Here is a 114,494-nt window from a genome sequence, read left to right as displayed (position 1 = left end):
CGCGCCTCACGCCGCGCACGAAAAAGAGCAGGAATTCGAGCGTGCGCCGAATGGGATCACGGGCCTTGAAACCGCTCTTGGGCTGACAATGGCTGTGTTGCATGGCAAACATAAACTGCCGTTGAGCCGCATCATTTCTCTGTTAAGTACACAACCTGCCGCCGTACTGAATCTAAAGGGGCGCGGCAGCCTTGCTGTGGGTTCTTTTGCGGACGTCGTGATCTTCGATCCAAAGAAGCAATGGACCTTCCATGCCTCGGCATCGAAATCGAAGTCGAAAAATACGCCCTTTGATGGCTGGACGATGCTGGGCGCGGTCTCGGTAACGATCAGCGAGGGGCGCATCGTCTATAGCGGTTGAGATGTGTCTCTAATAATTCTCGCTTTCAGCTGAAGTGGATTTCGAGCCACATCCTTAGATCGCATTGACCCTCTCTTCTCAGCTAAAGCTTGATCTTGCTGGGATCGAAGTTGGGTTTGGGATATTTCATCTTCAGCTTGCCGATCGCGTTTACAAGAATCTCTGAGATAGCTACATTGCGATACCACTTGTGATCGGCCGGAATGATGAACCACGGCGCATGCTTACGGCTGGTGTTCTCAATTGCATCCTGATACGCCTTCACATACTGCGGCCAGAACCCACGCTCTGCAAAATCTGCTTCGCTGACTTTCCATTGCTTATCTTTGTCAGCCAGGCGCTCGGCGAGACGGCGCGTCTGCTCTTCGCGGCTGATGTGCAGAAAGAATTTCAGGACGGTAACGTTATTTTCTGCAAGTGTCTTTTCGAAATTGACGATCTGCTGGAAGCGTTCTTTCACCAGCTTGTCTGAAACCTGTTTGTGTACGCGTGTTACCAGAACGTCTTCGTAATGCGAACGGTTAAAGATGCCGATGGTTCCGTACTGCGGAACATTGCGATGTGCCCGCCACAGAAAGTCGTGGCGCAGTTCTAGAGGCGTAGGAACTTTGAAGGGAGTTACATTGCACGCCTGCGGGTTGACGCCGGTAAAGATGTGGCGAATGGTGCCGTCTTTTCCTGCTGTGTCCATGCCCTGAAGGACAATCAGCACGGCATGTTTGCAATCAGCCGTGAGCAGTTCCTGCAACTCGTCGAGCTTCTGACGATGCTGCTCCAGATCGGCTGCAGCTTCTTCCTTGTTTCGATAGCGTCCGGTATCTGCGGTGGGAAAGTGAGAGAGCTTTACTTTTTGATGAGGCTTAACCAAATACGGGCTTGAGACGAGCCGTCCAGCCATGCCTTCTCCCGGAATCGCTGCTCAGAGGAGAAGAGTGGTCTGAACGGCGCAATTCCTCAACTATTTCGTCTGCGGCGTCACTTCGTTTTTCGTTACGGTTTCCTGCTTCGGAGCTTCGGTATTGCTGCCGCCCTTGATGCCATCCTTGAAGCCACGCAGTCCTTCACCGAGACCTTTGCCAAGCTCAGGGAGCTTGCGCGGTCCGAAGATCAGCAGCGCGATGACGAGAATGATGAGTAAATGCGTCGGTGTAAACAGATTATCGAGCATAGTGGGATATCTCCCGGCACGCGCGCGGGAATTTCCTCCGTTTCAATTATTGTCGCACAGAGCAACCTCCCGACGCGAAACTCTGTGTTCAGCAGATCATTAATTTGCGAGTGGATGTGAAGCATCCAGGCGCTTCTGTGCCATTTCGGCAAAATTCGCCAGGCTTTCGGAGGCGCCGATCGTCAGCCGGCGATGCACCTTCAGCAACGGATAGATTCGCGAACCGCCAATTTCCAATGTCGGGACCGCGAACTTAGCTCCGGGATACTCGCTCATCGTCCACTCGGCGGAATAGCGTCGACGAAAAACTTCGCCAAAGTAGCTGCCCCACAACTTTGTGAGCCATTCAAGCTCTGCTTCCGGCACGGAAGGGAGCGCGCTCAGGATGCTATCCAACGCATCGACGGAGGCGGCGGTGTAATCCAGTTTCTTGCCGTATTCGGTGGCAGCGACTCGTACAGCTTCCGCTGCATATGCCTGCATCATGGCGTCGAGTGACTCGAAGCTTGTATTTGCGAGTTGTTCTCTTGCTGTCATTCCACTTCTTAATCGGCGTTCCTTCCGAATGAAATGGCGCCCTCCCATCTGACAGAATAGCGCCTCGCCATGTATCTTTAAACTTTACGGGAAGTCTAAAGGAATGTTCCGCTGCCCGGATTTGTGGAGGTCTTTTTCTGTTGAGAAGCACGCGTTTTTCCTGTCTGGCCTTTTTTGCAGTCGCCATTCTATTTTTTTGCGCCAGCTGTCGCGCGCAGTCTCAAGCCCAAGCCCAGTCTCAGAGCACGCCGCCGCCACCTGCCGCTCCCAGCAGCGCGCTTGCGGGAGTGAAATACGACTATCGCTGGGAGCTTTACGGGGGCCTCGCTTATTCGCACTTTAACGCGGGTCCAAATCTTTTGCAGGGCGCAAATCTAGGCGGATTTGATGCCCAAGTCGCGCGCTTCCTGACTCCGCGATGGGCTGTAGCGGGGAATGTGCGCGGCTACTATGGAACCTCCGGCGTCGTGCCCAATCCCTATGGCATCGAGGGACCTTTCGTAAGTGAACATATGTTCCTGGTCGGTCCGGAATTTCGTGGCCCCAGCAATGAGCATGCCTCCATGCTGTTCCACGCTCTCGTTGGGGGCGCTTATGGGAACTTCGAGCATGCGATTGGGAACGTGCCGCCAGGCGCACTCGGTTTGTTCAGCAATCAATTCGCCTTTGGAAGCGCCTTTGGCGGATCGATCGATCTAAACCGCTCGCCCCGCCTCGTCTTCCGTATTTCACCGGATGCAACGTTCACGGACTTCGGCAGCGCGGGTCTTAAGGATCAATTTGCCATCTCGGTTGGCCTTGTTTATCGGATGGGCAAAGGTCTTAAGTAATCGAGATCCATAAGTAAGCGTAAGAAAAGGCTGGACCAGCTTCGCGCTTCCGGCCTTTTCCTACGCCGCAAAATGCACTGTTCGTCGCTGGAAACGCATGCTTCAACCAAATTTTGTGCCGCTTTATCCCTCGCATCCTCTCTGCCGCGAACGAATCTGATACACCAAGGAAACAGCACATGGAAAATGCCTAGGTTAGGAAATGCAGGGTCTAACAGCTTCGGTTACTGGGCTCAGATGGGGGACGTCTATTGCGATTCCTGCCAAGAGATTTTCTGGAATCTAGCTGCGGTTGGAACTTACACAGGAAGAACTGGCAGCGCTAAACGTCACAGCCCAAGGATGCGGCTTTCCGGCTAGTGGTATTCGCCAGAAATGATGGGTATGCTTAGTCTCTGATATCAAGAAGTCCAGATTTGGACATGGTTGTTCGAATCCGGACAATTGCGCGTACTTTCTTTGGCGAAAGCCGAACAGAATCATTTGCTTTTTCTGCTTCTCACTGGCCCATCGGTTGCTAACAGTTGTTGACTAGAACAAGTCTACAGGTGACAAAGGCTACACCTTTCCTATGAAGCGGTTTGGTTGCTTCCAGCTTGACGCAGCAAACGAGTGTCTGTGGTGCGACGGAAAGCAGGTCCCGCTCGCGCCCAAGCCTTTCGCCGTGTTGCGTTACCTGGTGGAGAATCCGAAGCGCCTGGTCACGCATGATGAATTACTCGATGCGTTGTGGCCGGAGACGTTTGTGCAGCCCCAGGTTCTTCGCACCTATGTTCTTGAATTGCGCAAATTGCTGGGCGACGACCCGGACGAACCGCAGTACATTCAGACTGTTCCCAAACGCGGTTACCGCTTTGTCGCCAAAGTCACAGCGATCAAGCAGCAGGCTCCGGAATCTTCCGGTTCGGTTCAACGAATTGTGGGGCGCGATTCCGAACTCGCCAGACTCGACGTCGATCTTGAACATGCGACTAACGGAAATCGGAAGCTGATCTTCCTGACTGGAGATGCCGGTTGCGGGAAAACAGCGCTCATCGATGCGTTCTGCGCCCGCGCGTGCAGCGACGACGGAGCCCGCATGGTCCGAGGCCAGAGCGTGGAGGGATTTGGCGGCAAAGAGCCCTTCTATCCGGTGCGTGAGGCACTCAGCCAACTCAATGAGAACGAAAAAACAAGCGAGTTTCTCAGCCGGAAGCTGCCGGGATGGTTCGGAAAGAATGCGGAAAACGGAGCAAAGATACCGGCGCTCGGGGAGATCTGTGAAGTCGTGGAGACTCTCGCACAGGGCGAGCCGCTTTTGCTGGTGCTCGAAGATCTGCACTGGGCCGACGCGTCCACACTCGACCTGCTTTCCGCCCTTGCGCGCCGGCGCGGCAGCCAGCAACTGATGATCCTAGCCAGCTATCGACCGGCAGAGATTGATGGACAGCATCCGCTACCAGGATTGAAAGAAGATCTCTCAACGCGGCGTCTTTGCTGCGAGATTGTCCTCGGCCCGCTGAATCGTAAAGCCGTTTCTGACTACCTGCAGCAACAGCTCAACAGCAATTCCCTTCCCGGAGGCCTGGCCAGTTTTGTTCATCAGCATTCCGAGGGGAATCCGCTGTTCATGACGGCAACCTTCGAGCATCTGCAAAGTCAAAGCCTTTTGCTCTCAAAGGCGGGTAAATGGCACTTCGCCATACCTCTGTCCGAGATCGAGCTGGGAATTCCCGACGGTCTCCTGGGAATGATTGACTTGCAATTGGGACGACTCAACGACAGGGAGCGCCGCCTGCTCGAGGCGGGCAGCATCGTCGGGGCTATTTTCCCTGCCTGGACTGCAGCCGCCGCACTCAAGGAAGATGTTCTGGATCTGGAAGATGAATATGCTTCGCTCGCCCGCCGGACACGGCTGCTGAATGCCGCCGGACAAGACGAGCTTCCAGATGGGACCCGCTCCACGTTCTACGTCTTCGCACACGGACTTTTCCGCGAGGCGCTCTACACACGGCAGCCAGCGGCGCGCCGTGCTGAACGCCATCGCAGGGTGGCAGAACGGCTTAAGTCTCTGTTTGCAGGAAGTGAGGCGAGCATCGCCCTAGAACTCGCGCAACACTATGAAGCCGCCGGTTCCTGGAAAGAGGCCATAGAAGCTCTCCGCCTCGCTGCGGACACTGCTGCCACGCGGGACGCAGACAATGCTGCGCACGAGTTGTTGAAGCGTGCGCTGGATTTAAGCGAGAACCTGCGGCCTGACGAGCGCAAGTCGGTGGAACGCAATCTTATCAGCCAGATGAAGAAATTTTCTGAATACCAGCCTGCACGGCTGGCCTAATACCGTCGTAGGCTGCGTATCTGACGGCGCAGCGTGGCAATTTCGCGGCGGGTGCTACGAAAAACCGGCACAATGTAGGAGCGGGACATCCGCGGCAATTCGTGAAACATCGTAATCAGCAAGTTCAGCTGATCTTTCTTGGTTGCCAGGTCCCTTTCCAGAGCCGCAAGTACCTGACTTCGCTCCGGGGTCTGAGCGTTTAGCATTATGTAATGGTAACCATATGAGAGCCGCATTGTCACCCCGGGGGAAGGTCGATTATGCGCTAACCTGTTACGAATTGGGAACCAGGAATTGCGTTGTCCCACTTCGGATACGGCAGTAGCGCCCGTTGACACTTTGCAGTTGCCTGAAGTCTCGCCGTAGTGCAAGCCTAAGCTGAAATCATTACGACTGCAACTATTGCCAGCGCCATACCAAAGCTCTGGCTCCGTGTAGCCCGTTCTCGCAACAGCCACACCGCCAGCAAGATTGTGCCTGCCGGATATAGCGACGAGAGCACAGCGGCTACATCGAGCCGCCCCATGAGCGAAGACACGGTGTAAAGCAGGTTTCCCGAGGTGTCCAGAAGGCCAGCCGTCGCAGCGAGCGGAATAATGGCGGCCCATCTTACCCCTGAAACTTTTGGGCGGCGACGCAAGAACGTCCATATCCCCAAAGCCAGGGCACAACCGACCGATCCGACGCGAGAGAAGGTAAGCGCCCACAGCGCGCTGTCTCTTCCAGCTATGTGAAGAAATAGAAGTAATAACCCAAAACAAACGCCAGCAAGCACACCCAGCCCCAACCCGTGAGGATGTGCTTCGGTTCCAGGCGCATAGGCAATCAGCCAGATGGCGACCCCGGCCACGGCGAATCCAGCCAGTTTGAGCAGGGAAGGACGGGCCTCGGTAAAGAATGACACGAGAACAGGAACAGCAGCCGCCAAGACGCCTGACAGAGCCGCTACCAGCCCCATTGAGCCGAGCGAAAGTCCGCGGTAGAGCGCCAGCAGACCGACGCCGCCAGCCAGACCGGCGATTAATCCAAAAACCACAGTATGCCGTGTGGGCAAACCGCTGGGATGTATAGCCAAGGCCGCCAGCAATGCCAGCAGGCCAAGTCCGTGGGCAATCATCAGGACAATTGCAGGAGTTGTACGACGGGTGACGATACCGCCGCAAAAGTCCGAGGTACCCCACACGACAGCTGCCAACAATGCCAGGGCGGAAGCCTCTCCGCCCCCAGTCATCATTGCCGCATGGAGGCGGACGGATAGTACCCGTCTTTCGCCGTCACTTCAAGGTTCGGGACTTCGACATTCACTGTGATTTTGTGGAATCGATCGCTCATGACGCCGGCCCGTGTGTAATAGCCGAGCGTATATGCAGAACGCACTGAATCGGTAATCTTGGCGAAACTCGTCTGGATGCCGTTCTCAGAGAATTGCGATTCCAGCGCGCCGCCGGTGGCCAGCGCGTATTTCGGCATGATGTTGTCACGCATCGTGGGCAACAGCGGGATATGCCATTTGTCCAGATAGCCGACTCCCCACATTGCCGAGTCACCTACCAGCGTACCGTAGACCGAAATATTATTCGTGAGCAGATAGCGAACTACTTCCTTGTAGGAAGCTTTGCTGCCTGACTCCTTGCCATCGCTGATGACATAGAGCACTTTGCGGCGTTCTTTTGGCTGTTGCGCCAGTACCTTGGCTGCGGCGAGAATCGCGTCGTTCAGCGGATGAATTTCCTTAGGAATCACGATGAAGCCCGCGTTGCCACGCTGGGGAGAGAGATTCGGATCCACTTGCTTACCGTTGATCGTCATCCCGTTATCCAGAGGACCGCCCGGTGAAACCACACCCATATCCCGTCCAGAGGATTTTGCCTTCTCGAAAGCTGCCGGCAGCCGGGCACCCTGTGCGCCAGTGAAATCCGACACCATGCTTGTCCCGCTGTTGTAGGCGAAAATTGCCACCGTGTCGGCTGGAGTGAAGGCTCCGGTAACCGCTGACAGGCTCTGGTTCACCTTGGCCATCACATCGGAAGGCAGGCTCTGGTCGATGACAAAAGCAGTCGATATCGGTCGCGGATCTACAGAGAAAAACGCAATCCGTTGCCGCACACCGTCTTCAAATATCTTGAATTGCCGCCAGGTCAGACCAGCCACAAGCTGATGCTTCTTATCACGCACGGTCACGGGCACATCGACATAGGTGATCCCCGTACGAATGAGGAAGGCCCCCGAATCACCCGCCTTCGGAATCTCAGGTGACTCCTGCTGCGGCGTATTGTCCTGCTGCGGCGTGGGCTGAGCATCCGACGAAGACGATGTCTGTGACGGCGGCGGCGCGGTAGGTGGAGGCGTTGCCTGAACGGCATCCGGGCTAGTTGCCTTGCCCGGCGCTACTTGATTTCTCAGGCCGGAAAGATCACCGGCAGCTTGCGGCGCTGGAGCATCCGGAATGCTCTGCTGTTGCTGCTGGAATCCCCCCAGCATAAAAAAGGCCAGCGCTACTGCCAAGGCACCTTGCATCACTTAAAAGACCCCCGCCAACTTAGTACGTCAACCTGCCGTCTGGCGCGAGCGGCAGTATGAATACACGGCATTTAGATGCTCCAAACCCCCATTTCGTAATCAGATTCATTGATCACGGAACATGAATCGGAGCTACCCTAAGACTAACAGATACAAACCAAGGGTATATCTGGGCTACGCGGATTGACATTTAGCATCGATTCTTCGTCCAATGACTGGAACATCAGACATGCGCCTTCACCCATCACTTCTCGTTCTGCTGCTGATCGCCGTCACTTCGCTTGCACTTTCAGCCCAAGAAGCGCCATCTCCTGACGCCTCCCCTGTCAGCACTGCGCCCGACACAACTGCTCGAGAAAACAACCCGGTTACGACTCTGAAGGTCAACGTCAATCTCGTCAGTCTCTACTTCACAGTCCACGATAAGCGTGGTGCACTCATTCCCAATCTGACGAAAGATGATTGCAGCATCGTCGAAGACAAAGAGCCGCAGAAGATCAAGAACTTCAACGCTGAAACCGATCTGCCCCTGACCCTTGGCATCATGCTCGATACCAGCGGCAGCCAGCAGAATGTTTTGCCTATGGAACAGCAGACAGGAAGCGCCTTCGTAAAGCGCATCCTGCGGTCGAAAGACGAGGCTTTCCTTGTCTCTTTCGACGTGCAGGTGAGCCTGTTGCAGGATTTCACCAGCAACCCGCGACTGATCGAGCGCGGCATGGATGAAGCGCAAATCAACGTTGGCGGCGGTGGCGGAGGTGTGCCTGGAATCGGCCAGGGACCAGTGCCAGTGCAGGGCGCGCCGAAGGGCACACTGCTTTACGACGCGGTCTATGAAGCCTCGAACGACAAGATGCGCACGGAGACGGGGCGCAAGGCTTTCATCCTGCTAACCGACGGTGAAGACCAGGGAAGCACGCACAAAATCACCGATGCCATTGAAGCTGCCCAAAAGGCCAACGCGATCATCTACGTTCTGCTCATCGCCGACCGCGGCTTCTACTCCGGCTACGGATACGGCCTGAGCCTCGGATACACCGGCGCATCGGCAATGAAAAAGATGGCCGACGAAACCGGTGGACGCATGATCGACGTCGGCAACAACGGCAAGAAAATGGAAGCGGCCTTTCAGCAGATTGAAGACGAACTGCGGACACAGTACCTCGCCAGCTACACGCCGACCAACAACAAACTCGACGGCAGCTATCGCAAGCTGGATGTTTCCTGCAAAGGCGATGGCCTGAAGGTGCAGACCCGCAAAGGCTATTACGCCATCGGTTCGACTGAGGACAGTCAGGGCCAGTAGCAGGCAGCTTCATGGCCCTCCCTCTGCGTTCGCTAGTGTGTTTCGAATCGCAAATGGGGCCAACGTAACGATATGCTTTGATCAGAAGTATGAAACTAGCCATTCGCAACAACACACTTAAGCATCGTTTCGAAGTAGATGTCAGCGCAAGAACTGCGTTCCTGAACTATCGTGTCAGCGAAAATGTCATTACATTCACCCACACCGAAGTTCCATCTTCCCTGAATGGGCGTGGAATTGGTACGGCCCTGGCTAGAGTTGCCCTCGAATATGCGATCGAGCATGGCCTCAGAGTGATCCCGCAGTGTTCTTTCGTCGCGGACTTCGTCAGAACCCATCCGCAGTATCAAGCAGCCCTGGCAATTACGATCGAGATTCCGGGCCCTACGCAGTAATCACTTTTCCTTCGAAATACGAAGTATTGGCCATGTGGCATGCTGCAGCGGCGTGATGTCCAAAGACAACATCCTCTACAACAGGTTTGCGTGTCCGCACGGCGTCAAAGAAGTTCGTGAGATGAGGCTTGACATCATCCCATGAAGGACCGCGCCACATGGTTATATCGGGCAGGGCGTATTTTTCCAATTCTGCGTCATGCTCGGTGTGCCACTGTTTCTCATACGCTGCGCGCATTGCCGCAGGAAATCCATTCAGCCCATAACTCGGTGAAGTGTCGAGGCCCGACTGCGGAATAAACGTCAGCGAACTGTTTGAGAGTTCAATAATGCCCTTCTGCCCCATCAAGCGGGTGACTTCAGGCGTTTCCGTCTGCAGGGTCAAGCGGACTGTAACGGGGATCTGTCCATAGGTGAACGTAGTCACCTGCAGATCGGGCATGTTGCGCCCATCCTTCCAGCGAAAGATGCCCCCCACAGACAACGCCTTGTCGGGAATCGCATTGATGCTGGCCGTAAACTGCGTTCCACTCAACAGGTGCACCATCAAGTCGCCAGCCATGCCTGTTCCGAATTCGCGCAGACGACGCCAGCGCGCAAACGTCTCCGGATCAAATGGGCGCTTTGGCACGCTATCGAGCCACGTGTCCCAGTCGAGAGTCTGGGGAGAAACATCGGAAGGCCAGGGGTACTGCCATGCTCCGCTCGGTGAGTTGCGTCCCAGCTGCAGCTCCACCTGTGTCAACTGGCCAATTGCGCCGCCGTCATAGAGTTCTTTGGCCTTGCCAAAAAGCAACGAGCTGACACGTTGCGAGCCGACTTGCACAAAATTTTTGGACTGCTTTACTGCGCGGATCATCTCCTCGCCCTCGGCAATCGAGTGCGACATGGGCTTCTCGACATAGACATCTTTTCCCGCGCTCAAAGCGTCAACCGTGATCTTCTTGTGCCAATGGTCAGGGACGGCGACGATGACGCATTCGATATTTTTATCGTCGAGAATCTCCTGATAGCGGCGCATCGTCTTGACAGCGGGTCCAGCAATCTCGCGCGCCAGCGTGTGTCGTCCATCGTAGAGATCGCATGCGGCTACACATTCGGCTTGAGGTAAAGTCACGGCGCTACGCAGAAGCGTCGAGCCTTGAATTCCAATGCCAATGCTGGCAAAGCGAACACGATCGCCGTCACTCGAAGCCTGTCCCCTTGCTACGTGCTCCTGCGAAAGCGCCATTTGCTTCCCCGAAACCATTGACCCGACCGCAGCCCCACTTCCAACCTGCAGAAACTTCCTGCGCGAAAACTCCGTCATCTACACCCTCTTCTGGACCCGAAGATCACTATATAAAAGATAGTTACGGAGCATAGATTAAGCACGTACCAAAATGGAACTCACGGTTACGAATAGGACAGGCTCAGGGTGCAATGATGCTGTCGAGGAGTCGCAAAGTGCATGCGGAAGTAGACAAAGAGCCGATACCGCTCCGAGCGCTCCCGTTACTTTTGGATGCTTTACAAAGTTCTTAGCGCCACGACCGTCGCATTCGGATCGGGAGCAGTTGAGGGCACCTCGATCTCGATCTTCTGCTCTGACTGGTTGAATTTCAACGATTGCCCGGTTGCGAGCATGTGCGCCGAAATCACCTTTGGCTCGAACCCTTTTAGCTCTAACGTCGATGCTGGCCAATCGAAGATATGGACAAAAACGGTCTCACGCTTGACTGTCGTGCGAATCGCAGGGTTGCCCTGAATGGGCCCGTATGTCGTTCCGTAGATGGCTTCTCCATTGATGGCAAGCCAGTCGCCGATCGCGCGGAGCCGTTCCTGAAACTCGGGTTGAATGACTCCATCGGGCTGCGGGCCGACGTTGAGCAGGAAATTGCCGCCGCGGCTCGCGACCTCCACCAAGCCTCGAATGAGAAACTGAGCCGATTTGTAATCGTGATCGTGCATGTTGTAAGCCCAGGTATTGTTGATGGTCATACAGGTTTCCCATAATTGAAAGTCTTCTGGCTTGGGAATGCCTGCCTTCAATTCCTTCTGGACGTTTTGATCCACGGCAGAAAAGTGGACATCTTTGGTTGGAATCGCTTTGGGAATGAATTGCTCAGGGGTTACATAATCGCCGGGAACGCCGATGCGGTCATTGACCAGCGTTGCAGGCTGCAGGCTTCGAATCAGCTTGATAAAGCGCTCGCCATCGTATTTTTCCTGGTGATTCAAACCATCGAACCAGATCAAGGCAACCGGACCATACCTGGTCAGCAGCTCAGATAGCTGCAACTGCATGTAGTTGAGATAAATGGGCCACTCCGAACGCTGCGGCTCGCCGTTCCAATTGTCACGCGCAAGCTTTGAAGTGTCGCGGAAGTCGGGATGGTGCATATCAGGTGGAGAGTAGTAGAAACCGAGGTGCATGTTCCTTTTGTCTGCGGCCTCTGCGAGCATCTTCACAATGTCTTTGCCGTACGGCGCGTTTGTGATCTTGTAGTCCGTGTATGACGAATCGAACATGCAGAAGCCATCGTGGTGCTTGGTCGTAAAAACCATGTACTCCTGGCCTGCAGTCCGCGCGAGGTCAACGAATGCGTCCGGATCAAATTTTGTCGGGCTAAAGCGTTGCGGGAGGGCTCGGTAATCGGCCTCGCTGATGCCGCCGGGTGTAGGCCGCATAATCGGCCATGAGGCCTCGACGCTCGCGAGCGAGTACGGTCCCCAATGGATGAACATGCCGAATTTCGCATTGCGATACCAGGCGGTGCGCTCGTCTTCCTCGGTTGCTGCAAACGCAAAGTTCGGTACCAAAGGAAGCGAGGACGCAGCTAACGCGGTCTTTAGCAACTGGCGGCGATTCCAGATTTGAGCGCTCATGTCGTGTACACCCTAATGTGCCGTCGATTTTCTTGTCAAGCTAATGCTCGCACTCAAGAATCGGCGTATTAATGGAATTGATTATGACGCCACAACGAAAATCCCCTAGCGCAGATTCGACGCACAGTTGAAACATTTGAGCGCTTATTCATATAATCCCCCTGTCCTTGATTCCTGGGCAGAGGTAGATTCGTGTCGCGAAGGGTACGGGTTGCGTTGATCGCCGGCTCGATGTATGAGCCGCTCTATGGATCGCTGAGCGAATTCAGCACGGCGCGGTACGTTGCAGTGGAAGTCGGATTTCGAGGCGATCATCCGACACTCAACGCGCATCTTGCCTCGATGCGCGATACGGAATACGATCTGGTCTCCACGCATACAAAGTATGCGCCTTCGCAGGCACACCTTCTGGCGCCGTTGCAGAAACATATTCCGGAGAAGGACCTGGAGGATTTCTATCCCAAGCTGCTGGAGCTGGCAACGGTAGATGGCGAGCTTCTGGGGGTCCCCAGAAATATCGACGTACGTTTGTTGCACTATCGCACAGACTTGCTGGATGAACCGCCGCGGACATGGGATGCGCTATTCGAGGCGTCTCAAAAGCTCACAAGGCCGCCTGATTTTTATGGCTTTGCTTTTCCTGGTCAGGAGTCTGGACTATTTGGAACATTTTTCGAGCTGGTCGAAGCCGCAGGCGCTCACTTATTTCCTCAAAGCCAGATTCCGGACATCGTTAGTGATGGTGGCCGATGGGCTTTGGGACTGCTTCGGCACATGTATGCAGAGGGTATTGCTCCTTCGCAAGTCGTTGATTGGCACTACGACGAAGTACATCGCTCTTTTCGCGATGGGCATGTTGCGATGATCGGCGACTGGCCAGCATATTACCGCGCGCATCTCGATCCCAGCCAATCGCGGGTATTTGATCGCTTCTCAGTTGCGACTTATCCGATCGGGCCGTCGGGTTTCTCGAAAACTTATGGCGGATCTCACACGTTCGCGCTCACCCATCAGGGAGCTACAAATCCTGATGCCATCGACTTGCTTTGCTTTCTTACCGCGCCGGAAAGACAGTTGGAAGAAGCCTCACGCGGCAGTGTACCGGTTCGCCGTTCTGTGATGCGGCAGGTTCTTGAAAGGGCCTCAGAGAGTGAACTGCAGCGATGGCGCACTCTTGAATCTGTCATCGACCAATCGGTGCTCATCCCGCCAAAGATGAAGTGTTATCCAGAAATAGAAGCTGTTCTTTGGCGAACCTTACAGAAGGCCATCGTTGGCGAGATCAGTGAAGATGAAGCTTTGGCATCCATCGTGAGCCAGATTGCCAACATTGTCGAGGGCCGCACAAGTGGCTCATCGATTCCACGCCGCATGAAAGTAGCTAGCCTAAATGCTGATTAAAGCTGTTACTACTCGCGACGCGCGGTTTCAGCTCGAACCCGGAGCCGGTTCAGATGCTGTTCACTCGTCGCCGGAATACTCGTTTGCAGTGACCTACTTGACCCTCGATAGTGGATTGCGAGGCACCGGACTGGTACTGACGATGGGTGAAGGGAATGATCTTGTCTGCAGCGCAATCGAAAAGCTTGGGACACAGCTTATTGGCAGCGATATTGAAGAGTTGATGTCGAACTTTGGCGAGAGATTTCGAACGCTTGCGGACGATCCGCATTTGCGTTGGCTTGGGCCGCATAAGGGAGTCGTGCATCTTGCGCTTGCTTCGATTACGAATGCGTGCTTCGATCTTTGGGCCAAGACTCGCGGACAACCACTTTGGAACCTGCTGCTGAGTTTGTCGCCAAGTGAGGTTATAAATCTGCTTGACCTCAGCTATCTGGAAGACGTTCTAGATAGACAGACCGCATTGGAATTGCTTGTTGAGCAACAGCCAAGGCGCGAATCGCGCACAGGAATTCTTGAACGCGGATATCCGGGCTATGATACAAGCGTTGGCTGGTACCACTACGACGACGATCAGGTTCGTGAAAATGTGCAACGCAGTCTCGACCAGGGATTTGGCGCTTTCAAACTGAAGGTCGGCGGGTCTCTTCAACGTGATCTACAGCGGGCTCACGACCTGAGACGTATCGCAGGTCGAGCAGCAACGATCATGCTCGATGCGAATCAGCAATGGTCGCTGCCTGCTGCTGTTATTGCCTGCAAAGAACTGGCCAGCATGGACCCTTATTGGATTGAAGAGCCAACGCACCCTGATGACATCTTTGGGCACCAGCAATTGGCGCGAGAGATCGACCCGCTCTCGCTCGCTCTGGGCGAACATGTTCCGAACCGGGTTGTGTTCAAGAATTACCTGGAGGCGAAGTGTGTCAGATTCCTCCAGCCGGATTGCACTCGTCTTGGCGGTGTCAGCGAATTTCTGACCGTAAGCCTGTTGGCCAGGAAGTACGGAGTTCCTGTGGTTCCGCATGTCGGGGATATGGGACAGATTCATCAGCATCTCGTTCTTTTCAATCACATCGCGATGGGGCATCCAGAGGCATTCCTCGAGCATATTCCTCACCTTAACGGCCACTTTGTCTACCCTGCCGAGGTAAGCGGCGGGCGCTATCGAACACCGCAGGAGCCGGGAAGCAGCTCAGAACTCTGTGAATAGCAATCTCTTCGGCATCGCTTAGAATTTTTCTGACCATCGCAATGAGAATTCTTTTGGCAGCATGCTTATCGATGTTAGCGTTCGTGTCGGCCAGCGCACGGCAGGGCGGGCCCCACGATGGCCAGGGCAGCAATGGCTATGTTGGTTCTGAGAGCTGTTCCTCCTGTCACAACGACATTTACCGGCATTACATGCAGAGCGGTATGGGCAGATCAATGCTGCATATCACGCCATCTGTCGCCACACCGGCTTTTCTGCGAAGCCTTTCGATCCCATCCCACTCATTTGATGAGCGGAAGGATCGCCATTTTGACACCTTCATGCGAGATGGAAAGCTCTTTCAAAGCGAGTCCCAGACAGCAGCAGATGGCACAGACATTTTCCGTGACACGCACGAAATCGAATGGATGATCGGGGCGGGAATCAATGGATTTGGAGCCATTGTGCGGCGCGACGACTATCTTTTTCAGGCACCGCAATCTTTCTATTCGAAGCCTCGGATCTGGGGTCCATCACCAGGTTATGAACAGATCGATCTGGGTTTCAATCGCCCCATCCAGGCTGGTTGCATCTTCTGCCACAGTGGAAGGCCAAACCCGATAGCAGATACCAACGGACAATTCGCAAGCTCCCCTTTCTCAGAGATTGCTATAGGCTGCGAGAACTGCCATGGTCCGGGCGCGGAACACATTGCGACCATGAAAAGTGCGGGTGCAGCAAATATCACTTCGCTTCATATCGTGAATCCTGCACGGCTAAGCCCGTATCTGTCGGACAACATCTGCATGGCATGTCATCAGACGGGAGATGTGCGCGTACTGAAGCCGGGCAAGACATATCAGGATTTTCGTCCTGGCGAAGCTTTGGATAACACGCTCTCCATCCTGATGGTTCCACCGACGCGTAGCGCTCCGCCAGATGCCGATCACGTTGAGCATTACTACTCGATGACATTGAGCAAATGCTATAGGGAAAGTAGAGGTCGCTTAAGTTGTATCACCTGCCATGATCCTCATGTGGAACCAGCTCATGAAGAGGCCCCTGCATATTTCAACGGAAAATGCCTTAGCTGCCACACCGAACGAAGCTGCAGGCTCCCGTTGAACGCCCGTCAACAGACGAGGCCAGCCGACAACTGTATCGGCTGTCATATGCCGAAACGAGATATCGGAGTCATCTCTCATTCCAGTGCGACCAATCACCGCATTGTTGCTCGATCTGACGAGCCCTTTCCCGAGATTACTTTCCAGCAGACGCTGCCGTCGCTGCCCGACTTGCTTCATCTCAATCCAACGCCGGGACAAGAAAATGCGCTTCCTCCTTTGCTCACTCTGCTCGAAGCCTACGGTGAATTGGCAGCAAACCGTTCTGAATACGTTGCTCCATATCTCAAAGTGCTCGGCCAACTGGAGCAGTCACAGCCAGAGAACGCACTTGTACAGGCCGCGCTCGGCAGAAGAGAGTTGAAGAAAGGAAACCTCCAGGCTGCTGTAGATCATTTGAGGCACGCTCTGCAACTTGAGCCTCAGGCAACCACATTTGCGGATCTTTCCGAAGCGTTGTCAAAGCTGAATCAGATAGAGGAATCGCTCCCACCACTGGAGAGGGCAAGTCAGATGGACCCATTCGATCCTGTTATCCAAAAGACTCTGGTGGTGCGGCTTATCCAGTTGAAACAGTATGCGCGCGCGCAAACTGCCCTGGAGCATTATCTCCAAGTCTTCCCACAGGACTCCTTCATGCGGGAAATGCTGGCCCGAGCCAAAGGCGCATCAACACGATGAAGAGTTCTAGACTCCGAGATATCCAACTTTTGCTTGCCGAAGTTTGGGAGCGATATAGTGAAGGCGATCAGAAAAAATCAGCACCACATTTTATGAAATGTTTTTATATCAGCGACCGTCGACAGAACGGGTCGCCTAGATCCAGGTTGAACCGGTAGTGCAGAGAATTTTGGGACACAGAGCGACATCTCTTCTTCGGCTCGCGTTCGTGGTTTGCAATGCGGTTCCACTTTCAGCGATCGCGCAACAGAATGCCGCCTGCAAAGGACCGTCCGAACTCGAACAGGCGACTGCGACGCATCCATCCGCAGCTGCATACGACGCTTTGGGCGCGTATTTCGCTGGACATCATCAACTGCCTTGCGCAATCAATACCTTTGAAAGCGCAGTTCGTTTGGAGCCGAACTCATGGGAGGGCCACTACGATCTCGGCATTGCGCTGCTTTCGAATCGTGATCCAAAACGCGCCGCCAAAGAGCTGCAGACGGCATCCAGCCTTCAGCCGAGCTCGCCGAAAATCCTGCTTCCGTTGGGAGTAACACTGAGTGAATTAGGCCAGCAGGATGCTGCCATAGAGGCGTTCCGAACCATTCTGAGGCAGGATCCGCAATCGATCCCAGCCATCGATGGGCTGACAAAAGCCCTGATCGCACAAAAGCGATACACAGCGGCGATCGTCGAACTGAAGGCTGCGCCAGCAGATGAAGTACTGCAATTGAACCTGGCCATTGCCTACTCCAAGAACGGCAACATTGACGAAGCTTTACAGATTCTTTCCGCCATTGTCAAAGAGCATCCCGAATACGCACAGGCACACAGCAATCTTGGAATTGTTTACACCCAGCAAAAGCGATTCAGCGAAGCAGCGCGGGAATTCGAGACAGCACTAAAGCTTGACCCTGCCGATGATTCAGTTCGGCTGTCTTACGTGAAGTCACTAACGGCGCTTCTGCAGTACGACAAGGCCGAACCACTCATCCACGAATATCTACAGAAGCATCCACGCGATTTCGAAGCGGTATATTTCAACGGTGTAGTCGAACGTGGGCTAGGAAACTATGCGGAAGCCGAGAGGTCGTTCCGTCAGGCTGTGGCATTGAATCCAAATCATGCAGAGGCTCACTACAATCTCGGATTCGTGCTTGCGCGGCAAGGAAAACCCGCGGAGGCGCGTCCCGAACTAGAGAAAGCACTGCAGTTGAATCCCGAGTCGAGTGAAGCACGCTTCCAATTGGCGTCAGTGCTTCGAACCCTGGGACAACAAGATCAGGCCCACGAAGAACTGAATGTTCTTCAGCAAGAAAAAGCGGCCAGCGTAAAGCAGGATGTCGCAGCTGTAAGTGCCAGTCAGGCAAATCAAGATCTACAATCGGGCGATCCGCAGAAGGCTGTGGCCTTGTACCGTGCTTCCCTCGCAAACGATCCCAAGAACGCTCGCACCTACTATGATCTTGCTCTCGCTTTGGATCGTCTGTCTGATTATTCGGCTGAACAAGATGCCCTGGAAAAAGCGCAGGCACTGGATGCCACGCTCGCGCCTGTGCACAATCAGTTGGGTTTTCTTGATCTGCAGGCAGGTCATGCTCAGGACGCTGAGCGCCAGTTCAAGGCGGCGATCTCGCTGGACCCGCAATACGCCGAGGCGCAAAACAATCTGGGTGTGCTCTATGGCCAGGTCGGCAAGGATGCCGACGCCGAAAAGATGTTCCGCCTGGCGACGGAAAACAACCCTCAATATGGTCAGGCATTCGCTAATCTGGGACTCATTCTTGCAGGCCAAGGACACTTGTCCGAAGCCGAATCCGCGCTGAGCAAGGCAGTACAGCTCGATCCGAAAAACGCTGGAGCTCTAAGCGTTTACGGTATGGTTCTTGTCCGTTTAAATCGGGGCGCAGAGTCGCTGCCAATTTTTCGAAAAGTCGTCGAACTCGATCCGAACTCAGCTGGAGCCCACTTGAATCTCGGCATAGCCTTGGCCGACCGCTTCGATTTGAAGGGCGCATTGGCCGAGTTTTCTGAAGCTGTACGTCTCGATCCGAACAATGCCGCGGCTCACTACAACAAGGGCAGGGTCTTGCTCGACCTGCAGAGAAACGACGAGGCGAAACCAGAGTTGGAGGCGGCGGTGCAACTCGATCCCAATCAAGCAGAGTCATGGTATCTGCTCGGCCTGATTTCGCGACAGGCAGACCAGACAGACGAGGCGATCGGGCAATTCGAGAAGGCCGTCGCAGCGAAGCCGGACTATGCAGAAGCATATTTCAAGCTAGGCCAGGAATTGCAACGTAAGGGTGATTCGGCAGGTGCGATCAAGCAGTGGCGGAAGGCAATCGAGATTCGCCCCCAATACAACGAGGCCCTTTACAATCTTGCACGCCTCCTCAAGAAATCGAATCCTGACGAAGCTGCCCGTCTGGAAGCCCGATTTGAAACATTGCAAGCCCAGGAACACATCACAGATCGCGCTTCAACACTCGGTAACTTTGCGTTGGCGTCTGCTGATGCGCATGATTGGCCTCAAGCCATCTCACAGCTAAAACAGGCTCTTAGCGTTTGCAGCGACTGCAGCGCACTGCCATTGCTCCACAAAGATCTCGGCCTGATTTATTGCCGCGCTGGAGACTATCAGAACTGCAGAACCGAGTTGCTTGCCGCGCAAAGGCTTACGCCTAAAGATGACGACATTTTGCAGGCGCTCAACGTGTTGGATTCACTACAGAAAACCCAATAGCCCGAATCTGATCTAAGTATCTTTCGTCTGCCAGATGGCATAGGCTCGCGCCGCGAACTGTTGCATCACACCGCGGACTACGAACTCTGCGGCGAAGGGATCTCCTTCGCGAATCAATTCAATAATGCGCTTATGGCGATCGAGGTCGGACTCCCATGCCTGCGCGGTCTGATGACTTTGCACGACGCGCATTGCGACGAATGCAAACAGCGGTACAAGCAGCGTACGTATTTGTGAGTACAGAAAGCGGTTCCCGCAAAGTTCGCAAAGGCACAGATGAAAGTGGAGATCGGCCTCAATAAGAGCTCGGATGTCTCCACTCTTCGTAGCTTTGCGCAGCTCTTTTAGAGAGCTTTCCAGCGGATCGAGATCCGGTTGACGCTCCGTTGTTAGGCGTGCAGCCAGTCCTTCAAGGGCACCCCGAAGTTCGTATATTTGGGCGATGTCAGATTCTGAATAGGATGTGACGCGAGCGCTACGCCCCGATGCCTTGGTGGCAAAGCCTTCGTTGATGAGAAGGTTGATAGCCTCTCGAACCGAAGTCTGGGCGACGCCGAATTTTCGCGCCCAATAACCTTCGATGATTCGCTGGCCAGGTGCGAGATGGCCCTCGATAATTTCTTCCCGTAATTTTGCCGCCAGGCTCTGTTTAATCAGCAGCGAAGCATCGTTCTGCATGGTCGCAAGGTTCATGCTGTATCAAATCCCGTAGACCAGAGACTAGCATGAGCCTCAGCGTGTCGAAACTGCTGTTGTTATTGTGGCAAGGACGAGAATGGCCACTGCCGAAGCCAGAACAATGAGAGCGCGTCGGCTCGCCAATCTCCATTCACCTACGACAATGCCCGCTGTATTTGCGGTGAGGACCATCGTAATCTGGTAAATCGCCCACCCCGCAGAATCGCCGAGTCGCCCAAGATAGCGCGTCGAGAGTCCGTAGATCGCAACAGCTCCGATCCAAAGCAAGCCCATCAACAAACTAAGAAAGGCGTCCGGCGCGGAACGCGTCAGGAATTTCCAGCTTTGGTTCTTGTTCAACAAGAAAACCGTGTACGCGAGATTGGGAACAAGACCGCCGGCAAGCGCCACAGGCCACACGGCAAAGACTGCGCTCGAAGCCTGGGCGCCGTGGTCTACGGCCACCTGCGCGATAGGACCTCCAAAGGCCAGCGAAAGATTGAGCATCGAAGACAATACTCCGGAGAGTACGGCAATACCCAATCCAGATGAGTATCCGTGACTGGCTTCGCTTTGAGGAGGCTCGCGGAGTTTACCCGCGCCGCCGGAAAGAGCCACTCCGAAAATCATCAAGCCGCATCCGGCGATCAGGATGTGAGAATTGCCGCTGGCGAGCTCGTTTTTGTGGAGGGTTAGGAGAGGAACCAGCGTTCCAAAGACAGTGCCTAATCCGACGATGATCGTGAAGGCAAGCGCCATCCCCAACCGCACAACCGATATTCCAAAGAGCACCTGTGCGATTCCCCAGCCAAAGCCAAACAATAACGATGGAAGCAACTCAGAGAATCGCAGAGATGCATAGAGGTGTGGCCAGTCAGGAATAGACGCTAAGGCGATCAGACAAGGTACGAGCAATAGCGAAACAAAGCTAAACATCAGCCAGGTGCATTCCCAAGGCCACACGCGAATCCTTTTCAGGGGCAGCATGCAATTCCCAACCAACACGCCGCCCGCTAGCGCGAGTGCGATGCCGAAAAGATTGCTATTCATAGGCTGGTTTCGCTTCGAATGATGACGATTTTGCTTTCCCGAACAGCAATTTCCATCTTTACCCTCCAACCCGTTTTTTCTCAGTTTAGACGCTCAAATCATATACTTCCCTCTCCTACTCATGGGACTGCAATCCTCGGATGACGGGTAAAGAGCATACCATTTGTCAATATAAGCTTGACAAGGGCGGCTACTTGCGACTATCGTTCTCCAGAATTTTGAGCGCTTATTTACATCTTTAGCTCCGCGGACGAGAAGGCGTTTGCAACCAAATCCTCAAAGAATGGATTTGAGTTATGAAAATTATGTTCTATTCATAAAAAAGTTCTTGACAGTCATTCTTTCGGTTGAGTACAAGGTCAAACTGACGAAGTATCGGGTACCAAATTAGCCGTTGACTACGAATCGCGGCGAACTCTTTCTTCAAGCGAGGCTTTTCAGGAGGTAATCTATGCTGAATTCTGCGGAATTGCGATATTCGTTTCGAATTGTGGCGCGCATATGTTTCCTGCTCAGCGTTTTCTGCATAACTGGCGCAGCTATTGCTCAGCTCTCAACTGCTTCTATCAGCGGTATAGCGCGCGATTCCAGCGGTGCCGTCGTTGCAAACGCGACCGTTACATTGCGCAATGTAGACACGTCGGTTGAGCGCGCGTCAGTTAGTAATGGTTCGGGTGAGTACGTTTTCCTGAACATTACGCCGGGGCGATATACGCTCGAGGCAAAAGCAACCGGATTCAGCCCGCAACAGATACCGGAGTTTGTTCTGACGGTGGGTCAAACAGCGACGATGAACTTCACGTTGACGGTGGGTACGCAGACCCAGGTGGTAACAGTCGAGGCCGGCGCACAACAGCTGGACCTTCAAGGAGCCGACCTCGGCGCAGTGATCGCCACCAAGCAGGTGAACGAGATCCCGCTCAACGGCCGGAACTTCACGCAGCTTCTGCAACTTACTCCGGGTGTTTCACCAATTATGACCGGGCAGGCTGCAGGGATGCAGAACAGCGGCGGTTTTGGTGCTCCGGTCACGATCGGCGCCGACTACAGCTTTCCTGCTGTCAATGGTCAGACGAACCGCAGCAACATGTACCTGATGGACGGTCTGAACGACTACGGCACCATTGAAAGCACCTATGCGGTTCCGCCAATCATCGACTCCGTTCAGGAGTTTAAGGTCGTTTCGCACACAGACAACGCGGAGTTCGGATCCGTCTTGGGGGGTGTCGTCAATGTAGTTACGAAGAGTGGCACAAACGATTTCCACGGTGGCGCATGGGATTATGTGCGCAACACCGTTTTTGATGCGCGTAACTATTTCCTGCCCCCTGACCAGCCGAAACCTGCCTATCACGAAAACCAGTTCGGCGCGTCTGTCGGTGGGCCCGTTCTGATTCCTAAGCTCTATAACGGCAGAAACAAGACTTTCTTCTTTGGGGCTTACCAGGGTTTCCGTTACTCAAAAGTGCAGGATACAAACCTGCTGGTCCCCACCGCAGCACAGCTTGCAGGTGACGAGAGCGGAGCGCCTCAGATATACAATCCCTTTACAACCCGACCCGATCCTGCGAATCCGGGAAGCTACATACGCGACCCGTTTCCAGGTAATCAGATCCCTTCAAGCTTGATCGATCCACGTATGGTTGCCTACGCGCAATATGTCTTTCCGGCAGCTGGTCCCTTTTTCAGCAATGGCACGGCTAACGCACTTGACACCACCCCATTGATCCAGAACCAGGATGAGTTCAGCGTTCGGGTCGACCAGAACTTCGGGTCGAAAGACTCCGCGTGGTTCCGGTACAGCTTCATCAACAGTCAGGTGACCACCTCCGGGAACCTCCCAGCACTCCACGTCATCCATCCGCTTGATGCTCGCGATTGGGGTGGCAGCTATGTCCACATTTTCAATCCGGGGCTTATCCTGCAGGCTCAATTCGCACACATCACCGTACTCGACAATACGGCGACACGATTTATCACATCCACCTCCGGGATCTACAGCACTGTTGGTTTCAACGACGACTTTGCCAGTGGGTTCGCTGGAGCAAATGGCGGCTCTTTGATTCCTGGCCCCGGCATCAGCGGCTATGCCAATGGTGGCGAAAGCATTAACGACACACCGAAAGCGACCGATAGTTACGAGTACCACGCCACAGTCAGCAAGATCGTTGGAAACCATCAGCTGAAGTTCGGCGGTGGGTATACGACGAACAACTTCGTCAGTCCTCTGTCTCAAATTGGATTGACTTTCGACGCGACAAGCACTGCGGCGAACCCAAATGTAGGTGGAACCGGCGACGCCGTGTCGTCCTTCATTCTGAACGTTCCTCATGGAGCCAGCCGCAGAAACGTGGATGAGACAACGCGCCCGGGTGGCCTGCTCAGCGTTTTCGGTGAAGACTCTTGGAAGGTGACGCCTAAATTTACGCTCAATTTTGGGCTGCGCTACGATTACACCTTCATTCCCCCCTATGGAACGAACGCAACGATTGGCCAGCAGGGTGGTATTGAAACCGGAGATATGGATTTCGGCAACGGCACTTATGTAGTGCAGAAGCTCCCTCCCCCATGCAGCGTCCGTGGTCACGCTCCTTGCATTCCCGGTGATGGCACGTTGCCGGATCACGTTGTCGTTGACCCACGGGGCAAGATTGCACACAATGTTGGCACGAACTTTGGGCCGCGTCTTGGATTTGCCTATTCCGTGGACGACAAGACCGTCATCCGAGGTGCCTTTGGCATTGTCTACGACAACTGGGCTGCGGTCACCCAGATGGCACAGAATATCGAGGGTGCGTGGCCCGATATTGGACAGCAGATTCAGACTCACCTCAACGAGCCAACGTCTGCATCACCAACGCCGACCGTGCAGGCGCAAAATCCGCTGGTTGCGAGCGGCAGCGGCCTCTTTCCACCAGCAACACCTTTCACGAACAACACATGGTTCTATGATCCGCACATCAAGAACCCTTACTCAGAGCAATGGAATTTTGGTGTGCAGCGTCAGTTGAATTCTTCTACCGCAGTGACCATTAACTACGTCGGATCAGGCTCGCACAGGACCAATGTTGGCGGCTATTACAACACAGCCTTAACACCTGGGCCGGGTGATTACCAAGCTCGTGCGCCCTATCCTTACAGCATTCCTACTTTCTACGATCGCAGCGCAGGATTCGCGGACTATAACGCTCTGCAGGTTGAGTTCGACCGGCGGTACACGAACGGCTTCTCATACGGAGTGTCCTACACCTATTCGAAAGCGATGACCGAAGATGACGGCTGGTTTGGCGTAGAGGGTTCGCTTCCACAGAACCCGTACAATCCGTCAGGTTCCCGCTCGGTATCTGGATTCGATTTGACGCATGTACTTTCGATCAACGCTCTCTATGAAGTGCCGATCGGGAAAGGCAAGAGATTTTCGACAGGAAATGGTGTGTTGGATTACATCCTCGGCAACTGGCAAATCAATGGTCTGCTCACTGGCCGGTCCGGACAGCCCTTTTCTCCGACGATTAGTTCGGATATAGCCAACATCGGCAATGATTTCGTATATCTCAATCGAGTCGGAGATCCTCATCGATCCAATCGCAATGCAGCCGAGTGGTTCAATACCGGGGCGTATCAATCTCCCGCGCCATTCACGTTTGGGAATGCAGGCCGCAACTCGCTTCGATCCCAACCTTATTGGGACCTTACTCCCTCAGTCATTCGAAGTTTCCCGATATGGGAGAGCTTGCAATTTCAGTTCCGTGCAGAGGCATTTAACGTGCTTAACCATACTGTATTCAGTACACCCGGTAGTGATTTGAATAACCCGCAGTTGTTCGGCGTGGTCACGAGCACTGCAAACTATGCGCGAGAACTGCAACTGAGCGGCAAAATTGTCTTCTAGTTGAAGTGCGTCGTCGAGTAGTAACTGAATTCGCTAGCTGGAGGCATCCTTGAACTCCTCATACCAGGCCATCTGGATTGCTTCCAGCTTCGACTCATTCGAGGTCGACGGATCGTCGGCAAATCCATCGAGTTCGGTAATGTACTTGTGCAGATCGGTGAACCGAACAGTGAGCGGATCAAGATCGGGAAATTTTTCCTGCAGCTGAATTCCAATTTCTTCTGTGTCCGTCCAATGAATCTCGCGCGCCATTTATTTCTCCTCGGCCAAAGCCAGTGGCTTGCCTTCAGAAACGTAGTTGCGGTTCCACTTCGGAATCTCGACGACATATGCTCCGGGTCTTGTGATCACTGCCTGGCAGCCAAGCCGCGAATTGAGTTGCAGATCAGCAGCCATGTCCAGCCGATCCAGCTCATCGTCATCCGCCTCGCTCAACCCTGGAGTTCCATCCTTTATCCACAGATGACACGTGGTACATGCGCATGATCCACCGCAGGCATGATCGAGAAAAATTCCGAAATTCTCCGCCACATCGAGAAACGACATTGGCTTTCCGTGGTGGTCATACGGCATGGTGCCGAACTCGAATTCCACCGTCTTTCCCTCAGGCATAAACGTCACACGCACCATATTCGGCGCTGGTGGCTTGTTCAAATCAATTTTCTGCTGTGTCTTCTCGTTACTCATTTTCTAATCCTTGCTGATCTCTGCAGGTGCGAATGGATGCGGTGCCGTCGGCCCCTCACCCAGCTTATCGCCAGCTGAGTCCATCGTCTCCCCCTTGATCGCGCTTGAAACCGCGGCATCCATCATCAATTCCGCGAATCGCCGTGTGGCCTTGTCCAGTGCATCCGTGCCTGCACGCAATGCCTTCAGATCTTCGCTCTGCTTCAGCACAAACAACTCATCTTTCAGCAGCCCGATCTGCGCACGCTCTTCATCGGTCAAAAGTTGCCAGGCCGCATGGTTCGGAGCCTTCTCCACTGCGGCCAGAATGGTGTCTGCCTCGTTGCGCGCTTCAATCAGTTGCCGTTCGGCGAAATCCTTCTCAGCATGATCGAACGACTCCAGAATCATAGACTCCACCTGCTCGTCCGTTAGCCCGTACGTCGGCTTCACTTCAATTTCAGCTTCCTTACCCGAGCGCTGCTCACGCGCCGAAACGTGCAGAATGCCGTTCGCGTCGATCAGGAGTTTCACTTCGATACGCGGTAATCCGGCGCTCATCGGCGGAATGCCTTTCAAGTCGAACCGAGCCAGCGAGCGGCAATCCTTAGCCAGTTCGCGCTCGCCTTGGAGGACGTGGATCGCTACATTCGTCTGCCCATCCACACCCGTCGTAAAGTGCTCCGTCGCCGATGCCGGAATCGTCGAGTTGCGCTGAATAATCTTCGCCACGACGCCGCCCAATGCTTCAATGCCCAGCGAAAGCGGCGTCACGTCGAGCAACAGCATGTCTTCCGTGGCCTTGGAGCCGCCACCAAGAATATTTGCCTGCACCGCTGCGCCGAGCGCAACCACTTCATCGGGATTGAGCTCGGTATGCGGAACTTTACCACGCTGGCTCAAATGAAAAACATGATCGGTCAGCGCACGCACCGCTGGGATCCGCGTCGATCCGCCGACCAGCACAACCTCATCGATCTGCTCCGGCGTCTCGCTGGCATCTTTCAACGCCTGCTTGCAAGGCTCAATCGTCCGATCGATCACCGGGCGAATGATCTGCTCAAAAGCATCGCGCGGCAGTTCTCGCTGATACTTTTGCCCGTTCGGCAGATCAACGCTGATACGTGCCACCTGTTCGGACGACAACGCAATCTTCGCCGCAATCACTTCCTTGCGAATCGCCTGGACCGTCTCCGGGCTCGTGTGCACATCAACGCCCAGCTCGCCCTGAATGTCATCGAGCGCAACCGCAATCAGCAAATTATCGATATCATCGCCGCCAAGATGGGTATCGCCATTCGTCGCGATGACCTCGAAGATGCCCTCATGCAGCTTCAGAATCGAAATATCAAAGGTCCCGCCGCCTAGATCGTAAACCGCAACGATGCCGTCCTTATTGCGATCGAGTCCATACGCCAGCGCCGCCGCCGTCGGCTCATTTACTAAACGAAGCACCTCAAGACCAGCCATGCGCCCAGCATCTTTGGTCGCCTGCCGCTGCGCGTCGTTGAAATAAGCCGGAACCGTAATGACAGCCTTCGTCACCGGAGCGCCGAAGTACCGTTCGGCATTCTTCTTCAACTGGCGCAGCACATACGCCGAAATCTCAGGCGGAGTGAACTCCTCATCTCCCAGCTTGATGCGCAGCACTTCCCCCACTTGCAGATCGTCCGCAAGATGAAATGGAAAAAGCTTCAACTCTTCGCGCACATCGTCAACCCCGCGCCCCATCAGCCGTTTCGCTGAATAGATCACCCGTTCCGGGGTCTCGACAAGGTACTGCCGCGCCCCATTGCCAACAACAAACTTCCGCGGGCCATCACCGGCCAGCGCAACAACCGAAGGCACAAGGTTCGACCCATCCTCGCCGGGAATCACCACCGGCTGCTCGCCCTGCATAAATGCGACGAGAGAATTCGTTGTGCCCAAATCAATTCCGACTATGCGTGCTTCCGCCATTTAGTTATCTCTACCCAAAAGCTGTCATCGTGAGCGCAGCGAAGGACCTGCTTTTTCGCACTGTCTAGCACGATCACCACCGGCTGCCCCATCCTTTCGCGCATTTTGCGAAACGGTGGGAAAGCTATGCCCCTAGCGCCTCGTTCACGTCGCGCACCAGATTCCGCACATACCGCCGACGATCCAGCAGCGCCACCATCGTGTCCTTCGCACCAGACTGCGATGCCTCATCCTGCGCATCGAGGGCCGCGTCCCAATTCGCCCACAGGGCCTGCAACTGCGAATCAGAATCAGCCATCTGCCCTTCAAACTGCGTCTTCGCCCTCTCCAGGTCCTGGCGCAGTTGCGGATCATCCTCACCCGTTTTCTGATTCATGCGCATTTCTTCAAGCTGCATGTTCAGCTCAAAGACTTCTTCCAGCAGATCCGGCGGTACTCGCGACTCTTTCTTCGCACCGTTTTCAGCAGATCGATCCTGGTCGATTTCGACGCCTTCAAGACGAAGCAGATATTCTGTGCGCGTAATCGGATTTTTCAGCGTACGATATGCATCATTCAACAGCGACGTCTGCTCCAAGCTCCATTGCTGCTCCTGCTCGCTCGCACGCGCATACACATCTGGATGCAGCTTACGGCTCAACTTATAGAATGCACGCTCAAGTCCAGCAGTATCGAGAGCCAGTTTCCGTGGCAATCCAAACATATAGAAGTAAGTCACGTCGGCAGCAGGGTTCTGCACCTTGCCGCACGCATCGCAGAAGGGCGCGCCTGCGGACAGCCCAGAGCCGCACGACCAGCAGGCCGTCTTCACGGATTGTTCCTCAGTAGTTGGCATGCTAAAGATTGAAGCCGCTCTATCGTGAGCGGCTTTTCATATCAGGATGAAAATGACGACCCACAGCCGCAGGACTTCGTTGAGTTTGGGTTGATAAAGTTGAAGCCCTGCCGCATCAGCGTCTCTTCGTAATCCAGAACCATCCCGTGCAGATAGATAAACGACTTCGGATCGACAAAGACCCGCACATCCTCAAATTGATAAATGCGGTCGCGCTCACGCGGCTGCGTGTCAAAGCGAATGTTATACGACAAGCCTGAGCAGCCACCGCCCTGTACGCCCAGGCGCAGCCCGCCCTCGGTTGGCGAAATCCCTTCCTTCGCCATCGCGATGCGGATGCGCTTCAAAGCACGCTCAGTAACCTGCACGCCCTTCTGATTCGGCGTCAGGTTCTCGGCATTCAGAACAGCTAACTCAGCACTCATCTCTCAACCCCAACACACAACAGGCACCCGTTCTTGTCGCGCATTTTGTGCGCGGCAGGACGAGAAACCACCGTCTCTTACTGAGCGGCCACAGGCTCCACAGTGTTCGCAGTCTCGCCAACGCCGTTCTTTTTCTTCCAATCGCCAATCGCTGCGCGAATCGCGTCTTCCGCAAGCACGGAACAGTGGATCTTCACTGGAGGCAGGGAAAGCTCCTTCACGATATCCGTATTCTTGATCTCCATCGCCTCGGAAACCGTCTTGCCCTTCACCCACTCCGTCGCCAGCGAGGACGAAGCAATCGCCGAGCCGCAGCCGAAGGTCTTGAACTTGGCTTCTTCAATCACCTGCGTCTCCGGATTCACCCTGATCTGCAGGCGCATCACGTCGCCGCATTCCGGCGCACCAACCAGACCCGTGCCTACTTCCTGGCTGCTCTTGTCCATCTGCCCAACGTTGCGCGGATTGTTGTAGTGATCAATTACCTTATCGCTATATGCCATGTCAGAATCTCCTCTGATTCCCTGCTAACAAAACTAAAACTGTCATCCTGAGTGCAACGGAGGATCTGCTTTCCCTTCGCGATGACACCATCAATGCGCTGCCCACTCAATCTTCGTCAGGTCGATGCCTTCCTTCACCATCTCGTACAGCGGTGAAAGCTCGCGCAGTTTCTGCACAATGTCAATGACCTTATCGGCCACGTAATCTACTTCAGCCTCAGTGTTAAAGCGTCCCAGCCCGAACCGGATCGAGCTGTGTGCCACATCGTCACCGAGGCCCAGAGCCTTCAATACATAAGATGGCTCAAGCGTCGCAGAGGTGCAGGCCGATCCGCTCGAAACCGCAACATCGTTGATTCCCATCAGCAGCGACTCACCCTCAACATATACAAAACTCATATTCAAGTTGCCCGGCAGGCGATGCTCCATCGAACCATTCACGTGAATATAGTCGAGGCTCGATTCGAGCTTCGACTTCAGCTTGTCGCGCAAGGCACGCAGACGCTTGTCTTCGCTGGCCATCTCTTCGCGGGCAATCTCGCAGGCCTTGCCAAGGCCGACAATTCCGGGCACATTCAGCGTCCCTGACCGCATGCCGCGCTCGTGGCCTCCACCGTTGATCTGCTCGGAAATCTGCACGCGCGGATTGCGACGGCGAACATACAGAGCACCCACGCCCTTCGGACCATAAATCTTGTGACCCGAAAGCGAGAGCGCATCGATGTTCATCGAGTTCACATCCACCGGAACCTTGCCGATTGCCTGCACCGCGTCCGTGTGGAATATTACGCCCTTTTCGCGGCAGATCTTGCCAATCTCGGCGACCGGTTGGAGTACTCCGATCTCGTTATTTGCATACATGACCGAGACCAGAATCGTCTTGTCATCGATCGCGCGCTTCAAGTCATCGAGATCAATCAGACCATCGGCCTTTACCGGCAGATAGGTGACACGGAAACCGGCTTTTTCCATCCGTTTACAGGTGTCAAGCACAGCCTTGTGTTCGGTCACCTGCGTAATGATGTGATTGCCGCGTTCGCGGTACATCTCGCCAATGCCTTTAATAGCGAGATTGTTCGACTCGGTCGCGCCCGAGGTGAAAATAATCTCTTTGGCCGTCGCACCAATTAGCTTCGCGATCTGCTCGCGCGCCGTTTCAACGGCCTTCTCGGCTTCCCAGCCAAAGGAGTGGTTGCGGCTCGCGGCATTCCCAAACACCGTTGTCATATACGGCATCATCGCGTCCAGTACACGCGGATCGAGCGGCGTCGTCGCGTGATTGTCCATATATATCGGCAGCTTCACGCCCGCCGGCACGCTGATGTTTCCTGTCTCTACTACGCTGCTCATCTTGTTTGTTCTCCTCAGTACTTCTGCCGTTTACGTCACCTGCATAATCTTTTCGCCGGAGGCGCTGCGAATCGTAATCAACTCCCGGACTGTCTTGCTGCGACCCTCTTCCACTAGGTCTGAAATGTGAATGTTTTTCAGGACACTTGAGATGGTCTCGTTAACACGTGCTAAAGGTTCTTTGATGGTGCAGCTGTTGGTAAGGTCGCAGTTTCCCTCGTGGGTAAAGCACGAAGTAATAAATAGCGGACCGTCGATCGCAAAAATCACCTCAAAGGCTGAAATTCGTCGGGGGTTCTTCAGCAGCGAATAGCCGCCATTCATTCCGGCATGCGACTTCAGGATGCCCACTTTGGCCAACCGTTGCAGAATCTTGGCCAGCAACTGTGCTGGAATGTGATAAGCCTCGGCTATGTCTTTGGCGCTCAATGCGGTCGCCTCCGGATGCTCCGCCAAATATTTGAGAGCCATGAGGCCATAGTCCGCTTTTTTGGTGAGTCTCAGCATGGATCGCCAGGTTACCCGCAAGCTAAACGGTGTAACTAAAGTATACGACCGCTGGAGTCCGAATTCAATGTCTGTGCTGCGATAAAATCTGGGCGGACGGAACGGCAGCCGATTTTCCTGCGTAAAGATTTCTGGAGAGGATTCGCCGGATTCCGTTTGACATCGGACGCGTCCTATATACAATCTTGCCGATATCACCTGAATTTCACTTGCCGATACACCCCATGAACACGCCCTGCAAACACCCCAAAGTTCGCGTCGTTGCCCGCGAGGAGGACGTTGAGTACGTCGAGTGCCTGGACTGCGGCGAAGTCTTCGACTCGAATGAGTTCCAGGATATGGCGATAGAAGAGACGGTTCTTGAGGACGAAGACGAGTAGCAACAGCCTATCGAATCCCCGATCACTAGCTACTTAAAACACGGCCTCAGTTTTAGTTGCTCGCCGCCACGCTCGGCATGCTCAAACGTTTCGCCACCTGCCAGGCGTATTGCAGACCTGAGGTAACGGTCAGCACGATCGTGGCATTCAGCGACCAATGTCGGATAAAGATGATCCATGGCGCGGCATAGAAAGTGCCAAGCAGCACTGTTACAAGTGCGATGATCTGGGCCAACGTGTTCCCTTTGCCAAAAATGCTTGGCCGGAAATCGCGTATTCCCATTGCTGCGTACAGGATGGCTGCTACTACAAGGATGCCCAGGTCGCGTCCGAAGACCAGCACGGTCACTCGCCTGGAGATGTACCCCTCGTGATGAAGCACAAGAAACAGGGTGCTGAGCAACAGCTTGTCGGCTACCGGGTCCAGATACTGCCCCAGGCGGGTCCGCTGCTGGAGCATGCGCGCCAGCAACCCGTCGAGTCCATCGGTGACGCCGGCGACGACAAAGAGCGCGAAGGCTGTCCTGTTGTGCCCGTCCAATACCGCCAGGACGAGAAAGGGAATGATGCACAACCGCAGAAACGTCAGCTGGTTCGGCGTGGCTCGAAAGGCGTTCATGGGTGCAAATGAGCGGTAAGAAAAAGTAAAACCTTGGCGATACAGAAAACTCGATGTTACAGGACAGTGAACCCGAAGGCCAGATGCAGTGGCGAGATCGGCTGTGATCAATGCACTGAGACCTGTGCCCTCACCACGTACCCTCGTCAATACTCGGCGATCCGGAGTATCTTGGTAGGCGATGAAATATGGCCTCGGATTGCTCGCTCTTACCTGCTCAATCGCTTTAGCACAAACCACTCCAACACGACCGCCCATCACAGGTATCTCACATATTGCCGTGTATGCAGCCGACCCCGCTGCGGAGCAGCATTACTACGTCGACCTCATCGGGTGCGAAAAGCGTCCCGATCCAGAAAACCCAAAAGGCGCGCGTTACTACGTCAACAGCACGCAATTTGTTGAAGTCCTGCCGCTGGCAGATAAGTCGTCGCCCAACCGCCTCGATCACCTCGCGTATAAAACCGCCAACGCCGAGAACCTGCGCCTCTATCTGCAAGCGAAAGGCGTAGAGGTCCCGGCTGTCCAGAATGCCAGCGACGGTAGCCGCTGGTTCGACGTAAAAGACCCCGAAGGCAACACGGTCCAATTTGTCCAGCCACCCGCGCATTCGCAGGCGGTCAGCGCGCCGAACCTCGTCGGACATCACATCATCCACGTCGGCATGCTTGTTCGCAGCCGCGAAAAGGAGGACACGTTCTACCGCGCCATCCTTGACTTCAAGCCGTACTGGTACGGCGGCATGAAGCCTGACAAGATCGACTGGGTGTCGCAGCAGACGCCCGAAAGCCACGACTGGCTCGAATACATGCTCACCAGCGGTCCCTCTGGCGGCGGCATTCAGGATGTTTCACAGAAACAGCTCGGCGTCCTCAATCATCTGTCGATCGGAGTAATGAGCGTTCCCAAGACCTTCGACACACTGAAGGCCGCGAACCGCCTCTCCAGCCCGAACGATCACGCGCAGATCGGCCGAGACGGCAAGTGGCAGCTGAATCTCTTCGATCCCGACGGCACGCGTCTTGAGTTTATGGAATTCTCAAACGTGCAGAAACCCTGCTGCTCCGACTTTACCGCTCCCAACCCATCGCCGTCGGAGTGATCGCGATGAGGAGACGCGTTGGCCGCTGACAAGAGCTTTAAGACGAAATACGAAAAGGGCTTTGTCGAGCTCCCGTTTGATGTGAAGGAGCACTTCGGCAAGGCGCGGCCGCCGGTTCGCGTCACCATCAACGGCTACACCTACCGATCCACGCCTTGTGTCTATGGCGGCAAGTATTTCATTCCGGTCCGCATGTCGAACCAACATGCAGCGGGGATAACGCCCAACCAAATCGTCTCTGTAACCGTTGCCGCCGATACTGATGTCCGCGAAGTCGAGCCACCGCCCGATCTGCTGGCGGCACTCAAGAAGAACGTCACGGCAAAAGCTCGATGGGAGAAGCTAAGTTACACGACCAAGAAAGAACACGCGCTGGCACTGACGGAAGCCAAGAAACCCGAAACGCGCGAACGCCGGCTCGAGAAGATCATGCAAGACCTTTCCGGGAAGACGAAGTGAGTGCATATAATCTTCCTCGGCCTCACAACCAGACCAAAACGATCACCCAAACATTATGACCAATCGCCGAACCTTCTTAAAGTCCAGCCTCGCAGCCGCTGTCGTGGCGGGAACCGCACACAGTCAGGAGACAGGAAGCGTGCCCGAAACCAAAGCACCGATGCCGCGCAAAGGCCGCATTCGCCAGTCCGTCTCGCGTTGGTGTTACAAGAACATCCCGCTGGACCAACTCGCCCAGGCCTCAGCGCAGATGGGCCTCAAAGGTGTCGACCTGCTCGAAGTCGATGAGTGGGAGGTCCCGCGCCGTTACGGGCTTATCTGCACCATGGGCTACGCGGGCGGTGGAACCATTCCGGACGCGCTGAATCGCACTGAGAATCACGATGCCATCGAAGCGGCCTTCCGCAAGAACATTCCTCTTGCCGCGAAGGCCGGCGTGCCCAACGTCATCACCTTCTCCGGCAACCGGAAGGGTATGGCTGACGACGAAGGAGCTCGCAACTGCGTCATCGGCCTCAACCGCCTGAAGAAGATCGCCGAAGACAACGGCGTCAACATCTGCATGGAGTTGCTCAACAGCAAGCATGACCACCACGACTACATGTGCGACCACACCGCGTGGGGCGTGCGCGTTGTGAGTGAGGTAAATTCGCCCCGCGTGAAGCTGCTCTACGACATCTACCACATGCAGATCATGGAAGGTGATCTCATCGCGACGATCCGCGAGAACATCCAGTGGCTCGGCCACTTCCACACAGGAGGCGTTCCTGGCCGCCACGAGCTTGACAACACGCAGGAAGTCCAGTGGGACGGCGTGATGCGCGGCATTGCGGCTCTGAACTTCAGCGGTTATGTAGCGCACGAGTTCGTTCCAACACGCGATCCGCTCACTTCACTTCGAGAAGCGGTCGACCTTTGCGACGTTTAGTGGCGGCGATTGCTTGTGCGAGAAGCAACTTCATTACTACCTGCTTCGTCCAGGATGAACACAATGCCGATTCGAGTGAGAATACATGCGTCGCGGATTCTGAGAACTTCGATATTCTGCCTGTTGACCATTGTCTGCGCAGGGCGAGCTATGAGCGAAACGACGATTGAAGGCCGCAACGGTATTTCCCTGCCTGCACCGCCTCCGACTGCGACCGAGACGGTGACCGACACTCTGCATGGCGTCGAGATTACCGATCCGTATCGCTGGCTGGAGGACTCGAAGAGTCCGCAGACGCGGGCGTGGATCGAGGCGCAGATGAAGTACACCGAAGACTATCTGTCGCAGGTAAAGACTCGTCCGCAGATTGTTGAGGAGCTGACCAAACTGCAGCGCGTCGATGCTTACTCAGTTCCGCGGGAATACGGCGGCAAAATCTTCTTCGAAAAGCGGCTCGCGGATGAAAACCAGTATTCGGTTTACGTGCGCGATGGCTGGAGTGGCTCGGATGTGCGCCTCATCGACGCGACCAAGCTCAGCGCGGACCAGAACACCTCTGTCACCATCAACGACATCTCGAGTGACGGCAAGCTCCTGGTCTACGGCATACGCCAGGGCGGAGCGGATGAGGAGTCGGTCCATGTCCTGAACGTTGACACCAGGCAGGAACTGGCGGACGTGCTGCCGAGTGAGCGCTACTTTGGCATCAGCCTCAGTCCCGACAAGAAGGGTCTGTACTACGCTCGTTTCTCGCATGCGGGCACGACGGTTCATTATCACAAATTCGGCACGCCTGTTGCGGATGACGCCATGATCTTCGGCAAGGAGTATCGCGGCGAGACGCTGGGCGAACTGCAGCTGATCGGCGTTGGCGTCACGGACAACGGACACTACCTCATCATTCGCATCGGCCACGGCGTTCCGGCTACGCGGGAAGACCTTCTGGTGAAGGATCTGCGCAAGCCGGACAGCGAGATCGTTCCGCTGGTCTATGGCCTTGAGGCGCGCACTTCCGCAGTCAACATTGGCGACCGCTTCTTTCTTTCGACCGATTACAAGGCTGCGAACAAGCGGGTCGTCGAGGCGAAGCCTGGAGAGTCGTCGGACTCGTGGAAGACCATCATCCCGGAAGGCAAGGACGTAATCGATGGATTCAACATCGTCGGCGGAAAGCTCTTTGTCCGGCGGCTGCATGATGTGAAGACGGAGACCTCGATCTATTCGCTTGACGGCAAATCGATCGGGCAGGTCGCGTACCCGGGCATCGGGACTGGCTCTGACGTGATCGGTCGGCCTGAGCAGACGAGCGGGTTTTATGTCTTCCAGTCCTTCATTCTTCCTCCGACTATCTATCGTTACGACACGAAGAGTGGCAAGGCCGATGTCTTCTTCCAGGCGAAGGTTCCGTTTGATGCTTCGCAGTACGAAATCAAGCAGGTTTTCTACACCTCCAGGGACGGCACGCGCGTTCCGATGTTCATTGCCGGCAAGAAGGGCCTGAAACAGGACGGAAGCGCGCGCCTGTTGATGACCGGTTACGGCGGCTTCCAGGTGGCGGAATTGCCTAACTGGAATCCGGCGCATGCCTGGTGGCTGGAGCAGGGGGGATATTTTGCTGTGCCGAACCTGCGCGGCGGCAATGAGTATGGCGAGCCGTGGCACCAGGCGGCGATGTTCGAAAAGAAGCAGAACGTCTTCGATGACTGGTTTGCGGCTGCCGAATACCTGATCCAGAACCACTACACAACGACGGAGCGTCTGGCCATTAGCGGCCGGTCGAACGGCGGCTTGCTCATGGGCGCCGCGATGACGCAGCGGCCGGACCTGTTCGGCGCGATCTGGTGCGGCTATCCGCTACTCGATATGCTGCGTTACCAGAACTTCCTGATCGGGCGCTTCTGGACGACGGAATATGGCAGCGCGGACAACGACAAGGACTTCCCTTACCTGCTCAAATACTCTCCTTACCAGAACGTAAAGCCGGGAACGAAGTATCCGGCGATCATGTTCTTTACCGGCGACAGCGATACGAGGGTGGATCCGCTGCATGCCCGCAAGATGACGGCGCGGGTGCAGGCAGCGAACGGAGATGACCGTCCGATTCTGCTGCACTACAGCCTGAAGGCAGGGCACAGCTCGGGTGTTTCGCTGACGCAGCTGGTGGATGATGAGGCAGATGAGCTGGCGTTTCTCTGGAACGAAACGGCTGCTCCATAGACCGGGATCCCCCTCCCCCTCTACTCCTTTCCGCTCTCTTTGTTTTCAAGCACTTAGCGGGGGATCATCCCCCGCTATCCCGATGATTTCATTGAGCTTAAGTCGTTTCTAGTGTTTTCAATAGCTTAGCGAGCCATCTGGCTCGTAGTGAATTACAAAACGGCATCCGCAGCTATGAACTTCAGCGCGATCTAAAACTCACTCAGAAGTCGACAGGGTTCATCTTGCATCGCATCCGTTCGAAACGCCCCTAGATGTGCGTTTCCCCTTCTTTTGCGCCTCAATACGCGCATCGATCTCAATCTTTGACACCTTCAGAAGGTCTCGCATGGCTCGAGTAAACTTCGCAAAATCTTGCGTGCCAGGAGGCGTTTTCATAACAATTTACAGATTATTTTCTTTACGTCTTGAAGCTTATTTTGCGCAAATGTCAGATGTCCAGGTTGAAGATTCATTACTTCATAACGCGCATCTCTACTGATATTGTAGAGGTCTTGATAGTCATTGTAGATAGATGAGATTGCGCCATCTTTGAGGATCGCCGCGGCCCTCGCACCGTGCGAAGAAAAACTACGGCCTGACTTTGCAAAATAAGCTTGTACGTAATGCACGGCAGCGTAGAACGTAGCCGTTATTGCCCATTCAACACCGGAAACAGATGACGGAAGAGTTTGTGCGAATTTCTCATTCTCAATTGCCTTCTGTTCGTGTTCGTCCTTTGTGAAGAGCAAAGAGATCGCGTCCTATCGTGCAAATACTAGTTTGCTTCCCGGATCGGAAATAATCTCCTTTGCATTTCTCCCAAGACTAGGAATGATATTGAACTCAAACTCCATGCCATCGAAAACATGGATCAACTCCTTTTCTTGGGCGTAAATCTTTCGGTAAACGGATTCGTCGCGATCGGCAACAACTGTCCAGACGCGCAAGCTCTTCCCCTCCAAGTGAGTGAACAGTGCTTGGACTTCTGGGATACTGTTGCCGATCCTGAATGCCACGCTATACCGTACATCGAGCAGCGCCGGGGTAGTTTCCATAACGGTCTCCGCTTTGTTGGAGGAGTTGGACAAGAACACTTCCGGATCGCGCCCCGACTGAGTGGTAATGCTTTGGGGGGCCTGTGGAGCGAACTCGTATGTTTCGGGCATTTATTGCTTCCTTTTCAAACCTTCGGGAACGTCAGCAGATAAGGCGTTGGTGGCCTGCACTAGATATATAGGGTCGCCATTCTGGTCGAACATATCAAGGCGAATGAACTTAAGTACTACCGCCTTAAACTTGATTTTGGTGCCATCGTGAAGAATGTAGGTATTGAATGTTTCGCCGCCCTCGGTTTGGAATTCAATCTCCTCACCGGGAACCTGCTGCCCATTAACGGGATACATCTTCTTCAATGGTTTGACCGCCTTACCTTTTATTCTTCGGGCAAAATCCCTATCCCTTCACACTTTGAAGCGGAATCTTCCCAGTTCCGAAAGGATGCCACGCCAATGCCCATTTTGACAACAAGCTTGCATTGAGTGGTGCGTAAAGTCCTGTCAATGTGTCATTTAAGGCGCTATAATTCGCGGCACCATGGATCAAGATCAGACTCAGGCACTGTCCGCAGTTGCTGGATTGCTTCTCGAAATGACGGCACGTCAAATGGCGATATTCTCACTCCTAAAAGAGCAAGGCATAAGCGAAGAGAAAATTACTCAGGCAACGGCACAGGCTCGGCAATATCTTGGAAAACATGGCAACTTGACCACGATTCGCTCTCGAATGAGCGCAAGCTATCTAGAAGCATTTGAGAGAACAATCCAAGGAATTTTATTCCCTCGGTAATAGACTCTTGTTCCTGCCTGTCACCTGTAAACTATTCTCCCATTTATTGTCGGGTGTGACGTCATAGTCATTGCCCTTAGCTGCGGATCCTCTTTCTTTAGACTTCTTCTGCACAAATGAAAAAGCCCGCCATCGGTTGGCGGGCTTTCTTTTTCCTTCAATTTCTATTCTAGCATTTTTCCCCATAATTCCCTGCAGGCTTGCACGCGGAATAAGTGCCATAGTTTCAATAATTTAATGGGGTGTTCCACAACCGGAGGGCTTGACAACATTTTGGGACTACGAAACGGAAGGGCGCTAGTCTTCTTCACCGAGAAGATTGCTCACCCGCACGATGGTATCGATCTGTTCCTGAGTGAGTCGCGACAACAGGTTCCGCCGAACTGAGGCCGCGTGTATCGGGCGGGCAGCTTCCAGTTTTTCTCTGCCGAGTTTGGTAAGCGCAACAAGGACAGTTTTCCCGTCAGTACGGCGGCGCTCTATGAGCCCTCGTTCCTGCATTCGCGTCAGCTGATGCGAGAGACGACTCTTATCCCAGGCCATCATGCTGGCCAGCGTTTGTTGCCGCATTTCACCTTTGCCAAGGGCAGCGAGACGAGACAGTACACCAAACTCAGGACCTGAAAGTCCGGTCGCCTGCGCGATGTCCCGGCCAACGCGGGCCAGCACATCTTCGTGCATAAGCCTGAAGGCATGCCAGACACGAAGTTCCTGTGGGGATAGCGGTTTTATCGTCATGTCAGTGCAAGCGTATCAATCTAAGGTTGACATGACAACCGTAGGTTATTTAGGGTGGTTGATATGTCAACCGCTACAAGCGTGGTTTCGCGCGCGAGTGAAGTCAAATGCGACCACGATCTGCACGCCTTCCTCTGCGGACTGGAGGCCGATTCGTCTCTCTTCGAGCCCGAACAACTGCGGGAGCGCCTGATCGCGCTGGACGATCTTGATGCCGGATTTGGAGGCTTCGATTCCGAGAATTCGACGAGGTGTGCGGATTCACGAATTCATCAGCGTGCAAAGGCAATCCGGACACGACTCGAAGCCGCCAATGCAGACCTCTACCAGAGTGTGCGCTCTGATGTTGTTCGCGACGGTCAACCGCGCACGCTTCTTCAGTGGCTACAGGATGCAGCAAGCCAGAACAAATCAAAAAGCCCATTGCCTGGCTTGGGGTTTGACTGCCGAGACGAGTTGGTGAGCGGAGTTCTCCAGCTGCGCGAACCGAGCGAACCGAATCTTCAGCGATCACCGGAGATGGCGCCCTATCAGCCGACGCCCGTGCGCCATATTCTCCACCTGATAGCGGCCACCGCGCTTGCGGAAGATGACGTCTTTGTCGATCTCGGATCGGGATTGGGACACGTGCCGCTTCTTGTGTCCATGGTGACTGGAGCCGAGAGCCTTGGTATTGAGGTGCAGGCGGCCTATATCGCCAGCGCGCGGGAGTGCGCTCAAAGCCTCCACCTGAGCCGCGTCCGGTTTATCCCGCAGGACGCGCGCGAGGCAGATCTCTCCAGCGGCACCGTGTTCTATCTGTATTCGCCTTTCAACGGCTCGATCTTGACCGACGTGCTGAGCGCGCTGCGAATGGAGAGTAGGCGCAGGTCTATCAAAATTTGTTCGCTCGGCCCCTGCACCCGCACAGTTGCGAACGAGGCATGGCTGAAGGCGAGCGCACTGCCCGATACGGGGCGCATTACCGTCTTCGACTCACAATGAGCACATCATCTAAGTCACCTGCTGGAAAAACTGGATGGGCCAGGATAAGGAACGGCCTCGGACTCCTCGGCACATAGAAGCCATAGTGAAGAGCCGCGCGAAACGCGGTTTACGTTCGTCTGATAGACTGCACCTGACTTCTCGGGCTTGATTTCTATTCAGGCATCCTGCTGGGTCGGATGTAGGACGTAAGCCACACACATCTAATCAAGAAAACATCGCCACGGTTCTCGTCGAGGTGTTCATCATGATCGAATCTTCTGATTTTCGGAATACGAGAATGCCGCTCCACAACGGTGTCGGCTATATTCCTGTGCTCGGGTTTGGCACCCTGATTCCCGATGCAGCCGAGACGATAACAGCAACCAGAAATGCACTGGAAGCGGGATTTCGACACTTCGATTGTGCGGAAAGATACCGGAACGAGCGTGAGGTGGGCGAGGCCTTGCATGCGGGACTTGCTGGTGGAGGGATTGCGCGGGAAGACCTCTTTGTCACCACAAAGTTGTGGAACTCTAATCATCGGCCCGAGCGCGTCGAACCGGCTTTCGAGGGGAGTCTGGACAGACTCCAGCTCAATTATCTGGACCTCTATCTCATTCATACGCCATTTGCGTTTCAACCGGGGGACGAGCAGGATCCGCGGGATCAAAATGGCAATGTCCTTTACGACAACGGCGTAACTTTGTTCGAAACGTGGGGAGCGTTGGAGCGTCTCGTAGACCATGGGAAATGCCGGGCCATCGGACTGTCGGACATCGGCTTGAACGAACTGTTGCCGCTCTACGAATCGGCGAGAATCAAGCCAGCCGTCGTCCAAGTCGAGTCGCATCCGTACCTTCCGGAAACGGATCTTCTGGAATTCTGCAAGAAACACGGCATTGTGCTTTTGGCCTTCGCGCCATTGGGTCATGGAATGAAGCCGGGGCTGCTCGAAAATCCGATCATTTTGGCAATTGCTGCACGAGTTGGAAAGACACCGGCGCAGGTACTGTTGGCCTGGGCGGTGCAACGTGGCACGGCTTTGCTTACCACGCCCAGGAGTGCGGCGCGGGCGAGAGAGAATTTCAACATCTCCGCCCTTCCGGAAGACGCACTTGAAGAGATCCATGGCATTCAGACGAGACAGAGACTCAATGACGTGGTGAAGACCGGAAGCCCGGGTTTCATTCCACAAGGTAGATGATCAGGAACCGAAACCGCGCCTGGAGGTAGTCCATGGAAGAGGAACAAATACGTGAAGCCTTGAACGCGCATTGGCAGGCGTCGGCAGCCGGCGATGCAAACGCGGAACACGATATTTACGCTGACGATGCCATTTGTGATTATCCCCAGTCAGGTGAGCGAATCCACGGGCGAAGCAATTTGCAGGCATTGCGGAGTCATCATCCAGGCAAGCCGTCAGGCTTCACAGTCAAGCGAATTCTCGGAAAAGGGGATCTCTGGATCACGGAATACACAATCACATACCAGGGGCGACCAGCGTTCACAGTAAGCATTATGGAGTTCCGCAACGGCAAGGTCGTACACGAGACACAGTATTTCTCTGATCCCTTCGAGGCGCCGGCCTGGAGGAGTCAATGGGTTGAGCGGATCGGGTGAGGCCGCTTTGAGGCGGGAGCGATGAAGGTCTGCGACAGCGCAATTGGCCAGATCTGATTCAACTGACAGTTCCTTCTGCGTGATGTGATCTGTGTCGAGAATGCCTATCTCCACAATCCGCAGGTCGCACTGGTGCGCCGCAACATGATAAAAAACAACTTGTTGAGGAGTTCATGAAAGCTTTGGTGAAGAGCCGCGCGGAGCGCGGATTATGGCTGGAAGAGATTGCAGAACCGACGATCGGCATCAATGATGTACTGATCCGCGTGCGCTATACGGGGATCTGCGGGACAGATGTTCATATCTATCAATGGGACGAGTGGGCACAGAAGACGATTCCGGTGCCGATGGCCATTGGGCATGAGTTTGTTGGAGAGATTGTTGAGGTTGGGTCGAACGTAAACGACTTCTACCCGGGCGATATTGTGAGCGGCGAGGGGCATGTTACATGCGGACGCTGCCGCAATTGCCTGGCGGGTAGACGGCATCTTTGCGCGGCTACATCCGGCGTTGGCGTGAATCGGCCTGGGGCGTTCGCTGAATTGATCGCGCTGCCAATGACCAATATCTGGCGGCATGATCATGGCATCCATCAGGAAGTTGCGGCGATCTTCGATCCCTTTGGCAACGCAGTGCACACCGCTCTTTCGTTTCCGGTACTGGGCGAGGATGTCTTGATTACCGGCGCCGGGCCGATTGGCATTATGGCGATTCCGGTGGTTCGGCATGCAGGCGCGCGCCATGTTGTGGTTACGGACATCAATCCTTTCCGCCTGGAACTAGCGCGCAAGATGGGCGCGACCCTTGCCGTGAACACGCAGCAAACACCGCTCGCAGAGGTGCAGAAACAGCTCGGCATGCGGGAAGGGTTTGATGTGGGGCTGGAGATGTCGGGGAATCCTGTAGCCATGCAGGAGATGATTGCGAATATGAGCCATGGTGCGAAGATTGCCATGCTCGGGATTCCGGCGAAGCCGATGTCGGTCGACTGGCGCGCGGTGATCTTCAACATGCTGACCATTAAAGGTATCTATGGGCGGGAGATGTATGAGACCTGGTACAAGATGACGGTCATGATCGAGTCGGGGGTAGATATTTCACCGGTGATTACTCATCGTTATGGATATCAGGATTTTCAGGCGGGATTTGACGCGATGATTTCGGGGCAAACGGGCAAGGTCATTCTGGATTGGACGCACGTTTCCTAGTTTGTCTTCAGCGATGGAAGAGCCGTAGATAGAGGCCATGCTGCCGAGTGTATAGCTATTCGGCAACATGGCGCTCGTCTACGTCTGCTTACTGGGTTTCTAGTGCTTGCTGACCATGTCCATGACGTCTTTGCGCAGATCCATCCGGCTGGCTTCGCGGGTGTAGAACATGTGGCCGCCGGGATATTCGTGGACAGAGACGCGGGTCGGGTCGGAGCCCATCTCCGGCATCTGGTCTACGGTCAGGATCGAACCCATGAAGGGGCAGGAGAGATCGTTCCAGCCGTGGGCGATGAGAACGCGCATCTTGGGGTCGGCGGCAACGGACTGGCGCAGGTCTTCGACGGAACCTTTGCGGAGTTCCGCGTCGCGATCCCAGAGGCGGCCTACGTCATAGGAGAGCGCGTTGTAGCGGGCGTCGACCTTCCAGCCTACGGTACGGGTGTCGAAATCGACCATCGCAGTCGTGGTGGGAGCGATGAGCGTCTCAAGCAGCGGATCATTGAAGCGCTGCTCGGAGGAGTAGGGGAAGGGGTCGTAGGAGGTCACGTTGGAATCGTAGACGGAGCCGATCTTTCCTTGTTCGCGGTGGACTTCACGCAGGTAGGCTCCGATCTCAAGACGGCCCCCGGCATATTTCACGAACTGCGGATCGAGGCCGGTCATTTCCGTAACGCGCTTGACGATGCGCTGGGTGGCTTCGGGGTCAGTGTGGCCCTTGAAGAGGTCGGTTGCATAGTCGCCGAGGGTGTAGGCGATGACCTGCTGCATGGCTTCGGGAGTGAGCTTGTGCTGGCGCTCAAGGCTCGCTGCCGTGATTGAAGGCAGGGTAACCATCCAGGGAATCGGCGAGAGGTCGCCGTTCTGCTCGATGGTTGGATTCAGATAGGGCGAGACCAGAACCACGCCGTTCATGGCAACGCCAAGCTGCGACTGCAGATAGTGCGTGATGCGCGGGCCGCGGAAGCCGCCGTAGCTTTCACCGACGAGGTATTTGCGGGAGCTGAGGCGGTTGTTCTTGACGAGCCAGTCGTAGACGACGCGTGAAAGGTACTCGATGTCGGGCTCTGTGCTGTAGAAGAGCTTCTTTGCTTCGGCTTCAGGGACTTCGGACCGGCTGAATCCAGTGCCGATGGGGTCGATGAAGACGAGGTCGGTGAAGTCGAGCCAGGTGCCGGGATTGTCGACCAGCGTAGCGGGATCAGAGGGGCTGTCGCCCTCGTTGCCGACACCCTCAAGATGCTTGGGCCCGATCGCGCCGAAGTTGAGGTAGACCGACGCTGCTCCGGGACCGCCGTTGAAGGCGAAGGTGACGGGGCGATTGGGGCCTTCGACGGTGTAGGCGGTGAAGACGACCTGTCCGGCTTCCTTACCATCCTTGTCACGCGTGGGCAGAGTACCGACGGTCGCGGTGTAGCGGAGCGTTTTGCCATTCAGCTGAATGCTCTGCTCGGCGTGGGCGTCGGGCGGGAGTGGCGGCTGAGCTTTTTCTTTGTCGGTTTTGTCGGATTTTTCAGGGGATGCGGCTGCCGGTTTGTCGGCTGGCTTGCTGTTGTCCTGCGCCTGGATTTGAAGCGTGGGGATGAGGCAGATTGCAGCGAGGGCGGCTGCAAGTCGGAGTTTCAAAAAGGTCATGTGGATACGATACATGGGGATTTGAGTTTCCTGCCGTGATGCCTTGGATGGGTTTTTTTCGGCTGGGTGGATCGAGTGCTTTCCCACCCTTTCGCAAATGCGCGAAAGGATGGGGCACCCTTTTTTCGTGCTGGTGCGTAGAAAAAGCAGATCCTTCCGCTTCACTATGTTCAGCGTCAGGATGACAGCCTTTGTGGGCGTGGCTCGCTACTGCTTGGTATCGAGCGGGTGCTGGGCTTTCTCGAAGAACTCGTTCTGCAGTTGCAGGCTGGTGTCATCGGCTTTGATGGCGCGGAGCGCATTGGCGAGGTCGCTGACGTAGGCTTTCATGTCAGCCTGGCCCAGTTCCAGCGTAGCGGCGCTGCCATCTCCGGCATAGTGCTCGGGAAAGCGCGCATACCACCAGATACCGGTGTAGACGTTCGGCGGCAGATGTTCGCGGGCCTGATCGGCGCCCGATTCCTGAGTAGCGCGGTCCTGATGAACAAGGTCGGGACGCGAGACCATGGTGTGCGCGGTTTCTGATTCACCGGCGTGCATGTCGATTTTGGAGTGCATTGCGGGACGGCCCGGATAGTCGGCATGCCAGCGGTAGACGTAGACGACGTAGTCATGCGGATTTTGTAACTGCGATTGCGCGAAATACGGCAGCAGGCTTTCATTGCCGCCGTGACCGTTGACGATCACGATCTTCCTGCACCCGTTGCGGCCCATTTCATCGGTGGTTTCCTGCAGGAGATCGAGCTGCATGCGCGTGCTGTAAGAGACTGTACCGGGCTCATGTTCAGCTTCGGCAATCTGGCCGAAGTAATATGCGGGGAAGATAACGGCGTACTCATCGGCTGCGGCGTGTTCGGTGGCGTAGCGAACATTGATGAGGTCAGTACCCAAAGGCAGTTGCGGACCGTGTTTCTCGATGATGCCGAAAGGGAGCATGCAGACGCCCTTCGCCTGCTGGATGGCGGTGATGAAATCGGGGCCAGTAAGCTCTTCCCATTTGGGCGAGAACTTGCCCGTTGTCTGGGCAAGACTTGCGATGGATGTGGCGGCGAGCAGGCCGAGTGATAGAAATCCAATCTTCAAAGTAGTCACTCCTGACGGTTGTGCTGCGAAAAGCTCATGATACAGCCTCAAAAGACACCAGATTTTCACCTTTATTGACGGCGCTTTTGGGCAATCGGCCGAATCTAAGGTAGAAATCGATACAGGAAGGAGTCTGAACCATGCCGCAAACACTGGAAGACCTTGAGAAGCTGAAGCATGCTCCGGCTGTGCCAGGAGTGGAAGACCTTTTTCTGCGCCGCTGGAGTCCGCGCGCGTTTGCCGATAAGGACGTGTCGAACGACGATCTGAAGAAGATATTCGAAGCAGCTCGTTGGGCAGCTTCGTCGTACAACGAGCAGCCCTGGCGCTTTTTTCTTGGCCGACGCGGCGATGCGACTTACCAGAAGATTTTCGATGCGCTGGTCGAATTCAATCAAGGATGGGCGAAGAGCGCTCCGGTGCTGATCCTTTCGGTTGCCAGTAATAAGTTCGCGCAGAATGGCAGTCCGAACAAATATTCGATTCATGACACAGGCGCGGCCACGGCGAATCTTGCACTACAGGCCACGGCGCTTGGACTGCACACGCATTCGATGGCGGGATTCGATCACAGCAAGGCGAGAAAGCTCTTCAACGTTTCAGAGGATTACGACATCGGGGCGGTAACGGCGTTGGGATATCTCGGCGATCCGATGACGCTGCACGATCAAATACGCGCGCAGGAGACGTCGCCACGACAGAGAATGCCTCTGGGCGAGTTTGTTCTGACGGATTGGGACAAGCCCGCGCTGTAGATCCGGCCAACCTGAGCGGGGCGATGAATCCGCGCAGCATTGACTCATCGCTCATCGTTCAGATTCTTTCCTTCGGCTTCGCTCAGGACAGGCTCTCCCGATGGTCGTCAGAATGAGGACTTTGTTTTGTTGTCTTTACCTACTGCACTTCTGCGTCGAAGGTTCCGGTTTCGACCGTGTTTGCGTGCTTCATCTGCACGAAGATGCGGTAGTTGCCGGGTGTCGGGAAGCCATAGGGAAAGCTGACGGTGCTTGGAACTGGCTGCGAGGCGTTGCCGCTCATGCCCATTCCCGGCATGTCATTCATGCTGTTCCCGCTGGTCCCGTTCTGCGCTTGCGCCATCATGAGCGCAGCCATCGCCACCGTTCCCGATGGATGAATGTGAGCGAAGACGGTACCGTCTGTCTTTACAAATGCAGCGTGGCCAACCATACCCATGTATAGGCCCATATCTTTTGCCGGTTGGCCGTTGGCGTCGAGCAGAGTGAAGGTGAAGTCTTCGGGGGCCTTTGCGGTCAGGGTGGCTGGGCGTTTCCAGACCATGGTGTAGCCGTCCGGCAGCTTATCGCTGGTGTTGGTTTGGGTTCCTCGTCCGGTGGAGGTAACGACAGGGGCTGTGCCTTCGGCGTCGTCTCCGATGAGTTCGCGTCCATGGGTGAAGGGCAAGGTAATGGTTGTGACCAGCGTCTCGGGGAAACCGTTGGCGTGGACGACATCGGCGTAGAGGCGGTAGGTTCCGGCGGGCATTTCCGGCAGCGTGAGGTGGAAATCGCCTGAGCCAACCTGATCGGGGTGCAGATGGAAGACGACATCCATTGCCGGCCAGCGGATAGCGTAGAGGTGCATGATGTGGTTGTGGTCGAGAACGAAGTCGTCAAGCTTGCGCGCGCGGAGCCAACCGGGATCGACCATTTTGAGATCGAGGATATTGCCCGGCTGCACGGTAGCGTTCATCTGCAATGGCTTGTAGATATAGGAAGAGTAGTCGGTTGCTTCTGCGTTCCACCACTTGTTGCCGAGAATGACGCCAACCACCAGAATGACGAATGCAACCGTCATGGCTACAAATGCGCGTCGACGATTGGCCGGGGGCGCTGTTTTTCCGGGAGGAATCTGCGCGTCGCGCGCGGCGGCTCCGATGATTCCGACCATTCCCAGGAGAAGAATGACGCCGAGCACCGCGAGCATGAAACCCATGCCGCTCTGCATTTTGCGTGTGCCGATGGCTGTCGCCGGAACAGGAATAGAAATCACGCCCTCGCCCTTGCTACCCGTGGCAACGAAACGGACCTGCCACGAGCCGGTGGCCATGATCCAAAGATGACCGGTGAAGAACTGCGCGTCGTTCGACGGCTTGGTCATGTTGTCCGGGACAGGCGGATGCCTTGAGGCGTCGCCGGTGAGGAGCATCGGCGTGATGGTGATGTTGTCGACACCGGGAGTGCTGGAACGGACTTCAATCTCAGCGACGCCGGGTATGACGAGGGGCGGCCGAATGACGACGAAGAGCTTGTAGGGTCCGGCATCACCTTCGGCGTAGACATCCGGGCTGCCGACGTGGGCGCTTGCGGGCAAAGCAGAAAGCAGAAGAAGAAAACAGACGAACCAGCGCGGCACCTTCAAATTGGGCATCAACGCTGCACCTTTCGCATCCACTTGCCGAGCGCGAGGCCAAGCCAGGTGCTGATTGAGGCATAGAGTATCGCGAAGGCAAGGCCCTTCCAAAGGACGAGACCGTGTTCGGGGTTGAGGAAGACGCGCCTGGCTGCGTACGACCACGATGGCGTGCCGTAATCGAGGTAAGCAGCGCCGAAGAAGCGATTGTCAGCGGCTTTGGTCATGAGAAAGCTGGCGAAGGGCCATTCGGCGGCGACGAGGGTGAGGACGAAGATCGGGCCTGCTACGAGCGCGATGAGCCAGGACTTCCACTCTCGAGTTTTATCGAGCAGCATGTCCATGAAGAAGGCTGGGACGATCAGCAGCATGGGGAAAAGCGGCGGAATGAATTGATGGACGGGCTGATAGACCGGGCCCAGCTTTGGTTCAGCGGGAAACAGCGGCAGGATCAGGATGAGTCCTATGAGAAAGAGCGAGTAAAAAGCTGTGGAGACGGTCGCGGCCCAGCGATGGCGCGAGCACTCCCAGAGCATGGCGAAATAGGTGGGCACTCCGATGGCGACGGAGATATAGGCTCCGGTGGTGTGCAGCTTGATGTCCCATGTGTATTCCATGCGGAAGAACATGGTGAGCACCATCATCAATCCGCCGAGGTAGAGCAGCAGCCACTGCAGCTTTTTGAAGAGTGTGCCGTCGGCGCGGTTCATCGCGGCGGTGATCAGGAAATAGGTGCCGAAGTCGATGGCGAAAATGCCGAGCATCAGCAACGTGTGCGGGGGACTTACGATTTTTACATCGAGCCCGTAGGCGTTGTGCCACCAGTTGTCGAAGGGCGCGGAGGCGAGCATCGCGATTCCTCCCCATGCCGCGAGGAATGCGCCCAACGGCGCGCGGAAGCCGAAGACGCTCACCGAGGAGGCAAGCAGTTCCGGAACACGGCGGAACGTTGTGTTGAGGATCAGGTAACCACAGGCGATGCCGGCGAGGACGCCGCAAGCGTAGATGGCAAGGTGCGCCGGCGTCCAGAAGGTGTCGCGGCCGATGGAGCGGTGCCAGGAAACATCCCAGTGCGCGCCGATGGTGACGGAAGTGACGGCCATAGCCGCGCACCACAAGTACCAGGGGATGTTGCTTTTCTCTGCCTGGTAAACCGCCGGATTTGCGGTGGCCATGCGAGTTTCCTCCACGGATGTGCTGGGCTCAGGATACGACAGGAGGCGTGGATTTTCTGTCAAATTGGCGTCTAGTGGGCGGATGTCATCTTGACAATACTGAACTAAACCGTTCAGTATTGTCGATGTAGAAGAAGGTTTCCATGATTCGTGCTGACAACCTGGTGAAAACGTTCGGCGAGTTTACTGCCGTAGACGGTATTTCCTTTGACGTGAAGCAGGGGGAGATTTTTGCCTTTCTCGGGCCGAATGGCGCGGGGAAAACGACCACCATCAAGATGCTCACGACATTGCTGAAGCCGACGAGCGGGACGATCGAGTTGGACGGCCTGAATCCCACGCTGAAGCGGAACGAGGCAAGGCGGCGCTTCGGCATTGTCTTTCAGGATCCGAGCCTCGATAACGAGCAGACGGCTTACGAGAATATGGAACTGCACGCCGTTCTCTATAACGTACCGCGAAAAGTTCGAGCCGAGCGGATTGAGAATCTGCTGAAAGTATTTGAGCTGTGGGACCGGAAAGACGATTACGTCAAGCAATTCTCGGGCGGCATGAAGCGGCGGCTGGAGATCGCGCGCGGCTTTCTGCACACGCCGAAGATTCTGTTTCTCGATGAGCCGACGCTCGGGCTCGATCCCCAGAGTCGCAACCAGCTCTGGACCATTGTGAAGCGTTTGAATGAAACGGAGAAGACAACGGTTTTCCTCACTACGCATTACATGGATGAGGCGGACCGCGTGGCGCATCGCATTGCGATTATCGATCACGGCAAGTTGATCGCGCAGGGGACTTCGGCAGAATTGAAGATCAGCACGAACAGCGATTCGCTGGAAGGCGCGTTTTTGTCGCTGACCGGTGAGTCTCTGCGTGATGAGAGTGCGAGTTCCGCAGAGGGCATGCGCCAGATGGCTAAGATGTGGAGGAGATAAACGATGAGCGCGATTTATATTCTCTGGCTGCGTGAGCTGAAGCGCTACATACGTTCGCGTGTGCAGATCATCGCTTCGCTCGGGCAGCCGATGCTGTATCTGCTGGCTCTGGGTTTTGGGCTTGGTCCGGTATTTCAACGCGCGGGCAACGGCAGTTATGTGCAGTTCATCGCTCCCGGTGTTATCGGGATGTCGATTTTGTTCATGTGCATCTTTTCCGGCATTTCGATTCTTTGGGACCGTCAGTTCGGCTTTCTCAAGGAGACACTCGTAGCTCCGGTGTCGCGCATGCAAATCATGCTAGGCCGCACGTTGGGGTCTGCTACGGTTGCGACATTCCAAGGCATATTGGTGCTCATCGTTTGCCTGATTGCCGGATTTCGTCCTCACAGCTGGGCTGCTTTGCCGCAGGCATTCATTTTCATGGCGATGGTGGCAATCACTTTTGCGTCGCTGGGGACAGCTTTTGGGTCGGTGATTAAGGACATGCAGGGTTTTCCCATTATCATGAATTTCATGGTGCTGCCTATGTTTTTTCTCTCCGGCGCCCTGTATCCACTTGCGCATCTGCCGGCTGTACTCACTGCAATCACGCATATCGATCCCTTGACGTATGGCATTGACGGCTTACGCGGGTCTTTGATTGGCGCATGGCACTTCAGCTTTGCGCTTGATCTGGCTGTGATGGTGACGATTGCGACTGCATTTATGAGTCTGGGCGCGTATCTGTTTTCGAAGATTCAGCTATAAGAAATGGCACGACCACGAAGTATCGCTGCACATCGCAAGGTTTTGGAAGCTGCGCTCAACCTGTTTGCAGAACGCGGGATCGATGCAACGAGCATGGATGCAATTGCCGAAACATCCGGCGTGAGCAAGGCGACGATCTACAAGCATTGGCGCGACAAAGACAAGCTGTGTCTTGAGGTACTGGGTTATCTGCATGGAGTGGACGAGGAGGCGCCTGTCTTCGACTCAGGTGACCTGCGCGCGGATTTGATTGCGCAATTGAATTACCAGCCGGCCGCTCATAGGAAGGAAATGAAAGAGCGCTTACTGCCGCATCTGATGGCGTATTCGGCGAAGAATCGAACGTTTGGCGAGCAGTGGCGCGCGCGCGTGCTGGAGAGGCCGCGCGCGCAATTGCGCGATATGCTGAAGCGCGGCATCCAATACGGCAAACTGGCTAAGTCACTTGATCCCGAAGTTGGGATCGCCCTGCTGATTGGACCGATGCTTTATCGGCATGTTTTTGTAAACCGCTTTGGGGGGAAGATTCCCGCTGATCTTGCGGCGTATGCGGCGGATGCATTCCTGGCTGCCTATGGCGTGAAGACGAAGAAGCGGCACAAAAGGGCGCGGGCTTGCATTGATCTTTTTTGACGACCGAAAGCAGGCGGAATCTCAACGATGCCTGCTGAAGAGGCATCGTTGAGATTCTTCGCTGCGCTCAGAGTGACGGCTTCTGTGCTGATGGAAGCGCGCTATTGGACCAGTTACTGGACTTGGCCCATGTAGACGCCAAAGGGCGGCAACTGGACGTTGTCGAGGGACGAAGGATCGCTCGATCCCGGAGTTTTCATCAGTGTCTTTGCTTGCTTGCTGGTGATGCCCTGTGCTGAAAGATCGAAGCTGACCTTCTGCGGCTGCGCAGTGAAGTTGCAAGCAACAACCACTGCGGGTTCGCCCGGAGCCTGACGCAACCATGACAGGACGTTGGCGTCGCTGGTGTTGAGCATGATGTTCCTCCCGTCGCGCAGCGCCGGCGTCGAGCGGCGGATTTCGATGAACTGCTTGTACCAGTTCAGCATGGAGTCGAAGTCCGTGACCTGAGCCTTCACGTTGACGGTCTTGTAGCTGGGCGGAATCGGAAGCCAGGGCTGTACGTTTGCTGCAGTGAAGCCTGCGTTGGGGCCGTCGTCCCATTGCATGGGTGTGCGCTCTCCGTCGCGGCCTTTGTCTTTAGGCCAGCCCGTGATGCCTACGGGATCCTTTACATCTTCTTTACGTGTTGGCGGTGTGGTAACCATGCCGATTTCATCGCCGTAATAGAAGAGGGCCGTGCCGCGCGTAGCGAAAAGGATGGTGGCGATGACGCGGCCGATGTCCTGGTTGTGCGTTCCGTCGCCGTAGCGGTCCCAGCGTGGATTGTCGTGGTTGTCGAAGACGATCATCGGCTCGTTGCCGTTGACGTCGTTCTGCACCTCATTGATGCGCTGCCGGAAGAGGTTTACGTCGAGCTTGTTGATGAATCCGATCTGCATGTCCATCGGTAGCTGCAACTCGTCGTTGTTTGCGCCGTACATTTTCTTCAGGTCGTTGATGCTCTTAAGGTATGTCTCACCGATGAGCACGACGTCGCGGCCTTTATAACTGTCTGCGACCTTGCGCAAGTCGCGCAGGACGTCGTTTACCTGGGGCAGGTTATTCGTCATGGCGTCGTCGAGCTTCACATCGCCGTAGTTGTTGATTTCGGGGTTGCCGTTAGCGTCTTTGACCACGGCGTCGTCGCGCCATTGCGGATCTTCGAAGAGCGTGGTGATGGCGTCGAGGCGGAATCCGGCGACGCCGCGGTTGATCCAGAAGCGCTCTACGTCATACATGGCCTTGCGCACCTGCGGATTGGTCCAGTTCAGGTCTGGCTGTTGGATGTAGAACTTGTGGTAGTAATATTGGCCGGTTTTCTGGTCGTACTCCCATGCCGAGTGTCCGAAGTCGGACTGCCAGTTGTTGGGCGGCTGCCCGGGGCCTTTGCCGTCACGCCAGACGTACCAATCGCGCTTGGGATTCGTTTTTGAGCTGCGCGACTCGATGAACCAGGGGTGTTTGTCAGAAGTGTGGTTGAGCACCAGGTCCATGATGATGCGGATGTTGCGCTTCCTCGCTTCAGCGACGAGGTTGTCGAAGTCTTTGAGTGTGCCGTACTGCGGATCAATTGCCTCGTAGTTGGAGATGTCGTAGCCGAAATCGACCTGCGGCGAGGGATAGATGGGAGAGAGCCAGATAGCATCGACACCGAGAACCTTGAGATAGTCGAGGCGCGAAGTGATGCCGTTCAGATCTCCGATGCCGTCGTTGTTGGAGTCCTGGAAACTGCGTGGATAGATTTCATAAATTACCGCACCTTTCCACCACGGTTGCACAGGCGGTGCGCTCGAAGTCTGCGCCCAAAGACTGCTAGTGAGTGCCAGGACAACTACTGCGCAAATATGTTTTGTCCAGATGCGCTTCATGAATGTCTCTCCTTCCAGAAACGGTATGGGTGCACGGCAAATGGTTCTGACTGCCGGCGGTTATTCTTCGTCAGAGAAGCTAACAGATTAGGTGTTTTCCGCGTAGTAGGCGCAGTCTTATTTGTCTGGGTTGTGGCTGTCGTGCGCGTCGCTCTGATTCTTGTCTTTATCCTTGTGATGGAAATCAAGGCCGAATTTTGGCTCCGAGCGCGTACCGCTGACTTTGATTGGGACTTCTGTGCCAGCGCCATTCTTGGAGAAGAATGGGTCGACCGGTTTCAGCAGAAGCGATTTAAATCCGGTGGTAAGTTGTGACGCCTTGGCCTTCATTCGCGCCGTGCCTGAAAAATCGAACTGGTCGCCGCTAAGTGTATACACGCCGTTCAAGGCAATGTCGGCTCCGGGGACGTCGTATTGCAGGCTGCTGAATGTCAGCTTGCTGTCGCCGAGTTCGAACTGCCCTTTCATCTGCGACTCGATGGCATCGGGATTCTGTTTATCGATAGTCTTCGCCTCTTTTGCGCGGTTCTGGCTGCGCAGACTGAGTTCGTCCACTTTCGCCTGTATCTTATCGTTGGAAAAAGTAGCGTCTGTGATCTCGAAGCTGCCTTTCAGGCGCAGCTTTTGCGCGACGGAGACTTGACCGGGAGGCAGGATGAGTTTTGTCTTAAGTCTCAATCCTCCGCTCATGATTGCAGGCTGGCTTTTCACTCCCAGAGTCAGCAAGTCTTCAATGCGCGCCGGACCTACGGTCACATCAAGCGTGATATTGTGGCCGCCCTGCGGAGCGCGAACGACATCGCCTGTAGCTAGAATGTGGGAGTGCAGAAGCTGCGCATCAACCGGCTGCAGATAGGTGTCGCCATTGGTGCCGTCGACGATGGCGTGGAATTTTGTGTGGAGCGGCATGGGATGATTGCCGGAATCAATGCTGAAGTTGAGCGTGTCGGTCTCGCCATCGACGTAGATGTGATTCAGCTCGCCCTGATACTTGCCGGTTGAAGAGAGCATGCCGCCGATGCCTTTGATGGTGTTGAGATCGGCGTGGCTGAAGTTGTATTCGCCGCGTACCGGGGAATCGCCAGGGCTGTGCTCATTGAATGGGCCAAAATATCCGGAGGAATCAATGTCGCCGATGGGCTTGGGATTGATGAGCGTCGCGTGAAACTTCATCGGCTCGCCAGCGCCGACGGAATCGAGCGTCAGGTGGCTGATTTCGAAGTCCAAGGGAAATTTGCCGGGCTTGTTGGTTTCGAGCACCAGCGCAGCGTCTTCAATCTGCATCTCGCGAACGAAGATTTTCATGTTGCTGACGCCGTTCTGGTTGCTCAGCTTTGGCATGTTCTGCCGCTCGTCTTTTGGCGGCATGTGAATCTGCATGCCCCTCAGGTTGACCCTGTCGACAAACATCGGCGTGTGAAGGAGTCCATGCCAGGTGGTGCGGAAGGAAAAATTGTTAACGGCGAAGAGCGGGCTGTCCATTTCGATCTGGTTGGGATAGATCCGGAGACCGGAGCCGGACACCTGAAATCCCTTAAGGAAATAGACGTGGAAATGGGCGAGTTGGACGCGGCTGTCGAAACGCGTGCTGAGCGTATCCACTATTCGGGCTTTCAGGATGGGTTCTGCGCGGTGCAGGCCTACTTCGACGGCAATGAAGGCGGCGACTACGAGAAGGAAAAAAATCGCTGCGATCCATAGCAAGATGCGCCTTGAGCGACTATTCTTCTTGGTTGTCGCAGGAAGACTTTCCAAGGGCTTTTGATCGTGCACGTTCAGAGCCTTTCACAGAATACGGGTGCGCTATGAACTTAGAGGCAATTCCTGGCTTGTGCGTTGGTTCCCCGAACGTTCGTCTGGCAATGAAGAGCCTCCGCCGCAGTGTGGCCATTCTCGCACTCTGCCAAGCGGCTGTGCTTGCGCAGGTTGCAACGGCGACAAAGCCGCCATCGGCACCGGCGGCGGCCACGATCGATCAATACATTCACCGGGCATGGGACACGCTATCAAGATCGATGACCGACTGCACCTCGCTGATTGATCCCAAGCTGAAGACCGCTCCAGTGCTGTATATTCCGCAGGAGATTGATGAGCCGCCACAAGTAGCCGCGCTACACTCGAAGTGCAATGTCGATGTAGAGCGCTTGCCGCATCGCATTACCCATATTGGAGAAGTTGATCCGCGATCGATCAAGGTTCCCGGCCTGCTCTATCTTCCCAACAAATACGTGGTGCCGGGCGGGCGCTTCAATGAGATGTACGGCTGGGATAGCTACTTCATCCTGCTCGGACTGCTGCGCGATGGGCGCGTGGATCTGGCGCAGGGCATGGTTGAGAACTTCTTCTTTGAGATTGAACACTATGGCAGCATTCTGAACGCAAATCGCACCTATTATCTAACGCGCTCTCAGCCTCCTTTTCTGTCCTCGATGATTCGCGATGTGTATGACGCGCGGCTTTCAGCGAAGGCTGGCGATCGGAAACAGGCCGAGGCATGGCTGTCGCGTGGTTACGGATATGCCGTGCGAGATCACAACCTTTGGCTGAGTGATTTTCATCGAGCCGGTGACACCGGGCTTGCTCGCTATTTCGATCTGGGCGAGGGGCCGGTTCCCGAGCAGGAGGATGACAGTACTTATTATCCGGATGTGATTCGATGGCTGCTTTCACATCCGGACGTGCACACGGATTATCTTGTAGACGGTCCTGATCAGCCGAATGCGGCTCAACAGGCCGAGCTGGCAAAGACGAGTTGCGATATCAGCGTCTCGCACGTCTGCGCACACGCGCATGTGGATGGGCACTGGCTCTCGGCGGACTTCTATCGCGGAGATCGCGCGATGCGCGAGTCGGGATATGACCCGAGTTTTCGCTTTGGGCCCTTCAGCGGCTCGACGCATCATGATGCGCCGATTTGTTTGAATAGCCTACTCTACAAATATGAGCGCGACCTGGCGTGGATGGCTGAAAAGCTGGGCAAGACCGATGAGGCAAAGCAGTGGAATGCACAGGCCGATGCGCGCAAGGCGGCGATCAACAAATATTTGTGGAATGCCAGCGAAGGCATGTTTTTCGATTACGACTACATGGCGCACAAGCAATCGACGTATCGGTATGTGACGACATTCTTTCCCCTGTGGGCCGGTTTGGCAGATGAGGAGCAGATCAAGGGGCTGGAGAAATCATTGCATTGGTTTGAGCAGCCGGGCGGGCTGGCGATGAGCACGTTTAACTCCGGAACACAGTGGGATTTGCCGTATGGATGGGCTCCGCCCTCATGGATTGCCATTGCCGGCTTATGGAAGGTGGGCGATATCGCGGACGCGCGACGCCTTTCGGAAAGCTTCAGCCACACGATCAAGGTCAATTTCGAGCACGATCACACGATTCGCGAGAAATACGACGTTGTCAGCGGCTCATCCCAACTCGATGTCGCTACGGGATATAAGACGAATGAGGTGGGCTTTGGCTGGAGCAATGCGGCGTATTTGAAGATGCAGCTGCTGCTTGCCCAAACAGGGGGCAAGCAGTGAGCGGTGAACCGAAGCTCATCGTGGGTTTGGGTGAGCTGCTGTGGGACCTACTGCCGAGCGGCAAACAACTTGGCGGCGCTCCGGCAAACTTCACCGTGATGTCGGCTCGGCTGGGGAACTATGGAGTTATTGCCAGCCGAATTGGACGCGATGCGCTCGGCGACGAGGCTCGCGCTTATCTTGAGCCACTGCCTGCGGAATTGAACTATTTGCAAGTTGATGACGATCATCCTACGGGGAGCGTTTCCGTAACCTTGCAGGATGGCCAGCCGGAGTATGTGATTCACAAGCCGGTGGCGTGGGACTTTCTCAACTGCACGCCGGCCTGGCTGGAGTTGGCGCGGCGCGCGGATGCTGTCTGTTTCGGAAGCCTGGCGCAGAGACATGAAGTGTCGTGTGAAGCAATCCACTCATTTCTGGCAGCAACAACGGAAAAGTGCGTGCGTGTTTTTGATGTGAACTTGCGGAAGCCATTTTATGACGCGAAGGTACTTACAGACTCGCTTGCGCGTGTCACCCTGCTGAAGTTGAATGAAATGGAAATGCCGGACGTGATGTCCCTGCTCGGCCTCGTGACAAATTCCGGATCAGACGAGGCTTCACTTCTCAACTGCGCTCGCATGCTGCTGGATCGCTTTCCTCTGCAGCTGGTGTGCGTCACGATGGGCTCTCAGGGCAGCCTGCTGGTAACGCATGGGGCGCATCATCGCCATCACGGAATTGCGACGAAAGTCGCGGACACCGTGGGCGCTGGAGACGCTTTTACGGCGGCCCTGGTTCGTTCTTATCTGCAGGGCGCGGCGCTGCCTGTTTTGAATGAGGCCGGGAACCGATGGGGATCGTGGGTGGCTTCCCAGAGAGGCGCGATGCCTGCGCTGCCCGCCGATGTGCGTGAAGATATCGAAGCGCAGATCACGCAAGCGACCGTACAATAAAACGTCAATCGAGATTGAACGAGGCAGTTAGAAATGATCGAGTTGTCCAGTTCCCAGGAGCGACGCGCCATCGGGCAGTCGCGGAGAAAACAGTTACGCCGGCAGGATCACAGTCAATGGCAACCGCAGCATCGACGGCATAATCCCATTGCCCTGCTCGAAGAGTCGATGCGTGGGCGGGTGCCATCGCTGATTGCCCTGAAATACGAGCGCATGGCGGCCTCGCCATTCGGTTTCTTTCGCGGCGCTGTACCGATCATGGCTGCCGATCTCTCTCTGCTGCCTCATACCGGCATAGTGAACCAAATCTGCGGGGACGCGCACGTGCGCAACCTGGGCGCGTATGCCGCTCCGGATGGGCGGCTCGTTTTCGACATTAACGACTTCGACGAAACCATTCGCGGGCCGTTTGAGTGGGATTTGAAGCGCCTTGCTACCAGCCTGGTGCTTGCCGGGCGCGAACTCAGCATCAAGCGCGCACAGTGCGAAGAAGCCGTCAATGGTCTCGTTGCGCGCTATCGGAAATATGTAGAGATGTTTTCGAAAATGCCGGTTCTGGATATGGCCCGCTATCAGGTACATCGCCTGCAACGGATCACTCCGGTGTCAACGGCTTTGCTGAAAGCCGAGCGCTCGACGCCTATGCATACGCTGGAGCAGCTCACGATTCCGGAGACGAACAGAAACGAAGAGACAGGAAGGCGAATCTTCAAAGAGGAAAAGCCTCTTCTGACGCGCCTCTCGTCAGCACAAGCGCGTGTGGTCCTGGCGTCACTGCAGGAATACCGGAAGAATCTTTTGCCGGAACGACAGCACTTCTTTGCGCAATATCGCCCGGTGGATGTGGGTTTCAAGGTGGTGGGCACTGGATCGGTTGGATTGCGCGATTATCTTGTGTATTTCGAAGGCAACGGCAGGGCCGATCCGCTCTTTCTGCAGATCAAGGAAGAACCGGAGTCAGGTTACGCAAAATACCTTGAGTACCACGGCCCTCACCATCAAGGTGAGCGTGTGGCCAATGGACAACGCGCGATGCAGTTTCTGTCCGATCCTTTTCTGGGATGGACGACGATCGGGCACCGGCAATATCTGGTACGGCAGTTGAATGATCACAAGGCGAGCATCGAACTCGAAGATCTTAGGGGCCCTGGATTGCTGGAATACGGTGAAATGTGCGGCGAATTACTGGCTCGTGGACATTCGAGGTCCGGCGATGCGAGCATGCTGGCCGGTTACATCGGCAGCGGAAGGCGATTCGCTGACGCGATTATGAAATTTGCCGAAGCCTATGCGGACCAGACAGAGCGCGACTGGCAAGCACTGCTCAAATCGCGCCATGCGCCGAAGAGCAAACCAGCGAGTCAGCCGGTTAAGCAGGTCAGCAAGTCAGCCTAAAAAGAAACAAGCAAATCAGCTACGGACTTGCGGAGTGTTTCCCGTTCTTTGCCAACTTGCTTGCGCCAAAGGCACGCTAACTTGCTGGCTCGCTAAAATAGAAACATGCTGCAACTTGCCGACGCCGGCAAACGATTCGGCCCAAAGCTTCTTTTTGAACACGCCAACTGGCTCATCACTGCTGGCGAACGCACGGCTCTGGTCGGTGCGAACGGCACGGGTAAATCTACTCTGCTGAAAACGCTGGCGGCCCTTGACTCACTTGACTATGGCAACCTGCAACGCACCCGGGGGATGAGCATTGGCTATCTGCCGCAGGACGGTCTATCGCTTTCAGGCCGCACGGTCTTCGATGAGTGCCTGTCCGTCTTTGACGAACTTCGCAGCATTGAGCAGGAACTGGAAACCCTGGCCGCTTCGCTGGCTGAGCTTGATCCAGACAGCGGCGCCTATGGTACTGCGGCGGAACGGTATTCGAATCTGAGCGCGAGGTTTCACGCTCACGATGGTTACGCGCTGGATGCGCAGGTAGGCGCCGTGCTTGCCGGTCTAGGCTTTAGCAAGGAAGACTGGGCGCGACGGACAGAGGAGTTTTCCGGCGGCTGGCAGATGCGCATTGCACTGTCAAAGCTGCTTTTGCAAAAACCGAATCTGCTTCTGCTAGATGAGCCAACGAATCATCTTGATCTCGAAACACGCAACTGGCTCGAAGAATATCTACGCGGCTATCCGAACGGCTACATTCTGATCTCGCACGATCGCTACTTTCTTGATGTGACGGTGAACAAGATTGTGGAGATTTGGAACAAGGGGCTGCACTTCTACTCCGGCAATTACGAGAAGTATCTGCAGCAAAAAGAAGAGCGACGCACGCAGCTTGAGGCCGCGTATCGCAACCAGCGCGAGCACATTGAGCATCTGGAAGCATTTATCAGCCGCTTCCGCTATCAGGCCACCAAGGCGAAACAGGTGCAGAGCCGTATCAAGGAACTCGAAAAGATCGAGCGCATCGAGATTCCACAGGAAGAACAGGCGATCCACTTCACTTTTCCCCAGCCTCCGGCTTCAGGACGCACGGTAGTTGAGGTTTCAAACCTGAGCAAGAGCTACGGTGAGAAGCAGGTCCTGCGCAACGTGAGTTTTACCATCGAGCGCGGGGACCGCATCGCACTTGTCGGCGCGAACGGCGCAGGCAAGTCGACGCTGATTCGGATGCTCTCCGCGCTGGAGGGGCCGACGTCAGGTGTGCTTCGACTGGGACACAATGTGTTGCCGGACTATTTTGCGCAGGATCAGTACAAGGTGCTCGATCCCGGAGCACGCATGCTGGAGGACATCGGCCGCATTGCGCAGCGTGTGCCGGAGACCGATCTGCGGAGTCTCCTTGGCTGCTTTCTCTTCTCAGGCGACGATGTTTTCAAGCCGCTCGGGGTTCTTTCAGGCGGCGAACGCAATCGCTATGCACTGGCGCGCATTCTTGTCAGCCCTGCGAATTTTCTGCTGCTGGACGAGCCGACGAATCACCTCGATCTGCGCGCCAAAGATGTGTTGCTGGATGCGGTGAATAAATTTACCGGCACGGTGATTTTCGTCTCACATGACCGCTACTTTATTGATCGGCTGGCGACGCGCGTTTTTGAGGTCGAAGGCGGTCACGTCCACGTTTTTCCGGGAAATTACGAGGATTATCTGTGGCGCAAGGAAGGCGGTGCTGTAACGACGACGGCTGCGCCCGCTGTAGCCGTGGTGGAGGAGACTCCTGCTGCGGTAGTGATTCAGACGGCCGAGAAGGAAAAGGTCCGTCGCGTGAACCCGATTCGCTTGCGGCAGATGCAGGAACGGCTTGCCTTTGTTGAGGAAGAGATTCCGCGCGTGGAAGCTTCCATCGTGGAGACCGAGCATTCGCTCGGCATTTTCGTAAGCGTGGAAGAGACGGAAAGGCTTAGCCGCCTGCTCGAGTCGCTACGAGAACAGCATGGTTTGCTCACGACCGACTGGGAGGAGTTAATGCTTCAGGTGGAAGAGCAGCAGGTGAGCAGCTAATTCATTTATTGTTTCACGACGTGCGGCGTGTGTGCCTGAAGCGTCGGTCCTCCTGCATAATCAAATTATGCCGCTCCTTTGGAAACCGGAAAGCTGGTCACAACGCCTGGCTGAGTTGGAAGCACGCTCGGGCGACCTGAAAGAAGCTCCGTTGCGTCGCGATGTTCGTTCACTCGGCACGCTGTTGGGAGATGTGCTGCGCGAACAGGCTGGCGATGCTCTGTATGAGAAAGTCGAGGAGCTGCGGCAGTCCGCGATTCGTCGCCGCGAAGAGCAGGCAGCGGGCAAGTCGAAGGAAGCGGAAGACCGTCTGCAACGGACGGTTCTCAGCATCAGCACGTTGCCTGTGGAGCAGGCTTACCAGTTGAGCCGGGCCTTTGCGTTTTATTTCGAGCTGATCAATCTGGCTGAGACGAATCACCGCAAGCGGCGGCGTCTGTCGCTACAACTCAGTGGAGACAGTTCAAGGCAGCGAGGTTCATTGCGCGGCACTCTGCGGGAGATGAAGCGGGTTGGTATCTCGGCAACAGAGGCGATGGACTGGCTGAGGCACGTCTTTATCGTGCCTGTGTTTACGGCGCATCCTACGGAGATTGCGCGGCGCTCGGTTCTGTTCAAGCGGCGGCGCATTGGCGAGTTTCTCGAAGACCTCGATCGCATTCCGGTTCCGGATGAAGAGATTTTGCGGCTGCAGGAGCAGCTCATGGCTGAAATCACGGCTCTGTGGCAAACCGATGAGGTTCGCAGCCGTCGCCCTACTGTAAACGATGAAATTAAGATGGGGCTCGATTACTACGATGTTTCCATCTTCGCTACGCTGCCGAAGCTGTACGAAGAGGTTTCTGCAGCGCTCGCAAGCGAATATGGGCTCGACATTGACATCTCAGAGCTGCCTCTATTGCTCGGCTTCGGATCCTGGATTGGAGGCGATCGCGATGGCAATCCATTTGTGACGCCGGATGTCACGCGCGAAGCGATCCGCTCAGCACGGGCCCGACTGCTTGCCCACTACCAACAGCAGGTGCAGTTGATCATCGACCTTCTGACTACCTCGGCGCAGCAGTTGCCGATCAGCAATGAATTGAAGCAGCGGCTGGATGGATATCTCACAGAATTGCGGGCCGGTACGCAGCAGCTCTTCGGCGCGCGCTTTGAATTTGAGTTGTATCGGCGGTTCATGGTCTGCGTGCATGCGCGTCTGCTGCGTGCTGCTGGTGACGCTGCATCTGATGCTGACAGTCTGGAGTCGGCGCTCAGCGCTTTGCCGGCGTATGGCAGCGCGCAGGAGTTGCTGGATGATTTGAGCGCGTTGCGCCGCAGCCTGGCGGAGAATGAGGGATTGCGGCTTGCGCAGACGCTCATCGATCCACTGATACTGTTGGTGCGCACCTTTGGCCTGCATTTGCACACCCTGGATATTCGACAACACGCAAAGCTCCACAAGAAGACGCTGCAGGAGACCTCGGACTGGTGCGCGGGAAATGCATCGATCGTGCCGCAGGGACTAAGCAAAGAAGCTGCCGATGTGGTTGAGACTTTCCGCACGATTGCGGAAGTGAAAGCAGGCTGCAGCCCGGAGGCGATTCGACAATACGTAATCAGCGGCGCGAGCAGTGTGGAAGATGTGCTCGGTGTGTTGTGGCTCGCGCGGTTGGGAGGGGTTGAAGCGGCGGCCAAAGGCAATGATCCTGGGCTGATGCCGGTCCCGCTATTCGAATCAATTGAAGACCTGCGCAATGCTCCCGAGGTTTGTCGCAGCCTTTGGAATCTGCCGGAGTATCGCGCGCTGCTCGCGTCCTGGAACAACATGCAGGAGATCATGTTGGGTTACTCGGATTCCAATAAAGACGGGGGGATGCTCACGAGCACATGGGAGATCTTCCGCGCACATCGGGCGTTGCACGAAGTGGCTCGCGAGTGCGGCGTGAAGCTGCGCCTCTTCCATGGACGCGGCGGTACGGTTGGGCGCGGCGGCGGTCCCACGCATCGCTCGATTTACGCGCAACCTGTGGGCGCATTTGAGGGTGAGATTCGCATTACCGAACAGGGCGAGGTTCTGAATTGGAAATATTCCGATGTGGTTCTTGCGGAACGCAATCTTGAGCTGATGATCGCGGCCTCGCTCGATGCTCTGGCGCGTCCGAACACGCTTGATCCACATGGGCATCAGTCGGGGATTTTGCTACCGGAGTGGGAAGCAGCTCTCGAGGAGCTTTCGGACACAGCGTTTCATTTTTATCGAGAGCAGATCATCGATGACCCGGAGGTGCTGAGTTATTTTGAGACGGCCACTCCGGTTGCCGAGCTGGAGCATGCCAAGATCGGATCGCGTCCGGCGCGGCGCAGCGGCAAACGCGCCTTCGCCGATCTACGTGCGATTCCCTGGGTTTTCGGATGGACCCAAAGCCGTCAGCTTGTTCCTGCATGGTTTGGCGTGGGGTATGCCATCGAGCAATATTCGCAAAAGCCGGGCGGAGCGAAATTACTGCGCGACATGATGGCTGAGTTTCCGCTCTTCATTGACGTTATTCGCAATGTGGAGATGGCCATGGCGAAGGCCGATCTGGGCATTGCTTCACTCTATGCCTCCCTTGTGCCGGATGTGGGGATGCGTACTCGGGTTTTCTCGAAGATTGAGGCGGAGTTCAATCGCACGCTTGCTGCAGTGCTCGCTGTGACCGGGCAGAAGGAACTGCTTGAGACGAACCGGATGCTCGCTCATTCGATCCGGCTGCGTAATCCATATGTTGACCCCATGAGCCTGATTCAAGTTGATTTGCTGCGGCGTAAGCGGGCGGGTGAGGACACTGACGAGATCAACCGCGCCATTGCGGGGACGATCAACGGAATCTCAGCAGGGCTGCGAAATACGGGCTGATTCCCGAAACGGCATTTCTGCGCATTGCGTGTTCCGCATTGGGTTTTCACTGTTCGATTTCCGTCGGTGCGGCTGTTGGCGAGGCGCTCGTCGGAATACACTCGGCGCATGAGTACGCAACCACCGATTGAAGACATCAACGCCATTGTGAGCCGTTTCCAGGAGTGGGCTGGCACACAAGCATCCACGCGCGCAAAGGACGGCGTGCGAGAGCTTACGTACGACGAGGCCATTCGACAGAGACGGCCTCGCGCAAGTTCGGAAGCGTCCTCGCCAAAAGCTGAGCAGCCTGCGCCAACTTCGGCCACAAACGATAACCATCGAGCGACCGGAAAGTCAGCGGCGCCAAAGAAGAGAATTCCAGCTAGACGAAACGTGAAACACGCACAATCCAAAGATGCAAAGTGGTCACGCGTTGCTGAGCCGGTTGTTGTACCGGCCCCGCCAGAATTCCGCCACGTTCTAGCCGACAAGGTGTCGGCTCCGTCGCAGGAACTGGCAATGGAGCGCAAAACCACAGCACTTTCTTTGCGAGTTTCAACGGTCGAACATGCGCTGCTAAAAAGGCGCGCGGAAGCCGAGAACCTTTCCGTCTCTTGCTATCTGCGGAATTGCATCTTCGAAGTGGAAAGTCTGCGCGCACAATTAGCGGCAACGCTTGCCGAGCAGAAACAAATGCAATCGATGCAGATGTTTCCTTTCGCGTCCTGGGTGCGCTTCGTGCGAAGGATATTTTTCCGGAAGACGACAGCGCTCGCCATTCGCGTCTGATCACGCAGTCTTGATGGAATCGTCAGCGCTGGCTGGCTTCGCCTGCTTTGACGCGCCGGTTGAACTCATCGGATTGTTTTTTCGGAACGCTGAGGCATTTCCAATTTCCGGCCTGCAAGTGCTTGGCAAGAAAGACAATCTGTCCGCAATGGTATGAATAATGGGCGACCTGCCGATTGATGGCCTGCATGACCGAATGCGCTTCGCCGCGAATGGTAATGGTTCGGCCTAAGTCCGCATCCGTCAGCGGCTCCAAAGCGGTAAAAAGCCGGCTCCAACCTTCTTCCCACATGCGCATCAACTCGGCGCGCGTTGCTGGAGGCTCCTCGAATTCGCTGTCACGATTGCGATCGTGCTTCTCTCCGTCGGTGGTGAGAAAGTCTGTCCAGCGCGAGCGCATATTTCCGGCCATGTGCTTCACGATGATGGCGAGGCAATTGCTTTCCGGATCGATGACCGTTTGCAGTTGCTCGTCACTTACCTGGGCGAGGGCAGCCTCGGCAAGCTTCTTGAACTGGCGAAAGATTGCCACTGAATCAGTTACATAAGAGGTAGTGAATTCAAGGGCCATGCTTTGATTGTCCCCTAAAACTATTGGGCTTGCACGTTGGTCGCCTTGTCATTTTGAAAACTGACATTCCACTGTCTTCCGCCCGCGTCATAGTGCACAGTGCGGTTGCCGTAGTTCGATGAATCAGATTGCTGGATTACGCCGAGCGCCATGGCGACCTGCAGTTCGTTCATGCCCGGCTTGGGCTGATGCTGATCGACAGCTTGCCAAACATCTGCGGACCAGTGCTTATACATCTGGTGGGGATCATCGTAGTAGAAAATGTCGTCGCAGAAATACGTCGAATCGATTCCCTGCTCATAGCCGATGGGGGTCGCGTATTCGCTGGCATCTCCGGGCAGTTGAAAGACGGCAAAGACTTGTCTGTCGCCACGGGGAATGCGGCTGGTTTTGCTTGGGGGCGCCTTTTCGAGGGCGATGTCCTTCACCTCCAACGCTTGGACGCTGGGTAGAACTCCGATTTTGTGGGCGAAGTTGATAGTGTGTCCCGCATAAGGGAAATACTCAAGCTCAAAGCCGGCCTGAATCCAGACTGTCTTGCCAATCAGGGTTTTCGCCGACTTCACATCGTCAATGTAGAGCTTACGTGGCGAAACAATGTCGTCGTTGGTTAGCGGGCGCTCCTGCCGCTGCTGCTTCTGCACCATCGGCTCGTGACGCTCTTTCCACACGAAATAGATTCGGACGCTAAAGACGATCAGGACAAGCAAGGTGCTCAGTCCGACCTTTTGCCATGTTTTCACTGTTACCGCCTTGTTCTTGAACTGCTCTCTAGTTTGGATGCTGGCCGTTGGCCGTCAAAGTTGGCGGACTTCCTGAGCCGATTGCTCCAAGTCTGCCTGCAGGAGCGCCTCTGGCGTGAACTGGTCAGCACGGCGGAGGTTGGGGAATAAAAAGCTCCAGATGCCGGTGACGGCCAGCGAGCCGATGCCGCCAATGACGACGGCGCGTACTGCTCCCCACCAGGAGGCGGTGAGACCGCTTTCGAATTCGCCCAACTCGTTTGAGGCTCCGACAAAGAGCGAATTGACTGCGCTCACGCGACCGCGCATTTCAATCGGCGTGGCAAGCTGCAGAATCGAGGAACGGATGACGACGCTGACCATGTCAGACGCACCGACGAGAACGAGTGCGAGCAGCGACAGAGGCAGACTTTTGGATAGGCCGAAGAGAATGGTCGCTGCGCCGAAAATACCGACGCAGAAAAACATCTTCGCCCCGGAGCGGCGCTGAATTGGCCGCCAGGTCAACCACATCGAGACTGCCAGCGCTCCGATGGCCGGCGCAGCGCGCAGCAGGCCGAGCCCGCGGGGGCCGGTTTGCAGGATCTCCTGCGCGAAGATCGGCATGAGCGCGACTGCACCGCCGAGCAGCACAGCAAAGAGATCGAGCGATATGGAGCCGAGCAGAATTTGCGTTCTCCAGACATAGTGAATGCCAGCGAGTATCACTTCGGTGGACATAGCGCGATGTTCCATGCGCCCCGGACGCACGTGCAGGGAGAAAATGAGCAGGAGAAACCCGATGAGCGTGACCAGCGTAAAGAGAAAGACGATGCTGGCGCCGGCAATGCGCCCCTGCAGGGGTAAGGTGTAGAGAATGCCTCCAAGAGACGGACCGGCAACATTGGCGATTTGAAAAATGGTCGCGCCCCAGGTAACTGCGTTAACAAAGTGTTCCTTGGGGACGAGATGCGGAATCAGGGCTGAAGCAGCGGGACCACTGAACGCGCGCCCGGTTCCGATGAGAAAAAGTGTGGCAAAAATTGGCCAGATGGCGCGCAGCCCATGCCAGGCAAAGATAAACAGGGCGGCAGTACAGAACGCCTGCAGCGCGTAACAGATGAGAATCACATGGCGCCGATCGAACCGGTCGGCAGCATGGCCTGCCGGCAACATAAAGAGAAGTCCGGGCAGGAAAAGAACCAATCCGGTGTAACCGAGATAGAGGGCGCTATGCGTTATCTGGTAAACGAGCCACGCCACAGCCAAAGTCTGCGCCTCGGCGCCGACGATGACCAATACGCGCGCGAGCTGATAGCGGCGAAAATCGCGAGAAAGAAATGCTGCAGAGCCTGAGACGAAAGATCGGTCTGACATGCGTAGTCTATAGCTATGATACCCGCGCCATTTTAGTTTCGCGTTTCGCCCAGGACGGCCATTAGTTTACCGACCCCGTCTTCTCTGCATCTCAACTGAAGAACATCTGAGAAAGGGAGATATTCTTGCCTGAAGAAACACTGCCGCCCGATACAGTACTGATTGCCCATGCAACGGTCCATTTGGCAAATGGAGAATCTTTCGACCTTCTGCCCTTTGAAAGCCGCGAGGACGTAAAGAGCAGAGTTACTGACTTGATGGAAAACTGGGCGAAGTCCGGCTTTCTGTTGCGCGGCCGCTATGTCTACCCGTGGCATCAGGTGGCGCGCATCGAAGTTACTTCGGTCGAAGAGATGTCAAGCGCAGAGTCTGAGCAGCGGCTGATCGATTGGGAGATTAATGATCAGTACGGGTTGCAGCAGGGTTTCTGGAAGACGAAAAAGGCGCGCGAGAAGAAAGACGAAACGAAGGAAGAAGGCGCTGAGGGCCAGCCGCACGCGGCTGGCTAGGGTCCCGAGCTGGATGTGGACCAGACCGGCGTCGGCCAACGGAATGCCGGTATCCGCTGCTGCGAACGATAATGGACTAGACCGTCTTGGCAGACATACAGATAGTGCGAGCCAAGACGGGCACCTCTGTTCTGTGAATACGTCTGGGATGGTGGATATCACCGCTGGGATGGAGCTCCGTATGTCTGGGTTCCCGGACGATATGCCGTTGCACCTCATCCTCACGCGGAGTGGTACCTGCCCATTGGGCTGAGCGCCACGGCGGCTGGGTCTTCGTCGAGTGTCACTGGCGCTAGGTTAGCGTTCGATTCGATTCGGAATAAGAACCGCCCGCGTCGTTCTCGGCAGCTGAACGGTGCGAGCATTCCTCTCGCGAGTGAAATCAAATAGACAACGCAAAATCTTCGGACTGCCCTTGGCCGCAGTTCTGGAGCGAATATCAGTTGTTCGGCTAGCTCAAATGAATTAGCGCAATGCGGCTGTCATCAGCAAGCAATTGGGTATATTATTTTGCTCTTGCACCCATGAACGGGCGCAGGCTTTCTGGCTTGAGAATCGCGTGAATCTTAAAGCAGATTCCCGGCTTCGCGATCTGCTGGAACTCGTTTCAGCTTACGGTCTGATTCTGGCTGTGATCTGGACGCCGATGCCGGCGCAAAGAATTCTCTATTGGCTGGCAGTTGTAGCGGTTGTCGGCATCACAGTACTGCGCCGGGAGAAGCTGCAATCTCTTGGACTGGCCCCGACGGAGACAAGGCGGTCGCTTTGGATTGTTGCGGCAACCCTGGCCCTCGCTGTGCTCGCAGTTGTGGCAGCGAAGGAACTCGGCACGCTTCACGGACTTCCCGGCGTGGGGCGTTTGTCGACGCGGACGCGTGTGATCGGATATCTGATCTGGTCATTTGTGCAGGAGTTTCTGGTGCAGGTCTTTGTGCTGACCCGACTGGTGCGACTGCTGCCGCGACGGTCACTGGCGATTGCGGCGGCGGCGCTGCTGTTTGCGATTGCGCATATTCCAAACCCCATCCTGATCTGCCTTACGCTGGTGTGGGCTTTGATTGCCTGCCCGTTCTTTCTTCGCTATCGCAATCTGTATGCGCTCGGGCTAGCGCACGGCATCCTGGGCCTCTGCGTCGCCGTTACGGTTCCGGATGCCATGCATCATCACATGCGCGTCGGGCTTGGCTATCTGCGCTACCAGCCTCGGCATCGCGCCATTCAGCGAAGCAGCGCTCCCCACAGAGTATCCACGCATGCATGGGTGATGGATGAGGCTGCGATTCTTCTATCGGAGCGCCACGCGCGTCCGTAGAAGACGCCAGCGATGGCCGCCAGCAGAACGTAGCGCCAGTTGAAGTGCGCCGTGCGTTTATTGAAGTGCGAGAGCCCGAAGAGGATAGCAGTCACGGTAAGAGACGCGGTGCGCCCAATTCGGCGCTCAATGAGATTCTGCATCCATCCGCGAAAGAAAATCTCTTCCGGCAAGGCGATCAGCAGATAGGTAAAGAGCCAGATCGCCGGCAGCAACCATGCACGCTCAACGTGCCGGTGCAAGTGCAGGAATCCAATGGCGAGTCCCAACGGAATTGCGATCGGCATGTAGAAAAGAAGCTCGCGTAACCCCGTCTTCCAATCCGTAATCCGCCAGCGAAGATCGAGCCCAACGCCATCAAGCTGGCGAATCACCATGAAGCCGTAAAGGCCGGCATCGAGAAGAAGGAGCTTGTTGAGCGCAACGAGGGCATGCGGCCACGCCGCCTCAAACCAGCGCAGGTCAACCGCTAGCCCCAAAATAAGTAGCACTAGAAAATCAAGCGCGTGTCCCCGTTTTTGTGGGTCGATCTTCGCGGTGACCATCAACAGAACGGAGACTGAGACCGGCAGCAGCAGATAAAGCGCGAGCCAACCGAGGCGGAGCCGGTGAATTGGCCAGCACACAAGCAGATAGGGAATAACTAAAACTGCCGGCAGCAGAAGTTGAAGAACCAGAGGCTGCCTGCTGGCTGCTGCCACACAGCGCTCCCCCGCAAAGCCGAAGAGAAGCAGAGGCGTCACAGCCAATATTGCGGCAACAATCACCCCTGCATGCGCGTAGATCACGTTTTCATGCTAGAGCATCGGACGCTTCTGCTTCATTACCTCGGCGGAGCGTTATCTGTCTTTCTAGAAGGTTCTCGTGTAGCTGGCGATCACCGTGTAATCCGCGAAGGCGGCGTCACCATGGGTATGGTTTGCGTAGTCGGTCACGCTGGTTTTGCGATTACGTTCCATCGCCCATGGACCACTGACGTTGAACATATTGCGTCCGCGGGCGTACACCAGGCCCGGTTCGATGGAAATAACGTAGCCCGGACGGCGAAAGCCGTTGCTGCTGCCAAAGGCATCGCGCACCGGAACGCCTTCCATACGGCCGCCAATGCTCAGCGCGAGGCCACGAACTTTCGGCACTCCATGCGAAAAACCGCCGCGCCATAGATATTGATCGGTTGCGGAGATCACGTTTTCACCGGGTGCGGGACGATAGGTCAGGACGCCGGTCGTGTCCTGCGGGCTGAAGAGCCACGAGCCGGTGAAATAGCCGATGGTGTGAAAGTAGAACTGGCGATAGGCATTGGTGCCGAGGGCAAATCCCCATGTACCGTCGCCGGGCTGGATCGACTCATCGAAGGGCCGGACTTGCTTCTGTCCATTGGAGAGAATGGTCGTACCTTTAGCGTCATTGATACCGGTCGGCAGCTTGAGCTGCATGGAAAACGAGATGTTGCCATTGCTCTCTGTTGGTGGCCGCCAGACCCATGCCTGTGCACCAACGAGCATATCTCCGATTCCGCCGGAGCGATAGACGTTGACGTTCCCCTGCTGATGACGTGTCGCCGTCATTCCGGGAATATCTGCGATGATGCTCCAGCGCGGCGTCATCTGATAACTGAGACTCAGATCATAGAGATCGACGTGGTTCTGCACTTCATTGTGCATCTCGGCGCGTTGCACTTGATGGACCGTGCCGATGTAGTGCTTATACGAACTATAGGTTCGGAAGCCAACTGTGACGGACAGCCCATGAAGGAGGCCTACTGTCCGCGGCTGGCTGGTCGGGTCAAGCCCCGATATGACCGGCTGTGGCGAGTGAGCCGCGACACAACCCTGCGCTAAGGCCTGATTGTGGCGGGATGATGTGGAGGTGACGAGCAATGTTGCGACGAGCGTGAGTCCTGCTTTGCAGGTTTTTATTTTCATTGTTTGTTCCGTTGACTAGCCTCAGATGGAAATAACTCGTTGCACGGTAACAGCGCCGCTGGGCTGTAGTCTTGGGCCTGCGGGCTGAAAGATATATCCACCCTTGGACGGAGGCGCATCCGCGGAACACCGAATAGACTCGCGGGAGCAATGAAAGCCTTGCGTTGTGTTCTTCTCCTCCTGTGTTCTGCACTTTTCGTCGCGTCTGTGTCTGCAAAGAGAGTACCCAACCTAGACCTCAAAGACTTGCATGGCAATACGCAAAAGCTAGCGTCGTTGCGCGGGCAGATCGTAGTCCTCAACTTCTGGGCGACATGGTGCGGTCCGTGCCAGGAAGAGTTGCCACGTCTTTCGAAACTGGCGCAGAGTTACGTTGGCAAGAACGTCCGCTTCATTGCGGTTTCAATCGACGTGGCCAAAGATCGAGGCAAAATCGAGCCAGCGCTTGAGAAGGCGGGCGTGACCTTTGACACATGGGTTGGAGCCAGCACCGATACACTTGGCAGCTTTGGCCTCGGCGAAATCGTTCCAGGAACCGCCATCCTTGATGACCGTGGAGAAATCATAGCCCGCATCATGGGTGAGGCGCGCGATGAGGATGTGCGCAATGCGGTGGACTGGCTGCTGAACAACCGGTCCAGACCGGCGCCAGCAGCTCTCACCAAGAGATATTGACTACTGCACTCCGGCTGCGATCAGAGCGCTCTTGCTGCCTGCTTCACGTGGAGTTGTCTTTGGCTGGGTGGGCGGTGCATACCCTTTATAGACGGTGATATGAAAGCAGGATTGATAAAATTCCTCTTCCACGTCAATCTTTCCCGCCGTTTGCATTGGCAACAAGTATGCCCGCATCCATGCAACTTCCGACATTGACAGTCCCTTCTTGGCAATGTCGATCGTTGCGCCGGTCAGGTGCGGCGAAGCGATATCGCCCTCGGCAGGCGCCGCGTTACCGTTTACCTCCATCAGATGACGCTGATAGGCAACCGTGCGCACCGCGGAATTCACCTGAAGCGGACGGTGGAAGCGCTCGTAGTGAGCGCGGCCGAGATCAGTAAGAAAATGGGCGGTCCAAGGGCGGCAGTAGCGGCGATTTGCAGGTAGTTCTGTGTTGACGCGGAGAGACATACTCACCGGCACTGCAACCAGTGCATGTTCGTTCCGCAGATCATTCAATTGGTCGTCATCCTCGATTCGTTCGAGACCCTCGGCCTCGCTGCGCTGGTTCTGGCGGACGAGCGATTCTCTCGAGCCCTTCAACGGCGGCAGCAAAACCATCCGTGCATGTTTGACTGGAACTTCGGGAATCGTCGCGCTCGGTGGCTCTTCTTTCGCTTCCAGGGACGCGTGACGAGCGCGGGCGTTTCTGTGGCTGCGCGTATGGGCATGCGCGGCAGCAGAACGGGCATGGTGGGGCTTTCGTTTTACGGCATAGGCAGAATTCCCTGCGCCTGCAAACAGAGCGGCAGCAAGGAGAATAACAAGACAGCGCATGAGCGGGACCGCGGAGATTCCAGAGCTTTCTTAGACTATCGGGTGCTGGACGCGCCGGGAAGTATTCAACTTGATTCTGGAAATATTGCCTTAACAAATATCAGTTCAATGACTTAGGCAGCATTGGGAGGACAGCTTCGCAGGCGATTTTCGTCGCAACTGGCTCGCCGGCAGGATACAATCGCGCCAATTGAAAATGCACCTGATAAGTGAGGCCCTATGAGTGATGCCGTTTCAGAAACCGCTGCTACACCCCTGAGCGAAGGGCAGCGCATCATCGATACCTTTGTAGCTCCTTCGAAAACGTTTATCGATCTGCTACGGAGATCCTCGTGGTGGGGACCGCTGGTGATCATGATTGTCGTCTCCATCGCCTTCTCATTTACCGTGCAGACGAAAGTAGGCTGGGAAAGGGTGATGGAAAACAACGTGCATCAGAGCCCGAAGCAGGAAGAGCGATTCGCCCAGATGACGCCCGATCAAGCGGCTGCGGCCAAAACAATTGGCGCAAAGGTTACTTCGATCATCGCCTACTGCTTTCCGATCCTGATACTTATCTTTACTGCCATTACCGTACTGCTGGTATGGGCTACGGTAAATTTCGGTTTTGCCGGAACAGCAAAGTTCGGGCAGGTGTTTGCGGTCTACATGTACGCAGGCCTTGTTTTCAACCTCAAGTTCCTTTTGGCTATCATTGCGCTCTTTGCCGGCGTCGCGCCGGATTCATTTCTGATGAACAATCCGGTTGGCACGAATATTGGATATTACCTGAGCAGCGATCTACCGCATATGCTCGTCGCCTACGCGATGCATCTCGATGTCTTTGAAATCTGGTCGGTGATTTTGAGCGTGATTGGCGTCGGTATCGTGGCAAAGGTGTCGCGGGGAAAAGCAGCAGCGGCTGTTGTGGGCTGGTGGATCGTACTGGTGCTGATCAGCGGCGCTTTCTCATAAAGTCTGTAAGACTTCGGAAATTTGCCCTTCGCATTCGACTGAGGGGCAGATCGTACTTGGAAGTGGGATATAATAGACTTGCGCTCGATTCCGAGTGGGTTTTTGTTACGCACGTAATGCCGTCCAAAGCACTGCCTGCTACACCTTCCCGTTTTCAGCGAATATCAACACAAAGGAATACCCCAAAAATGGAACAGGGTACAGTCAAGTGGTTTAACGATGCCAAGGGTTTTGGCTTTATTACACGCGAGAGCAACAACGAGGACGTTTTCGTTCATTTCTCCGCGATCAACGCGAATGGCTTCCGCAGCCTTCAGGAAGGTCAGCGCGTGCAGTTCAACGTCGTGCGCGGCGCCAAGGGCTTCCAGGCCGAGAACGTTCAGCCTGTTTAAGGCTATCGTCCAGAAATAAAGAAGCCCGGCTTTTGGCCGGGCTTTTGCTTTTTCATGTCTAGATGGCTAGTCCTGCCAACGACGAAAAATCAATGAGCCGTTGGTGCCACCGAAACCGAAGGAATTCGACAGGGCGACATCGACCTTCGCATCCTGCGGCTTATTGGGAACATAACTCAAATGGCAGTCGGGGTCCTGATTGTCGAGATTCGTTGTCGGCGGGACTTTCTGATCAAGCATCGCCATGATGGTGATGCCTGCTTCCAGACCGCCAGCGCCCCCCAGCAGGTGTCCAGTCATAGACTTCGTCGAACTGATCAGAACCTTGCCGCTGGTTGCATATTCGCCAAAGAGCTTCTCCATCGCAGCACTCTCCAGCACATCACCAACCGGTGTAGAAGTGGCATGCGCATTCACGTAATGGATTTCATCCGGCTGAATCCCGGCGCTCTTGATCGCGTTGTTCATGGCGCGATAGCAGCCTTCGCCCTCGGGAGCCATGCTCGTGATGTGATAGGCATCGGCACTCATGCCGTAGCCGATGATCTCGGCGACGATTTTCGCACCACGGGCCTGGGCAAATTCCAGATCTTCGAGGATCAGGATGCCTGCGCCTTCGCCAACGATAAAACCGTCGCGGTCTTTATCGAAAGGACGGCAAGCGTGCTCCGGATCGTCGTTGCGCGTGGAAAGCGCGCGCATGGCCGCGAAGCCGCCCACGCCCATCGGCGTAATGGCTGCTTCCGAACCACCGGCGATCATGGCGTCGGCGTCGCCGCGCTTGATGATGTGGTAGGCATCGCCAATCGAGTGCGCGCTAGTGGTGCAGGCCGTTGCGGTGGCCTCGTTCGGCCCCTTGGCGCCGTACTTGATACTCACCTGTCCAGCTGCGAGATTAATGATCGCGGCGGGGATGAAAAAGGGCGATATCTTGCGCGGGCCACCGTTCAGCATGGCACTGTGCTCGCGCTCGATGATGTCGAACCCACCGATGCCCGAGCCGATGTGCACGCCGACGCGATCAGCATTGTCGTCCGTGATCTTGAGGCCGGACATCTCGATCGCCTCCTGCGTAGCCGCAAGAGCAAAGTGGATGAAGCGCGCCATCTTGCGCGATTCCTTCTTGTCCACGAAGTCGAGTGGATCGAAGTTCTTCACCTCGGCTGCGAAAGTGACAGAGAAACCTGTCGTATCGAAACCGGTGATGGGAGCCATCCCGCTCTTGCCTGCCAGCAGATTCTTCCAGACCTCGGGCGTCGTGTTGCCTACTCCGCACATCAGGCCGATGCCCGTAACTACCACGCGCCGTTGCAAGACTACTTGCCGCCTTTCGCGTTCTTCTCGATATAGTCGATGGCGTCCTTCACCGTCTTGATCTTTTCGGCATCTTCGTCGGGAATCTCAAGATCGAAGGCTTCTTCGAATTGCATTACAAGCTCGACTACGTCGAGCGAATCGGCGCCAAGATCTTCCTGAAAAGATGCGCTGGGCGTCACTTCGGCTTCGTCGACCTGAAGCTGTTCGACGATGATCTGCTTTACTTTATCTTCCACTGCTGCCATGCGTTTCTCCTATCCATCGATACGGCACAAAATTCGTAAATCCTTTCGGATTGGTTGGACCTTGCTTAGACACACCACAAGCACACTCCGAAATTTCAAGTCTACTGAGGCCCTAAGATCGTGTAAAGCGCGAGGCCAGTGGGAAATAGCCAAGGTCTGTGCTTTGTTTGTGTTTCGGTGGCAGTATATTCGTTATGCTTCTTGCTGTAATTTTTACTGTAGTCACCCTTTTTGTGGGGGTGGCCGTCGGCTATTGGATTCGCAATCAGAGCGTTCGAGCCGAAATTTCTGCGGAGAAGCGGAGTAGCGAAAATCTGGCGACGCAGCTGGCTCAACGCGATACTTCGCTAACGCAGGCCCTCAAGGAGACTGGGGAGTTACGGGAGGCGAAAGCCCGGCTGGATGCGGAAATCACTCAGCTTGCCGAGTTGCGAAAATCGGTTCAACAATTCGAGACAGAGCGGCGAAGCGCCAATGAGCAAATTGCCAACCTGCGGGAACAGGTGGTGCGACTCTCGACGGAACTCGGGGGAGTGCAAACCACCGCTAACGAAAAACTTGAGTTTATGACTTCCGCGCGGAAAGAGCTGTCAAATCAATTCAAGGCTTTGGCAAGCGACATTCTGGACGAGAAGTCAAAGCGGTTTACAGAACAAAATCAGGAAAATATCGGGAATTTGTTGAACCCACTCAAAGAGAAGTTTGGCGAATTTCAAGAAAAAGTGGCCTCTCTCGAAAAGGACGGCATTAAAGGCCGCACAGAATTAAGAGAGCAGATCAATAACTTGACCACACTCAATGAACGGCTCTCGCAGGAAGCAAACAACCTAGTTCAAGCACTCAAAGGATCTTCAAAGACTCAAGGCGACTGGGGAGAACTTCTTCTGGAGCAACTACTGGAGGCCGCGGGCCTGCACAAAGGGCAGGAATATCGCGTTCAGGAGAGCTTCACGCGGGAGAACCAGACTCGCGCTCGTGTGGACGTGATTCTACATCTGCCCGAAGGACGTCATCTCATTATCGACTCGAAGGTCTCTCTAAATGACTACGACGACTATTGCAGAAGTGAAGAGGAGGCCGCACGCGAGTCGGCACTAAAGCGGCATTTGGCCTCAATGCGATCGCATATCAAAGAGCTGTCTCAGAGGGAATACCAGACACTCTATGGGCTCAACTCTATCGATTTCGTCATCATGTTTGTGCCCATTGAACCCGCTTTTATGCTTGCCATGGCAAGTGAAGGCAAGTTATGGCAAGAAGGCTGGGATAAGAATGTTTTGCTTGTCAGCCGGACGACTTTGCTTTTCGTCCTCCGTACAGTAGCTCATCTCTGGAGACAGGAGCAGCAAACACGCAATGTACAAGAAATTGTACGTCGCGGTGGGGAACTCTACGAAAAACTCGTTGCCTTCATCGCGGATTTGAGCAACGTCGGCAAGAAGCTTGACGCTGCTCGGGAAAGCTACGAGGAAGCGTTTAAGAAGCTCCACACTGGCCGGGGAAGTGTAATCTGGCGCGCAGAAAAGCTTCGCGATTTAGGTATTAGGCCGGCGAAAAGCATCCCGACGACCCTGGTGGAAGCAGCCCTTGTTACGCCTGAGGAGCTAACAGCCCCGCTTTTTGACGAGCCAGAAGACAACGGCATCGACGATGCGGAATAAACCCTCCCTACTTCTTTTCGTTCTCGCCAGTAAACGATCCGGTCGAATGCAATCCGGCGGGCAGATCTGGATGGCGTTCTGCGCTCCCCTTTTCAACGCTCTCCTTCAACAAGCGCTGCTTTTCCTTCTCCCCTGCTCCTGTCAAACGCGCTTCTTGGGGCTGTACGGGTGTGTGCTCGGGTTGAACGCTGGTTGGAGAGGATCGCTTGGCTGACGCGTCTTCCTCTACTCTCTGAGTTGAATGCTTTTTCGTAGCAGCGCTTCGTGGCATGCCGCACCTCCGTGAATTCCGGGGATTCTTTCGACCTGTCTCAGTTGGATGCGCGATCAACAGGGCTGGAAAGACTGCCGGCGTTAGATGTTTTTCAGGAAATTCTCCCGAACACGATGCCATGTGGTTTCAAGGTCTTCGGGAAGAACTCGCGTTTCGCCAATGACAGTCATGAAGTTCGTATCGCCGGTCCAGCGCGGCAGCACATGCAAGTGCAGGTGCCCCGCGACTCCGGCTCCCGCCGATTTGCCCAGGTTCAGCCCCATATTGATCCCGTCCGGATGGTAAGTGTTGCTGAGAACGGTTTCGAGGCCTTGCGCAGTATCCATCACCTCATGCGCAATGCTGGCCGGCAGAGCCGCAAGCGACGCCTCATGCTCATATGGCAGCACCATCACGTGGCCCGAGGTGTAAGGAAACCGGTTAAGGACCACGTAGGTGTTGTCGCCGCGGTGCACAATGAGCGCAGCTTTCTCGGCCTTCTCAGACGGCATACCATGGATTTCGGCGTATTCGACCGCAGCTACTAGATTGCAGAAAACGCAGCCTGTGTCTCCGGGCCACGTAGATAACTCCTCGGGCACGCCCTGGCGCTTGGCATGATCGGCAGTCGTAACATAGGTGTAACGCCAGGGTGTCCACAGATGGTCCATAGGCATTGAGTATAGCGACTGATGCCGCATACTGGATTCATGTCCTCGGCAAAGCTTACTGACATTCTTGCGCGTACTTTTGGGTTTTCCTCGTTTCGCGCAAATCAGGAAGCGGTATGCCGTGCCACTGTCGACGGACACGATGTTCTCCTGGTAATGCCAACCGGAGCGGGCAAATCGCTCTGCTACCAATTGCCTGCGATCGCTCGGGGCGGAACGGCACTGGTGATCAGCCCATTGATTGCGTTAATGGACGATCAGGCGACGAAGCTCAGCCAGTTAGGGTTGAACGCAGCAAGAATCCACTCCGGCCTCGATCGGGAAAGATCACGGCAGGTTTGTCGCGAATACTTGAGCGGTGCGCTCGATTTTCTTTTCATTGCGCCGGAACGGCTGCGCGTGCCAGGCTTTCCCGAGATGCTCGCCAAGCGCAAACCCGCCCTCATCGCTATCGACGAGGCGCATTGCATCTCACAGTGGGGGCATGATTTCCGCCCCGATTATCGCCTGCTTGGCAGCTATTTGCCGGCATTGCGACCCGCTCCGATCATTGCGCTCACAGCGACCGCCACACCCGTCGTCCAGAATGATGTCGTTGCACAGCTTCAGCTGCAAGAACCGGCTCGTTTTATTCACGGCTTCCGACGCAGCAATCTGGCAGTTGAAGTCGTCGAGATCTCGAAGCCGAAGCGTTCGCAACTCGCTCTTAGCCTGCTGACCCCGAAAGAGAGACGTCCGGCAATCGTCTACGCGCCCACACGCAAAGACGCCGACACGCTGGCGCAAGAACTATCGGAGAGCTTTTCGACAGCGGCGTATCACGCCGGACTGGAGCCCGATCACCGCGAGCGCGTGCAGCGTGAATTTCTTGCTGGTCGTCTCGAAGCTGTGGTCGCGACGATTGCCTTCGGCATGGGTATCGACAAACCGGATGTGCGGACGGTCATTCATACGGCGCTTCCTGCGAGCTTAGAAGCCTACTATCAGGAGATCGGCCGCGCTGGCCGCGATGGCAAACAAAGTCGCACCATCCTGATGCACTCGTATGCCGATCGCCGGACGCATGATTTCTTCTATGAACGCGACTACCCTCCTGTCGACGAGTTGGACCTGATCTTTCGCAAGCTCGATGGAAGACCGCGCCATAGAGAGGAGCTGGCTGAGCTGTTGAAGTCAAAGCTCGATGGCGAAATATTTGCTACGGCACTCGACAAACTGATGACCCATGGTGGCGCCCGCATCGACTTCGACGGCAACGTTGTTCGAGGAGACACGGGGTGGCGGCAGCCCTATCTTTCGCAGTCAAATCAGCGCAAGGCACAGCTCGACCGCGTGATGCGCTACGCCGAATCGCACCAGTGCCGCATGGCGCAACTGGTGCGTCATTTCGGGGACGAAGACGATGGTCGCCACGCTTGCGGGCAATGCGACGTCTGCTCGCCGGAGCGGGCCATCGCTCAGCGCTTCCGGCCATTGGATGAAAACGAAAACTCATTAGTGTTCGCGGTTGTACGCGCATTGCGTTCTGGCGGATCGAAATCGACCGGCAAACTGCATCAGGATCTGTGCGCAAATAACCGCGTCAGCCGTGACCACTTTGAGGATCTGCTCGGAGCGATGAATGGCGCGGGTTTTCTAACAATCGAAGATACCAGCTTTGAAAAGGATGGCCGCAGCATCCCCTACCGCAAAGCCAGCCTGACGCGCGAAGGCGAAGAACTGGATAAGGAAGATGTCGTCAACATCCTGATGCGCGACAGTAGCGATAGCACTGTTGCGGTAACATCCAAACGCGAACGCAAGCGTAGGGAGCCAAAGCCCGAGGTCCCGCTCTCCGCCGAGGCTGCCATGTTGGAAGAAAAACTGCGCGCTTGGCGGCGCGAGGAGTCCGGCAAGTTGGGGCAGCCGGCGTTCTTTGTTTTTTCCGACCGGACGCTGCGCGCAATTGCAGCAGAGCGCCCCCGCACAGAGGAAGACTTGCTTACAGTCGACGGCATTGGTCCGGCGAAAGTGGCGAAGTTCGGCGCCGCTGTCTGCGCCATCTGCGCCGAGTAGTCAGCTCCTATTTCGCATCAGCCTCACGATTCGCAATCGATACTCTGAACAATGGTTTGGATTTCTCGGACTGTTCCATTTCGTAGGTCTGGGAGGTTTGCGCAGGGTCGTAGTCCCGCCAGAGCCAGATCATTTCTTCGGGAAATTCCGCCGCACCTTGGCCGGAGTTGTGAGTGCCCTTGCCGAAGCTGAAGTGGAAGTCATAGTCCTTCAGCTTGAGAGCGTTCGCCATGCGTATATTCGCCAGAGGCCAGCTTCCATAGCGATCGTTTTCCATGTCCTCGGCGCCATCCTGCAGCCAGACGCGGATGTTGCGCTTCGGCTCCCGCAGAACTTTTTCGGGATAGTCCTGCCCGCCGTCCGGAATATCTGGCCGCTCCTTCCACTGGATGCTGGTGAAGCTGCCGATCCAGCTGATGACGCGGCTGAACTCGTCCGGCATTTGCCATGCGGCATTGAACGAGCAGATCCCGCCCGACGAAAGCCCGGTCATGGCGTGGCTGTACGCATCTTTGCGGATGTTGTATTTAGCCTCGACTTCGGCAAGCACTTCGTCGCGCAGGAAGTGTGCGTAGCGATCACTCACCGTGTCGTAGAGCGTGCTGCGCATCGAGTCCTTGAGGGTACGGTGCCACTTGTCGGAGTAGCCTTTGACGAAGTTGTAGGTCGGCGTCCCCGGTGAGTCGGTAATGTCTCCGGGATTGATGAAGACACAAATCATTACCGGAATCTTTTTCTGCGCGATCAGGTTGTCAATCACGTTGAGCGTGGGATTGTTGCCGTCGCGGTCTGTGTATCCACCGCCATCCTGAAAAACCATGAGCGCGGCTGGCGTCTTGGGATCGTACTGGGTGGGCACGTAAATCCAGTACTCGCTCTTCATGCCGTCGTAAATCTTGCTGGTATGCACAATCTTCGGCGAAAGCGTTCCCGACGGCACACCTGGTTGCACATAAGACAATGGTCCAAATGCAGGCAGATCGAGTCTTCCGCCAAATGGCGCCCCGTTCACGATGTAGTGGAAGGAGTGTAGTCTTGCCACCGGCTCGACGTGCGCCGTCGCATACCAGAGATCTGAACCGGCAAGATGTTTCATCGGACTGCTGGAGTCAGCGTCGATTACGAGAGACGGTTCCGAAGAAGCCTGCACTGCGAAAAAGAAGTCCGGGCCATGCCCGGCCCATGCCGTTCCATCCTGCAGATTCTTCGCCTCGAAGCTGGCCTGTATTGCACCGCGCAGCTGTGGGCTATCAGACTTGGCCAAATCAATCAGTTGCGGCGCTGAGAGTTTGTCCGCAGCAAATACAGAGACGACCAGACAGAACGGTAGGAGTGCGCTTTTCCACATAGCGCGCATTCTAAAGCGATGCGAGTCTTTCAGGCGGAAACTTTCCGTTTTGCTCGATAGATCAGCCGTATTGCACTAATACCAGTGCAATACTCACCAGCCAGCCTCTGTCTTCGGCAAGAATCGTTACAGGCGCATTGCAACTCTGTGAATCTAAGGGGAATGAATTGACACTCATAGCCCACAGTTCTATGCTGGTTCTAACGGGTTTATGTGCGCGGGATTCATGCGTAGGCCCGTAATCGCCGCTCCTGCATGTTCCTGCCTGGCGGATGTTCCCAAATCGGAGACTGAGTCGTTCGATCACTTCAGCGTCTCCTCTTGAGATCTTCCGACCTGCGCCAATCATCACGGTGCGACGATTCCCGAATCTTCGCAGACCTTGCTGAATCTAAAGCTACGAGCGAAGAAATCTGCGGCGCGATGCTTGCAGGGCGGAACTTCGGAGCCGCCGACCGTGAGTCCCTACTGAGCTAGCTGTTATGGCAGACGTCCTAAATCCTGAACAAACCGAGAGCAATCCTCTGAACACCGAACTTGAAACCCCAACGCTGGAAGCAGCGACGGAGCACGCAGAGCCGTCCATCGAAACCACCCACAACCCGGAAGCCCCTTCCGCTGAAGCCGCTTTAGAAACCGAACATCCTGTTGCTGTCGCGTCGGAGCCCGTCCGTTCGATTGAGGACGAAGCCGACCTGAACAGCATGGAAGATTTCGCCGCTGTGCTCGAGTCCTTCGACCGCGAGCAGGCTGCTGAAGCAGCAGCCCAGGCGTTTGACGATAGCCATGTCGTGTCCGGCACCGTGATCAAGCTGACCGACAAGCATGTCGTCGTCGATGTCGGTTTAAAGTCGGAAGGCCTGATTCCGCTCGAGCAGGTGGTTGACCACGCCGGTCAGCCGAAACTGCACCCCGGCGACGCAGTTGAAGTCGTCATCGAGCGCGAAGAGGCCGAAGGTGGCTACCTGCTGAGCTACGAAAAGGCCCAGCGGCACCGCGTATGGGACACGATCGAGAAGGCTGCCAACGAGAAGACCATCCTGACGGGTACGGTTCTCGGACGCGTGAAGGGTGGCTTGACGGTCGATATCGGCATCAAGGCATTCCTGCCTGGTTCGCAGTTAGAGATTCGCCCGGTTCGCAATCTCGACGCCTACATCGGCCAGCAGATCGAGATCCGCGTCATCAAGCTGAATAAGAAGCGCGGTAACGTGGTCGTCTCCCGCAAGGAGATTCTGGAAGAAGAGCAGACCTCAAAGCGCTCGAAGACGCTGGAGCACCTCGAAGAGGGCAGCATCCTGACCGGGACCGTCAAGAACCTGACCGACTACGGCGCATTTGTCGACCTCGGCGGCATCGACGGCCTGCTGCACATCACCGACATGTCGTGGGGCCGTCTGACGCACCCGCGCGACCTGGTCAACGTCGCCGATGAGATCCAGGTCAAGGTCCTCAAATTCGACAAAGACAAGCAGCGCGTGTCGCTCGGCTTCAAGCAGCTGACGCCTGATCCGTGGCTCGATGCCGTCGAGCGCTATCCGATTGGCGCCCGCGTTCGTGGCCGCGTCCTCAGCGTGACCGACTACGGCGCATTCGTTGAGCTGGAGCAGGGCATCGAAGGCCTCGTCCACGTTTCGGAAATGACCTGGTCCAAGCGGATGAAGCATCCGTCGAAGCTGGTCAAGCCGGGCGACGAAGTTGAGACGGTCATCCTCGCCGTCAACCCGGGTGACCGGCGCATCTCCCTCGGCATGAAGCAGTTGCTCGAGAATCCGTGGGAGCACTTGGTCGAACGCTATCCGGCAGGCACCAATGTCGAAGGCCGCGTGCGCAACCTGACCGACTTCGGTGCTTTCATCGAGATCGAGGACGGCATCGATGGCCTTGTCCACGTCTCGAACCTGAGCTGGACCAAGCGCGTCAAGCATCCTTCGGAAGTTCTGAAGAAGGGCGAGAAGGTGAAGGCTGTTGTTCTTGGCGTAGAGCCAGAAAATCGCCGTCTCTCGCTCGGAATCAAGCAGCTGCAGCCCGACGTCTGGGAGACCTTCTTCGCTCAGCACCGTGTAGGCGATGTGGTTCACGGCAAGGTGCTGCGGTCGGCGCAGTTCGGTTCGTTCGTTGAGATTGCTGAGGGCGTTGAAGGTCTGTGCCACGTTTCCGAAGCAACCGACAACCACGGCACTCCGGTGAAGCTTGAAGCGGGGCAGGAGCACGAATTCAAGATCATCAAGATGAATCAGGATGAGAAGAAAGTCGGCCTCAGCCTCCGCGCTGTCGGCGAAGAAGCCAGCCGTGCGGAAGTCGAGTCTTACAAGCAGCCGGTTTCAAGCTCGACGACAACGCTCGGCGACCTTGTCAACTGGAAGCGCGAGCAGTAAGTTGCACTGGAACGAAACTCAAAACGCCACCCTTCGGGGTGGCGTTCCTGTTTTCAAGCAACAAAATAAATGCCTGGTCACGCTGCCCAGGGCGGGGCACCGCCGAGAATTGCCGCACCCGACATGTGGGCAACGCCATGCCACGCAGGCACATTAAAGGCCTTGTCGGGATGAACGGTGGACTCTGGACTCTCTGCATGGTGTTGATCGAGGGTGTCAACAACCATTTGCAGGGCCTGCTGGCGCTCTTCGTGCGACTTGCACTCAAAATAAAGCGCGTAATTCTGCCCGCACACTTTGCACTGAACATCAGCTGTTTCAACGGTTGCCAGGCAAAACACCTGCATAGGTTTCTCCTTCAAATCAATCAAGGCTGATCAGAACAGGGATGGATGGGGAGCCATTGCCAGCGCTGATTCTGTTTCGATGCCGCGCATCGTTTCTTGTTCTTGGATGCTGCGAAGGAGGAGGCTAGCTGTCGATAAGTGCTGTCTTCATCAATGCATTGCGAATTTTTATTTCCCCTGTCTTCCGGGGGACTGTAGATACTCCCACACGGGAGATTCGAAAATCAAGCCTTAAATCGCTCTTTTGCGAGCTTCGCCTAGATTTTCGGCAGCCAATGACGGTAACGGTCTGATTTTTCTTCGCGTAGTGAGTCCTCAATGGCCTTCTGGTAGCCACCGGTGTAGATGGAATACATCACAGCCAATGCACATCCAACGCCAAAACCGAAGCCGAAGAAGAATCCAATAATGCCGCCACTGAAGAAATCCATGCAGGCTAGTAGTCCCCGCCATCCTGGCCGTAGGCGAGGTTCTCAAATCGCGTGCATTTCGAGAGGTATGCGAGATGAACGGATCCCGTCGGGCCGTTACGCTGCTTGGCAATGATGATCTCAGCCTTGTTCTCCGTGTCCGGATCGGGCTGGCCGTTCTCATCGCGGTTGTAATAAGCCTCGCGATGAATGAAGGCAACGACGTCGGCATCCTGTTCGATCGAGCCTGATTCACGCAAGTCGGAAAGCATCGGCTTCTTATCGCCTCCACGTTGCTCCGATGCACGGCTTAGCTGAGACAGTGCAATCACCGGAACCTGTAGCTCTTTCGCCAAGGCCTTAAGTCCACGAGAAATGGCCGAGACTTCCTGCGTGCGGTTCTCATACCGCTTCGCGCCCGGCCCACCGACGCTGGCCGTCATCAGCTGCAGGTAATCAACCACAATGAGATCCAGAGACCCGTTCATCTGTCGCAGACGGCGCGCCTTGGCGCGCATTTCTGTCAGCGAAATCCCGGGAGTGTCGTCGATAAACATTTTCGATTCGGCGAGTTGTTCAAGTGCGTGCGTAAGCTTCTGTTGATCTTCGCGCAGCAGGAAGCCCTTTTGAATCTTCTGTGAGTCAACCAACGCCTGTGAGGCCAGCATGCGTCGCAGGAGCGACTCCTTCGACATTTCGAGCGAAAAGACGGCGACCACCTTTCCACCCGTCACTGCCGCGTTCTGCGCAATGTTAATAGCCCACGCCGTTTTACCCATTGACGGGCGCGCAGCGATGATAATCAACTCCGATGCCTGCAAGCCGCTTGTCATGCGGTCGAAATCGACAAAGTGTGTGGCCAGGCCGGTGACTTCACGGCCTTCTTTGTATAAATTGTCGATCGTGCCGAACGAATCGCGGACAATCTCCGGAATACTGGCGAAGCCCCGTGTAATACCGCGTTCGGTGACTTCGAGCAGCCCGCTCTCAGCGGCATTCAATACCTCAAGCGCTTCTTCGCCCTGATCAGCCGCGCGCGTGATCGCAGTCGAGCAGATGTTGATAAGCTGCCGCAAAAGGGACTTGTCCTTGACGATGCGGACGTATTCTTCAATCGAGAGGCGACGCGGCAAACCCTCCGTCAGCGAGGCTAGATAAGCGACCCCGCCGACAGCTTCGACTTCCTTTCGCTTGGCCAGTTCTTCCGAGAGGGTAACGATATCAACGGCGCGGCCCGCGTCGATCAGCTCGGCCATGCGGCCGAAGATGCGCCGGTGCGAATCGAGCGCAAAGTCATCCGCGCCAATCTTTTCCGCTGCTTCGTTATAAGAGTGGTTATCGAGCAGAATCGCGCCCAGGATTGAGCGTTCAGCGTCAATGCTCGCGGGCAATCCGCGCTCAAATGCAATGTCGGGAGTCGTGGCCATGAAGCTCTAGTTTAGGCCACTAGGATGACCAGGCATACAGCGCGAACCTAGTTGAAAACCGGGCGGTTGTGTGCATTTTTTCGCCGCAAGAAATGCAGATTTCTCGTATATCTTTCGTCTAATCGACTGGAGGCGATATCATAAGGGTAGTTGCCCTAATGCAATTATGAAGCAAATGTTTATTCGGAATTCCCTGTTCTCCCTGGCACTTTGCACTCTCGCTGGTTCGTGCTTCGCGCAAAGCCCTGTCGCCGTTACGCCCGCCACCGCGAACGCTTCGCAATCCGTTGAAATAAAAGAGATGCAGAAGCTCGAAGATCAGTGGAGCGATGCCGTCGTCAAGCGCGATCAGTACGGCTTGGAGCTGTTGCTATCGCCGCTCTACGTCGGCATCTCGGCAAGTGGTGAGGTGAGCACCCGCAACCAGCAGATCGCTCTGCTCTATACGAAGACAACAGATCCGCTCACCATGGAGCAACGGGTGATCAGTGCGCGCATGCTGGGAGATATTGCCGTCGTGAACGGCACGTACATCACGCGCCGCAAAAACGGCCCGGAGACACTAGAAGAGCGCGGTATCTTCACACACGTTTTCCAGCGCGTACGTTCGAACTGGCTCTGCATCAACTCGCAACGCACGGTCGTTGCTGAAGACTCGAGCGCGAAGCAGAAGGCTGCGAAGAAGAGCAACGCCGATCTGCCCTTCCACGTTCCGTTCCTTTTCAAAGGCGCTGATTCCGCCAAGCAACAACCGGCGCCACCCCCGGGTGACCCGCAGACAGCTCAGCAGCAGCAACAGCCACAACAGTAAAGAAAAAAGCCCGCGCAAAGCGGGCTTGATCGCTTTAGCCGTAAGCGGCGCTCTATTTCCCGCCGTTCAAGTTCACCAAGTGCACCTGAAGGATCGCATCTACCCCGCGCAATTCCTCAAGCGCAGCATCGGTAATTGCTCCGTCTATCTGGACAACGGCAAGCGCATTTCCCTGGGGCACGCGACGGCTGCTGTCTGAGCGACCTAATGCAAAGTTGGCAATGTTCACCTGGTGATCGCCGAGAATCGTGCCTACGCGCCCGATCACGCCGGGTACGTCTCGATTGTGAATCGTAAGCAGTGCCCCCTGCAATGGCGCTTCAATGTCGATACCGTCAAGACTTAGCAGCCGCGCCGAAACGCCATGCAGGACCGAGGCGCTGGCCGTGAAATCGGAATGCGGCGTATGCAGCGTCAGTTTCAACACACTGCCAGCGCCGCCGTTGGTTGCTTCCTTTTTCTCTTCGTGAATGCGGATACCGCGCTCAGCTGCAATCGCAGCGGCATTAATGCGATTCACGCTCTCCGAGTGACCGAGAATGCCGGCGATCGCACTGTTGCGGATCAGCTCGGTCTTGCCCTCAGCGACGCGCCCACTGTACGAAAGCTCGATGCTCTCGATACCGCTCTCGGGAAATTGAGCAAGAAAGGTTCCAAGGCGCCCTGCCATTTCGATGTATGGCGCAACCTCGAGATACTCCTCATGCGAGAGTGAGGGCAGGTTCACCGCATTCTGCACCACGCCCAGCTTCAGATATTCGCGCACTTGCAATGCGATCTGCACGCCGACAGCCTCCTGAGCTTCTGCGGTAGATCCCGCGATGTGCGGCGTGAGAATGACATTTTCCAGTCCAAAGAACGGCGAGTTCTTCGGCGGCTCCTGGTGGAAGACGTCGAGAGCCGCACCAGCAATATGGCCGCTCTTCAGCGCTTCAGCCAAAGCCTCTTCGATAATCAATTCGCCGCGGGCGCAATTGATTATGCGCACGCCTTTCTTCATTGTCGCAATGGTCTTTTCGTTGATGATGCCCGTAGTCTGCGGAGTGAATCCGACATGCAGCGTCAGATAATCGGACTCACGGAAGAGCTCCTCAGCAGTGACGAGCCTGATTGCGTTCTCACGCGCAACAGCAGCCGAAACAAAGGGATCGTGGCCGATCAGTTCCATGCCAAAGGCGCGCGCGCGTCGTGCTACTTCAAGTCCGATGCGGCCCAGTCCGAGAATGCCGAACTTTTTGCCGCGCAACTCCGTTCCCTGAAGCGATTTCTTCTCCCACTTGCCGGCATGCATGGTTGCGTTGGCTTTGGGCAGCATGCGCCCAAGAGACAGCATCAGCGCAATCGTAAGCTCTGCGACCGCGACGGCATTGGCTCCGGGTGTGTTCATCACCACAATGCCGCGTCGCGTTGCAGCGTCTGCGTCAATATTGTCTACGCCGACACCAGCGCGGCCGATCACCCGCAGCTTTGGAGCCGAAGCCAGCAACGCATCATCTACCTGAACCGCAGAACGCACAACGAGGCCGTCAGCATCGGCAAGCGATTCCGGCAAATTTGTGATCTGGTCATGCGTAAGAATTTGCCAGTCAGCTTCCGTCTTGAAAACAGCAAGCGTGGCAGGAGAAACCTTTTCAGCGAGAACGATCTTCATCTTGCTCCTTGAATGGTTAACCTCAACAATGCTGTCGTCCTGAGCGGAGTGAAGGATCTGCTTTATTTGTCGTTTTACAGGCCGACGAAGCGTAAAAAGCAGATCCTTCGACACGCGCCTCCGGCGCTTCGCTCAGGATGACAAATGATGGGAGGGTTTACCTTGCGCCAACAGCCTCCAGCTTTTCCGATGCAGGCTTCGCGGTCCGCTCGACATAGGCTTTCTGCGCGACGGCCAGTGCCTTGCCGAACTCGAAGCCCGGCAGCTTGAGGGACGATGCCGCAACCTGCTCCAGTGCACCAACGATTGCGATGGTGTCCATGTAATCAAAGAAGCCGATGTGAGCAATGCGGAAGATTTGCCCCTTCATCTCGCCCTGTCCGTTCGTAATGACAGCAGCGAAACGGCTCTTCAACTCTTTGACGACCACACCGGAATCGACCCCATCCGGCGGCAGAACTGCAGTGGCCGCAGCCGCTGGCGCGTCAGGAGCAAACAGCTTCAGCCCCAGCGCTTCGACTGCCGCGCGCGTCATGGCTGCGCAGGTCTCCGCGTTATCGACCAGAGCCTTGCGTCCGACGGCCAAATCGCCTCCACCCTGTGCGGCAATGTAATCAAGCGCCGCGCCGAGCGCGGCAATCAGCGCCACGGCTGGTGTATACGCCGACTCGCCATTCTTCGCGTTCTTGCGCTCTTTACGCAGATCAAAGTAGTAGCGTGGATTGCGCGAGGATTCCATCGCCTGCCACGCGCGATCGCTCACGGAGAGATAAGACAAACCCGGCGGAATCATCACCGCCTTTTGCGAGCCGCCGATCATGATATCGACGCCCCAGGTGTCCACATCGAAGTGGGTTGTGCCCAGGCCGGTGATTGCATCGACCACAAGCAACGAATTGCTGTTCGCGGTCTTCAGCAACGCGGCAACACCCTGCACATCATGCCGTACGCCGGTCGATGACTCCGTGGCCTGCATGAACACGGCGCGGGTCTCGGTCTTCAGTGCCTTACGAACCTCATCGAGCGAAAAGGTTTGTCCATAAGGAACCTTAACCACATCGACAGAGCAGCCGAAGGCCTTGGCCAACGCCTCCCAGCGCTCGCCGAATTTTCCAGCCGAGAGCACCAGCACACGGTCGCCAGGCGAAGTCAGATTCGAGACGGACGCTTCCATCGCGCCGGTTCCGGACGAGGCGAGCAGCAGCACGTCATTCTTCGTCCCCACAAATGTCTTCAGCTGGTCCAGCACGCGAAGATACAGAGCACGGAACTCGGGCGTGCGGTGGTGGATATCGGCTGCGGCCATCGCGAACTGAGCTGCGGGGAGCAGGGGCGTTGGGCCGGGCGTAAAGAGGCGCGTTTTGCGAATCATGGTCTCGAAATCCTCCCCTTCATTGTAGCGAGAGGCCCGCAAACGCGTTTCTTTTTATAATGAGGAGTTTGGGCATTTCCCGACTGGAGTCAAAGAACGTGAGTCTTACCCAGCAAGTCGAAAAAGATATCGTTGCCGCCATGAAAGCGCGTGAAGCTGAGCGCCTTTCAACGTTGCGCATGGTGAAAACCGCTTTCAAAAACAAGGAGATCGAGAAGCGCGAGCCGCTTACCGACGCCGAGGCGCAGCAGATTCTAACCACGCTCATCAAGCAGCGACGCGAGTCCGTCGAGCAGTTCACCAAAGGCAACCGCCCGGAGCTGGCAGCGAAGGAGCAGGCAGAGATCGTGTTGATCGAAGGCTATATGCCGAAGGCCGCTAGCGAAGATGACATCAAAAAGATCGTGGACGAAGCCCTCGCGGGACAGCACCTCAGTCCGAAAGACATGGGTACCGCCATGAAGGCTGTACAGGCGCGCATTCAGGCGTCTGGACTTCGCGCGGATGGACGGCAGGTGAGTGAGATTGTGAAAGCGAAGCTGGCTCAATAAATGCGAATTGCCAAAGTCGGTCGTGTTGCACTCAGGCTATTTTTGAACATTCTTGCTGTTTGGATAGGAGTAGCAATTGTCAGTAGTGCGCTTGGACGTCATCTTTGGCATCCTCGATCGATTCAGGCGATGCTGCAGGTTTCATACAGCTATGACATAGCTGCCTCGCTCATCCTGGGATTCGTCGTCTACAGATGTTTCAAGTCAGAGGCTGCCAAGTGGATATGGGTTATCTTTAGCGCTTTATTTCTCTTTCGCGTGTCGATGCTTTTGGGCAGTTCATCTTCTCTGTGGGCGCAGATATCAGGGCTGGGCTGCGTTAATGGGATGCGCGATCCAGGCTGCATGAATTGGTTTCTCTTCACGACGCACTTCGTGCGTGGATCAGCGTATTCAGCTGGCGCATGGATTTGTTATCGACTCAAGCCTGTTGGTCCTTCACCTCTGGAGGATGCGTTTCTAGGAAGGTTTCGTAAACCCAAGTGGGAGTCTGAAGGTAATTCTTGAAAAGAAGGGCAGACTCTCAAGTCGTCATTCTGACGACCAAAGGAGGAAGAATCTCAGCGATGTCAGCTAATGCAGATGCGCTGAGATTCCTCGCTACGCTCGGAATGACGATCCCGTAGTGAGATGTACAACTCACTCCACAGAAACCGACCGCCAAAGATCAATCCCGCTATCCTTGGCGTGCTGATCGATCTCCTTCAATTCCTGCGCGGAAAACTCCAGCTTCTTCAGCGAATCCAGAGAGTCATCCAACTGCGCCACATTACGCGCACCAATAAGGGCCGACGTCACCCGAGAATCGCGCAGAGCCCATGCGATCGCCATCTGTGCGAGCGTCTGGCCGCGCGATTCGGCAATCTTGTGCAGCGCTCGTACACGGCTTAGGTTCTCTTCCGACAAAAAATTCTTGCTGAAGCTGCTGTTGTCAAGTTGCACGCGTGAGGCTTCCGGCACGCCGTTCAAATACTTGTTCGTCAGCAGTCCCTGTGCCAGCGGCGAAAATGCGATGCAGCCCACGCCAAGTTCATCGAGCGTGTCGAGCAGCCCGTTTTCAATCCAGCGATTCAGCATGGAATACGACGGCTGGTGAATCAGCAGCGGCACACCTTCCGAGCGCAGAATCTCAAACGCCTTGCGTGTGCGCTCCGGCCCATACGATGAGATGCCAACGTAGAGAGCCTTGCCCTGTCGCACAATCTGCGCCAGCGCACCCATCGTCTCTTCGAGTGGCACATTGTCCCAAGGCCGATGCGAGTAGAAGATGTCCACATACTCCAAACCCATGCGCTTGAGGCTCTGATCGAGAGACGCGATCAGATACTTCCGCGATCCGCCGATGCCGTAGGGCCCCGGCCACATGTCCCATCCCGCCTTCGACGAAATGATCAGCTCATCGCGAAGATCGCAAAAATCCTTTTTCAAAATCAGGCCGAAATTTTCTTCCGCCGAGCCATAGGGCGGCCCATAGTTATTCGCCAGATCGAAATGCGTTACACCGCGGTCGAAGGCGCGGCGAATCACTGCGCGGCCCGTCTCAAAAACGTCCGCACCGCCAAAGTTTTGCCACAGCCCCAGTGAGATAGGTGGTAGGACGATCCCTGAACGCCCACAGCGACGAAACTCTGCCTGCTCGTAGCGTTTAGGGTCGGGCTGATAGGTCATAGAATTCTCCTCATCAAGCGATCTTTGTCTGGATCATACGTTTCTGATGGCTACTGTTCTGCGACCGCAACAGCTTGTAAACAGAGCATGAAAAACGAGACGCAAGAACAAGCGATATCTGACGGCAGCTATAATTTCGGTACTATCTGGAGGACGAAACTGTGCGTAAGTTACCCTTAGCGCTTGTGCTTTCCATTGCTGTGACTGCCCTGGCGGCAGCCACTTCAGTCTACAGCTTCACTATGAAGTCCATTGATGGAAAGCCGGTATCACTGTCCGACTACCACGGCAAAGTCCTCATGCTGGTCAATGTTGCGAGCAAGTGTGGCTTCACTCCCCAATACACAGCGCTCGAATCGCTCTACGAGAAATACAAAGATCAGGGATTGGTCATCGTTGGCATCCCCGCGAATAACTTCGGCGGACAGGAGCCGGGCACGAACGAGGAGATCAAGAAGTTCTGCAGCAGCAAGTACAACGTGTCGTTCCCGATGATGTCCAAAGTCTCGGTGCTGGGCGATGACAAGACACCTCTTTACGTCTTCCTGACAGACAAGACCACCGATCCTCAATTCAGTGGTGACATCAAGTGGAACTTCACCAAGTTTCTCTTCGATCGCAACGGCAAGCCGGTGGCGCGCTTTGAGCCGAATGTCACTCCGGATTCGCCGCAGGTCGTAGCGGCTGTCGAATCAGCGCTGAAGCAGTAGCCTTTTCGAACCGGTCGAGGCGCTTGAGAGATGAGCACGAACCGCCGTACCTTCCTGAAGCTGCTCAGCTCGAGCGCTCTGACTGCAACCTTTCCGGCAAGCATCAGCCGCGCACTACAAATTCCCGCCAGCAACCGAACCGGGACAATCGCTGATGTCGAGCACATTGTCATCTTGATGCAGGAGAACCGATCTTTCGATCATTACTTCGGCACATTACGCGGGGTCCGCGGCTTCGGCGATCCGCGAGCAGTAACGCTGCCGTCGGGAAAATCTGTCTGGCACCAGCCGCATGGCGACTCGCACATTCTGCCCTTCCATCCGGGAGCGCCGAATCTTGGCCTGCAATTTCTTGAAGACTTACCGCACGACTGGACGACCACGCAGCAGGCGCGCAACAACGGGCACTACGACCAGTGGATTCCTGCCAAGGGCGAGACGACCATGGCGTATCTGGTGCGCGCAGACATCCCCTATCACTACGCCCTGGCCGATGCCTTCACCATATGCGACGCCTATCACTGCTCGCTGCTCGGCCCGACCGACCCTAACCGCTACCACATGTGGACAGGCTGGGTCGGCAACGACGGCCAGGGAGGTGGCCCGGTCGTCGACAACGCCGAGGCGGGCTATACCTGGTCAACGTTTCCCGAGCGTCTCGAAGCTGCAGGCATCAGTTGGAAGATTTACCAGGACCTTGGCAACGGACTCACCGCCAAAGAAGAGTGGGGCTCAACCAAAGACGCCTACATCGGGACATACGGCGACAGTTCGCTCCTCTTCTTCCGCCAGTATCAGAACGCGGAGCCGGGCTCTGCCCTCCATGATTGCGCGAAGACCGGAACCCAAATCGCAAATGGTGGTTCGCTCTTCGACGACTTTCGCAAAGATGTGGTCTCCGGCAATCTGCCCCAGGTCTCGTGGATTGTCGCGCCTGAGGCCTACACGGAGCACCCCAACTGGCCCGCAAACTACGGCGCATGGTACGTCTCGCAGATCCTCGATGCCCTCACGTCAAGCCCAGAAGTTTGGAGCAAGACGGTGTTCTTCCTGACCTATGACGAAAACGATGGCTTCTTCGATCACATAGTCCCGCCGGTTCCGCCAATGTTACGTTCTCATGGCCTTTCGACCGTCGATACCTCGCACGAAATATTTCCCGGGCACGGCAAACATCCGGCAGGACCATACGGTCTTGGAATTCGCGTTCCAATGCTCGTAATCTCGCCCTGGAGCAAGGGTGGCTGGGTCAATTCGCAGGTATTTGACCATACTTCGCTGATCCGTTTCATCGAAGAGCGTTTTCGTCCGGACCACCCTGAGTTGTTGGAGACCAACATCACGCCTTGGCGGCGCGCCGTTTGCGGCGACCTGACCTCGGCCTTCGATTTCAGCGCACCGGACAGCGCAAGTATTTCGCTGCCTCCGACCATTGCCTACGTGTCGCCTGACAATAAGCGCTATCCCGACTACAAGCCGGCCCCGCCCCATGAACAAGCCATGCCTGCGCAGGAAGCGGGAACGCGACCGGCCCGCGCTCTGCCTTATGAACTGAATGTTTTTGGCGAAGCCGATGGATCCGGCCAGTTTTCCCTTCAACTCGTCAACACTGGAAAAGTGGCAGCGATCTTTCAGGTTCGCTCCGGTCACCCTGGGATCAATCCGCGAACTTACACGGTCGCACCAAATACAAGGCCTTCCGACGGCTGGATATTTAAAGGGAACAGTCCATACGATCTATCCGTTTATGGCCCAAACGGATTTCTTCGCGCTTTCAAAGGAAGTTTGGCAGGAACGAGCAAAGCCGCAATAGAAACTGCCATCTCTTACGACGTTCCCGGCAGCGGGGTTGTCTTCACTGCCAAAAATCGCGGTGCGGCAGTTTGCAATGTGCGTCTGGTCGACGCATACACACGGAAGACGCTTGCTCACTCCATCGAACCGGGCGAAGAATGGCAGCAAACGTGGCCTCTCAAGGACACATTCGGTTGGTATGACTTAACAGTGGAAGCCGAGAGCGATCTCAGCTTCCGTCACCAGTTAGCAGGACACCTGGAAACAGGAAAGGACAGCACAAGCGATCCCGCGATCGGTGCGGTCAGGACGTAGAAGAGCGCTCTACACAGGAACAGGAACCAGCAGCGTACGGCTTGCGACGCTCGTCAGTCCATCCAGCGAATCCATAAAAGCTGAAGATAATCCCGGCTCAGGCCGCAGATGCCAGAGGATTTCCGCATTGTTCCAGGCGGACTCGCGAGCCGCAGTTACACTCCAGGACGCAAGCGTATCTTCAAGATGCGATATAGCAGGAAGCGGATCGCCTAGCAGCCGAACATGAAGTGTCTGCTTTGCAGATTCGACCAGGCTGTCCAGCGATGTATTCAGCCCCGTGTAGTCGGCATACTGGGTCCCGCCATGTTGCGGAACTGTGCCAGTTACCGCACACGTGGCGACAATCGCCTCCGGCAGGTCGTGATTGATGTGGGCATTGATCCCCGCAAGCGCAAACTGAATGCGGGCGATCTGGACCTGACTGCGATGCTCGAACAGTGCCTGCCAGCAGTCCGGAGTCGCCTGCCCTGAAAGAGATGAAGCAAGGGCACCGAAATACAGCTTGGCGAACTGGACGTCCAACTCAGCAAGCCATGACGGATCGGCAAATCCTCCGGCTGCGATCCGAGCTTCGACAGCATTCGTGACCTGGAGATAGAGCCAGTTAAACCATTTCAGTCCATCTCCATCGATGCAGGTGGCTTCGATGTTCTGCATGATCTGGAGAACATCGGCCACGGAGTTGGGGACCAGTTGCACCGCTTTCAGCAAGGTCGAATCGTAAGGAAACATGCGTCCGCATTATAGCGACGCAGTCACCCAGCGGCTCAACTTTCCCGCACGACCTTGACGAACACGCCGTCCGGCAGCTCGCCTTCGAGCAGGTGTACCACTCCGCCCTTCACAAACCCCCGCAGCGTCTGCGACTTGGCTGCAGGAGCCTGCTGCGGGCGTCCCATCCCGCGATCCATCGCCTCGTTCGCCAGCTGGTCGGCGCGGCGGTTCTTCTCTCGCAGAACGTGCTGGATGTGAAAGCCGCCGAGCCGCGCAATGCGTCTGCGGGCTTCTTCATACAAGGGTCGCAGCTCAGGGCTGTTAACGCGGTATTGTCCCTTGATCTGCTTCACCAAAAGCTCGGAATCGGCTACTGCCTTCAAATGTGTATGCCCCTGCTCCAAAGCGAAATCAAGAGCTGCCAAAAGGGCCGAATATTCGGCAAAATTGTTCGTCTTCTTGCCCAAGAACTCACTTAATTCGGCGACTTTCGCGCCATTTTCGTCCTGGATATAAACGCCGTATCCCGCCGGACCCGGATTGCCGCGCGAGCCGCCATCGCAAAAGGCGGTGATCCAGCTCGATTTTTCCGCATCCGGGCTGGGAAACAGATTTCCTGCAGAGGTCATGAGCCGAGTTTAATTCACCCCAGCACGCGAAAACCGCGCGCGCCGGGAACCCCGGTAAACGGAAATGCAAAACCACCGCCGCTCCGCTAACGAAAGTCCTTGGGATTCGTCTATTTAGGTGCATTTGCTATCGCATCCCTGGAGCAGTCAAGAGCATGGCAGCAGACGCACTTCGAATCTCCGTACCCGTAACGGCTACTGCGCACGAAAACGGGCGGGCGATACAATCCTCGCAGCGAATGGCCACGGATGTACGCGACCGAACCACCGAAACTGAGCTGATTCGTGAAGCCCAACAGGGTTCGCGGGCAGCCTTTGACCTGCTGGTGCGTCAATATGATCAGGCGGTGTTGCGGCTGGCCCTGCATCTCACTGGATCTGAGCAGGACGCGCAGGACATCCATCAGGAAGCCTTCTTGAAGGCTTACCGGTATCTCGGTAATTTCCGGTTCGAGTGCTCGTTTTATACCTGGATATACCGCATCGTTACGAACCTGTGTCTCGACCAGTTGCGCAGGCGCAAGGCCCGGCGCGAAGACCCGTCTGTGATGATCGATGCTTCAGGGGAAGAACTGGACCTGCTCAGCAATGTGAGCGACGAGCGCGCAGGCGCAAATCCAGACCGCGAGTTGCAGCGCAAGATTCTGGGCCAGCGCATTCAGGCGGCGCTCGAAAAGCTGACGCCGCGGGAGCGCATGGTCTTTGAGCTGAAGCACTACCAGGGGCTGAAGCTGAGAACGATCGGCGAAATGCTGAACACGACGGAAGAGACAGCGAAGAACACGCTCTTCCGTGCAACAAGAAAACTAAGAGCAAATCTGGCGGAAATACGCTAGATCCATCCACCGCAAGAGCGTTGTTGCGCAGTCTAAGTAAGTAAGGGGCTCAACGAGAAGCTCCCGCAGTAGGGATTTTTGAGGCGAGTGAGGCAAAGGGAATGAAAGCCATGAAGTGTGATTTGGCTCAGCAGAATATTGCATTGGCGGCATATGGAGAGATCTCCGACGACGCCAACCACCAACTTGAACAGCACCTTCTGGAATGCGAGGAGTGCCGTCGCGATATGCAGGCGATGCGCGGCCTCAAGACCACGATGGCGCTCTATCCGGTGGAAGAGCCATCGTCGGCGATCGTGGCGCGGGCGCGCATGCGCCTGGAGGAAGCGCTCGACAACATGCCGCACGGCAGCTGGCTGGTGCGGCTCGCACAGACTGTCACCCGCAGCGTGGGCCGCTTGCGCGCAGCTCCGGTAATGGCGTCGCTGCTGCTGCTCGTGGGGCTCGGAGCAGGGGGATACGGTGGATATGTGGCCGGACTCAAAGCGCATGATGCAGAACAGTCGAAGCTCGTTTTGAATCTTGGCCAGCCCCCTGCTACGACGGAAGATAACCCCGCGCAGATTGCAAATGTGAGCGGAATCATACGCGAGCCAAACTCTGAAATCGTGAAGGTGAACTACAACAGGCTGGTGCCGGAGACGATGCAGGGCTCCCTCGACGATCCACGCATTCGCCAGCTCCTGCTGCTGGGCACGCAGAACAACGTGAATCCGGGAGTCAGCGACGACTCCGTAGATTTGTTGGCCAACGAGTGCCGCAACGGACATCAGTGCGATGACGGTCCGATTCGCAATGCGTTGATGGTCGCCCTCCGCTACGACAAGAACGCCAACGTGCGCATGAAGGCTCTGGAAGGGCTGCAGCCCTACATTGCTGAAGACATGCGGGTGCGCGATGCTGTCCTCGAATCCCTGATGAAGGACTCCGATCCGCGCGTCCGCTCGCAGGCCATCAATTTGATTGAACCGGTGGAAAGTGATTCGAGCGTACGCGAAGTCTTGCACACCGTCGCGACACAGGATCAAAATGCTCAAATCCGTACCGTTTCGCGGCAGGTTCTGCAGCAATTACCGGAAATTCAATAACGGTGCTGATAACGTTTCAATAGAGAGAAAAGTCCTAAAAACAGGAAGGACTCACAGATTGAGGCGCACATATGAAACACTTTTTGAGGCTGGGTTGGACGATACTTGCTGCGGGCGGGGCTACGCTCACAGTATGCAATAACCAGGTTGCGGCGCAGCCGATAACCGTTTTCAACGATACCTCCGCATACCTCGCCCACAGCTCACAGAGCTATCTCGGCGTAAACATCCGCGACATCGACAATGACCGCGCGGCCGAACTAAAGCTCAAGGATGTGCATGGCGCGGAAATCACGACCGTTGATCATGATGCTCCCGCGAACAAGGCAGGGCTCAAGGTTCATGACGTTGTTCTCGAAATGAACGGGCAGCGCGTAGAAGGCGCTGAACAATTGCGGCGGATGCTGCGGGAAACACCACCAGGGCACACTGTCAAGTTTGTGATCAGTCGCGACGGGCAGCAGCAGAACATTTCCGTGGAACTTGGCGACCGCGCCAAGGTGGAAGCCAACGCCTGGTCGCAGCACTTTACTGTGCCTGATCCGAGTGAACCGCAAACGGCGCAGGGCCTCGCGGCTCCCTCGACACGTGGTTTCGGCAACGGCTTCTTTGGAGTGTTCACCACCAGCGGCCTCTATATCGGCGCGGATGTGGACGTGCTCAGCACGCAGCTTGCGAGCTATTTCGGCGTGAGTGACGGAACCGGACTGCTGGTCAAGAGCGTAGACGAGAACAGCCCCGCAGCCACCGCCGGTCTCAAAGCTGGCGATGTCATCACCAAGGTGAACAATGACAACATGGCATCGCGCGCGGACTGGATGAAGGTGTTGCACAACAACCGCGGCAAGCAGGTGCAGCTTACCGTAATGCGCGACAAGAAGGAGCAGAAGCTGAACCTGCAGGCCGGAGAGCCGAAGAAGAAAGGCGAGTTGGAACTACCGGAATTCTGCCCGGATGTGTTCGTATATGACGAGCCGGACCTGAAGGTAAGGATGAATGGCGCCCTCGCCATGCTGGATTCCGGCGATCTGGACAGCGCCGTAAGGAGCACGGATGCCGTGAAACTCTCGCAAAAGGCCTTGGACTCCATCGATTTGAGAATGTTGCAGCCACTGCTTGAGCAACAGATCCAGATTCTCGACGACGATTTGGCCGATCAGGACGAGCTTCAGTAGAAACGGATCTCATTTAGGCTTTCTGAATCCAGGGCGCATCTGCGGGCGAATCGAGAACTTCTTTGTTACCAATGGCCTGAACGATATAAACAGAATTGCAGCCTGATTCAGGATACTTCTCGCTGCTTGCCCGCTCAGGTGCCGATTGCCCCCACTCAAGTGCCGGTTTCGCCACTCTAAGCGCTGGACTCGCCCTACCCTATCTCCCTGTGTTTCAATAAGAAGAGCATGCCAGCAGCAAGCCAACCGACAATCGGCCGCCGCATCAAGGCGGCCAGCCGCAAAGTGCGCGAACTCGCGCTTGTGGGCCATGCGCTCGCCTCCACGCGGCATCCGGTGATGGCACAAATTGTGCCCATGCGCCGGTGCAACCTGGCCTGTACCTACTGCAACGAGTACGACGATGTTTCAAAGCCGGTTCCCATCGATGAGATGGTGCGCCGCATCGATCAGCTGGCGCGACTTGGCACCAGTATCATCACGATTTCCGGCGGCGAACCCCTGCTGCATCCGGAACTCGATCAGGTCATCTCCCGTATTCGCCACCATGGTCGCGTGGCCGGCATGATCACCAATGGCTACCTGCTCGTTCCTGAGCGCATCCAGCGCCTGAACAACGCAGGTCTCGACCACCTGCAGATTTCGATCGATAACGTGCAGCCGGATGAAATCTCGAAGAAGAGCCTCAAGGTTCTCGACAAGAAATTGCAGTGGCTCTCTGAGCACGCCAATTTCCACATCAACATCAATTCTGTGGTCGGCGGCGGCATCAAGAATCCCCAAGACGCCCTTACCATAGGGCGGCGCGCAATCGAACTGGGCTTTACTTCGACGATCGGCATCATCCACGATGGCGACGGCCAGCTGAAGCCGCTTGGCGGAGAAGAGCGCAGCGTATGGAACGAGATGCGCAGCTGGAAGAAAAAGAACTACTCGCAGTTCAACCAGTTTCAGGAAGCCATCGCCAACGCCCAGCCCAACGACTGGCGCTGTCGCGCAGGCTCACGCTATCTCTACATCTGCGAGGACGGTCTCGTACACTACTGTTCACAGCAGCGCGGATTTCCCGGCGTTCCGCTGGGTGAGTACTCAAAGGCCGACCTGAAGCGTGAATTCCTGACCGAAAAGACCTGCGCTCCGCATTGCACCATAAGCTGCGTGCATCAGATCTCCTATATTGACCACTGGCGTGCACCACAGAGCACGACCACTACACCAGGCGCAGCCGCCGGTCTCGTCAATATAGAGCTCTGAAGCTTTCCTCTGTAGCGAAGAAAGCACAGAATGCCGTCAGCCAATTCTTGATACCTTGGTGAAACCAAAAGGGCGAGCGAGTTACACCCACTCGCCGTTTCTCATTAGCGGTTCGGCTGTTCCTGCACTGGTAATGCCGTCGATATCGAGCTTGTCGGAGCCGATCATCCAGTCAACGTGGATGAGGCTGTCATTTGCTCCTTTCGCTGCCAATTGCACCGGTGTCAGCTTGTCGCCATCGATCAAGCATGAGCTATAAGCCTGCCCAAGCGCGATGTGGCATGCGGCATTCTCATCGAAGAGCGTGTTGAAGAAAAGGAGGCCGCTGGCTGCAATTGGCGACGAATGCGGCACCAGCGCCACTTCACCCAATCTCCGCGCACCATCATCGGTATCGATCAGCTTCTGCAATACCTCCTGACCTTTGGTAGCGCGAGCTTCAACAATTCGTCCACCTTCAAAGCGCACCTGAATGCCTTCGATCATGGTGCCTTGATGCGAGAGCGGCTTGGTGGCCGTCACTGTACCGTCCGCCCGATCCTTGTGAGGAGTGGTGAATACTTCCTCCGTCGGCATGTTAGGAATGCAATAGGCTCCGTTGCCTGCGGTTGTTCCACCGCCGAGCCAGAGATGATCGTCCGCAAGGCCGAGGCGGAAGTCCGTTCCTGGCCCACGATACTGCAGCGCCGCATAGCGCTTTTTATTCAGAAACTCGGCGCGCTTGTGCAGTCCGGCGTCATGGGTTTTCCAGGCTGCGACAGGGTCGTCGGCATCGACACGCGACGAGGCGAAGATTGCATCCCACAGTTTAGACAACGCAACGTCGGGGGCATCGTCGGGAAACACCGATGCCGCCCAAGCTGGAGTGGCGCTGGCAACGATCGTCCAATTGATCTCGTGTCGCGTGATCAACTCAAGCGCCGGACGATAGACCTTCGACACAGCCCGGTTGGCGCGTCCGACCTTCTCTGGGTCTTCATTTGAGAGCAGCGACGGATTCGCCCCGGCAATCGCCAGACGCGCTGCTCCGCTCTTGAAAGCGGCCCCCATGCCGTCGTAGAGCCAGCCGGGAGCACGGTCGAAGCTTTCGTAGGGTGCAAGCCTGTAGCGCATAAGCGCCGCTTCGTCGTCGCTAAAGAGCGTTGTAACCAGCGAAGCACCGGCGCGATAGGCATGTTCCGTGATCCGGCGAGCCAACGGCACCGTATCAAGCGAAGCGGTCATCACCAGTTCCTGCCCGCGCTCCAGGCCGAGCCCGACGCGCACGGCCACCTCGGCAAGGCGATCAAGTTTCTGCTCATGAGTAAGCTGTTCGGTAGCAACTGCGGCAGTGGTCATGCTTCCAGTTTATGCCTTCCGTTGCGCGCAGGCGACTCGGGGAATCCCTTGGAGGTCATCGACGAAGCTGACGCTCTTCCAGCCTGAAAGAAGCTGCGCGACAGCTCTTCGCTGTCCCAGCCCCATTTCTATCAGCAGCCAGCCGCCAGGCTTGAGCGCGGCGTGCGCCTGGGGAATCAGCCGCTCATAAATATCCATGCCCGAAGGACCGGCAAAAAGTGCTGCAGCCGGTTCATAGTCGCGGACCTGCGGCTCCAGTGTGGCGCGGTCTTCCTCCGCAATGTACGGAGGATTTGAAACAATCGCGTCGAAGCGTTCACTGGCAACAGCACTCAACAAATCGGACTTCAGAAACCGCATTCGCTCATTGACGTGATGGGTTTCAGCGTTGCGTCGGGCCAGGGCAAGCGCAGATTCTGAGATGTCGAGCGCAGTAATGAATGCCTGCGGTAGATTGTGTGCCAAGGCAACGCCAATTGCACCAGAACCTGTCCCGACATCGGCTATCTGGTGTTGTCGATCTAACGCAGTGCGCACCAGCACGGCCTCGACCAAATGTTCTGTCTCTGGACGCGGAATCAGAACATCGGGGGTAACCCAGAATGTAAGCCCGAAAAACTCCTGCTCGCCGAGAATGTACTGTATAGGCTCATGTGCAGCGCGACGACGCAGCCACGCCTCATACTGCGCCTGCTGCTCCGCGGCCAGTTCAGTCTCTGGATGCATCAGTAGATACGCGCGGTCCCGCTTGATGGCGTGGAGAAGCAACAACTCAGCATCCCGACGCGGTTGTGCCACGATGCCTTCCAGCTGACCTTCTCCATACAAGACGGCCCGACGAAGTGAGGTCGATTCCATGGCTTTCAAGTGGCGCGCATGTCACCGTGCGCGAGATACTTAGACGGCAGAGGCAGTCTCGGCCTTCAAGCGTTCTGCATTGAAATACGAGGTCAGGGCATCGATCACAGGTTGCAATCTGCCATCCATCATGTCGGTCAGTTGGTGGATGGTTAATCCGATGCGGTGATCGGTCAGACGGTTCTGCGGGAAATTGTAGGTGCGGATCTTCTCGCTGCGATCGCCGGAACCGACCTGCTGCTTGCGTTCCTTCGCCAAAGCTTGCTGCTGTTTCTCCATCTCAATTTCATAGAGACGGGCGCGAAGCACGCGCATGCCTTTTTCGCGGTTCTTGATCTGCGACTTTTCGTCCTGGCAGCTGACGACCGTGTTGGTCGGAATGTGCGTGATGCGGACGGCAGAGTACGTCGTATTTACCGACTGGCCACCAGGCCCTGAGGAGCAGAAGGTGTCAATTCGGAGATCCTTTGCTTCGATCTTGATGTCCACGTCTTCAGCTTCCGGCAGCACGGCTACCGTTATGGCAGAAGTATGCACGCGCCCTTGCGTTTCCGTTGCAGGAACACGCTGTACACGATGTACACCACTCTCATATTTCATCTGCGAGAAGACCTTGTCGCCCTCGATGATGGCGATGACTTCCTTCAATCCGCCGACAGACGACTCAGAGCTTGAAAGCACTTCGACTTTCCAGCGACGTTGCTCGGCAAAACGCGAATACATGCGGAAGATCTCATAGGCAAAGAGTGATGCTTCGTCGCCGCCGGTGCCGGCACGGATTTCGAGGATAACGTTCTTCTCGTCGTTCGGGTCCTTCGGCAGAAGCGCGAGCTTGAGTTCTTCTTCGAGTTTCGGCAGGCGCTCTTCAAGCTGCGCGAGTTCTTCCTCAGCCATCGCGCGAATCTCGTCGTCGTCCTCATTCGCCATGGCCGTGGCATCGGCAATGCCAGTTTCGACCTGCTTATACTGGCGGTACTTTTCGACGACGGCTTCAAGATCACGGTGCTGCTTGGCGATCTTCTGATACTTCTGTGGATCCGAAACGATCTCTGGCAATGCGAGTTGTTGGCCCAGTTCTTCGTAACGACCTGCGATTTGTTCTAGACGCTCAAACATGGTGATCTCTCGTGCGCTCTGCGCGGTTGTACATGGATTCAATAAGAGAAAAACGCGAACGAATGTATCGGCGGCGGAAGCCGCTAGAGGAGAGCGCCGTTCTGGAGACTGAACTGCATTACCTTATTTTACCGCTCTTTCTCTCAATGAAAAAGCTCTATTTCTAAGCCGTGGGCGTGGGAAAGCCTTCAGCATCTATAGTCTATGAGATGAGCGCGCCTCTTCAAAGATTCGCGGAACTGTGCGAGCAGCTTTCTACTACCAACAAGAAGCTTGAAAAACGCTCACTTATCACGGACTACTTAAAGTCCTTGACATCTGAAGATGCGTCCAGAGCCACGCTCTTCCTGTCCGGGCAGCCATTTACCGAAATTGATAGCCGCACGCTCAACGTCGGCGGTTCGCTGTTGTCAAAGGTCGTCTCGCACCTCTCCGGCGCTGACCAAACCGCCATGTACGCGGCCTATCGGCGCAACGGTGACTTGGGGGCGGCTGCATTTGATCTGTTCCAAAGTCGCCAGAAAGTCCCTCAGGTACTGACACTGAAAGATATCGAACGGGCCCTTGAAGACATTGCCGCGGCCAAAGGTCCGACTGGAAAACAGCCCCGGCTTCTGGATTTGCTCGAAAAATCCACGCCTCTCGAAGCCAAATACCTTATCAAGCTCATGTCCGGCGACATGCGAATTGGCGTAAAGCAGAGCCTCGTGGAAGAAGCAATCGCATTTGCCTATAGTGCGCAGCCCGCCGAAGTTCGGCGGGCCATCATGCTCACAGGCAGTCTGCCGGAAGTCACGGCGATGGCGATTGCCGGCACACTCAACGAAGCGCATATGCGCCTTTTCCACGCGCTTGGATTCATGCTCGCCAGTCCCGTCGCGACGGTCGAAGAGGCCATCGAGCGTTTCACCGAAGAGATTGCTGCCGAACGCAGCGGCGTCTCAGAAGCTCTTCCTGAGGAAGAGCGCTTGGCGAAGCGAGTGGAAACGGCGGTCGATACGACCCCGCTACAAGCAATCCGCGAAGCGCAACTGGAAGACAAGTACGATGGCGTACGCGCTCAACTCCACTGCGGTGATCCAAGGGAGCCTGGACGCGTAGCGCTTTTCTCCCGGAATCGGGAAGACATCGGCGAAAGTTTCCCGGAACTAATCGAAGCCTTTGAGCATATTTCCGAACCCGCAATCCTTGATGGAGAAATTGTTGCCTGGAACCCGACCGATCAACGTGCTCTGCCTTTCACCTCGTTACAGCAACGGCTCGGGCGAAAGCGCGTCTCACGAGAGATGCGGGAGCGAACGCCTGTCGTTTTCGTCGCATTCGATCTTCTTTACTTGAAGGAAGAACTCCTGCTGGAGCGTCCTCTTAGCGAACGCAGGAGCGCACTTGAACAGTTCACTGAAAGCCATGAAACAGCGACGATGAACTGTGTTCAGAGGGGGCAGGCGGATCTCTTCGTCGATGATACGAATGATCATTTTCCTCGCCTGATCCTCGCTCCGGCTGTGCAACTACGGAGTGCTGAACAGCTTAACCGCGCCTATACAGAAGCGCGCGCGCGAGGCAACGAAGGCGTCATGCTGAAAGCGCGACTCAGCATCTATCAGCCCGGGCGGCGCGGCCTCGCATGGCTTAAGCTGAAGCGCGAACTGGCTACCCTCGATGTGGTAGTCACCGGCGCGGAATACGGTCACGGTCGCCGAGTAGGAGTGCTGAGTGACTATACCTTCGCGGTGCGAGATGGCGATGAACTGAAGAATATCGGCAAGGCCTACTCCGGCCTCACGGATGCCGAAATTGATGAGCTTACGGCGTTCTTCAAGGAACACACGCTCGAAGACTTTGGCGGGTTTCGTACGGTCGAACCTCTGATCGTTCTTGAAGTTGCCTTCAATAACATCATGCGCTCCGACCGCCATGACAGCGGCTTCGCGTTGCGTTTCCCCCGCATTCTACGAATCAGAATAGACAAGCCAGTGAGTGAGATCGATACCCTGGAACGGGCAGAAGAGATCTATAACACGCAGCCGGATAAACCACAAGACAGCTAAGAAACGGTAAGCATCAATGACTATGGCCATGATGTCCGTGGCCATGCGCATGCATCTGCACTTCCTCCACTGTCATCACGCATCCATGCGCCACTTCGCAATCCACATTCTCAAACTGAATCGTCGTGTGAGTAATGTGAAAACGATCATGCAGCGTCGTCTTGATCTGCTCGAGAATCCGGGCGCTTTCTGAAGGTGGAATATCAGGAATCGTCACATGGCTGGCCAGAGCGTGCGTCTGCGATCCGAGACTCCAGACGTGCAGATCATGCACATCCTCGACGCCGGAAATCCTGCACAGGGTCTCCCGAATATCGGATAGCGAAATACCGCGCGGCGTACCTTCCAGGAGAATATTCAGCGTTTCCCGCACGATGGACAGCGAGGACCAGATAATCAACGCAGCAATCGCCAGAGAAAGCACCGGATCGATCCACGATTGTCCCGTCCACAGAATCGCCGCACCGCCAACGATCACAGCAGCCGTTGAAAGAGTATCCCCCAGCATGTGAATAAACGTGCTTCGAATATTCACATCCGAATTCACGCGCCACAAAAGAGCGGCAATCACACCGTTCATCAGCACCCCAGCTGCGGCGACGATCATCATCAGGCGTGGCTGTACATGTACCGGCTCGCTTAGGCGATGGACCGCCTCGATCGCGATAAAGACCGCAATCACAATCAGCGTAAGCGCATTTACAAATCCCGCCAGCACGCCGGCGCGCTGATAGCCGAAGGTCTTCGCGTCAGTGGGAGGGCGGCTCTGGAAGTAAACCGCGACAAAGGAGAGCAGCAGAGCGAGGGCATCCGACACATTGTGCCCAGCCTCGGAGATCAGAGCTAGCGAGTGAGCCCGCAATCCAGCGATGAAGGTAAGCGCCACGTAGGCGAGGGTCGCCATCAGCGAGAGTTTCAATACTCGCTGCATCTTGCCTGTAGGCGCTCCGTGAACATGCATAAATCTAGTGTATGCCGCGCACGATCAAGGCTTCAACGAACTGCCGCGTGGCATGGCAGAAATCACGCCAGGGGAGCTGTCGAGGACTGAGGCGGATTGGGAACCACCCGTCGCGCGGCGGCTGAACTGGCTGTTCCGCGCAGGCCGCTCCACGTCTCAGCAATCACGATGCTGTTCTCAGGCTTGTGCGTGTCGTAGCGCACGGAGCAGGGAAAACCGAGCCGGCATTCGTGAAGATTCACCAAGTCGCACAGGGCAGTCACATCCTGCGAACATTCGTAAGCCACGCCGCCGATCTCATATTTATAGAGAATCAGCTGCATACCGACGGGTCGTCCGACCTCGTTTGCATCGAGCTCTGAAATATCGAGAAGCGTCCCATCGATGATGCGTCCCGTTTGCACCAGGAATTCGCGACGCTGGCGCTCAATCTCCTCTGCCGTAGGGCGCTTCCGCAGCGCAAAATAGACAGCCACACCGCCCAGGCACAGGGTGGCAGCCGCCAATGTTCCAACCACCTGAGGATCTCGAAGAGAAAATCCGTTCATAACCGCGTCTAAGAGCAGGATACCCCAGTCCGGCCCGGACAACACTGTGTCTTAACGGACTTTCCCTGCGACATTTTCCAATGCAGCGCCTGAAACGCCTCTCCACTGTCCACACTATTGGATGTGTCTATCGATGCGGATACAAAAATATGTCTTCTTTTAGGCGCACGCTGGCGTATGCTTGTGGGCGTTCCGAGGACGTTCTCCCCGCAGCATCCTTAGAAAATCTAAGACCTCTCAGGAGAGAATCCTATGCAATGCCCTTCGTGCCACAACGAAATCTCCCCTCAAGCTTCATTTTGCGGTTTCTGCGGAGCTTCCCTGGCTGCGGCACCGGCTGGAGGCCCGGCAGCTGCCCCGGCAGGTTATACCCCTGTGGGCGCCAGTTCGTACGCCGCTCCAGCAGCCGCCCCGGTATCTCCCGCAGCCGGCGGACTGTCAGAAAATGCCGCTGCCGCGATTGCTTATATCACTATCATCCCGGCCATCATTTTCCTGGTGCTTGAGCCATACAACAGAATGCGGCTGGTGAAATTCCATTCGATTCAGTGCATTGCGTTGCACGTGGCCTGGATCGCCGTGTGGATTGCCATCACAATCATGCACGTTGTGTTGCACTTCGTCCCGTTCATTTATGTGCTCTTTCTGCTCGTGGATCTAGCGATCTCGGTCGGCTTTTTCATTGTATGGCTGCTCTGCATCCTCAAAGCCAGCAAGGGCGAATACTTCAAGCTGCCAGTAATCGGCGATTTCGCAGCAAAGCAAGCCGGCGTCTAAGCGCTGCAGATCGTCAATGCTCAGGCTTTGGTGCGTTATACTCAAGCCTGAGCATGTCGAATCAAAAGTTGCCTTCGGCCACGGCTTCCCGTGGCATCTCCCCCTTGGAATTGAACTCCGCTACTGGTCGCAGGATCCGCTCGACCACGGTCGTCTGCGTGCGTCGTAACGGCAGCGTGGTGATGGCCGCCGACGGCCAGGTCACGCTCGGCGAGTCTGTCATCAAGCACTCGGCGAAGAAGATACGCCGCCTCTACCAGGACAAAATCCTCGCCGGATTTGCCGGATCGACCGCCGATGCTTTCTCGCTCTTCAGCCGTTTCGAGTCCAAACTGGAGCAGTATGCCGGAAACCTCGGCCGCTCCGCCGTCGAGCTGGCCAAGGAGTGGCGCACCGACAAGATGCTGCGCAATCTCGAAGCCCTGCTCATCGTCTCCGACCCGCACCAGACGTTTCTGCTCAGCGGATCGGGCGATGTGATCGAGCCCGACGAAGGCATCGCTGCCATTGGCAGCGGCGGGTCATTCGCACTGGCCTCTGCCCGCGCACTGTATGAGAACACCGACCTGTCAGCTCGCGATATTGCTGAGAAATCGCTGAAGATCGCCGGACAGATCTGCATCTACACCAACGACAAGATAACGATCGAAGAGCTGCACGCCTAATCCGCGTAGCCCGCCCTGAAGGAGCAGGCACATGGCCATCTATCTACCCGGCACCGCTGAAGACCAGGAACTCGCGCTTGAGGATCTGACCCCGCGCGAAATCGTCGCCGAGCTGGACAAGTACGTCGTAGGGCAGAAGGCCGCGAAGCGGGCCGTAGCTATTGCGTTACGGAATCGCATGCGCCGCCAGAAGCTTCCGCCCGATATAGCCGAAGAGATCATGCCCAAGAACATCATCATGATCGGGCCCACGGGCGTCGGCAAAACCGAAATCGCACGCCGCCTCGCGAAGCTCACCAACTCGCCATTTCTGAAGGTTGAAGCCTCTAAGTTCACCGAAGTTGGCTATGTAGGCCGCGACGTGGAAGCCATCGTGCGCGATCTGGTTGAGATCGCCATCGACATGGTGCGCGAAGAAAAGCTCGAAGAGGTAGAAGACAAGGCCGAGTTAAACGCAGAAGAGCGATTGCTCGATTTGCTGCTACCACCGCCAACGACCGCCCCGGCCCCTTCAACCGCACCTCAGAGCGAACCCGGCGGCAACACGCTCACCTTCCCGGCGCCGAGCAATGAATCGCATCAGCGCACACGCGAAAAGCTGCGCCAGCAGTTTCGCGAAGGCAAGCTCGATGACCGCATGGTCGAGATCGACGTGCGCGAACGCAACGCACCGTCTTTCGAAATCATCTCGAATCAGGGCGTTGAAGAGATGGACATCAACCTCAAGGATGTCCTGCCGAACATCTTTGGCCAGCGCACCAAGAAGCGCAAAATGAAGGTCGGCGAAGCCTTCGATTACCTCGTGCAGGAAGAAGAGCAGCGCCTCATCGACATGGATCAGGTCACGCGCACCGCCGTCGAGCGCGTCGAAAACTCCGGCATCGTCTTCCTCGACGAAATCGACAAGATCGCCGGACGCGAAGGCGGCCACGGACCCGATGTCTCGCGCGAAGGCGTGCAGCGCGACATCCTGCCTATCGTCGAAGGCACCACCGTCAACACGCGCTACGGCATGGTTCGCACCGACCACATCCTATTCATCGCCGCTGGAGCTTTCCACGTCTCGAAGCCCAGCGACCTGATCCCGGAACTGCAGGGCCGCTTTCCTATCCGCGTCGAGTTGCAATCGCTGACCGTGGAAGACTTCATCCGCATCCTACAAGAGCCGAAGTCCTCGCTGACCAAGCAATACATTGCCCTGTTAGACACGGAAGGCCTCAAGCTCGAATTCACGCCCGAGTCGCTCGAAGAGATCGCCCGCTTCGCCTTTCGCGTAAACGAAACGACAGAAAACATCGGCGCGCGACGCCTGCACACCATCATGGAACGCGTCCTCGACGAGATCAGCTTCCTCGCTCCCGACCTCACCAAGGCCGCCAAGAGCGACAGCAACGTGATCGATATCGCCGCCAGCGCCGAGAACAACGGAGCCACCGCGCCGCTGCCGATTATCGAACGCGATTCGGCGAATGGCCGCGAGAAGGTCGCCATCATCGATCCCGAGTATGTCCGTCAGATGGTCTCATCGATTGTGAAAGATCAGGATTTGTCGCGGTATATTTTGTAGTGACTCCCTGAGAAGAAAAGCCATCGCCAATTGCGATGGCTTTTTCTTTGTCATCCTGAGCGTAGCGAAGGATCTGTTTTTCTTTAAAAGCAAGAGCTATGAGCTCGTATGATCCAAAATAATCTTCCATCCCTCCGCCGACTTCTCCCACACCAGCGAAAAGATCCCCGAAGCATCCCCACCACCTGCCGCAGTACGCGTCAGATGATAATTCCCCGTGGCGACTGCATAGTTCGTCCCAAGCATCCGAATCTTCAGGTCGGAAAACTCCAAACTCCCCATCGCATCCTTCGTCGAATAGCTGGCCTTATAGCGCTCCATCACCTGCTGCCAGCCCTGTCGCATTGTCTTGCCGATAAACGTCGTATCCGGCGAATCCTTGTATCCCTGCATGAAAGCCGCAATATCGGCGCGGTTCCACGCCGAAACCTGATCCATCAGTACTTGCTTAATCGCGCTCTCGGCGTCCTGCGCAAAAACTGCTCGGATAGGAACAACCCAAAGCACGGCGAGCAATAACCAAGGCACAAAACGCTTCATTCGTCTCATCGTCATCCCCTCAACACTTCCACCTAGTTTGAATGCCGGCAGCAAAAAATTCTACGTCCAAATTCCGGTGGACGCGAATCACCCTCGAATGCGATCAAATAAGAGAGGTATCACCATGTCGGCTTCTATGGTCATGACTGAACCAACTCCGCACCTTTTCCCGCTGCCTCCGCAAGAAGTGATGGAGCGAGCTTATCTCGGAAGCGACGCGAGTTTCGATGGCGTCTTCTACACCGCCGTCAAAACGACGGGAATCTTCTGTCTGCCGTCCTGCAAGGCGAGAAAACCGTTCAAAGAGAACGTCGAATTCTTTGCCACTGTAAAAGAAGCCATCTTCGCCGGCTATCGCCCCTGCCTGCGTTGCAAACCGCTCGAACTGCACACAACGCCCGATTGGATCAAGCGTGTCCTCCGCGCTATCGACACCGAACCGGGGCGCAAATTCAGCGACCAGGATCTGCGCCTTCTCGGCAGCGACTCAGTCCGTGTCCGCCGCTATTTTGTAAAGCACTTCGGTCTCACCTTCCAGGCCTATTGCCGGGGACGCCGCCTCAGCCTCGCGCTCGAAAACATCCGCAAAGGCAGTTCCATCGACGACGCCGTCTTCGAAGCCGGATTCAACTCGCACAGCGGCTTCCGCGACAGCTTCACCAACACCTTCGGCCACCCTCCCGGCAAAATCGATGCCATCGATCCCATCCAACTGGCGTGGTTCGAAACACCCATGGGACCCATGATCGCCGGAGCGGTCCAGGCTGGCCTCTGCCTGCTTGAATTCACTGACCGTCGCATGCTCGAAACTGAGCTCAAGATGCTGCGCAAACACTTCCAGACGGTCACCGTGCCCGGCGAAAGCCCGCATCACGTCTCGCTCAGAAAAGAGCTCGAAGCATACTTCGCCAGGACACTCCGCACCTTCCAGACGAAGATCACACGCTTCGGCACGCCCTTTGAAGAGCGGGTCTGGGAGCAGCTCGATCAGATCCCCTACGGAACCACCATCTCGTACGAAGAACTAGCCCAGCGCCTCGGCAACCCTGGAGCCGTCCGCGCAGTAGGCCGAGCCAATGGCATGAACAAGCTGGGAATTATCGTCCCGTGCCACCGGGTCATCCGCAAAAGTGGCGACCTCGCCGGCTACGGGGGCGGCATCTGGAGAAAGCGCTTGCTGATCGATCTCGAACGCGGCGGTAGTTAAATGCGATTGTGTCTGCCAGAACACGGTCCTACAATTGAGCTATGGCCGCAAGGACAGTCCACACCGTCTGCTCGCATGATTGCCCCGACTCCTGCGGAGTACTCGTCACCATCGACGAGACGGGACGGGCAACGCGCGTGCAGGGTGACCCGAACCATCCGGTCACTCAGGGGTTTCTCTGCGGCAAAGTAGCCAAATATCTCGACCGCGTTTACTCACCTGATCGCCTGCTCTATCCTATGCGCCGCCGCGTCGGAGTCGCAAAAGGCCCGCTGTCTCAGGGCAAAGAAGCAGATGCCTTCGAACGCATCTCCTGGGACGAGGCCCTCGACACCATCGCTGCACGTCTCAAAAAGATCAGCGACGAACATGGGCCCGAATCGATCCTGCCCTATTCTTATGCCGGAACCATCGGCGTTCTCGGGTACGGCTCCATGGACCGCCGCTTCTTTCACCGTCTCGGAGCATCGCAGCTCGACCGGACAATCTGCTCGACTGCTGGTGGCGATGCGCTTCTCTCCGTTTATGGCCGCAAGCTGGGCACGGACACCGAGCACTTCCGCCGCGCACGCTACATCATCGCCTGGGGAGCGAACGTCCACGGCAACAACATTCATCTCTGGCCAATGATTGAAGAGGCTCGCCGCAATGGGGCGAAGCTCGTCGTCATCGATCCCTATAAAACCCGAACTGCCCGCGTCGCCGACTGGCACATCGCCATCAATCCCGGAACCGACGTGGCGCTTGCCCTCGGCATGATGCACATCATCCTGCGTGACGGCCTCGAAGACGCAGGTTACGTCGCGGAAAATACGCACGGCTTTGCTCAGATCAAAGAGCGCGCCGCCGAATATACTCCGGAGCGCGTTTCGCAGTGGACCGGCATTCCCATAGCCGACATCGGACGTCTCGCGCGCGAATACGCAACCACGACACCAGCAGTCATCCGCATGAATTACGGCATCCAGCGCGGCGAGAACGGCGGCCAGGCTTCCCGCGCGGTCGCCATGCTGCCTGCACTTGTCGGTGCCTGGAAGCACCTCGGTGGCGGCTTGCAGCTCTCAACCAGTGGCGCCTTCTCATGGGACAAGGTCACCATCGAGCGCCCTGATCTGATGTTCGCAAGCCCGATTAAGCGCCACTCTCGTATTGTCAATATGACCGAGCTGGGACATGCCCTAACCAGGCTCGATAATCCGCCGGTAAAGGCGCTTTTCGTCTACAACTCGAACCCCGCCGCCATCGCACCGGATCAGTCAAAGGTCCTCGAAGGCATGGCGCGCCTCGACCTCTTCACCGTCGTCCACGAGCAGTTCTTCACCGACACGGCCGACTACGCCGACATCTTGCTCCCCGCTACCACGTTCCTCGAACACAAGGATGTGCAGGGAGCCTACGGCCATTACTATGTCCAGATTTCGAATCCGGCCATCGAACCGTTAGGCGAAGCCCGCTCTAATGTTTGGCTCTTCTCGCAGCTGGCCCAGCGCATGAGCTTTGTTGAGCCATGCTTCCGCGACACCGCTGAAGACCTCATTGCGCAGGCGCTACGCACAGCCCAGCCTGAGAAGCAGGATGCGTGGATGG

The 114,494-nt window shown here is 55.9% G+C and carries 107 protein-coding genes (2 of these 107 cut by a window edge); 54 read left to right on the top strand and 53 right to left on the bottom strand.

Features of this window, described 5'->3' with window-relative positions:
- Positions 1-361 carry the final stretch of a dihydroorotase gene (locus H7849_RS23175; protein ID WP_186742856.1) on the top strand. Its footprint begins 944 nt before the window's first position, so 361 of the gene's 1,305 nt are visible here — the last part of the coding sequence; its start codon lies beyond the left edge, outside the window; it ends in the stop codon at positions 359-361.
- Positions 362-443: 82 nt separating this feature from the next.
- On the opposite strand, the gene H7849_RS23170 is transcribed toward H7849_RS23175, so the two are convergent.
- The 3 genes from H7849_RS23170 to H7849_RS23160 form a co-directional block, all read right to left on the bottom strand.
- The gene (locus H7849_RS23170; protein WP_186742855.1) at positions 444-1,259 is read right to left on the bottom strand and encodes a polyphosphate kinase 2 family protein; all 816 of its coding nucleotides are present in this window, start codon (positions 1,257-1,259) and stop codon (positions 444-446) included.
- 60 nt (positions 1,260-1,319) lie between these two features.
- Entirely contained in the window at positions 1,320-1,529 is a 210-nt protein-coding gene (tatA, locus tag H7849_RS23165) for a twin-arginine translocase TatA/TatE family subunit (protein WP_186742854.1), read from the bottom strand.
- A 99-nt stretch (positions 1,530-1,628) separates the two neighbouring features.
- Entirely contained in the window at positions 1,629-2,066 is a 438-nt protein-coding gene (locus H7849_RS23160) for a hypothetical protein (protein WP_186742853.1), read from the bottom strand.
- Positions 2,067-2,206: 140 nt separating this feature from the next.
- Here H7849_RS23160 and H7849_RS23155 point away from each other — a divergent pair, with 140 nt between their 5' ends.
- Positions 2,207-2,896 carry a hypothetical protein gene (locus tag H7849_RS23155; RefSeq protein WP_186742852.1) on the top strand — a complete coding sequence of 230 codons (690 nt, stop codon included), beginning with the start codon at positions 2,207-2,209 and terminating at the stop codon, positions 2,894-2,896.
- Between the two features lie 571 nt (positions 2,897-3,467).
- Positions 3,468-5,213 carry an AAA family ATPase gene (locus tag H7849_RS23150; protein WP_186742851.1) on the top strand — a complete coding sequence of 582 codons (1,746 nt, stop codon included), beginning with the start codon at positions 3,468-3,470 and terminating at the stop codon, positions 5,211-5,213.
- 373 nt (positions 5,214-5,586) lie between these two features.
- Here the strand turns inward: H7849_RS23150 and H7849_RS23145 are convergent, their stop codons facing one another.
- Complete coding sequence (locus H7849_RS23145) at positions 5,587-6,447, bottom strand: DMT family transporter (RefSeq protein WP_186742850.1); 861 nt, start codon at positions 6,445-6,447, stop codon at positions 5,587-5,589.
- Positions 6,444-7,718 (bottom strand): VWA domain-containing protein, encoded by a 1,275-nt coding sequence (locus H7849_RS23140; protein WP_251106433.1) that lies wholly within the window; start codon positions 7,716-7,718, stop codon positions 6,444-6,446. Before H7849_RS23140 ends, H7849_RS23145 begins: the two co-directional genes overlap by 4 nt.
- A gap of 244 nt (positions 7,719-7,962) precedes the next feature.
- Here H7849_RS23140 and H7849_RS23135 point away from each other — a divergent pair, with 244 nt between their 5' ends.
- Positions 7,963-9,039, top strand: coding sequence for a VWA domain-containing protein (locus H7849_RS23135; RefSeq protein ID WP_186742849.1), 1,077 nt, complete (start codon positions 7,963-7,965; stop codon positions 9,037-9,039).
- A gap of 89 nt (positions 9,040-9,128) precedes the next feature.
- Complete coding sequence (locus tag H7849_RS23130; RefSeq protein WP_186742848.1) at positions 9,129-9,434, top strand: GNAT family N-acetyltransferase; 306 nt, start codon at positions 9,129-9,131, stop codon at positions 9,432-9,434.
- Here the strand turns inward: H7849_RS23130 and H7849_RS23125 are convergent.
- Positions 9,424-10,743, bottom strand: a complete 1,320-nt coding sequence (locus H7849_RS23125; RefSeq protein ID WP_186742847.1) for a Gfo/Idh/MocA family protein — start codon at positions 10,741-10,743, stop codon at positions 9,424-9,426. The two genes, H7849_RS23130 and H7849_RS23125, sit on opposite strands and share 11 nt — an antisense overlap.
- Before the next feature lie 200 nt (positions 10,744-10,943).
- Complete coding sequence (locus H7849_RS23120; protein WP_186742846.1) at positions 10,944-12,302, bottom strand: alpha-L-fucosidase; 1,359 nt, start codon at positions 12,300-12,302, stop codon at positions 10,944-10,946.
- Between the two features lie 192 nt (positions 12,303-12,494).
- Between H7849_RS23120 and H7849_RS23115 the strand changes: the two genes are divergently transcribed.
- From H7849_RS23115 to H7849_RS23100, 4 genes are all read left to right on the top strand, one after another.
- Entirely contained in the window at positions 12,495-13,703 is a 1,209-nt protein-coding gene (locus H7849_RS23115) for an extracellular solute-binding protein (RefSeq protein WP_186742845.1), read from the top strand.
- Positions 13,693-14,916, top strand: a complete 1,224-nt coding sequence (locus tag H7849_RS23110) for an enolase C-terminal domain-like protein (protein ID WP_186742844.1) — start codon at positions 13,693-13,695, stop codon at positions 14,914-14,916. The genes H7849_RS23115 and H7849_RS23110 overlap by 11 nt, the downstream gene beginning before the upstream one ends.
- 71 nt (positions 14,917-14,987) lie before the next feature.
- Entirely contained in the window at positions 14,988-16,700 is a 1,713-nt protein-coding gene (locus tag H7849_RS23105; RefSeq protein ID WP_186742843.1) for a cytochrome c3 family protein, read from the top strand.
- 169 nt (positions 16,701-16,869) lie between these two features.
- The gene (locus tag H7849_RS23100; protein WP_186742842.1) at positions 16,870-19,431 is read left to right on the top strand and encodes a tetratricopeptide repeat protein; all 2,562 of its coding nucleotides are present in this window, start codon (positions 16,870-16,872) and stop codon (positions 19,429-19,431) included.
- A gap of 12 nt (positions 19,432-19,443) precedes the next feature.
- Here H7849_RS23100 and H7849_RS23095 read toward each other — a convergent pair whose 3' ends face one another.
- Both H7849_RS23095 and H7849_RS23090 read right to left on the bottom strand, forming a co-directional pair.
- The gene (locus H7849_RS23095; RefSeq protein ID WP_186742841.1) at positions 19,444-20,124 is read right to left on the bottom strand and encodes a GntR family transcriptional regulator; all 681 of its coding nucleotides are present in this window, start codon (positions 20,122-20,124) and stop codon (positions 19,444-19,446) included.
- Between the two features lie 39 nt (positions 20,125-20,163).
- Positions 20,164-21,159, bottom strand: coding sequence for an L-rhamnose/proton symporter RhaT (locus H7849_RS23090; RefSeq protein WP_186742840.1), 996 nt, complete (start codon positions 21,157-21,159; stop codon positions 20,164-20,166).
- 451 nt (positions 21,160-21,610) lie between these two features.
- Here H7849_RS23090 and H7849_RS23085 point away from each other — a divergent pair, with 451 nt between their 5' ends.
- Entirely contained in the window at positions 21,611-25,051 is a 3,441-nt protein-coding gene (locus H7849_RS23085; protein ID WP_186742839.1) for a TonB-dependent receptor, read from the top strand.
- 33 nt (positions 25,052-25,084) lie between these two features.
- Here H7849_RS23085 and iscX read toward each other — a convergent pair whose 3' ends face one another.
- The 8 genes from iscX to H7849_RS23045 form a co-directional block, all read right to left on the bottom strand.
- The gene (gene iscX, locus H7849_RS23080) at positions 25,085-25,303 is read right to left on the bottom strand and encodes a Fe-S cluster assembly protein IscX (protein ID WP_186742838.1); all 219 of its coding nucleotides are present in this window, start codon (positions 25,301-25,303) and stop codon (positions 25,085-25,087) included.
- The gene (locus H7849_RS23075) at positions 25,304-25,738 is read right to left on the bottom strand and encodes a 2Fe-2S iron-sulfur cluster-binding protein (RefSeq protein ID WP_186742837.1); all 435 of its coding nucleotides are present in this window, start codon (positions 25,736-25,738) and stop codon (positions 25,304-25,306) included. It abuts the gene before it with no gap.
- A gap of 3 nt (positions 25,739-25,741) precedes the next feature.
- A complete protein-coding gene (hscA, locus tag H7849_RS23070) occupies positions 25,742-27,676 on the bottom strand; it encodes a Fe-S protein assembly chaperone HscA (protein ID WP_186742836.1) in 1,935 nt (644 codons plus the stop codon).
- A gap of 124 nt (positions 27,677-27,800) precedes the next feature.
- Positions 27,801-28,487 carry a Fe-S protein assembly co-chaperone HscB gene (gene hscB / locus H7849_RS23065; protein WP_251106432.1) on the bottom strand — a complete coding sequence of 229 codons (687 nt, stop codon included), beginning with the start codon at positions 28,485-28,487 and terminating at the stop codon, positions 27,801-27,803.
- Between the two features lie 65 nt (positions 28,488-28,552).
- Positions 28,553-28,936: a HesB/IscA family protein gene (locus tag H7849_RS23060; RefSeq protein WP_186742834.1), complete on the bottom strand. Its 384-nt coding sequence runs from the start codon at positions 28,934-28,936 to the stop codon at positions 28,553-28,555.
- Between the two features lie 77 nt (positions 28,937-29,013).
- Positions 29,014-29,439: a Fe-S cluster assembly scaffold IscU gene (gene iscU, locus H7849_RS23055; protein ID WP_186742833.1), complete on the bottom strand. Its 426-nt coding sequence runs from the start codon at positions 29,437-29,439 to the stop codon at positions 29,014-29,016.
- A gap of 90 nt (positions 29,440-29,529) precedes the next feature.
- Positions 29,530-30,789, bottom strand: coding sequence for an IscS subfamily cysteine desulfurase (locus tag H7849_RS23050; RefSeq protein ID WP_285288912.1), 1,260 nt, complete (start codon positions 30,787-30,789; stop codon positions 29,530-29,532).
- 30 nt (positions 30,790-30,819) lie between these two features.
- Positions 30,820-31,296 carry an RrF2 family transcriptional regulator gene (locus H7849_RS23045; RefSeq protein ID WP_186742832.1) on the bottom strand — a complete coding sequence of 159 codons (477 nt, stop codon included), beginning with the start codon at positions 31,294-31,296 and terminating at the stop codon, positions 30,820-30,822.
- 224 nt (positions 31,297-31,520) lie between these two features.
- Between H7849_RS23045 and H7849_RS23040 the strand changes: the two genes are divergently transcribed.
- Positions 31,521-31,676 (top strand): hypothetical protein, encoded by a 156-nt coding sequence (locus H7849_RS23040; RefSeq protein ID WP_186742831.1) that lies wholly within the window; start codon positions 31,521-31,523, stop codon positions 31,674-31,676.
- Between the two features lie 52 nt (positions 31,677-31,728).
- Here H7849_RS23040 and H7849_RS23035 read toward each other — a convergent pair whose 3' ends face one another.
- Positions 31,729-32,295 carry a CDP-alcohol phosphatidyltransferase family protein gene (locus H7849_RS23035; protein WP_186742830.1) on the bottom strand — a complete coding sequence of 189 codons (567 nt, stop codon included), beginning with the start codon at positions 32,293-32,295 and terminating at the stop codon, positions 31,729-31,731.
- Between the two features lie 181 nt (positions 32,296-32,476).
- Between H7849_RS23035 and H7849_RS23030 the strand changes: the two genes are divergently transcribed.
- The 4 genes from H7849_RS23030 to H7849_RS23015 all read left to right on the top strand — a co-directional run bounded on the left by H7849_RS23030 (position 32,477) and on the right by H7849_RS23015 (position 37,001).
- Positions 32,477-33,397, top strand: coding sequence for a VOC family protein (locus H7849_RS23030; RefSeq protein ID WP_186742829.1), 921 nt, complete (start codon positions 32,477-32,479; stop codon positions 33,395-33,397).
- Between the two features lie 18 nt (positions 33,398-33,415).
- Positions 33,416-33,856, top strand: a complete 441-nt coding sequence (locus H7849_RS23025; RefSeq protein WP_186742828.1) for a YdeI/OmpD-associated family protein — start codon at positions 33,416-33,418, stop codon at positions 33,854-33,856.
- A 139-nt stretch (positions 33,857-33,995) separates the two neighbouring features.
- Positions 33,996-34,784, top strand: a complete 789-nt coding sequence (locus H7849_RS23020; RefSeq protein ID WP_251106431.1) for a hydroxypyruvate isomerase family protein — start codon at positions 33,996-33,998, stop codon at positions 34,782-34,784.
- 150 nt (positions 34,785-34,934) lie between these two features.
- Positions 34,935-37,001 (top strand): prolyl oligopeptidase family serine peptidase, encoded by a 2,067-nt coding sequence (locus H7849_RS23015; protein WP_251106430.1) that lies wholly within the window; start codon positions 34,935-34,937, stop codon positions 36,999-37,001.
- Positions 37,002-37,375: 374 nt separating this feature from the next.
- Here the strand turns inward: H7849_RS23015 and H7849_RS23010 are convergent, their stop codons facing one another.
- Genes H7849_RS23010 through H7849_RS23000 form a run of 3 tightly spaced genes read right to left on the bottom strand, consistent with a single transcriptional unit; the run spans position 37,376 to position 38,386 of the window.
- Entirely contained in the window at positions 37,376-37,732 is a 357-nt protein-coding gene (locus tag H7849_RS23010; RefSeq protein ID WP_186742825.1) for a hypothetical protein, read from the bottom strand.
- A gap of 12 nt (positions 37,733-37,744) precedes the next feature.
- Positions 37,745-38,149, bottom strand: coding sequence for a hypothetical protein (locus tag H7849_RS23005; protein ID WP_186742824.1), 405 nt, complete (start codon positions 38,147-38,149; stop codon positions 37,745-37,747).
- Positions 38,150-38,386 (bottom strand): hypothetical protein, encoded by a 237-nt coding sequence (locus H7849_RS23000; protein ID WP_186742823.1) that lies wholly within the window; start codon positions 38,384-38,386, stop codon positions 38,150-38,152. It abuts the gene before it with no gap.
- Positions 38,387-38,576: 190 nt separating this feature from the next.
- Here H7849_RS23000 and H7849_RS22995 point away from each other — a divergent pair, with 190 nt between their 5' ends.
- Positions 38,577-38,828, top strand: a complete 252-nt coding sequence (locus tag H7849_RS22995; protein WP_186742822.1) for a hypothetical protein — start codon at positions 38,577-38,579, stop codon at positions 38,826-38,828.
- A gap of 297 nt (positions 38,829-39,125) precedes the next feature.
- Here the strand turns inward: H7849_RS22995 and H7849_RS22990 are convergent, their stop codons facing one another.
- Positions 39,126-39,566 (bottom strand): MarR family winged helix-turn-helix transcriptional regulator, encoded by a 441-nt coding sequence (locus H7849_RS22990; RefSeq protein ID WP_186742821.1) that lies wholly within the window; start codon positions 39,564-39,566, stop codon positions 39,126-39,128.
- A gap of 63 nt (positions 39,567-39,629) precedes the next feature.
- Here H7849_RS22990 and H7849_RS22985 point away from each other — a divergent pair, with 63 nt between their 5' ends.
- The 4 genes from H7849_RS22985 (at position 39,630) to tdh (ending at position 43,360) form a co-directional block, all read left to right on the top strand.
- Complete coding sequence (locus H7849_RS22985) at positions 39,630-40,550, top strand: class I SAM-dependent methyltransferase (RefSeq protein WP_186742820.1); 921 nt, start codon at positions 39,630-39,632, stop codon at positions 40,548-40,550.
- Between the two features lie 247 nt (positions 40,551-40,797).
- Positions 40,798-41,736 (top strand): aldo/keto reductase, encoded by a 939-nt coding sequence (locus H7849_RS22980; RefSeq protein ID WP_186742819.1) that lies wholly within the window; start codon positions 40,798-40,800, stop codon positions 41,734-41,736.
- A gap of 32 nt (positions 41,737-41,768) precedes the next feature.
- Positions 41,769-42,152, top strand: coding sequence for a nuclear transport factor 2 family protein (locus H7849_RS22975; protein ID WP_186742818.1), 384 nt, complete (start codon positions 41,769-41,771; stop codon positions 42,150-42,152).
- Positions 42,153-42,325: 173 nt separating this feature from the next.
- Complete coding sequence (gene tdh, locus H7849_RS22970) at positions 42,326-43,360, top strand: L-threonine 3-dehydrogenase (protein WP_186742817.1); 1,035 nt, start codon at positions 42,326-42,328, stop codon at positions 43,358-43,360.
- Positions 43,361-43,459: 99 nt separating this feature from the next.
- Here the strand turns inward: tdh and H7849_RS22965 are convergent, their stop codons facing one another.
- Positions 43,460-45,010, bottom strand: a complete 1,551-nt coding sequence (locus H7849_RS22965) for a S10 family peptidase (RefSeq protein WP_222439726.1) — start codon at positions 45,008-45,010, stop codon at positions 43,460-43,462.
- 192 nt (positions 45,011-45,202) lie between these two features.
- On the bottom strand, positions 45,203-46,087 hold the full coding sequence (locus H7849_RS22960) for a creatininase family protein (protein WP_251106429.1): 885 nt from the start codon (positions 46,085-46,087) through the stop codon (positions 45,203-45,205).
- A gap of 131 nt (positions 46,088-46,218) precedes the next feature.
- Between H7849_RS22960 and H7849_RS22955 the strand changes: the two genes are divergently transcribed.
- A complete protein-coding gene (locus tag H7849_RS22955) occupies positions 46,219-46,833 on the top strand; it encodes a nitroreductase family protein (RefSeq protein WP_186742816.1) in 615 nt (204 codons plus the stop codon).
- Positions 46,834-46,972: 139 nt separating this feature from the next.
- Here the strand turns inward: H7849_RS22955 and H7849_RS22950 are convergent, their stop codons facing one another.
- The gene (locus tag H7849_RS22950) at positions 46,973-48,466 is read right to left on the bottom strand and encodes a DUF8832 domain-containing protein (RefSeq protein WP_186742815.1); all 1,494 of its coding nucleotides are present in this window, start codon (positions 48,464-48,466) and stop codon (positions 46,973-46,975) included.
- Complete coding sequence (locus H7849_RS22945) at positions 48,466-49,623, bottom strand: hypothetical protein (RefSeq protein ID WP_186742814.1); 1,158 nt, start codon at positions 49,621-49,623, stop codon at positions 48,466-48,468. Before H7849_RS22945 ends, H7849_RS22950 begins: the two co-directional genes overlap by 1 nt.
- A gap of 143 nt (positions 49,624-49,766) precedes the next feature.
- On the opposite strand from H7849_RS22945, the gene H7849_RS22940 reads away from it, so the two are divergent.
- The 3 genes from H7849_RS22940 to H7849_RS22930 are packed head-to-tail and all read left to right on the top strand — an operon-like array spanning position 49,767 to position 51,935.
- Complete coding sequence (locus H7849_RS22940) at positions 49,767-50,552, top strand: ABC transporter ATP-binding protein (protein WP_186742813.1); 786 nt, start codon at positions 49,767-49,769, stop codon at positions 50,550-50,552.
- Positions 50,553-50,555: 3 nt separating this feature from the next.
- Positions 50,556-51,302, top strand: a complete 747-nt coding sequence (locus tag H7849_RS22935) for an ABC transporter permease (protein ID WP_186742812.1) — start codon at positions 50,556-50,558, stop codon at positions 51,300-51,302.
- Between the two features lie 3 nt (positions 51,303-51,305).
- Complete coding sequence (locus H7849_RS22930) at positions 51,306-51,935, top strand: TetR/AcrR family transcriptional regulator (protein ID WP_186742811.1); 630 nt, start codon at positions 51,306-51,308, stop codon at positions 51,933-51,935.
- 113 nt (positions 51,936-52,048) lie between these two features.
- On the opposite strand, the gene H7849_RS22925 is transcribed toward H7849_RS22930, so the two are convergent.
- Complete coding sequence (locus H7849_RS22925; protein WP_186742810.1) at positions 52,049-53,785, bottom strand: glycoside hydrolase family 13 protein; 1,737 nt, start codon at positions 53,783-53,785, stop codon at positions 52,049-52,051.
- 117 nt (positions 53,786-53,902) lie between these two features.
- Entirely contained in the window at positions 53,903-55,153 is a 1,251-nt protein-coding gene (locus tag H7849_RS22920) for a translocation/assembly module TamB domain-containing protein (protein ID WP_251106428.1), read from the bottom strand.
- Between the two features lie 60 nt (positions 55,154-55,213).
- On the opposite strand from H7849_RS22920, the gene H7849_RS26970 reads away from it, so the two are divergent.
- The 7 genes from H7849_RS26970 (at position 55,214) to H7849_RS22890 (ending at position 65,340) form a co-directional block, all read left to right on the top strand.
- Positions 55,214-55,486, top strand: a complete 273-nt coding sequence (locus H7849_RS26970) for a hypothetical protein (RefSeq protein WP_251106427.1) — start codon at positions 55,214-55,216, stop codon at positions 55,484-55,486.
- A 104-nt stretch (positions 55,487-55,590) separates the two neighbouring features.
- Positions 55,591-57,318: a trehalase family glycosidase gene (locus H7849_RS22915; RefSeq protein ID WP_251106426.1), complete on the top strand. Its 1,728-nt coding sequence runs from the start codon at positions 55,591-55,593 to the stop codon at positions 57,316-57,318.
- Positions 57,315-58,253: a PfkB family carbohydrate kinase gene (locus H7849_RS22910; RefSeq protein ID WP_251106425.1), complete on the top strand. Its 939-nt coding sequence runs from the start codon at positions 57,315-57,317 to the stop codon at positions 58,251-58,253. Before H7849_RS22915 ends, H7849_RS22910 begins: the two co-directional genes overlap by 4 nt.
- 33 nt (positions 58,254-58,286) lie before the next feature.
- Positions 58,287-59,648, top strand: coding sequence for a DUF2252 domain-containing protein (locus tag H7849_RS22905; RefSeq protein ID WP_186742808.1), 1,362 nt, complete (start codon positions 58,287-58,289; stop codon positions 59,646-59,648).
- A 105-nt stretch (positions 59,649-59,753) separates the two neighbouring features.
- Positions 59,754-61,691 (top strand): ABC-F family ATP-binding cassette domain-containing protein, encoded by a 1,938-nt coding sequence (locus tag H7849_RS22900; RefSeq protein ID WP_186742807.1) that lies wholly within the window; start codon positions 59,754-59,756, stop codon positions 61,689-61,691.
- Positions 61,692-61,758: 67 nt separating this feature from the next.
- Positions 61,759-64,569: a phosphoenolpyruvate carboxylase gene (locus H7849_RS22895; protein WP_186742806.1), complete on the top strand. Its 2,811-nt coding sequence runs from the start codon at positions 61,759-61,761 to the stop codon at positions 64,567-64,569.
- A 108-nt stretch (positions 64,570-64,677) separates the two neighbouring features.
- A complete protein-coding gene (locus H7849_RS22890; protein WP_186742805.1) occupies positions 64,678-65,340 on the top strand; it encodes a plasmid mobilization protein in 663 nt (220 codons plus the stop codon).
- 22 nt (positions 65,341-65,362) lie between these two features.
- Here the strand turns inward: H7849_RS22890 and H7849_RS22885 are convergent, their stop codons facing one another.
- Genes H7849_RS22885 through H7849_RS22875 form a run of 3 tightly spaced genes read right to left on the bottom strand, consistent with a single transcriptional unit; the run spans position 65,363 to position 68,010 of the window.
- Positions 65,363-65,911 carry a DUF1572 domain-containing protein gene (locus H7849_RS22885; protein WP_186742804.1) on the bottom strand — a complete coding sequence of 183 codons (549 nt, stop codon included), beginning with the start codon at positions 65,909-65,911 and terminating at the stop codon, positions 65,363-65,365.
- A 20-nt stretch (positions 65,912-65,931) separates the two neighbouring features.
- Entirely contained in the window at positions 65,932-66,654 is a 723-nt protein-coding gene (locus tag H7849_RS22880; RefSeq protein ID WP_186742803.1) for a hypothetical protein, read from the bottom strand.
- A 54-nt stretch (positions 66,655-66,708) separates the two neighbouring features.
- Positions 66,709-68,010: an MFS transporter gene (locus H7849_RS22875; protein ID WP_186742802.1), complete on the bottom strand. Its 1,302-nt coding sequence runs from the start codon at positions 68,008-68,010 to the stop codon at positions 66,709-66,711.
- Positions 68,011-68,135: 125 nt separating this feature from the next.
- Between H7849_RS22875 and H7849_RS22870 the strand changes: the two genes are divergently transcribed.
- The 3 genes from H7849_RS22870 to H7849_RS22865 all read left to right on the top strand — a co-directional run bounded on the left by H7849_RS22870 (position 68,136) and on the right by H7849_RS22865 (position 69,831).
- Positions 68,136-68,519, top strand: a complete 384-nt coding sequence (locus H7849_RS22870; RefSeq protein ID WP_186742801.1) for a hypothetical protein — start codon at positions 68,136-68,138, stop codon at positions 68,517-68,519.
- 230 nt (positions 68,520-68,749) lie between these two features.
- Entirely contained in the window at positions 68,750-68,815 is a 66-nt protein-coding gene (locus tag H7849_RS27650; protein ID WP_432756555.1) for a hypothetical protein, read from the top strand.
- 263 nt (positions 68,816-69,078) lie between these two features.
- Positions 69,079-69,831 (top strand): CPBP family glutamic-type intramembrane protease, encoded by a 753-nt coding sequence (locus H7849_RS22865; protein ID WP_251106424.1) that lies wholly within the window; start codon positions 69,079-69,081, stop codon positions 69,829-69,831.
- Here the strand turns inward: H7849_RS22865 and H7849_RS22860 are convergent.
- Both H7849_RS22860 and H7849_RS22855 read right to left on the bottom strand, forming a co-directional pair.
- Positions 69,738-70,619: a CPBP family intramembrane glutamic endopeptidase gene (locus tag H7849_RS22860; protein ID WP_186742800.1), complete on the bottom strand. Its 882-nt coding sequence runs from the start codon at positions 70,617-70,619 to the stop codon at positions 69,738-69,740. The genes H7849_RS22865 and H7849_RS22860 overlap by 94 nt on opposite strands.
- Positions 70,620-70,682: 63 nt before the next feature.
- The gene (locus H7849_RS22855) at positions 70,683-71,756 is read right to left on the bottom strand and encodes a hypothetical protein (protein WP_186742799.1); all 1,074 of its coding nucleotides are present in this window, start codon (positions 71,754-71,756) and stop codon (positions 70,683-70,685) included.
- Between the two features lie 150 nt (positions 71,757-71,906).
- Here H7849_RS22855 and H7849_RS22850 point away from each other — a divergent pair, with 150 nt between their 5' ends.
- Positions 71,907-72,431 carry a TlpA family protein disulfide reductase gene (locus H7849_RS22850; protein WP_186742798.1) on the top strand — a complete coding sequence of 175 codons (525 nt, stop codon included), beginning with the start codon at positions 71,907-71,909 and terminating at the stop codon, positions 72,429-72,431.
- On the opposite strand, the gene H7849_RS22845 is transcribed toward H7849_RS22850, so the two are convergent.
- Positions 72,432-73,250 (bottom strand): DUF5715 family protein, encoded by an 819-nt coding sequence (locus tag H7849_RS22845; protein WP_186742797.1) that lies wholly within the window; start codon positions 73,248-73,250, stop codon positions 72,432-72,434.
- 219 nt (positions 73,251-73,469) lie between these two features.
- Here H7849_RS22845 and H7849_RS22840 point away from each other — a divergent pair, with 219 nt between their 5' ends.
- Positions 73,470-74,204, top strand: a complete 735-nt coding sequence (locus H7849_RS22840; RefSeq protein WP_186742796.1) for a YIP1 family protein — start codon at positions 73,470-73,472, stop codon at positions 74,202-74,204.
- A gap of 188 nt (positions 74,205-74,392) precedes the next feature.
- Positions 74,393-74,596: a cold-shock protein gene (locus H7849_RS22835; RefSeq protein WP_186742795.1), complete on the top strand. Its 204-nt coding sequence runs from the start codon at positions 74,393-74,395 to the stop codon at positions 74,594-74,596.
- A 66-nt stretch (positions 74,597-74,662) separates the two neighbouring features.
- Here H7849_RS22835 and fabF read toward each other — a convergent pair whose 3' ends face one another.
- Both fabF and acpP read right to left on the bottom strand, forming a co-directional pair.
- Positions 74,663-75,910, bottom strand: coding sequence for a beta-ketoacyl-ACP synthase II (fabF, locus tag H7849_RS22830; protein WP_186742794.1), 1,248 nt, complete (start codon positions 75,908-75,910; stop codon positions 74,663-74,665).
- A 2-nt stretch (positions 75,911-75,912) separates the two neighbouring features.
- Positions 75,913-76,158 (bottom strand): acyl carrier protein, encoded by a 246-nt coding sequence (gene acpP, locus H7849_RS22825; protein ID WP_186742793.1) that lies wholly within the window; start codon positions 76,156-76,158, stop codon positions 75,913-75,915.
- A 533-nt stretch (positions 76,159-76,691) separates the two neighbouring features.
- Between acpP and H7849_RS22820 the strand changes: the two genes are divergently transcribed.
- A complete protein-coding gene (locus H7849_RS22820; protein WP_186742791.1) occupies positions 76,692-77,819 on the top strand; it encodes a DNA recombination protein RmuC in 1,128 nt (375 codons plus the stop codon).
- A gap of 7 nt (positions 77,820-77,826) precedes the next feature.
- Here H7849_RS22820 and H7849_RS22815 read toward each other — a convergent pair whose 3' ends face one another.
- Positions 77,827-78,090, bottom strand: coding sequence for a hypothetical protein (locus tag H7849_RS22815; RefSeq protein WP_186742789.1), 264 nt, complete (start codon positions 78,088-78,090; stop codon positions 77,827-77,829).
- A gap of 83 nt (positions 78,091-78,173) precedes the next feature.
- Positions 78,174-78,773 carry an HIT family protein gene (locus tag H7849_RS22810; protein WP_349627437.1) on the bottom strand — a complete coding sequence of 200 codons (600 nt, stop codon included), beginning with the start codon at positions 78,771-78,773 and terminating at the stop codon, positions 78,174-78,176.
- A gap of 9 nt (positions 78,774-78,782) precedes the next feature.
- Between H7849_RS22810 and H7849_RS22805 the strand changes: the two genes are divergently transcribed.
- A complete protein-coding gene (locus H7849_RS22805) occupies positions 78,783-80,798 on the top strand; it encodes a RecQ family ATP-dependent DNA helicase (RefSeq protein ID WP_251106423.1) in 2,016 nt (671 codons plus the stop codon).
- A 7-nt stretch (positions 80,799-80,805) separates the two neighbouring features.
- Here the strand turns inward: H7849_RS22805 and H7849_RS22800 are convergent, their stop codons facing one another.
- Complete coding sequence (locus H7849_RS22800; protein WP_186742784.1) at positions 80,806-82,146, bottom strand: alpha/beta hydrolase; 1,341 nt, start codon at positions 82,144-82,146, stop codon at positions 80,806-80,808.
- 482 nt (positions 82,147-82,628) lie between these two features.
- Between H7849_RS22800 and H7849_RS22795 the strand changes: the two genes are divergently transcribed.
- A complete protein-coding gene (locus H7849_RS22795; RefSeq protein ID WP_186742782.1) occupies positions 82,629-84,524 on the top strand; it encodes a 30S ribosomal protein S1 in 1,896 nt (631 codons plus the stop codon).
- Between the two features lie 77 nt (positions 84,525-84,601).
- Here the strand turns inward: H7849_RS22795 and H7849_RS22790 are convergent, their stop codons facing one another.
- The 3 genes from H7849_RS22790 to dnaB all read right to left on the bottom strand — a co-directional run bounded on the left by H7849_RS22790 (position 84,602) and on the right by dnaB (position 86,708).
- A complete protein-coding gene (locus H7849_RS22790; protein ID WP_186742780.1) occupies positions 84,602-84,871 on the bottom strand; it encodes a hypothetical protein in 270 nt (89 codons plus the stop codon).
- Between the two features lie 257 nt (positions 84,872-85,128).
- Positions 85,129-85,302, bottom strand: coding sequence for a hypothetical protein (locus H7849_RS22785; protein ID WP_186742778.1), 174 nt, complete (start codon positions 85,300-85,302; stop codon positions 85,129-85,131).
- Between the two features lie 5 nt (positions 85,303-85,307).
- Complete coding sequence (dnaB, locus tag H7849_RS22780) at positions 85,308-86,708, bottom strand: replicative DNA helicase (RefSeq protein WP_186742777.1); 1,401 nt, start codon at positions 86,706-86,708, stop codon at positions 85,308-85,310.
- A 301-nt stretch (positions 86,709-87,009) separates the two neighbouring features.
- Between dnaB and H7849_RS22775 the strand changes: the two genes are divergently transcribed.
- Positions 87,010-87,519, top strand: coding sequence for a nuclear transport factor 2 family protein (locus tag H7849_RS22775; RefSeq protein WP_186742775.1), 510 nt, complete (start codon positions 87,010-87,012; stop codon positions 87,517-87,519).
- Between the two features lie 52 nt (positions 87,520-87,571).
- On the opposite strand, the gene serA is transcribed toward H7849_RS22775, so the two are convergent.
- Both serA and H7849_RS22765 read right to left on the bottom strand, forming a co-directional pair.
- Entirely contained in the window at positions 87,572-89,170 is a 1,599-nt protein-coding gene (serA, locus tag H7849_RS22770) for a phosphoglycerate dehydrogenase (RefSeq protein WP_186742773.1), read from the bottom strand.
- 157 nt (positions 89,171-89,327) lie between these two features.
- Positions 89,328-90,542 carry a pyridoxal-phosphate-dependent aminotransferase family protein gene (locus H7849_RS22765; RefSeq protein ID WP_186742772.1) on the bottom strand — a complete coding sequence of 405 codons (1,215 nt, stop codon included), beginning with the start codon at positions 90,540-90,542 and terminating at the stop codon, positions 89,328-89,330.
- 98 nt (positions 90,543-90,640) lie between these two features.
- Between H7849_RS22765 and H7849_RS22760 the strand changes: the two genes are divergently transcribed.
- Entirely contained in the window at positions 90,641-91,093 is a 453-nt protein-coding gene (locus tag H7849_RS22760) for a GatB/YqeY domain-containing protein (protein ID WP_186742770.1), read from the top strand.
- Between the two features lie 639 nt (positions 91,094-91,732).
- On the opposite strand, the gene mgrA is transcribed toward H7849_RS22760, so the two are convergent.
- The gene (mgrA, locus tag H7849_RS22755; protein WP_186742768.1) at positions 91,733-92,761 is read right to left on the bottom strand and encodes an L-glyceraldehyde 3-phosphate reductase; all 1,029 of its coding nucleotides are present in this window, start codon (positions 92,759-92,761) and stop codon (positions 91,733-91,735) included.
- Positions 92,762-92,922: 161 nt separating this feature from the next.
- On the opposite strand from mgrA, the gene H7849_RS22750 reads away from it, so the two are divergent.
- A complete protein-coding gene (locus tag H7849_RS22750; RefSeq protein WP_285288911.1) occupies positions 92,923-93,471 on the top strand; it encodes a glutathione peroxidase in 549 nt (182 codons plus the stop codon).
- A 30-nt stretch (positions 93,472-93,501) separates the two neighbouring features.
- Positions 93,502-95,580, top strand: a complete 2,079-nt coding sequence (locus H7849_RS22745; protein ID WP_186742766.1) for a phosphocholine-specific phospholipase C — start codon at positions 93,502-93,504, stop codon at positions 95,578-95,580.
- 9 nt (positions 95,581-95,589) lie between these two features.
- Here H7849_RS22745 and H7849_RS22740 read toward each other — a convergent pair whose 3' ends face one another.
- On the bottom strand, positions 95,590-96,315 hold the full coding sequence (locus H7849_RS22740; RefSeq protein WP_186742764.1) for a DUF5995 family protein: 726 nt from the start codon (positions 96,313-96,315) through the stop codon (positions 95,590-95,592).
- A gap of 35 nt (positions 96,316-96,350) precedes the next feature.
- Entirely contained in the window at positions 96,351-96,926 is a 576-nt protein-coding gene (locus tag H7849_RS22735; RefSeq protein WP_186742762.1) for a ribonuclease HI family protein, read from the bottom strand.
- Positions 96,927-97,081: 155 nt separating this feature from the next.
- Here H7849_RS22735 and H7849_RS22730 point away from each other — a divergent pair, with 155 nt between their 5' ends.
- The 4 genes from H7849_RS22730 (at position 97,082) to H7849_RS22715 (ending at position 101,279) form a co-directional block, all read left to right on the top strand.
- A complete protein-coding gene (locus tag H7849_RS22730) occupies positions 97,082-97,762 on the top strand; it encodes an RNA polymerase sigma factor (RefSeq protein WP_186742761.1) in 681 nt (226 codons plus the stop codon).
- Between the two features lie 110 nt (positions 97,763-97,872).
- Positions 97,873-98,850 (top strand): anti-sigma factor family protein, encoded by a 978-nt coding sequence (locus tag H7849_RS22725; protein ID WP_186742760.1) that lies wholly within the window; start codon positions 97,873-97,875, stop codon positions 98,848-98,850.
- 71 nt (positions 98,851-98,921) lie between these two features.
- Entirely contained in the window at positions 98,922-100,025 is a 1,104-nt protein-coding gene (locus H7849_RS22720; RefSeq protein ID WP_186742759.1) for a PDZ domain-containing protein, read from the top strand.
- 228 nt (positions 100,026-100,253) lie between these two features.
- Complete coding sequence (locus tag H7849_RS22715) at positions 100,254-101,279, top strand: radical SAM protein (RefSeq protein ID WP_186742758.1); 1,026 nt, start codon at positions 100,254-100,256, stop codon at positions 101,277-101,279.
- 81 nt (positions 101,280-101,360) lie between these two features.
- On the opposite strand, the gene H7849_RS22710 is transcribed toward H7849_RS22715, so the two are convergent.
- From H7849_RS22710 to prfA, 3 genes are read right to left on the bottom strand one after another with little or no spacing between them, the layout of a single operon-like run.
- The gene (locus H7849_RS22710; protein ID WP_186742757.1) at positions 101,361-102,617 is read right to left on the bottom strand and encodes an aminopeptidase; all 1,257 of its coding nucleotides are present in this window, start codon (positions 102,615-102,617) and stop codon (positions 101,361-101,363) included.
- A gap of 9 nt (positions 102,618-102,626) precedes the next feature.
- Complete coding sequence (gene prmC / locus H7849_RS22705) at positions 102,627-103,475, bottom strand: peptide chain release factor N(5)-glutamine methyltransferase (protein ID WP_186742756.1); 849 nt, start codon at positions 103,473-103,475, stop codon at positions 102,627-102,629.
- Positions 103,476-103,514: 39 nt separating this feature from the next.
- The gene (prfA, locus tag H7849_RS22700; RefSeq protein WP_186742754.1) at positions 103,515-104,591 is read right to left on the bottom strand and encodes a peptide chain release factor 1; all 1,077 of its coding nucleotides are present in this window, start codon (positions 104,589-104,591) and stop codon (positions 103,515-103,517) included.
- 209 nt (positions 104,592-104,800) lie between these two features.
- Here prfA and H7849_RS22695 point away from each other — a divergent pair, with 209 nt between their 5' ends.
- On the top strand, positions 104,801-106,642 hold the full coding sequence (locus H7849_RS22695; RefSeq protein WP_186742752.1) for an ATP-dependent DNA ligase: 1,842 nt from the start codon (positions 104,801-104,803) through the stop codon (positions 106,640-106,642).
- Positions 106,643-106,655: 13 nt separating this feature from the next.
- Here the strand turns inward: H7849_RS22695 and H7849_RS22690 are convergent, their stop codons facing one another.
- Complete coding sequence (locus H7849_RS22690; RefSeq protein WP_251106421.1) at positions 106,656-107,573, bottom strand: cation diffusion facilitator family transporter; 918 nt, start codon at positions 107,571-107,573, stop codon at positions 106,656-106,658.
- A 92-nt stretch (positions 107,574-107,665) separates the two neighbouring features.
- Positions 107,666-108,151, bottom strand: coding sequence for a hypothetical protein (locus tag H7849_RS22685; RefSeq protein ID WP_186742748.1), 486 nt, complete (start codon positions 108,149-108,151; stop codon positions 107,666-107,668).
- Between the two features lie 252 nt (positions 108,152-108,403).
- Here H7849_RS22685 and H7849_RS22680 point away from each other — a divergent pair, with 252 nt between their 5' ends.
- The 3 genes from H7849_RS22680 to hslU are packed head-to-tail and all read left to right on the top strand — an operon-like array spanning position 108,404 to position 111,160.
- Positions 108,404-108,928, top strand: coding sequence for a zinc-ribbon domain-containing protein (locus tag H7849_RS22680; protein WP_186742747.1), 525 nt, complete (start codon positions 108,404-108,406; stop codon positions 108,926-108,928).
- Positions 108,929-108,981: 53 nt separating this feature from the next.
- On the top strand, positions 108,982-109,593 hold the full coding sequence (gene hslV, locus H7849_RS22675; protein WP_285288910.1) for an ATP-dependent protease subunit HslV: 612 nt from the start codon (positions 108,982-108,984) through the stop codon (positions 109,591-109,593).
- A 31-nt stretch (positions 109,594-109,624) separates the two neighbouring features.
- Positions 109,625-111,160, top strand: coding sequence for an ATP-dependent protease ATPase subunit HslU (gene hslU, locus H7849_RS22670; RefSeq protein WP_186742745.1), 1,536 nt, complete (start codon positions 109,625-109,627; stop codon positions 111,158-111,160).
- A gap of 96 nt (positions 111,161-111,256) precedes the next feature.
- Here the strand turns inward: hslU and H7849_RS22665 are convergent, their stop codons facing one another.
- The gene (locus tag H7849_RS22665; protein ID WP_186742743.1) at positions 111,257-111,709 is read right to left on the bottom strand and encodes a YybH family protein; all 453 of its coding nucleotides are present in this window, start codon (positions 111,707-111,709) and stop codon (positions 111,257-111,259) included.
- Positions 111,710-111,824: 115 nt separating this feature from the next.
- Between H7849_RS22665 and H7849_RS22660 the strand changes: the two genes are divergently transcribed.
- Together H7849_RS22660 and H7849_RS22655 are read left to right on the top strand one after the other, a co-directional pair.
- Complete coding sequence (locus H7849_RS22660; protein WP_222439725.1) at positions 111,825-112,907, top strand: bifunctional transcriptional activator/DNA repair enzyme AdaA; 1,083 nt, start codon at positions 111,825-111,827, stop codon at positions 112,905-112,907.
- Positions 112,908-112,948: 41 nt separating this feature from the next.
- Positions 112,949-114,494 carry the 5' portion of a molybdopterin-containing oxidoreductase family protein gene (locus H7849_RS22655; protein ID WP_186742741.1) on the top strand. It continues 590 nt past the right edge of the window, so the window shows 1,546 of its 2,136 coding nt (coding positions 1-1,546); it begins with the start codon at positions 112,949-112,951; its stop codon lies off the right edge, out of view.

Source organism: Alloacidobacterium dinghuense (assembly GCF_014274465.1).
GTDB lineage: Bacteria > Acidobacteriota > Terriglobia > Terriglobales > Acidobacteriaceae > Alloacidobacterium > Alloacidobacterium dinghuense.
This window is presented reverse-complemented; position numbering and strand designations above follow the sequence as displayed.

What these genes read in the sequence shown, in the direction of transcription:
- H7849_RS22885 (WP_186742804.1), bottom strand. Translation starts at nt 65,911, where the DNA reads ATGGCCCTTGAATTCACTACCTCTTATGTAACTGATTCAGTGGCAATC.
- H7849_RS22895 (WP_186742806.1), top strand. Translation starts at nt 61,759, where the DNA reads ATGCCGCTCCTTTGGAAACCGGAAAGCTGGTCACAACGCCTGGCTGAG.
- H7849_RS22840 (WP_186742796.1), top strand. Translation starts at nt 73,470, where the DNA reads ATGAGTGATGCCGTTTCAGAAACCGCTGCTACACCCCTGAGCGAAGGG.
- dnaB (WP_186742777.1), bottom strand. Translation starts at nt 86,708, where the DNA reads ATGGCCACGACTCCCGACATTGCATTTGAGCGCGGATTGCCCGCGAGC.
- H7849_RS22935 (WP_186742812.1), top strand. Translation starts at nt 50,556, where the DNA reads ATGAGCGCGATTTATATTCTCTGGCTGCGTGAGCTGAAGCGCTACATA.
- H7849_RS23145 (WP_186742850.1), bottom strand. Translation starts at nt 6,447, where the DNA reads ATGATGACTGGGGGCGGAGAGGCTTCCGCCCTGGCATTGTTGGCAGCT.
- H7849_RS23075 (WP_186742837.1), bottom strand. Translation starts at nt 25,738, where the DNA reads ATGAGTAACGAGAAGACACAGCAGAAAATTGATTTGAACAAGCCACCA.
- H7849_RS22855 (WP_186742799.1), bottom strand. Translation starts at nt 71,756, where the DNA reads ATGAAAATAAAAACCTGCAAAGCAGGACTCACGCTCGTCGCAACATTG.
- prfA (WP_186742754.1), bottom strand. Translation starts at nt 104,591, where the DNA reads ATGTTTGAGCGTCTAGAACAAATCGCAGGTCGTTACGAAGAACTGGGC.
- H7849_RS23015 (WP_251106430.1), top strand. Translation starts at nt 34,935, where the DNA reads ATGAGCGAAACGACGATTGAAGGCCGCAACGGTATTTCCCTGCCTGCA.
- hscA (WP_186742836.1), bottom strand. Translation starts at nt 27,676, where the DNA reads ATGGCGGAAGCACGCATAGTCGGAATTGATTTGGGCACAACGAATTCT.
- H7849_RS22800 (WP_186742784.1), bottom strand. Translation starts at nt 82,146, where the DNA reads ATGTGGAAAAGCGCACTCCTACCGTTCTGTCTGGTCGTCTCTGTATTT.
- H7849_RS22775 (WP_186742775.1), top strand. Translation starts at nt 87,010, where the DNA reads ATGCAGAAGCTCGAAGATCAGTGGAGCGATGCCGTCGTCAAGCGCGAT.
- H7849_RS22720 (WP_186742759.1), top strand. Translation starts at nt 98,922, where the DNA reads ATGAAACACTTTTTGAGGCTGGGTTGGACGATACTTGCTGCGGGCGGG.
- H7849_RS22815 (WP_186742789.1), bottom strand. Translation starts at nt 78,090, where the DNA reads ATGCCACGAAGCGCTGCTACGAAAAAGCATTCAACTCAGAGAGTAGAG.
- H7849_RS23035 (WP_186742830.1), bottom strand. Translation starts at nt 32,295, where the DNA reads ATGAACGCCTTTCGAGCCACGCCGAACCAGCTGACGTTTCTGCGGTTG.
- H7849_RS22915 (WP_251106426.1), top strand. Translation starts at nt 55,591, where the DNA reads ATGAACTTAGAGGCAATTCCTGGCTTGTGCGTTGGTTCCCCGAACGTT.
- H7849_RS23040 (WP_186742831.1), top strand. Translation starts at nt 31,521, where the DNA reads ATGAACACGCCCTGCAAACACCCCAAAGTTCGCGTCGTTGCCCGCGAG.
- H7849_RS22790 (WP_186742780.1), bottom strand. Translation starts at nt 84,871, where the DNA reads ATGCAGGTGTTTTGCCTGGCAACCGTTGAAACAGCTGATGTTCAGTGC.
- H7849_RS23110 (WP_186742844.1), top strand. Translation starts at nt 13,693, where the DNA reads ATGCTGATTAAAGCTGTTACTACTCGCGACGCGCGGTTTCAGCTCGAA.
- H7849_RS22845 (WP_186742797.1), bottom strand. Translation starts at nt 73,250, where the DNA reads ATGCGCTGTCTTGTTATTCTCCTTGCTGCCGCTCTGTTTGCAGGCGCA.
- H7849_RS23045 (WP_186742832.1), bottom strand. Translation starts at nt 31,296, where the DNA reads ATGCTGAGACTCACCAAAAAAGCGGACTATGGCCTCATGGCTCTCAAA.
- H7849_RS23120 (WP_186742846.1), bottom strand. Translation starts at nt 12,302, where the DNA reads ATGAGCGCTCAAATCTGGAATCGCCGCCAGTTGCTAAAGACCGCGTTA.
- H7849_RS23135 (WP_186742849.1), top strand. Translation starts at nt 7,963, where the DNA reads ATGCGCCTTCACCCATCACTTCTCGTTCTGCTGCTGATCGCCGTCACT.
- H7849_RS23095 (WP_186742841.1), bottom strand. Translation starts at nt 20,124, where the DNA reads ATGAACCTTGCGACCATGCAGAACGATGCTTCGCTGCTGATTAAACAG.
- prmC (WP_186742756.1), bottom strand. Translation starts at nt 103,475, where the DNA reads ATGGAATCGACCTCACTTCGTCGGGCCGTCTTGTATGGAGAAGGTCAG.
- H7849_RS22745 (WP_186742766.1), top strand. Translation starts at nt 93,502, where the DNA reads ATGAGCACGAACCGCCGTACCTTCCTGAAGCTGCTCAGCTCGAGCGCT.
- H7849_RS23000 (WP_186742823.1), bottom strand. Translation starts at nt 38,386, where the DNA reads ATGTATCCCGTTAATGGGCAGCAGGTTCCCGGTGAGGAGATTGAATTC.
- H7849_RS22905 (WP_186742808.1), top strand. Translation starts at nt 58,287, where the DNA reads ATGATCGAGTTGTCCAGTTCCCAGGAGCGACGCGCCATCGGGCAGTCG.
- H7849_RS23030 (WP_186742829.1), top strand. Translation starts at nt 32,477, where the DNA reads ATGAAATATGGCCTCGGATTGCTCGCTCTTACCTGCTCAATCGCTTTA.
- H7849_RS22950 (WP_186742815.1), bottom strand. Translation starts at nt 48,466, where the DNA reads ATGCCCAATTTGAAGGTGCCGCGCTGGTTCGTCTGTTTTCTTCTTCTG.
- H7849_RS23005 (WP_186742824.1), bottom strand. Translation starts at nt 38,149, where the DNA reads ATGCCCGAAACATACGAGTTCGCTCCACAGGCCCCCCAAAGCATTACC.
- iscU (WP_186742833.1), bottom strand. Translation starts at nt 29,439, where the DNA reads ATGGCATATAGCGATAAGGTAATTGATCACTACAACAATCCGCGCAAC.
- H7849_RS23150 (WP_186742851.1), top strand. Translation starts at nt 3,468, where the DNA reads ATGAAGCGGTTTGGTTGCTTCCAGCTTGACGCAGCAAACGAGTGTCTG.
- H7849_RS22995 (WP_186742822.1), top strand. Translation starts at nt 38,577, where the DNA reads ATGGATCAAGATCAGACTCAGGCACTGTCCGCAGTTGCTGGATTGCTT.
- H7849_RS26970 (WP_251106427.1), top strand. Translation starts at nt 55,214, where the DNA reads ATGCCAGGTGGTGCGGAAGGAAAAATTGTTAACGGCGAAGAGCGGGCT.
- H7849_RS22665 (WP_186742743.1), bottom strand. Translation starts at nt 111,709, where the DNA reads ATGAGACGAATGAAGCGTTTTGTGCCTTGGTTATTGCTCGCCGTGCTT.
- H7849_RS23160 (WP_186742853.1), bottom strand. Translation starts at nt 2,066, where the DNA reads ATGACAGCAAGAGAACAACTCGCAAATACAAGCTTCGAGTCACTCGAC.
- H7849_RS22985 (WP_186742820.1), top strand. Translation starts at nt 39,630, where the DNA reads ATGTCAACCGCTACAAGCGTGGTTTCGCGCGCGAGTGAAGTCAAATGC.
- H7849_RS23050 (WP_285288912.1), bottom strand. Translation starts at nt 30,789, where the DNA reads ATGAGCAGCGTAGTAGAGACAGGAAACATCAGCGTGCCGGCGGGCGTG.
- H7849_RS22680 (WP_186742747.1), top strand. Translation starts at nt 108,404, where the DNA reads ATGCAATGCCCTTCGTGCCACAACGAAATCTCCCCTCAAGCTTCATTT.
- H7849_RS22730 (WP_186742761.1), top strand. Translation starts at nt 97,082, where the DNA reads ATGGCAGCAGACGCACTTCGAATCTCCGTACCCGTAACGGCTACTGCG.
- H7849_RS22980 (WP_186742819.1), top strand. Translation starts at nt 40,798, where the DNA reads ATGATCGAATCTTCTGATTTTCGGAATACGAGAATGCCGCTCCACAAC.
- mgrA (WP_186742768.1), bottom strand. Translation starts at nt 92,761, where the DNA reads ATGACCTATCAGCCCGACCCTAAACGCTACGAGCAGGCAGAGTTTCGT.
- H7849_RS22690 (WP_251106421.1), bottom strand. Translation starts at nt 107,573, where the DNA reads ATGCAGCGAGTATTGAAACTCTCGCTGATGGCGACCCTCGCCTACGTG.
- hslV (WP_285288910.1), top strand. Translation starts at nt 108,982, where the DNA reads ATGTCGAATCAAAAGTTGCCTTCGGCCACGGCTTCCCGTGGCATCTCC.
- H7849_RS22710 (WP_186742757.1), bottom strand. Translation starts at nt 102,617, where the DNA reads ATGACCACTGCCGCAGTTGCTACCGAACAGCTTACTCATGAGCAGAAA.
- H7849_RS22955 (WP_186742816.1), top strand. Translation starts at nt 46,219, where the DNA reads ATGCCGCAAACACTGGAAGACCTTGAGAAGCTGAAGCATGCTCCGGCT.
- H7849_RS22945 (WP_186742814.1), bottom strand. Translation starts at nt 49,623, where the DNA reads ATGGCCACCGCAAATCCGGCGGTTTACCAGGCAGAGAAAAGCAACATC.
- H7849_RS22765 (WP_186742772.1), bottom strand. Translation starts at nt 90,542, where the DNA reads ATGATTCGCAAAACGCGCCTCTTTACGCCCGGCCCAACGCCCCTGCTC.
- H7849_RS22975 (WP_186742818.1), top strand. Translation starts at nt 41,769, where the DNA reads ATGGAAGAGGAACAAATACGTGAAGCCTTGAACGCGCATTGGCAGGCG.
- H7849_RS23125 (WP_186742847.1), bottom strand. Translation starts at nt 10,743, where the DNA reads ATGACGGAGTTTTCGCGCAGGAAGTTTCTGCAGGTTGGAAGTGGGGCT.
- hslU (WP_186742745.1), top strand. Translation starts at nt 109,625, where the DNA reads ATGGCCATCTATCTACCCGGCACCGCTGAAGACCAGGAACTCGCGCTT.
- H7849_RS22715 (WP_186742758.1), top strand. Translation starts at nt 100,254, where the DNA reads ATGCCAGCAGCAAGCCAACCGACAATCGGCCGCCGCATCAAGGCGGCC.
- H7849_RS22875 (WP_186742802.1), bottom strand. Translation starts at nt 68,010, where the DNA reads ATGTCAGACCGATCTTTCGTCTCAGGCTCTGCAGCATTTCTTTCTCGC.
- H7849_RS22920 (WP_251106428.1), bottom strand. Translation starts at nt 55,153, where the DNA reads ATGCCGCCAAAAGACGAGCGGCAGAACATGCCAAAGCTGAGCAACCAG.
- H7849_RS22695 (WP_186742752.1), top strand. Translation starts at nt 104,801, where the DNA reads ATGAGCGCGCCTCTTCAAAGATTCGCGGAACTGTGCGAGCAGCTTTCT.
- H7849_RS22725 (WP_186742760.1), top strand. Translation starts at nt 97,873, where the DNA reads ATGAAGTGTGATTTGGCTCAGCAGAATATTGCATTGGCGGCATATGGA.
- H7849_RS22735 (WP_186742762.1), bottom strand. Translation starts at nt 96,926, where the DNA reads ATGACCTCTGCAGGAAATCTGTTTCCCAGCCCGGATGCGGAAAAATCG.
- H7849_RS22925 (WP_186742810.1), bottom strand. Translation starts at nt 53,785, where the DNA reads ATGAAGCGCATCTGGACAAAACATATTTGCGCAGTAGTTGTCCTGGCA.
- acpP (WP_186742793.1), bottom strand. Translation starts at nt 76,158, where the DNA reads ATGGCAGCAGTGGAAGATAAAGTAAAGCAGATCATCGTCGAACAGCTT.
- H7849_RS22850 (WP_186742798.1), top strand. Translation starts at nt 71,907, where the DNA reads ATGAAAGCCTTGCGTTGTGTTCTTCTCCTCCTGTGTTCTGCACTTTTC.
- H7849_RS22660 (WP_222439725.1), top strand. Translation starts at nt 111,825, where the DNA reads ATGTCGGCTTCTATGGTCATGACTGAACCAACTCCGCACCTTTTCCCG.
- H7849_RS23085 (WP_186742839.1), top strand. Translation starts at nt 21,611, where the DNA reads ATGCTGAATTCTGCGGAATTGCGATATTCGTTTCGAATTGTGGCGCGC.
- serA (WP_186742773.1), bottom strand. Translation starts at nt 89,170, where the DNA reads ATGAAGATCGTTCTCGCTGAAAAGGTTTCTCCTGCCACGCTTGCTGTT.
- H7849_RS23090 (WP_186742840.1), bottom strand. Translation starts at nt 21,159, where the DNA reads ATGAATAGCAATCTTTTCGGCATCGCACTCGCGCTAGCGGGCGGCGTG.
- H7849_RS22740 (WP_186742764.1), bottom strand. Translation starts at nt 96,315, where the DNA reads ATGTTTCCTTACGATTCGACCTTGCTGAAAGCGGTGCAACTGGTCCCC.
- H7849_RS23170 (WP_186742855.1), bottom strand. Translation starts at nt 1,259, where the DNA reads ATGGCTGGACGGCTCGTCTCAAGCCCGTATTTGGTTAAGCCTCATCAA.
- H7849_RS23130 (WP_186742848.1), top strand. Translation starts at nt 9,129, where the DNA reads ATGAAACTAGCCATTCGCAACAACACACTTAAGCATCGTTTCGAAGTA.
- tdh (WP_186742817.1), top strand. Translation starts at nt 42,326, where the DNA reads ATGAAAGCTTTGGTGAAGAGCCGCGCGGAGCGCGGATTATGGCTGGAA.
- iscX (WP_186742838.1), bottom strand. Translation starts at nt 25,303, where the DNA reads ATGGCGCGCGAGATTCATTGGACGGACACAGAAGAAATTGGAATTCAG.
- tatA (WP_186742854.1), bottom strand. Translation starts at nt 1,529, where the DNA reads ATGCTCGATAATCTGTTTACACCGACGCATTTACTCATCATTCTCGTC.
- H7849_RS22990 (WP_186742821.1), bottom strand. Translation starts at nt 39,566, where the DNA reads ATGACGATAAAACCGCTATCCCCACAGGAACTTCGTGTCTGGCATGCC.
- H7849_RS22835 (WP_186742795.1), top strand. Translation starts at nt 74,393, where the DNA reads ATGGAACAGGGTACAGTCAAGTGGTTTAACGATGCCAAGGGTTTTGGC.
- H7849_RS22900 (WP_186742807.1), top strand. Translation starts at nt 59,754, where the DNA reads ATGCTGCAACTTGCCGACGCCGGCAAACGATTCGGCCCAAAGCTTCTT.
- H7849_RS22890 (WP_186742805.1), top strand. Translation starts at nt 64,678, where the DNA reads ATGAGTACGCAACCACCGATTGAAGACATCAACGCCATTGTGAGCCGT.
- H7849_RS22930 (WP_186742811.1), top strand. Translation starts at nt 51,306, where the DNA reads ATGGCACGACCACGAAGTATCGCTGCACATCGCAAGGTTTTGGAAGCT.
- H7849_RS22965 (WP_222439726.1), bottom strand. Translation starts at nt 45,010, where the DNA reads ATGTATCGTATCCACATGACCTTTTTGAAACTCCGACTTGCAGCCGCC.
- H7849_RS22810 (WP_349627437.1), bottom strand. Translation starts at nt 78,773, where the DNA reads ATGCGGCATCAGTCGCTATACTCAATGCCTATGGACCATCTGTGGACA.
- H7849_RS22685 (WP_186742748.1), bottom strand. Translation starts at nt 108,151, where the DNA reads ATGAACGGATTTTCTCTTCGAGATCCTCAGGTGGTTGGAACATTGGCG.
- H7849_RS22805 (WP_251106423.1), top strand. Translation starts at nt 78,783, where the DNA reads ATGTCCTCGGCAAAGCTTACTGACATTCTTGCGCGTACTTTTGGGTTT.
- H7849_RS23105 (WP_186742843.1), top strand. Translation starts at nt 14,988, where the DNA reads ATGTTAGCGTTCGTGTCGGCCAGCGCACGGCAGGGCGGGCCCCACGAT.
- H7849_RS22940 (WP_186742813.1), top strand. Translation starts at nt 49,767, where the DNA reads ATGATTCGTGCTGACAACCTGGTGAAAACGTTCGGCGAGTTTACTGCC.
- H7849_RS22795 (WP_186742782.1), top strand. Translation starts at nt 82,629, where the DNA reads ATGGCAGACGTCCTAAATCCTGAACAAACCGAGAGCAATCCTCTGAAC.
- H7849_RS22785 (WP_186742778.1), bottom strand. Translation starts at nt 85,302, where the DNA reads ATGGATTTCTTCAGTGGCGGCATTATTGGATTCTTCTTCGGCTTCGGT.
- H7849_RS23060 (WP_186742834.1), bottom strand. Translation starts at nt 28,936, where the DNA reads ATGAGTGCTGAGTTAGCTGTTCTGAATGCCGAGAACCTGACGCCGAAT.